Origin of the sequence: Methylopila sp. 73B (assembly GCF_000526315.1) — a bacterium.
In the GTDB taxonomy this organism is placed as follows: domain Bacteria; phylum Pseudomonadota; class Alphaproteobacteria; order Rhizobiales; family Methylopilaceae; genus Methylopila.
Genome location: NZ_JAFV01000001.1, coordinates 284,095 through 394,106, shown reverse-complemented (window position 1 = coordinate 394,106; position 110,012 = coordinate 284,095). Strand labels below are relative to the sequence as shown.

109 protein-coding genes, 1 other RNA gene and 1 pseudogene (2 of these 111 only partly in view) are annotated in these 110,012 nt (G+C 67.6%); 38 read left to right on the top strand and 73 right to left on the bottom strand.

Annotated elements, in window-relative coordinates; genetic code table 11:
* The 10 genes from K244_RS0101850 to K244_RS22480 form a co-directional block, all read right to left on the bottom strand.
* Positions 1 to 864, bottom strand: the 5' portion of a protein-coding gene (locus K244_RS0101850) for a hypothetical protein (RefSeq protein ID WP_020184538.1). It extends 162 nt beyond the left edge of the window; 864 of the gene's 1,026 nt are visible here — the first part of the coding sequence; the start codon lies at positions 862 to 864; its stop codon lies beyond the left edge, outside the window.
* Positions 851 to 2,299, bottom strand: a complete 1,449-nt coding sequence (locus K244_RS0101845; RefSeq protein WP_024816261.1) for a DUF4055 domain-containing protein — start codon at positions 2,297 to 2,299, stop codon at positions 851 to 853. The genes K244_RS0101850 and K244_RS0101845 overlap by 14 nt, the downstream gene beginning before the upstream one ends.
* 11 nt (positions 2,300 to 2,310) lie before the next feature.
* Positions 2,311 to 3,672 (bottom strand): terminase family protein, encoded by a 1,362-nt coding sequence (locus K244_RS22485; protein WP_020184536.1) that lies wholly within the window; start codon positions 3,670 to 3,672, stop codon positions 2,311 to 2,313.
* A complete protein-coding gene (locus K244_RS0101835; protein WP_155931516.1) occupies positions 3,669 to 4,223 on the bottom strand; it encodes a hypothetical protein in 555 nt (184 codons plus the stop codon). Before K244_RS0101835 ends, K244_RS22485 begins: the two co-directional genes overlap by 4 nt.
* Positions 4,224 to 4,485: 262 nt before the next feature.
* Positions 4,486 to 4,827 carry a hypothetical protein gene (locus tag K244_RS23370; protein ID WP_155931514.1) on the bottom strand — a complete coding sequence of 114 codons (342 nt, stop codon included), beginning with the start codon at positions 4,825 to 4,827 and terminating at the stop codon, positions 4,486 to 4,488.
* A gap of 4 nt (positions 4,828 to 4,831) precedes the next feature.
* The gene (locus tag K244_RS24035) at positions 4,832 to 4,999 is read right to left on the bottom strand and encodes a hypothetical protein (protein WP_020184534.1); all 168 of its coding nucleotides are present in this window, start codon (positions 4,997 to 4,999) and stop codon (positions 4,832 to 4,834) included.
* 44 nt (positions 5,000 to 5,043) lie between these two features.
* Positions 5,044 to 5,532, bottom strand: a complete 489-nt coding sequence (locus K244_RS0101825; protein ID WP_036305384.1) for a hypothetical protein — start codon at positions 5,530 to 5,532, stop codon at positions 5,044 to 5,046.
* Complete coding sequence (locus tag K244_RS23365) at positions 5,525 to 7,273, bottom strand: hypothetical protein (RefSeq protein ID WP_155931510.1); 1,749 nt, start codon at positions 7,271 to 7,273, stop codon at positions 5,525 to 5,527. The genes K244_RS0101825 and K244_RS23365 overlap by 8 nt, the downstream gene beginning before the upstream one ends.
* On the bottom strand, positions 7,266 to 7,607 hold the full coding sequence (locus K244_RS0101815) for a hypothetical protein (RefSeq protein ID WP_020184531.1): 342 nt from the start codon (positions 7,605 to 7,607) through the stop codon (positions 7,266 to 7,268). The genes K244_RS23365 and K244_RS0101815 overlap by 8 nt, the downstream gene beginning before the upstream one ends.
* 69 nt (positions 7,608 to 7,676) lie before the next feature.
* Positions 7,677 to 8,567, bottom strand: a complete 891-nt coding sequence (locus K244_RS22480) for a putative phage abortive infection protein (RefSeq protein ID WP_020184530.1) — start codon at positions 8,565 to 8,567, stop codon at positions 7,677 to 7,679.
* Positions 8,568 to 8,817: 250 nt separating this feature from the next.
* On the opposite strand from K244_RS22480, the gene K244_RS23360 reads away from it, so the two are divergent.
* Together K244_RS23360 and K244_RS23355 are read left to right on the top strand one after the other, a co-directional pair.
* Positions 8,818 to 9,606, top strand: coding sequence for a hypothetical protein (locus tag K244_RS23360; protein WP_197027134.1), 789 nt, complete (start codon positions 8,818 to 8,820; stop codon positions 9,604 to 9,606).
* A complete protein-coding gene (locus K244_RS23355; RefSeq protein WP_155931506.1) occupies positions 9,584 to 10,732 on the top strand; it encodes a pentapeptide repeat-containing protein in 1,149 nt (382 codons plus the stop codon). The genes K244_RS23360 and K244_RS23355 overlap by 23 nt, the downstream gene beginning before the upstream one ends.
* Before the next feature lie 222 nt (positions 10,733 to 10,954).
* Here K244_RS23355 and K244_RS23350 read toward each other — a convergent pair whose 3' ends face one another.
* Positions 10,955 to 11,125 carry a hypothetical protein gene (locus K244_RS23350; protein ID WP_020184527.1) on the bottom strand — a complete coding sequence of 57 codons (171 nt, stop codon included), beginning with the start codon at positions 11,123 to 11,125 and terminating at the stop codon, positions 10,955 to 10,957.
* 29 nt (positions 11,126 to 11,154) lie between these two features.
* Positions 11,155 to 11,334 carry a hypothetical protein gene (locus tag K244_RS0101790; protein WP_020184526.1) on the bottom strand — a complete coding sequence of 60 codons (180 nt, stop codon included), beginning with the start codon at positions 11,332 to 11,334 and terminating at the stop codon, positions 11,155 to 11,157.
* 186 nt (positions 11,335 to 11,520) lie between these two features.
* Between K244_RS0101790 and K244_RS0101785 the strand changes: the two genes are divergently transcribed.
* The 4 genes from K244_RS0101785 (at position 11,521) to K244_RS23340 (ending at position 13,352) form a co-directional block, all read left to right on the top strand.
* Complete coding sequence (locus K244_RS0101785; RefSeq protein ID WP_155931504.1) at positions 11,521 to 12,171, top strand: hypothetical protein; 651 nt, start codon at positions 11,521 to 11,523, stop codon at positions 12,169 to 12,171.
* Positions 12,172 to 12,238: 67 nt separating this feature from the next.
* Positions 12,239 to 12,610, top strand: a complete 372-nt coding sequence (locus tag K244_RS23345; RefSeq protein WP_155931502.1) for a hypothetical protein — start codon at positions 12,239 to 12,241, stop codon at positions 12,608 to 12,610.
* Positions 12,611 to 12,627: 17 nt separating this feature from the next.
* Positions 12,628 to 12,852 carry a hypothetical protein gene (locus tag K244_RS0101780; protein ID WP_024816259.1) on the top strand — a complete coding sequence of 75 codons (225 nt, stop codon included), beginning with the start codon at positions 12,628 to 12,630 and terminating at the stop codon, positions 12,850 to 12,852.
* A 68-nt stretch (positions 12,853 to 12,920) separates the two neighbouring features.
* Positions 12,921 to 13,352 (top strand): hypothetical protein, encoded by a 432-nt coding sequence (locus K244_RS23340; RefSeq protein WP_155931500.1) that lies wholly within the window; start codon positions 12,921 to 12,923, stop codon positions 13,350 to 13,352.
* 72 nt (positions 13,353 to 13,424) lie between these two features.
* Here the strand turns inward: K244_RS23340 and K244_RS22945 are convergent, their stop codons facing one another.
* The 6 genes from K244_RS22945 to K244_RS0101755 all read right to left on the bottom strand — a co-directional run bounded on the left by K244_RS22945 (position 13,425) and on the right by K244_RS0101755 (position 18,844).
* Positions 13,425 to 14,399, bottom strand: a complete 975-nt coding sequence (locus K244_RS22945; protein ID WP_081761406.1) for a DUF4238 domain-containing protein — start codon at positions 14,397 to 14,399, stop codon at positions 13,425 to 13,427.
* 36 nt (positions 14,400 to 14,435) lie between these two features.
* Complete coding sequence (locus tag K244_RS0101770) at positions 14,436 to 14,795, bottom strand: hypothetical protein (protein WP_081761405.1); 360 nt, start codon at positions 14,793 to 14,795, stop codon at positions 14,436 to 14,438.
* A gap of 7 nt (positions 14,796 to 14,802) precedes the next feature.
* Entirely contained in the window at positions 14,803 to 15,642 is an 840-nt protein-coding gene (locus K244_RS22940; protein WP_081761404.1) for a helix-turn-helix domain-containing protein, read from the bottom strand.
* Positions 15,639 to 16,343, bottom strand: coding sequence for a hypothetical protein (locus K244_RS23335; RefSeq protein WP_155931498.1), 705 nt, complete (start codon positions 16,341 to 16,343; stop codon positions 15,639 to 15,641). The genes K244_RS22940 and K244_RS23335 overlap by 4 nt, the downstream gene beginning before the upstream one ends.
* Positions 16,344 to 17,465: 1,122 nt before the next feature.
* On the bottom strand, positions 17,466 to 18,404 hold the full coding sequence (locus tag K244_RS0101765) for a DUF2971 domain-containing protein (protein ID WP_155931496.1): 939 nt from the start codon (positions 18,402 to 18,404) through the stop codon (positions 17,466 to 17,468).
* Positions 18,405 to 18,511: 107 nt separating this feature from the next.
* Entirely contained in the window at positions 18,512 to 18,844 is a 333-nt protein-coding gene (locus K244_RS0101755; protein WP_020184519.1) for an H-NS histone family protein, read from the bottom strand.
* 170 nt (positions 18,845 to 19,014) lie between these two features.
* On the opposite strand from K244_RS0101755, the gene K244_RS0101750 reads away from it, so the two are divergent.
* From K244_RS0101750 to K244_RS0101745, 3 genes are read left to right on the top strand one after another with little or no spacing between them, the layout of a single operon-like run.
* Positions 19,015 to 19,317 carry a hypothetical protein gene (locus K244_RS0101750; protein ID WP_020184518.1) on the top strand — a complete coding sequence of 101 codons (303 nt, stop codon included), beginning with the start codon at positions 19,015 to 19,017 and terminating at the stop codon, positions 19,315 to 19,317.
* Position 19,318: 1 nt separating this feature from the next.
* Entirely contained in the window at positions 19,319 to 19,756 is a 438-nt protein-coding gene (locus tag K244_RS23330) for a hypothetical protein (protein WP_155931494.1), read from the top strand.
* A 17-nt stretch (positions 19,757 to 19,773) separates the two neighbouring features.
* Positions 19,774 to 20,205: a hypothetical protein gene (locus tag K244_RS0101745; protein WP_155931492.1), complete on the top strand. Its 432-nt coding sequence runs from the start codon at positions 19,774 to 19,776 to the stop codon at positions 20,203 to 20,205.
* Between the two features lie 867 nt (positions 20,206 to 21,072).
* Here the strand turns inward: K244_RS0101745 and K244_RS0101735 are convergent.
* Both K244_RS0101735 and K244_RS21290 read right to left on the bottom strand, forming a co-directional pair.
* Complete coding sequence (locus tag K244_RS0101735) at positions 21,073 to 21,585, bottom strand: winged helix DNA-binding protein (RefSeq protein WP_020184515.1); 513 nt, start codon at positions 21,583 to 21,585, stop codon at positions 21,073 to 21,075.
* A gap of 260 nt (positions 21,586 to 21,845) precedes the next feature.
* Positions 21,846 to 22,322: a DUF6163 family protein gene (locus tag K244_RS21290; RefSeq protein ID WP_020184514.1), complete on the bottom strand. Its 477-nt coding sequence runs from the start codon at positions 22,320 to 22,322 to the stop codon at positions 21,846 to 21,848.
* Between the two features lie 295 nt (positions 22,323 to 22,617).
* Between K244_RS21290 and hemB the strand changes: the two genes are divergently transcribed.
* Together hemB and K244_RS0101715 are read left to right on the top strand one after the other, a co-directional pair.
* Positions 22,618 to 23,634 carry a porphobilinogen synthase gene (gene hemB, locus K244_RS0101725; protein WP_051460060.1) on the top strand — a complete coding sequence of 339 codons (1,017 nt, stop codon included), beginning with the start codon at positions 22,618 to 22,620 and terminating at the stop codon, positions 23,632 to 23,634.
* A gap of 416 nt (positions 23,635 to 24,050) precedes the next feature.
* Positions 24,051 to 24,764 carry an EF-hand domain-containing protein gene (locus tag K244_RS0101715; RefSeq protein WP_020184512.1) on the top strand — a complete coding sequence of 238 codons (714 nt, stop codon included), beginning with the start codon at positions 24,051 to 24,053 and terminating at the stop codon, positions 24,762 to 24,764.
* A gap of 86 nt (positions 24,765 to 24,850) precedes the next feature.
* Here K244_RS0101715 and K244_RS0101710 read toward each other — a convergent pair whose 3' ends face one another.
* The gene (locus K244_RS0101710) at positions 24,851 to 26,866 is read right to left on the bottom strand and encodes a PhoX family phosphatase (RefSeq protein WP_020184511.1); all 2,016 of its coding nucleotides are present in this window, start codon (positions 26,864 to 26,866) and stop codon (positions 24,851 to 24,853) included.
* Positions 26,867 to 27,015: 149 nt separating this feature from the next.
* On the opposite strand from K244_RS0101710, the gene K244_RS0101705 reads away from it, so the two are divergent.
* Together K244_RS0101705 and K244_RS0101700 are read left to right on the top strand one after the other, a co-directional pair.
* Complete coding sequence (locus K244_RS0101705; protein ID WP_020184510.1) at positions 27,016 to 28,881, top strand: ABC-F family ATP-binding cassette domain-containing protein; 1,866 nt, start codon at positions 27,016 to 27,018, stop codon at positions 28,879 to 28,881.
* On the top strand, positions 28,878 to 30,086 hold the full coding sequence (locus tag K244_RS0101700) for a YeeE/YedE thiosulfate transporter family protein (protein WP_020184509.1): 1,209 nt from the start codon (positions 28,878 to 28,880) through the stop codon (positions 30,084 to 30,086). The genes K244_RS0101705 and K244_RS0101700 overlap by 4 nt, the downstream gene beginning before the upstream one ends.
* A gap of 93 nt (positions 30,087 to 30,179) precedes the next feature.
* Here K244_RS0101700 and K244_RS0101695 read toward each other — a convergent pair whose 3' ends face one another.
* The 28 genes from K244_RS0101695 to K244_RS0101565 all read right to left on the bottom strand — a co-directional run bounded on the left by K244_RS0101695 (position 30,180) and on the right by K244_RS0101565 (position 62,952).
* Positions 30,180 to 31,658: a peptidase S10 gene (locus K244_RS0101695; RefSeq protein ID WP_024816257.1), complete on the bottom strand. Its 1,479-nt coding sequence runs from the start codon at positions 31,656 to 31,658 to the stop codon at positions 30,180 to 30,182.
* Positions 31,659 to 31,692: 34 nt separating this feature from the next.
* Positions 31,693 to 31,995: an AzlD domain-containing protein gene (locus K244_RS0101690; RefSeq protein WP_020184507.1), complete on the bottom strand. Its 303-nt coding sequence runs from the start codon at positions 31,993 to 31,995 to the stop codon at positions 31,693 to 31,695.
* Positions 31,992 to 32,693 (bottom strand): AzlC family ABC transporter permease, encoded by a 702-nt coding sequence (locus tag K244_RS0101685; RefSeq protein WP_020184506.1) that lies wholly within the window; start codon positions 32,691 to 32,693, stop codon positions 31,992 to 31,994. The genes K244_RS0101690 and K244_RS0101685 overlap by 4 nt, the downstream gene beginning before the upstream one ends.
* Positions 32,690 to 34,822 carry an NAD-dependent DNA ligase LigA gene (gene ligA / locus K244_RS0101680; protein ID WP_020184505.1) on the bottom strand — a complete coding sequence of 711 codons (2,133 nt, stop codon included), beginning with the start codon at positions 34,820 to 34,822 and terminating at the stop codon, positions 32,690 to 32,692. The genes K244_RS0101685 and ligA overlap by 4 nt, the downstream gene beginning before the upstream one ends.
* A gap of 5 nt (positions 34,823 to 34,827) precedes the next feature.
* Positions 34,828 to 35,214 carry a hypothetical protein gene (locus K244_RS0101675; RefSeq protein WP_020184504.1) on the bottom strand — a complete coding sequence of 129 codons (387 nt, stop codon included), beginning with the start codon at positions 35,212 to 35,214 and terminating at the stop codon, positions 34,828 to 34,830.
* Positions 35,215 to 35,287: 73 nt separating this feature from the next.
* Complete coding sequence (gene recN / locus K244_RS0101670; RefSeq protein WP_020184503.1) at positions 35,288 to 36,958, bottom strand: DNA repair protein RecN; 1,671 nt, start codon at positions 36,956 to 36,958, stop codon at positions 35,288 to 35,290.
* Positions 36,959 to 36,989: 31 nt separating this feature from the next.
* Complete coding sequence (locus K244_RS0101665) at positions 36,990 to 37,853, bottom strand: outer membrane protein assembly factor BamD (protein ID WP_245259725.1); 864 nt, start codon at positions 37,851 to 37,853, stop codon at positions 36,990 to 36,992.
* Between the two features lie 176 nt (positions 37,854 to 38,029).
* Entirely contained in the window at positions 38,030 to 38,983 is a 954-nt protein-coding gene (lpxC, locus tag K244_RS0101660; protein WP_020184501.1) for a UDP-3-O-acyl-N-acetylglucosamine deacetylase, read from the bottom strand.
* Between the two features lie 277 nt (positions 38,984 to 39,260).
* Complete coding sequence (ftsZ, locus tag K244_RS0101655; RefSeq protein ID WP_020184500.1) at positions 39,261 to 40,949, bottom strand: cell division protein FtsZ; 1,689 nt, start codon at positions 40,947 to 40,949, stop codon at positions 39,261 to 39,263.
* A 106-nt stretch (positions 40,950 to 41,055) separates the two neighbouring features.
* The gene (gene ftsA / locus K244_RS0101650; protein ID WP_020184499.1) at positions 41,056 to 42,381 is read right to left on the bottom strand and encodes a cell division protein FtsA; all 1,326 of its coding nucleotides are present in this window, start codon (positions 42,379 to 42,381) and stop codon (positions 41,056 to 41,058) included.
* Positions 42,378 to 43,295: a cell division protein FtsQ/DivIB gene (locus tag K244_RS0101645; RefSeq protein WP_197027133.1), complete on the bottom strand. Its 918-nt coding sequence runs from the start codon at positions 43,293 to 43,295 to the stop codon at positions 42,378 to 42,380. Before K244_RS0101645 ends, ftsA begins: the two co-directional genes overlap by 4 nt.
* Before the next feature lie 80 nt (positions 43,296 to 43,375).
* A complete protein-coding gene (locus K244_RS0101640; protein WP_024816254.1) occupies positions 43,376 to 44,296 on the bottom strand; it encodes a D-alanine--D-alanine ligase in 921 nt (306 codons plus the stop codon).
* Between the two features lie 218 nt (positions 44,297 to 44,514).
* Complete coding sequence (gene murB / locus K244_RS0101635) at positions 44,515 to 45,432, bottom strand: UDP-N-acetylmuramate dehydrogenase (protein ID WP_020184497.1); 918 nt, start codon at positions 45,430 to 45,432, stop codon at positions 44,515 to 44,517.
* Positions 45,429 to 46,841, bottom strand: a complete 1,413-nt coding sequence (gene murC / locus K244_RS0101630) for a UDP-N-acetylmuramate--L-alanine ligase (RefSeq protein WP_020184496.1) — start codon at positions 46,839 to 46,841, stop codon at positions 45,429 to 45,431. The genes murB and murC overlap by 4 nt, the downstream gene beginning before the upstream one ends.
* Positions 46,842 to 46,859: 18 nt before the next feature.
* The gene (gene murG / locus K244_RS0101625) at positions 46,860 to 47,987 is read right to left on the bottom strand and encodes an undecaprenyldiphospho-muramoylpentapeptide beta-N-acetylglucosaminyltransferase (RefSeq protein ID WP_020184495.1); all 1,128 of its coding nucleotides are present in this window, start codon (positions 47,985 to 47,987) and stop codon (positions 46,860 to 46,862) included.
* Complete coding sequence (gene ftsW / locus K244_RS0101620; RefSeq protein WP_020184494.1) at positions 47,984 to 49,159, bottom strand: putative lipid II flippase FtsW; 1,176 nt, start codon at positions 49,157 to 49,159, stop codon at positions 47,984 to 47,986. Before ftsW ends, murG begins: the two co-directional genes overlap by 4 nt.
* A gap of 679 nt (positions 49,160 to 49,838) precedes the next feature.
* Positions 49,839 to 51,158: a UDP-N-acetylmuramoyl-L-alanine--D-glutamate ligase gene (gene murD / locus K244_RS0101615; protein ID WP_020184493.1), complete on the bottom strand. Its 1,320-nt coding sequence runs from the start codon at positions 51,156 to 51,158 to the stop codon at positions 49,839 to 49,841.
* 292 nt (positions 51,159 to 51,450) lie between these two features.
* A complete protein-coding gene (gene mraY / locus K244_RS0101610; protein ID WP_020184492.1) occupies positions 51,451 to 52,533 on the bottom strand; it encodes a phospho-N-acetylmuramoyl-pentapeptide-transferase in 1,083 nt (360 codons plus the stop codon).
* A gap of 1 nt (position 52,534) precedes the next feature.
* Positions 52,535 to 53,989, bottom strand: a complete 1,455-nt coding sequence (locus K244_RS0101605) for a UDP-N-acetylmuramoylalanyl-D-glutamyl-2,6-diaminopimelate--D-alanyl-D-alanine ligase (protein ID WP_020184491.1) — start codon at positions 53,987 to 53,989, stop codon at positions 52,535 to 52,537.
* Positions 53,986 to 55,416, bottom strand: coding sequence for a UDP-N-acetylmuramoyl-L-alanyl-D-glutamate--2,6-diaminopimelate ligase (locus K244_RS0101600; RefSeq protein ID WP_036305980.1), 1,431 nt, complete (start codon positions 55,414 to 55,416; stop codon positions 53,986 to 53,988). The genes K244_RS0101605 and K244_RS0101600 overlap by 4 nt, the downstream gene beginning before the upstream one ends.
* Positions 55,417 to 55,430: 14 nt before the next feature.
* Positions 55,431 to 57,260: a penicillin-binding protein 2 gene (locus K244_RS21285; protein WP_081761401.1), complete on the bottom strand. Its 1,830-nt coding sequence runs from the start codon at positions 57,258 to 57,260 to the stop codon at positions 55,431 to 55,433.
* A complete protein-coding gene (locus tag K244_RS23825; protein ID WP_020184489.1) occupies positions 57,257 to 57,799 on the bottom strand; it encodes a hypothetical protein in 543 nt (180 codons plus the stop codon). Before K244_RS23825 ends, K244_RS21285 begins: the two co-directional genes overlap by 4 nt.
* The gene (rsmH, locus tag K244_RS0101585; protein ID WP_020184488.1) at positions 57,796 to 58,836 is read right to left on the bottom strand and encodes a 16S rRNA (cytosine(1402)-N(4))-methyltransferase RsmH; all 1,041 of its coding nucleotides are present in this window, start codon (positions 58,834 to 58,836) and stop codon (positions 57,796 to 57,798) included. Before rsmH ends, K244_RS23825 begins: the two co-directional genes overlap by 4 nt.
* Positions 58,836 to 59,306: a division/cell wall cluster transcriptional repressor MraZ gene (gene mraZ, locus K244_RS0101580; RefSeq protein WP_020184487.1), complete on the bottom strand. Its 471-nt coding sequence runs from the start codon at positions 59,304 to 59,306 to the stop codon at positions 58,836 to 58,838. The genes rsmH and mraZ overlap by 1 nt, the downstream gene beginning before the upstream one ends.
* Before the next feature lie 461 nt (positions 59,307 to 59,767).
* Positions 59,768 to 60,179: RNase P RNA component class A (gene rnpB, locus K244_RS22900), an RNA gene on the bottom strand.
* 183 nt (positions 60,180 to 60,362) lie between these two features.
* The gene (locus K244_RS22470; protein ID WP_020184486.1) at positions 60,363 to 61,136 is read right to left on the bottom strand and encodes a transglycosylase SLT domain-containing protein; all 774 of its coding nucleotides are present in this window, start codon (positions 61,134 to 61,136) and stop codon (positions 60,363 to 60,365) included.
* A 320-nt stretch (positions 61,137 to 61,456) separates the two neighbouring features.
* Entirely contained in the window at positions 61,457 to 62,218 is a 762-nt protein-coding gene (locus tag K244_RS0101570) for an N-acetylmuramoyl-L-alanine amidase (RefSeq protein WP_020184485.1), read from the bottom strand.
* Positions 62,215 to 62,952: a TerB family tellurite resistance protein gene (locus tag K244_RS0101565; protein WP_020184484.1), complete on the bottom strand. Its 738-nt coding sequence runs from the start codon at positions 62,950 to 62,952 to the stop codon at positions 62,215 to 62,217. Before K244_RS0101565 ends, K244_RS0101570 begins: the two co-directional genes overlap by 4 nt.
* Positions 62,953 to 63,173: 221 nt before the next feature.
* Between K244_RS0101565 and panB the strand changes: the two genes are divergently transcribed.
* Positions 63,174 to 64,034 carry a 3-methyl-2-oxobutanoate hydroxymethyltransferase gene (gene panB, locus K244_RS0101560; protein ID WP_020184483.1) on the top strand — a complete coding sequence of 287 codons (861 nt, stop codon included), beginning with the start codon at positions 63,174 to 63,176 and terminating at the stop codon, positions 64,032 to 64,034.
* A gap of 45 nt (positions 64,035 to 64,079) precedes the next feature.
* Here the strand turns inward: panB and K244_RS0101555 are convergent, their stop codons facing one another.
* Positions 64,080 to 64,487 (bottom strand): VOC family protein, encoded by a 408-nt coding sequence (locus K244_RS0101555; protein WP_024816252.1) that lies wholly within the window; start codon positions 64,485 to 64,487, stop codon positions 64,080 to 64,082.
* A gap of 201 nt (positions 64,488 to 64,688) precedes the next feature.
* Positions 64,689 to 65,528, bottom strand: coding sequence for an extensin family protein (locus K244_RS21270; RefSeq protein ID WP_020184481.1), 840 nt, complete (start codon positions 65,526 to 65,528; stop codon positions 64,689 to 64,691).
* Positions 65,529 to 65,932: 404 nt separating this feature from the next.
* On the opposite strand from K244_RS21270, the gene K244_RS0101540 reads away from it, so the two are divergent.
* Positions 65,933 to 66,535, top strand: coding sequence for a cysteine hydrolase family protein (locus K244_RS0101540; protein ID WP_020184480.1), 603 nt, complete (start codon positions 65,933 to 65,935; stop codon positions 66,533 to 66,535).
* A gap of 184 nt (positions 66,536 to 66,719) precedes the next feature.
* Here K244_RS0101540 and K244_RS0101535 read toward each other — a convergent pair whose 3' ends face one another.
* The gene (locus K244_RS0101535; protein WP_020184479.1) at positions 66,720 to 67,175 is read right to left on the bottom strand and encodes a GatB/YqeY domain-containing protein; all 456 of its coding nucleotides are present in this window, start codon (positions 67,173 to 67,175) and stop codon (positions 66,720 to 66,722) included.
* Positions 67,176 to 67,336: 161 nt separating this feature from the next.
* Between K244_RS0101535 and carA the strand changes: the two genes are divergently transcribed.
* Together carA and K244_RS0101525 are read left to right on the top strand one after the other, a co-directional pair.
* Positions 67,337 to 68,551 (top strand): glutamine-hydrolyzing carbamoyl-phosphate synthase small subunit, encoded by a 1,215-nt coding sequence (carA, locus tag K244_RS0101530; protein WP_020184478.1) that lies wholly within the window; start codon positions 67,337 to 67,339, stop codon positions 68,549 to 68,551.
* Positions 68,552 to 68,662: 111 nt separating this feature from the next.
* Complete coding sequence (locus K244_RS0101525; protein ID WP_020184477.1) at positions 68,663 to 69,223, top strand: hypothetical protein; 561 nt, start codon at positions 68,663 to 68,665, stop codon at positions 69,221 to 69,223.
* 12 nt (positions 69,224 to 69,235) lie between these two features.
* On the opposite strand, the gene K244_RS0101520 is transcribed toward K244_RS0101525, so the two are convergent.
* Complete coding sequence (locus K244_RS0101520; RefSeq protein WP_020184476.1) at positions 69,236 to 69,781, bottom strand: cupin domain-containing protein; 546 nt, start codon at positions 69,779 to 69,781, stop codon at positions 69,236 to 69,238.
* A 285-nt stretch (positions 69,782 to 70,066) separates the two neighbouring features.
* On the opposite strand from K244_RS0101520, the gene K244_RS0101515 reads away from it, so the two are divergent.
* Positions 70,067 to 70,270 (top strand): cold-shock protein, encoded by a 204-nt coding sequence (locus K244_RS0101515; protein ID WP_020184475.1) that lies wholly within the window; start codon positions 70,067 to 70,069, stop codon positions 70,268 to 70,270.
* 328 nt (positions 70,271 to 70,598) lie between these two features.
* Here K244_RS0101515 and queC read toward each other — a convergent pair whose 3' ends face one another.
* From queC to queE, 3 genes are read right to left on the bottom strand one after another with little or no spacing between them, the layout of a single operon-like run.
* Positions 70,599 to 71,366 (bottom strand): 7-cyano-7-deazaguanine synthase QueC, encoded by a 768-nt coding sequence (gene queC, locus K244_RS0101510; protein ID WP_020184474.1) that lies wholly within the window; start codon positions 71,364 to 71,366, stop codon positions 70,599 to 70,601.
* Complete coding sequence (gene queD, locus K244_RS0101505) at positions 71,363 to 71,719, bottom strand: 6-carboxytetrahydropterin synthase QueD (protein ID WP_020184473.1); 357 nt, start codon at positions 71,717 to 71,719, stop codon at positions 71,363 to 71,365. The genes queC and queD overlap by 4 nt, the downstream gene beginning before the upstream one ends.
* Before the next feature lie 10 nt (positions 71,720 to 71,729).
* On the bottom strand, positions 71,730 to 72,362 hold the full coding sequence (gene queE, locus K244_RS0101500) for a 7-carboxy-7-deazaguanine synthase (protein WP_020184472.1): 633 nt from the start codon (positions 72,360 to 72,362) through the stop codon (positions 71,730 to 71,732).
* Positions 72,363 to 72,761: 399 nt separating this feature from the next.
* On the opposite strand from queE, the gene oxlT reads away from it, so the two are divergent.
* Positions 72,762 to 74,096, top strand: coding sequence for an oxalate/formate MFS antiporter (oxlT, locus tag K244_RS0101495; RefSeq protein WP_020184471.1), 1,335 nt, complete (start codon positions 72,762 to 72,764; stop codon positions 74,094 to 74,096).
* Between the two features lie 143 nt (positions 74,097 to 74,239).
* Here the strand turns inward: oxlT and K244_RS0101490 are convergent, their stop codons facing one another.
* Positions 74,240 to 74,665, bottom strand: coding sequence for a DUF2147 domain-containing protein (locus tag K244_RS0101490; RefSeq protein WP_024816251.1), 426 nt, complete (start codon positions 74,663 to 74,665; stop codon positions 74,240 to 74,242).
* 143 nt (positions 74,666 to 74,808) lie between these two features.
* On the opposite strand from K244_RS0101490, the gene K244_RS21265 reads away from it, so the two are divergent.
* The 3 genes from K244_RS21265 to K244_RS21260 all read left to right on the top strand — a co-directional run bounded on the left by K244_RS21265 (position 74,809) and on the right by K244_RS21260 (position 76,650).
* Entirely contained in the window at positions 74,809 to 75,504 is a 696-nt protein-coding gene (locus tag K244_RS21265) for a hypothetical protein (protein WP_020184469.1), read from the top strand.
* A gap of 209 nt (positions 75,505 to 75,713) precedes the next feature.
* Positions 75,714 to 76,028 (top strand): hypothetical protein, encoded by a 315-nt coding sequence (locus K244_RS0101480; protein WP_020184468.1) that lies wholly within the window; start codon positions 75,714 to 75,716, stop codon positions 76,026 to 76,028.
* Between the two features lie 325 nt (positions 76,029 to 76,353).
* On the top strand, positions 76,354 to 76,650 hold the full coding sequence (locus K244_RS21260) for a hypothetical protein (protein WP_020184467.1): 297 nt from the start codon (positions 76,354 to 76,356) through the stop codon (positions 76,648 to 76,650).
* A gap of 59 nt (positions 76,651 to 76,709) precedes the next feature.
* Here the strand turns inward: K244_RS21260 and K244_RS0101470 are convergent, their stop codons facing one another.
* Positions 76,710 to 77,267, bottom strand: a complete 558-nt coding sequence (locus K244_RS0101470; protein ID WP_020184466.1) for a hypothetical protein — start codon at positions 77,265 to 77,267, stop codon at positions 76,710 to 76,712.
* Positions 77,268 to 77,625: 358 nt separating this feature from the next.
* Between K244_RS0101470 and K244_RS0101465 the strand changes: the two genes are divergently transcribed.
* From K244_RS0101465 to K244_RS23320, 4 genes are all read left to right on the top strand, one after another.
* Positions 77,626 to 77,934 (top strand): hypothetical protein, encoded by a 309-nt coding sequence (locus tag K244_RS0101465; protein ID WP_020184465.1) that lies wholly within the window; start codon positions 77,626 to 77,628, stop codon positions 77,932 to 77,934.
* 913 nt (positions 77,935 to 78,847) lie between these two features.
* The gene (locus K244_RS0101460; RefSeq protein ID WP_036305372.1) at positions 78,848 to 79,573 is read left to right on the top strand and encodes a hypothetical protein; all 726 of its coding nucleotides are present in this window, start codon (positions 78,848 to 78,850) and stop codon (positions 79,571 to 79,573) included.
* The gene (locus K244_RS0101455) at positions 79,570 to 79,965 is read left to right on the top strand and encodes a hypothetical protein (RefSeq protein WP_020184463.1); all 396 of its coding nucleotides are present in this window, start codon (positions 79,570 to 79,572) and stop codon (positions 79,963 to 79,965) included. Before K244_RS0101460 ends, K244_RS0101455 begins: the two co-directional genes overlap by 4 nt.
* A 267-nt stretch (positions 79,966 to 80,232) precedes the next feature.
* Positions 80,233 to 81,492, top strand: coding sequence for a hypothetical protein (locus tag K244_RS23320; RefSeq protein ID WP_155931490.1), 1,260 nt, complete (start codon positions 80,233 to 80,235; stop codon positions 81,490 to 81,492).
* Positions 81,493 to 81,505: 13 nt separating this feature from the next.
* Here K244_RS23320 and K244_RS0101450 read toward each other — a convergent pair whose 3' ends face one another.
* The gene (locus tag K244_RS0101450) at positions 81,506 to 82,003 is read right to left on the bottom strand and encodes a YcgN family cysteine cluster protein (protein ID WP_081761399.1); all 498 of its coding nucleotides are present in this window, start codon (positions 82,001 to 82,003) and stop codon (positions 81,506 to 81,508) included.
* Between the two features lie 105 nt (positions 82,004 to 82,108).
* Here K244_RS0101450 and K244_RS0101445 point away from each other — a divergent pair, with 105 nt between their 5' ends.
* From K244_RS0101445 to K244_RS0101435, 3 genes are read left to right on the top strand one after another with little or no spacing between them, the layout of a single operon-like run.
* Positions 82,109 to 84,283 carry a transglycosylase domain-containing protein gene (locus K244_RS0101445; protein ID WP_020184461.1) on the top strand — a complete coding sequence of 725 codons (2,175 nt, stop codon included), beginning with the start codon at positions 82,109 to 82,111 and terminating at the stop codon, positions 84,281 to 84,283.
* Positions 84,284 to 84,298: 15 nt separating this feature from the next.
* Positions 84,299 to 84,877 (top strand): DUF1214 domain-containing protein, encoded by a 579-nt coding sequence (locus K244_RS0101440; protein WP_020184460.1) that lies wholly within the window; start codon positions 84,299 to 84,301, stop codon positions 84,875 to 84,877.
* Positions 84,874 to 85,437 carry a DUF1254 domain-containing protein gene (locus tag K244_RS0101435; RefSeq protein WP_020184459.1) on the top strand — a complete coding sequence of 188 codons (564 nt, stop codon included), beginning with the start codon at positions 84,874 to 84,876 and terminating at the stop codon, positions 85,435 to 85,437. Before K244_RS0101440 ends, K244_RS0101435 begins: the two co-directional genes overlap by 4 nt.
* Here K244_RS0101435 and K244_RS21255 read toward each other — a convergent pair.
* Positions 85,427 to 86,176, bottom strand: a complete 750-nt coding sequence (locus K244_RS21255; protein ID WP_020184458.1) for a hypothetical protein — start codon at positions 86,174 to 86,176, stop codon at positions 85,427 to 85,429. The two genes, K244_RS0101435 and K244_RS21255, sit on opposite strands and share 11 nt — an antisense overlap.
* Positions 86,177 to 86,669: 493 nt before the next feature.
* Between K244_RS21255 and K244_RS0101420 the strand changes: the two genes are divergently transcribed.
* A complete protein-coding gene (locus K244_RS0101420; RefSeq protein WP_020184456.1) occupies positions 86,670 to 87,800 on the top strand; it encodes a DUF2336 domain-containing protein in 1,131 nt (376 codons plus the stop codon).
* A 9-nt stretch (positions 87,801 to 87,809) separates the two neighbouring features.
* On the opposite strand, the gene K244_RS0101415 is transcribed toward K244_RS0101420, so the two are convergent.
* From K244_RS0101415 to K244_RS0101405, 3 genes are read right to left on the bottom strand one after another with little or no spacing between them, the layout of a single operon-like run.
* Positions 87,810 to 88,148 carry a DUF1491 family protein gene (locus K244_RS0101415; protein WP_020184455.1) on the bottom strand — a complete coding sequence of 113 codons (339 nt, stop codon included), beginning with the start codon at positions 88,146 to 88,148 and terminating at the stop codon, positions 87,810 to 87,812.
* Positions 88,149 to 88,170: 22 nt separating this feature from the next.
* On the bottom strand, positions 88,171 to 88,917 hold the full coding sequence (locus K244_RS0101410; RefSeq protein ID WP_020184454.1) for a peptidoglycan-binding domain-containing protein: 747 nt from the start codon (positions 88,915 to 88,917) through the stop codon (positions 88,171 to 88,173).
* Positions 88,910 to 90,667, bottom strand: a complete 1,758-nt coding sequence (locus K244_RS0101405; protein ID WP_020184453.1) for a PAS domain-containing sensor histidine kinase — start codon at positions 90,665 to 90,667, stop codon at positions 88,910 to 88,912. The genes K244_RS0101410 and K244_RS0101405 overlap by 8 nt, the downstream gene beginning before the upstream one ends.
* Before the next feature lie 374 nt (positions 90,668 to 91,041).
* Here K244_RS0101405 and K244_RS21250 point away from each other — a divergent pair, with 374 nt between their 5' ends.
* Both K244_RS21250 and K244_RS0101395 read left to right on the top strand, forming a co-directional pair.
* The gene (locus tag K244_RS21250; RefSeq protein WP_020184452.1) at positions 91,042 to 91,431 is read left to right on the top strand and encodes a DUF5330 domain-containing protein; all 390 of its coding nucleotides are present in this window, start codon (positions 91,042 to 91,044) and stop codon (positions 91,429 to 91,431) included.
* A gap of 96 nt (positions 91,432 to 91,527) precedes the next feature.
* Positions 91,528 to 91,971, top strand: coding sequence for a SufE family protein (locus K244_RS0101395; protein WP_020184451.1), 444 nt, complete (start codon positions 91,528 to 91,530; stop codon positions 91,969 to 91,971).
* Here K244_RS0101395 and K244_RS24375 read toward each other — a convergent pair.
* Positions 91,966 to 92,796 (bottom strand): DUF6456 domain-containing protein, encoded by an 831-nt coding sequence (locus K244_RS24375; protein WP_346430342.1) that lies wholly within the window; start codon positions 92,794 to 92,796, stop codon positions 91,966 to 91,968. The two genes, K244_RS0101395 and K244_RS24375, sit on opposite strands and share 6 nt — an antisense overlap.
* A 107-nt stretch (positions 92,797 to 92,903) precedes the next feature.
* Here K244_RS24375 and K244_RS21240 point away from each other — a divergent pair, with 107 nt between their 5' ends.
* Positions 92,904 to 93,245 carry a DUF6477 family protein gene (locus tag K244_RS21240; RefSeq protein ID WP_020184449.1) on the top strand — a complete coding sequence of 114 codons (342 nt, stop codon included), beginning with the start codon at positions 92,904 to 92,906 and terminating at the stop codon, positions 93,243 to 93,245.
* A 70-nt stretch (positions 93,246 to 93,315) separates the two neighbouring features.
* Here K244_RS21240 and K244_RS0101380 read toward each other — a convergent pair whose 3' ends face one another.
* Positions 93,316 to 93,732: a MucR family transcriptional regulator gene (locus tag K244_RS0101380; RefSeq protein WP_024816249.1), complete on the bottom strand. Its 417-nt coding sequence runs from the start codon at positions 93,730 to 93,732 to the stop codon at positions 93,316 to 93,318.
* Positions 93,733 to 94,087: 355 nt separating this feature from the next.
* On the opposite strand from K244_RS0101380, the gene K244_RS0101375 reads away from it, so the two are divergent.
* Positions 94,088 to 96,232: a S9 family peptidase gene (locus K244_RS0101375; protein WP_020184447.1), complete on the top strand. Its 2,145-nt coding sequence runs from the start codon at positions 94,088 to 94,090 to the stop codon at positions 96,230 to 96,232.
* A 144-nt stretch (positions 96,233 to 96,376) separates the two neighbouring features.
* Here K244_RS0101375 and K244_RS0101370 read toward each other — a convergent pair whose 3' ends face one another.
* Positions 96,377 to 97,672: a hypothetical protein gene (locus K244_RS0101370; RefSeq protein WP_024816248.1), complete on the bottom strand. Its 1,296-nt coding sequence runs from the start codon at positions 97,670 to 97,672 to the stop codon at positions 96,377 to 96,379.
* A 222-nt stretch (positions 97,673 to 97,894) separates the two neighbouring features.
* Here K244_RS0101370 and K244_RS0101365 point away from each other — a divergent pair, with 222 nt between their 5' ends.
* The 3 genes from K244_RS0101365 (at position 97,895) to K244_RS0101355 (ending at position 100,282) form a co-directional block, all read left to right on the top strand.
* The gene (locus K244_RS0101365; protein ID WP_024816247.1) at positions 97,895 to 98,491 is read left to right on the top strand and encodes a superoxide dismutase; all 597 of its coding nucleotides are present in this window, start codon (positions 97,895 to 97,897) and stop codon (positions 98,489 to 98,491) included.
* A 157-nt stretch (positions 98,492 to 98,648) separates the two neighbouring features.
* The gene (locus K244_RS21235) at positions 98,649 to 99,674 is read left to right on the top strand and encodes an alpha/beta hydrolase family protein (RefSeq protein WP_020184445.1); all 1,026 of its coding nucleotides are present in this window, start codon (positions 98,649 to 98,651) and stop codon (positions 99,672 to 99,674) included.
* A 134-nt stretch (positions 99,675 to 99,808) separates the two neighbouring features.
* The gene (locus tag K244_RS0101355) at positions 99,809 to 100,282 is read left to right on the top strand and encodes an SRPBCC family protein (RefSeq protein WP_020184444.1); all 474 of its coding nucleotides are present in this window, start codon (positions 99,809 to 99,811) and stop codon (positions 100,280 to 100,282) included.
* A gap of 40 nt (positions 100,283 to 100,322) precedes the next feature.
* Here K244_RS0101355 and scpA read toward each other — a convergent pair whose 3' ends face one another.
* Both scpA and K244_RS0101345 read right to left on the bottom strand, forming a co-directional pair.
* Positions 100,323 to 102,482 (bottom strand): methylmalonyl-CoA mutase, encoded by a 2,160-nt coding sequence (gene scpA, locus K244_RS0101350; protein ID WP_020184443.1) that lies wholly within the window; start codon positions 102,480 to 102,482, stop codon positions 100,323 to 100,325.
* Positions 102,479 to 104,488 (bottom strand): methylmalonyl-CoA mutase family protein, encoded by a 2,010-nt coding sequence (locus K244_RS0101345; protein ID WP_020184442.1) that lies wholly within the window; start codon positions 104,486 to 104,488, stop codon positions 102,479 to 102,481. Before K244_RS0101345 ends, scpA begins: the two co-directional genes overlap by 4 nt.
* A 121-nt stretch (positions 104,489 to 104,609) precedes the next feature.
* Here K244_RS0101345 and K244_RS21230 point away from each other — a divergent pair.
* A pseudogene (locus tag K244_RS21230) lies at positions 104,610 to 105,282 on the top strand (haloacid dehalogenase type II).
* Here K244_RS21230 and K244_RS0101335 read toward each other — a convergent pair.
* The 5 genes from K244_RS0101335 to K244_RS0101315 all read right to left on the bottom strand — a co-directional run.
* Positions 105,283 to 106,290: an autotransporter domain-containing protein gene (locus K244_RS0101335; protein WP_020184440.1), complete on the bottom strand. Its 1,008-nt coding sequence runs from the start codon at positions 106,288 to 106,290 to the stop codon at positions 105,283 to 105,285. It lies immediately after the preceding pseudogene.
* Between the two features lie 179 nt (positions 106,291 to 106,469).
* Complete coding sequence (locus tag K244_RS0101330; RefSeq protein ID WP_020184439.1) at positions 106,470 to 107,852, bottom strand: M20/M25/M40 family metallo-hydrolase; 1,383 nt, start codon at positions 107,850 to 107,852, stop codon at positions 106,470 to 106,472.
* Positions 107,853 to 107,885: 33 nt separating this feature from the next.
* Positions 107,886 to 108,290, bottom strand: a complete 405-nt coding sequence (locus tag K244_RS0101325) for a type II toxin-antitoxin system VapC family toxin (RefSeq protein ID WP_020184438.1) — start codon at positions 108,288 to 108,290, stop codon at positions 107,886 to 107,888.
* Positions 108,283 to 108,531, bottom strand: coding sequence for a type II toxin-antitoxin system VapB family antitoxin (locus K244_RS0101320; protein ID WP_020184437.1), 249 nt, complete (start codon positions 108,529 to 108,531; stop codon positions 108,283 to 108,285). Before K244_RS0101320 ends, K244_RS0101325 begins: the two co-directional genes overlap by 8 nt.
* Before the next feature lie 58 nt (positions 108,532 to 108,589).
* On the bottom strand, positions 108,590 to 110,012 hold the 3' portion of the coding sequence (locus K244_RS0101315; RefSeq protein ID WP_020184436.1) for a helicase HerA-like C-terminal domain-containing protein. It continues 146 nt past the right edge of the window; the window shows 1,423 of its 1,569 coding nt (coding positions 147-1,569); its start codon lies beyond the right edge, outside the window; its stop codon occupies positions 108,590 to 108,592.

Below are 110,012 nucleotides of genomic sequence, written 5' to 3'. Positions count from 1 at the left end.
CATATCATCCGCCGGCGCACCGCCCCACTTCTCCTGCAGCACGGCGATTTCGGTTGACCGACAGCCAGGGTGGCGCGGGGTTCCGCCGTTGTACGGCAGCTTGTGACCCACCGGCTTGTAATCAGGAACGGTCCAGACCTTCCCGGCATACGAGATGCAGGTGTGAGAGGTACGGCCATCGAGCACGCTGATCTGCTGAATTCCCCGGAAGACGCGCGGGTTGTCCTCCACCGCCTTCTTGCGGACTGCCCCGGTGATGGCGCTGCTGGCACCGCGCACGAGCAGCTTGGCCCGGCGACGGGAGACTTCCACCAGGCCGTCCTTGAAAGCCATCTCGCGGGTTCCGCGAACGCGCTTGATGAGATCCGCGTCGGATTCCCCGCCCAGCACGCCAATGCGCATCATCTGGTTGAAGGCATCCCGAGCGGCGACCGACTGCCCCTCCCACCAGTCCGCCATGGGCGCGCCGGAGACGAGCGTGGACCGGACGAGGCCCACAGCTTCGGCGGCAGGGAGCGCGAAGGCGAGCAGATCCCGGCCGACAACCTCGTTGACCTGCCGTGTCAGGTACAGGGCTTCCACCTGCGCCAGATCGGCCATTTCGTTGACGTGGTAGCGCCGGATGTCCCGGTACGAAGCCGAAACCTGCGCAGCAACGGCCGCCAGCAGCTTTGCCAGCCTCTCCTGCCGGTAAACCTCATGGGTGACCGACGTTGGGGCGAACTCAATGATTTGTGCCGCTATGGCCTTGTCCAGAGCGGTGAGGTAGCGCTCGATCTCGGTGTGGACCGTCACCTGATGCCGCAGCAGCGCCAGCAGGCGGATGCGCAGCGCTTCGGCTAGATCCTCATTAGGCCGCGGCACTCACGGCAGCCCCGTCGTCGTTCGCCGCCTTCACCGGCTGCCCAGCCAGGTCGGGATCGTCGTCAATCTGTGCCTGTTCCTCGCTGAAGGTGCGGTTGCCGCTGATGACTTCCCCCTTCACCAGCGCCTCGTAGAAGCTTTCGGCGCTCAGCTTGCCGGCCACAACCGCGCTCAGCAGGGCGGTGATCGCTTGCGGGCTGATATCGCCGGGGTTGAAGTCGGTGTTCAGCCGAACTTTCGGCTTTTCAGACGAGCCCGCCCACAGCGCCATCTGACCGAGCACGCGGGTCAGGCCCCGGCTCACCGCGTTGGCCATCGAGGCAAGTGACCCGGTTTCACCCGAGCGCTTGTTGCTCATGGCCTCGTCTGTCTCGACCGCCTTCTTGTCCGGCGAAAGCATGCGGGCACCCAGCGCGGCCATCTTCAGCTCATCGTCCTGAATGGCCTTGCGCATGGTTTCGAGGCCTTGCCCCGTGAACTCCAGATACACCGCCTTGGCGTTCGCATCGCTGAAGACCCACGCCTTGGCCGACCCGATGGAATACGTGGTGTCCGTGGCGCTCACGCCGCTGATGACGGCAGTGGGCAAGCCGGTGAAGTGCAGGCCGTGCTCGTAGTCGGCCGTCTTGCGATAGTGGCTGATGTTGACCACAGCCAGGTCGTACAGCGCCGGCTGTTCCGGGTCCGGCTCATTCCCCTGCGCACCGAAGAACGTGAAGGGGATTTCGTCCAGCGGCTTACCGTTGACCAGCGGATAGCCGATGACTTCCTCGACCAGCTGGTTGTTCGCACCGGCCGTGTAGAGGCTTTGGGTGTATAAGCCGCTCTCGTCCAGCTGCAGGACACGGTACTGCACGCTGCACTCCAGGGCGAAGAGGTCGCCAGCCTTCACCGTCTCGGCGACCTCCCGCAGAACCACGAGACCGAGGATGGAGCGGCCACCACGGCGCGTCATGCGCCAGTTGATGATGTCCTCTGTCTTGTAAATGGTCGCGTAGGCCCGATAGCCCATCTTCTCGGCACGCTGCAGGGTGATGACCTCCCCATCCTGCCGCTGCACCTGAGGGTGGTCGACCAGAACGCCGGTGCGCGTGACCGTCAGCACCTCCTCAATCAGCTGCTCTGCGAATTGATCGAACGGCACCCCTGAAAGGGTCATGTCGTCCAGCATGGGCTTGATCGATTTGGCGTCTTCGATGTCGGGCTTCTTGCGGAACACCATACCGCTCAACGCATCGACCACCCGGCCGGTCGCGCCGAAGAATGTGGCCCGCTCACGGTATATCTTATACTCGTCCTCTTCCTGGTCGCTCAGCTTTGGCAGGTATTTCTCGCCACCCTTTTGGATGGCGTCATGCCCGGCAACCACATCACGCATTTTTGCCCATGTCGGACCGTACTTGTCGTAGAGGGCATGCGTGGTATCAACCGGCATAAAGCTGCTTTCTATAAACCTCTCAGTTTAATCTGTTGCGCATTATTCCCTGATAGTAGCAGTTCCGTAAAGCCCCAAACAGCCGCATCCATGCGGTCGGGGCTTTTATCCATTATTTCGGGGTTGTAGCTGCACAGCTGCCCCTCCAGCTTATCGAAGTGCTGGCAGTGGACGATCTGTCCGCGCTCGTAAAAGGCGGCAATCGGTTCCAGACGGATGATTTTGCCCCGTGTGGCGCGCACCGCCTTGTAGTTCACGCCATGATCGACGGCCTTGATGTTCCGCTCGACCAGATCCCCGCCGTTGTTCACCTCAGCCACGATGGCGTCGGCCTGATAATGCCGGTAGGCGTTGACGGCACGGTTTGCCCACTCGGCAGGGCTCAGGACACCGCTCAGGTCGTCGATGAGGTAGCCCAGGCCATCCACACCCTTGCCCTGGACGGTGATACCGCACTCCGCACTCGCGCTGTTGGCGGTTACGGACGGGTCGATGGCCACGACGATGCGCACCATGTCCGGCCGCGGCTCGCCAGGCTTCAGGTGCCGCAGGTGCTTACGCTTCACCAGGCCGCCTTCGGCCTTGAACTTCCAGTTGCCGTGCAGGAGGCGCTGCTGCTGTTCCTCTGTCTGCGCCTTCAGGTTCGCCAGGTAGCCGGGGTCGGCCTCCATCAGGATCTTGTTGTCGGTCAGCTTCGAGGAAATGAACGTCAGGCTCTTGGGCTCTGCGTCTTCCCCGTATTCCTCCACCAGAGCCCGCCGGCTGTCCGCCCACCGCAGCGTGTCGTTTATGACCACGAACCAGCGGATGACGCCGGACCGCTCCGGGATGGGCAGGCCGTCAGGTCCAATCCACCAGTCAATCAGCCCAAGCCCCTTGCCCGTGCTGTCATAGAGGAAGCTGTCGGGATCAGGGTTGGTGGTGGCGCGGATGTACGGCCGGACGCCGCACGTCGAGCGGTTCCGGCTGAGCATGTAGAAGAATTGCTTGCGGGTGAAGTGCGTCAGCTCATCGAAAAGAATGAGCGGGATCTGCGAGCCCTGCCAGTTCAGCACGTCGTTCTCGTGCTGCAGGTGCGTCATCGTCACCTTGGCACCAGATGGGAACTTCCACTGATACGGCTGTTCAATCGAACGCGCTTTGAGGTGCGGGTAGATCTTCTGGCTTTCGTCCCACAGACCGCCTTGGTTCGTGATCTGCGGTGTCTCGCGCCGGAAGAACACAGCGCCGAAGTTGGGATTGCCGATGTGCCGGACCGGCTCCATCAGGAGAGCCCAGGTCTTACCCCCGCCAGCTGCCCCCCCGTAGATTGCGATGTCAGCCGCGGTGGAGAGGAACGCTTCCTGCGGACCCGGGTGCGGCCGGATAATCACTCAGACGGAGCATCCCGCTGATTGTCGGGCATGTAGAACTGGACGGTGGATTCGGACTTGATCGGCCCGCCGTCTTTCCCGGCATGCTCCAGGGCAACTTTCTTGCCGAAGCGGTGCGGAGCCAGCTTTTCCAAATACCATTGGCGCGACAGCACCTGCAGCTGCGCCTTCATCACCACTTCCTTGCTCAGAAACTTGAGCTTGGCACCTTTCGTCTCGTCATCTTCCAGCCCCTGCAGGCTTGGCACCTTGCGGCCATCCGCCAGCTCCCAATAGGCCGTGTCCGGAATTGCGTCAGGTATAACGAGGGTTTCTTCAGCCAGCTGCTCAAAACGGGCTTCGCGTGCGTGCGCGTAGGCTTCCGAAAACTCTTGATATTCCACCAGCCACAAAAAGAACGATGACACAGAGCAGCCGTGTTTCGCGCAGGCCTCATGCACCTTCAGCCCCTTTTCAGCCTCAGGGCAGTAGGCTATGTCCGCACACAGGGCCGCAGCCAGTTTCGGTGAATACTTGGTCGGTCGCCCCCCAGGCATAACCTTCGCTTTCATTCGTTCAATCTGTCTCGGTCAGAATCCGGTGTGCGAGCACCTGTGTTCCCGCTAAGAGTCCGCCAAAGGCGTGACTGGCATCCCCCATGGTGAAGCGGGTCGATATGCAACCGTCAGCTGTCAGACCTATAACCGCCAGCCCGCGGAGTTCCCCCGACTGCGCCTTGTCCCAAACCTGTTGTGCGATTTCCTGCACATCTTCGCATTGCTGGCACGTAATAGGGACGACTTTGAGAGGCATAAGGATAGGATGCTGCCGGTATTAGCATTTGGCAAGCCTGATATACTTCTGCTTTCGGTTTGCGAGCAGCGCATCTGAGAAGCTTGGCGGCTTTACCTTCTTGTCCCGTGCCCGCTTCTTGCTGTGGCCCGGCCGGAATATCGTGATGACGCAGCCAGAAGGGCCGGTACTCACCTTCAGCCAGGCGCGGAGCACTTCCCCGGATGGCTGGGTAACGCGGATTGCGTATTCCGCAGTTCCGCCGGCAGGGAGGCCGCAGGCATCTAGCGCGAGGCTGGCGCAGATCGCCCGCTCTTCATCACGCGGCAGTTCACGCCCGAAGCGCTCCTTGAAACGCTGTTTGGCGTGCCACGTGAAGTGCATGGCATCAGGCGGTGCGCATCATCCGCCGGCCGAGGACCATGGCCGGGATAATCCCCACGACGACGAATGCGTCCCAATGGCCGCGGTAGGCGAGGATTGCCAGAACCAGCATGATAAAGCCCGCCAAAGCATAAAGCGGACCGTAGAATAGAATAGAGCCGAGGGTTTTCATATACCCAGCATGGGGCGCAAAGGTGTTTCGTGCAAGCCCATTGCTTACTGCCAGCGGAGGGCTGTGAAAGGCACGGTATAGGTTCCAGCCAGAATAAGAGGGGTTTGAAAGCGCACCTCGATCTGGTTTTTGGCCTTCACAGTGTAGCCGTCGCTCATGATCCAGCCGGTCGGCAGACCTTTGGCGGCGAGAAAAACAATGTCTCCCACGGAGAAGTCGTCCTTACCGTCCTCCGGCGCGAGCGTCAGGATTCGCGTTTGGGTGCCGGCAAGAATCGAAATGCCCGTCTGTATGGTCAGCGCGGCTTCACAGACCTTCACCCAATGCCGGGAGTCGTCCTTGGTCGCTCCGGCGGGTACACCGGGCGGCTGAGTAAACTGCCCCTCGCCGCTGCACAGCCATCCGGCGGCGACACGCTGAGGGCAGCGCCAGGCCTTGCCGTGCTGCGGGGTCCACTCGGATTCCCCGTCCCACATGACCACGTTGTCCACGAGGCCATCTACCACGACTGCAAAGCGCTGGGCGTCAGGCATAGAGAAACACCACCACTTCCCCACGCGCGCCGCTTCCGCCAGCTCCTGTCGATGTTCCGCCGGGATAGACGGTAGCTGCACCGCCGCCTCCACCGCCGCTTGGAGCGCCACCATTGCCGCCGTGACCTGGCAAACCCGCGGAGTTCGACGTTCCCCCGCCGCCGCCCTCTCCGAAATAAGGATCGTTTGCGCCCGTATGGCTCGCGCCGTCGCCGCCCATGTAGGAACTGCCAACCGCACCCGCGGCACCACCCCCGCCAACGGCGGTGATACCGCTCGCCAGCGCATGGATGCCACCGCCCTGCCCTCCCGCACGCGAGGCACCAGAGCCGCTCACCGTCCCACCACCAGCACCACCGCCGCCACCGCCCATGGCGGACCGGCCACCAGCTGCCCCGTTCGTACCTGACGATGCAGCGGCCCCACCGGCGGCTGTGTAGTAGGCAGTCGAGATTCCTGGGTTTCGTAAAGCGCCGGCCGCGGCGGTGGCAGCTGGCACAGGTCCGCCATTGCCAGGATCGCCACCAATGGCGTTCAGCAGGTCGCCGAATGACGAGGAATTACCGGCCGAACCGGCTACGCCAGCGACCGCCGCTCCCGTCGAGGTCACTGACGGGCCACCGCTACCCCCTGCCCCGACAGTCACAGGCACGGTGCTGGGCAGCTGATCCATGCTGAACCACCTATCGCTCACGACACCAGGAGCACCACCTGCCCCTGCAACACGGGCGGCCGTTGCATCGCCGATTGAGCCACTTCCCCCACCACCGCCGCCGCCTGAGACGACGACATAGGCACGCTTCGCCCAGGGGTAATTCGACTTGGTGAAGGTGCCGCTGGCCGTGAAGACGACGGCCTCAAACGTCGGGTTGGCTGAAACCACCCCGGCTGTGGCCGTGAGTGCCCCGTACAGGGATGTAGCGAGCGTCGTTGTGCCGGTAGCCGTCAGATTGGTGAACCGACCCGTGGCTGGCGTTGTGGCCCCGATCGGACTGTTGTTGAGCCCAGTGCTGCCGAACTGCCCCGCGAGCGTCGTCCCGCTGTAAAATGCCGTGACCGCAGTCGAAGGAACCACGGCGCTCATTCGGTTTGAGGAAATTCCGAAGCCGTATGTTGTGGCGTGCAGGTTGAGCCGGTTGATCGCTCCTATGACGCCGACCGCTGCGACGACGTTCAGAAAGTCCGCCGTAGCGACCCCGATGTTGGGCGTGACCAGCGTCGGACTGTTGTCCTGAACCACCGCGCCGGTGCCCGTCACAGGAGCGGCTGAAACAGTCGTTCCGTCGCCTTTCAGGACGCCGGTTACGTCGGCCTTGCCGACCTTTCCGCCCAATTGGCCAATGATGGTGCCGGCGAAGTTGGGATCGTCGCCCAGGGCGTCCGCGATCTCCTGCAGCGTATCGAGGCTTCCCGGCGCTGAACCGACTAGCGCATCGACCTTCAAGGCGGCCCGCACATCGACTGCCGCGTTGAAGTCGGCGATGTCGGTCGAGACATGTGTGTGGACGGTCGGCGCATATCGCGCATCCCCGCGCCCCGCCGTCAGGTATTGCGGGTGATCGTCGTCACCCAGGCCGTCCAATAGGCCGTGGTCGCTCGGCCCGTCGTGTCCGGGCTCTCCCGGATCGCCCTTGGCTCCACGAGGACCCGGAGGTCCGCCAGCGAGAACGGTGACGGTCACCACTTCCTCGACTACCTCAACGAGCGGCCGCGGTTCCTCGGTGATGTATACGCTACTCATCGCGAGTGACGTTCCCGTCGATGGTGACGCTGCCCTGCAGCAACCGCTCCACCGTGCCATCGGGGCGGACGAGTTCGAGGTCATAGACCGCGCTGCCGTCGCCGGGCAGGAGCGCGGTTTGCGCGGCGCTAATGCCGATGAAGACGGTTCCCGGTGCCGTAATCTCGACATCGGGGGTCAGAAGAACGCTGGAGGAGGCTTTGAGCGCGCGTACCTGCATCCGGACGGTGCAGCCGGTGAAGTCGCGGGGGGTTTCATCAGCAGTTTTGAAAACCGGGGAGCGCGTGAAGTCCGCACCCTGTTCGACTTTCAGTGGATAGATACCGGCCGGCAATCCCCGCGCTTTCTTTATGCGGGGATTGTGCCTCTATACATCATGTCTGGCAAGACGTTAAAAGGTCCGTCATCGAACGCTGGTGGTGCTCAGGATAATGTCCATTAGTGTCATGTCCTCCCTGTCAAAAAGGAGCGCCCGGGGGACGCGCTCGATTAAACCATACTTTTTTATATACATCCGGTAGGCCTTCGGATCATGGGCCAGCGCATTGTAGAAAATAAGGACCATCTCGTAGTCTGAAAAGTGCGCCTTTAGGATGTCGACGTACTTTTGGCTGTCGATCTTATCTGCCTCATCCACGAAACGGATAAAAGTCTCAAGATACCGAAAATAATGGCCTAGTTGCTGACGCCGGTCCGACCAGAAATCCTCATAGGACGCTTGAAGAGTAGCAACCCTAACTCGTTCAGGCACGTTTCGTGTGTAATTATCGGTTATTCTACCTAGCTTGTGCGCGCACGCTTGTATGGCCTGCTGTCCTCTTGCCGTTTTGCCATTGCCATCGGGAACCTCTATGTCCTTTACGATATTCGCAAACAGCGTCAGCATCTGAAAGAACGTTGCCTCGAAGCTCTGTCTTTTGACAGCTTTAACCTGCTGCTCCAAGGCCTCAGCGGAGCGAGCCGCCTCAGCGCGAGTGAGTTTGATCTCCTCCCTTGAGAGGCGCAGCTCTTCCCGCGAAAGCTGCAGCTCACGCATCTGCACTGTTATAGTCGAAACGACGATCAAGAAGGTGCAAAACGTCAAGATCGGATTCAGAATGCCGCCCGCAAAATCCCCAGCTGGTCCCCAGTCAGCCCAGTTGAGGTCGACCTGCGTTCCCAACACCATGAAAACCGACATCGCGCCGATGGCGACCCACGCGGCTTTCGTCAGCCATATGATCCGGGCTTCCGTGCGAGTGAAGGTTGTCTCAACAGCCTCATCCTGCTCGTCGACACTCTGGGCCGCAGCCATTTGCTTCCTTTGAAAACACCTATGACGCAGTTCCTGTAACCAGTTCGGCCACACGCTCACACCCCGCTCCCTCAGCTTGTACGTGGGTACCGGGCGAATCGTAACTCGCTCAAGTACGCGCGCAGCGCCGAGGGAGGATAACAATCACAGGACGCCTACCACTAGCTGGCATTAGGGTGGTAGCATTGCCCCGCTCAACCTTGGGTGTCGCCGCATGCCGAATCGTAAGTTCAGTCGCGACGAGGCGTTCATGCAGCCTAGCGAGATAGGCGAGCTGGACATCTTCGCCACGCAGTCGAAAACCTCTTCGGATTTCTTACTCGGCCTCGCCGCGCGCTTTGGCCAGCATCGCATCCTCGCTCATGACTGGAGCAAGGAATACGAGGTCAGCGTTCGTACCGCTTACATTCATTTGGAAACGTCGGGCTGCGAGATCGATCGGGACGATCATGTGGGCAGTCAGGCAGTACCTGAAACCCGCGAACGCTCCACCGAGCGTAGCTTCGGATCTTCGTCGGAAGGCAGCTCCAAGAAGGAACTCGGGGGATCAGCCGGGGTCCGTAGCACGATGCTCGGTCCTACGCCCGCGGGTGAATTAAAGGGGTCTACGGGAAGCGAGCATAAGAGATCCAATAACTCCGGCTTCAAGGAAACAGCGCCTGAAGTCGATAATGTTTTTCTCCGCCTGCCCGGATCTAAGTGGCGTGTTTGCGACTACAGAGATCGTCGTTTAGAGGGTTCATATAAAAGCAAAGATCATTTTTGCAAAATTAATTACCTTGAGCAAAAAGGCAGCGTGTCCGGCGTTCTTAAGTGCTTTCCCAAGGACATGGAAGTCGTTCCGGCTGACGATGGGAGTAGCAATCTAAGACTGTTCCGCCTTTCGGCAAATCATTCGAGCGTCATCCGGGCCCTGATTGCCAAGCATCTACGGGAGCTTAATCCAACAACAGCGAATCGTGGGTCGGGCGAGATCGTTCTGGCAACCTGCTCCATCTCTTATGAGAAGCTCGAAGATGAACCCCATAGAGCAGATTGACCGCATTTTAGAAGCGAAAGACGCAAGCTTTCAGGACCTGCTAGCTTTAGCGAAATTAGACCCTTCTCAGGACCTTCGCGGCTGTGATTTCCGCGGCGTCGATTTCGGTGAACTCCAAACACCGATACTCGATCTAACCCGATGTGATCTGCGCGGTGCAAACCTCTCGCGAGTGACCGCAGCTGTCATAACGACAGGCGCGGATATCGACGTTCAGACAAGACTTCCCGACTTCGATCGCGATGGAATGCTTGTAGCTGGGCAGAAGGTTGCACTGCGCCAGATGATAGAGCGGTTCCACATAGCTACCGAGGTACCGGAGAATATTGTATCGCGCGTTTTCGATGAGCGGCTTATAGCCGCCGGCTATGACTCAATTCTTGAGCAGGACATTGCCACGCGCAACACTGAATCATTGCTCTGTGAGATCATTACGGATCGGATTGAAATTGGCACTCGCCGGTCTGGTCCTACACGTCTTATTGTATACCGGACTCAACAGATTAGCTTCGCCCAGAGGCAGCTTTCAGGAATTGATTGCGATAAGATTTTTGCAAATCTGCTTGAGGGAGATGTCATCGTTGGAACGCATAACTTCTCACAGGATGGCCTTACTGACCGAGGAGAGGAATTACTAAATCGGCCTGCGCGAGCGCATTTTCGAGGCCAACGCAGCTCGCTACGGCAGGACTTGGCTGATGATATTATATCGAGTGTTGAGCAGGTTACGAAAGCGGATGGCTACATCATATGCATGTTCTCTGGGTTTCCCCCATTTTCAAGAGAAACTTGGGCTCGACTAAGAGAGTACCCGCGCCCCATTCGGTTCGTCATCCTGAGCCCTTCGCAGCTTCTGCGCCAGTTTTTGCCAGAACGTTTAGCACCGAGGCGTAGGCCTACGATCGACGGAATAGCGCCGTTTTCGTTCATATTCCCGCGTAATATTCTCGATGCACATGATATCGACAATTTTATAAAGCGATTGCGCAAGTACGAGGGAGGCGGTGTCGTTATGCACCCCTCACTGATCGAAGCAATCGATGACTGCCGTGGCAAATCGGTCAGTTTTCTGCGAGAACTTGTTATCAATCGTATATTCGGCTCAGATAGCGATAGCGAAAGGTAAGCGCCCCCTTAGGTGGGCATGTCGAACGACGCGCACGGCGTCGGCTCAACTACTGTAGCGCTGCCGAGGTCCCAGCCCTTCAGTACGACGGCATCTCTCCGGCGGGAATAAGCATAGCTGCAAACCCGGACGATCCACTGGCCGACGTGGTTCGGTCCCTCGCACTTCCTCGCTGCCAGGAACCGCCTGCCGTCCTTCGGAGCCAGCTCAAAAGGCTGCCACTCAGTCGGCATCTCCGTGGCTTTCGGCTTTCGTTCGTTTATCTAAACCCATGGCGTGGGCGTAATCGGCAGAGGGCGGCAGGCGGACCTCCAGGTCCATCGCCAGCGCCTCTATGGCCTCCAGGAAGCGTGTCATCTCCTCCACGCCCAGCTTGGTGGTGCTGCGGGGCATGATGATCGCCTGCCCGAGAATGACCTTGTTTAGGCAGGTATGCTGTTCAGGATAAGAGCGGCGAATCCCAATCCACCGACCACCGCCAGCGCGACCTGCACAAAGCGAGGAGCCGGTGACAGAACGGCAATCCGCAGCATGTCCATCAGCGTCACTTCATGCGGATCAGTGCGGACCCACATTTGCTTGTTAGGGGTGTAAACGGCCATCTCTTATTCCTTTCTGGTTATTGGTGATAAAGGAATTATGAGCCGCCATTATTACTATGTCAACGTGTATTTATACATTTTGTACTTGCCCCATGATAATAGTTATGTCCTTATAATCCCTGTCGCCATTCAATAGCGACGAAAGCGGTCTACCGGCCTTATTAGAAACGAGTGAAAGACAATGAAATGGCTATTATCGCCAAACAGTCCGGCAACGGGGATTTTCAACTAGCGCCGGAAGGCCAGTTTGCGGCCATCTGCCATAAGGTGATCGACTGCGGCACGCAGACGGTAGACGGCCAGTACGGCGTCCAGCAAAAGCGGCAGGTCATCATCGGCTTCGAGCTTCACGGCGAGAACCAGATCGGCGACGGCAGCGGCTACATGGAAGATGGCCGCCCGCACGTGGTGCAGCAGAAATTCACCCTCAGCCTCGGCGAGAAGAGCAAGCTGCGCCCGTTCCTCCAGAGCTGGCGCGGCCGTCCGTTCACCGACGACGAGCTGGAGGGTTTCGACATCAGCAAGCTGATCGCTGCCCCCTGCATGGTGACGATCCAGCACGTGACCAGCGTGAAGGGGAAGACGTTCGCCAACATCACCGGCATCACGCCGAAGCTGAAGTCCATCGAGACGCCGCGGCTGGCGAACCAGGCGACCCTGTTCGAGATCGATCCCTGGGACCAGGTAATTTTTGAGAGCCTGAGCAAAGGCCTTCAGGATTACATCTCGAAGTCCGAAGAATATCAGAACCGCTTCGGTTCCTCACCGAGCCAGCCGGTCGATAGCTTTGGCGACCGCAATCCTCCGCCGGTCGGGGACGACGATATTCCCTTCTAACGAGGCGGAAGGCGCAGGCCGTCGCGAACCGGCGGCCTTTTGATTCAAACCAACAGGAGGCCCGTATGTGGACTTGAGCGAGCTAGATGATGAAATGCTGATCGGCATAATTGCCGCGCATAAACGTATTGAGGAGGAGGCCAAAGCTATCGCCGTCCCGTTACGCGCAGAGCTTCTGAAGCGCCAGTCGGCCACCGGCGAGATCTCCATATCCTATAACGGCTGGGTATCGCGGCTGAAGCGCGAGCCGTTTACGCCCGCATGGCTTAAGCGCCAATGGGGATACAGTGAAGCTGATTTACCTCCAGAATGCTTTACTGAAAAAGTATCTGCAGTTATTGATTGGGGACAGGTAGATAAATGGCTGCGCGTGATTCACGATCACGGCCTTGAACCAACCCAAAGCCTCGTGTTCGAGCGCGAGAAAACCACGAAGTAGGAAGTTTAACGGAGTTTATGAAACGGACGAAAACGCCAGCACGGTCACGCAAATACGATTTTTCCGGCATCCGCTTCGGCAAGCCATTGGTTCTGCCTTACCGGCCGGAGGAACACGGTACCCGCCAGCAGTTCTCCAACCGCATCCGCCAGGCAATTGCGCGCGCTGAGGCGGCCGGACTAGCGAAGGGCCTCACGCAGCAGTTCGAGAACGACCAGCTCAGCGTTCTGAAGGTGCGGTGACGGCGATACCCGTTGACGGGGAATTCCGGCGCGTGCTCCGATAACAGGAACGCTTCGGGGAACACATCATGGTTCGCGCTTTCGTAGTGATAGTCGCTCTATTTCTCACATCAAATGCGGCTAACGCGCTTTCTGCCGACGAGAAGCGTAGCTTGGCCTTTCAGATGGCTTTGACTGGCGGATCTGCTGCAAAGTGCGAGTGGGACACACCGGAAGTCGTCATAAGTAATTTCGCTGAGGCTATGAAACAGCTTGATATTCTTGAGTATGCCGACTCGGTAATGCCCGCCTTTATGAAAGCCGACTGCAATTTCGCGAACTCATCTGCGAAAGAGAAGGCACGGCAGCATTATCTCGCCATGAAGAAGCTCGCTAAAGGCGTGAGACAGGCTGACCCGATCATGAAGATGTGCCGAGACAAGTGGGGACAGAATTACGAGATGATCGAGCACTGCGTTAAGAACCAGCGGGCAGCCAAACAACGCTTGGGAATCGACTAAGCGAACGTCGTATCCACCATGTCGCTGCGGCCCATGCGGCATCCGCTTCGTCCTCCTCTTGCGCGTCGATGGTCAAGGATCGGGAAACGGATAGTCACCGCTTGCTTTCGCACGGGCACGCACGGCCCTCATTTGCTCCATCCAGGTCAGAGGGCGGTCTTTACCGAAATGTTTTCGAATGAATTCGTCATGCGTTTTGTCTTTGGCATAGACATACCTATAGGCACGACGGACGCAGCCTTTGTTTGTTGTTTTGGCAAGATCCGGCAACCTTGTACGGCTGACTTTATCCGCGACCGCAGCAGACTGAGAAGCCACGAAAAGGCGTCGCGGGCCGATTGGCATTGTTAGGTAAGCATTTTTGACGCCTAGCCCATCTGTATTCATAACTGGTCTATCGCCTGTCACGAGATCAAAGCATGCTTCCGGCAGCACCACAAAGCGCCAGTGAGCGTTATTCAGCCTCTCTCCAATCGCCCGACTGTCGAGCATCACCTTTCTCACCATTCGAAGTGCGTCCGCCCGAATTCTCTCTGGCGCTTGGCTGGCAAGGAACTCCTCCACCGACGCTGGTTTTCCAGGAAAATCGCCAGCGGCTTCAAAGGCAGCCCGGACTTCCGGCGTGACCGTTTTCCAATCCTCAGCAAAACCGGCTTTGGCGGACTCCAGCTCCTCTGGATGGCGAAACATCATGGACATTACGAACCGCGACCATTCACTGCGATCTTTCGAGGTCCATTGAGCTTTCCCGCCGTTACCCCATCCGCTTTCTATCCGCTCCAGCACCTTGGCAGCTGAGTCATCGAGTGGGCTAAAGAAGGCCTCTTCTAGCTGCCTAGCGTCATCCGGTGGCAAATCTTCCAGAATGTTTAGCTTATCGACGAACCCCGTAGCCTTGGGACCGACTGGCTTTGCCACGATCTTGCCGGGGTACGGCTCGCTGTATTCCAGCAGTTTGCCGCCCGGCGGGGTGACCCATCGAGATGTGTAAAAGACCGGCATAAAATGATGGATGTGGGAGGCACCTTGCGGCCGAGGCGGACCCATTGTCTCGTTTTCCAATGTGCGTGAGATTTCATCAGATTATCCATACACGCGAGCGTGCTCAGCTGCGAAATGCGCCTGCCGGCGTGCCTCCAGCCGGGCGTGATCCAGCTTCCGCTCCCCGTCCAGCAGCTGCGCCCGGAACGGAGCCAGTGCGCTGTTGGCCAGGTGCAGGATGTCCGAGATCTTCGGCCGCCATTCACCCTTGGAGCTGCGCCGCCACTCGCGGCAGGCGTGCCGCACGGCCCACTCCGGAACGTCGGCCAGATCCTCGATCCAGTCGGCGCGCATCCGGCGCTTGAGCTGCTGCATGACCTCCAGCTCGCCGCCCTTGAGCCCTTCGGTCTGGTAGACCGCCGGATACTGGCTCAGCAGCGCGAAGCAGTGGCCGAAGTTCACCGCGGCGTCAGAGGGCGGGGCCAGAACCGACCGGCAGAAGCTGATCAAGGCCGTCGCCGCCGGCCGGGCGTTCTCGATCTCCGCCAGGACCGCCGGCAGGGTCTCTGTGGTCGCCTTCAAACATTTCGGGATGCATGTCTCTAACGTCGCCGAGAATCTCAGCAGTTCGTCGTTCAGCTGCGCTGCGGTAGCCGTTGGCGGTTGGCCGCCGCTCGGTAGAGCTACGACACCAGTTGTCCCAAGCGCGGCCCCATTCGGCGTAGCGGTTCCGCTTGCCGATGTGGTGATTGCAGAACCGCTGCCACTGGTCGGCGATGAAGGGCTGAGAGAAGCCGTACTTAGCGGCCGTTCGGTCTGCCCAAGCGACGGGCATGGCCTCTGTGCCTCCAAGGAACTGGTCAAGACGCTGGACAGTGGTTTCACGGGTTTTGGCTTTCGTTGATTTCTCCGGTTGGGGGACAGAGGGGGTTTCTGTTCCCTGGTCTGTTAGAGATGGTCTGTTATGGGGGTCCGTTTGCCGGACCACCCCTAGTCCGGTTGCCGGACTACCCCCGTCCGTTTGCCGGACCACCTCGGGCATGCGGGGCTGGTAGAGGTTTGAGCTGGCAGAGCCGTTTTCCCGGCTGCGCTGATCGACCGCGAGATAACCCGCTTCAGCAGCCTTCTTGACGTGCAGGATGACCGTGGACCGGCTTAGGCCGCTCTCTGTCTCGATGGTCGAGTAGGAAGGCCAGCAGCCAGAGCCGTCCGCTGCCATGTGACAGCCGATCGTCAGGCAGACGTGCTTTGTGGTCGCTTCGAGTGAGCTTTTCAGAATGGCGTGCTGCCAGGAGAAGAAGGCGCTCATTGCCGCACCTCAACCTGAACAAATCTACCTCTTGAGCCCCATGCGGCTGCCTGCGCCCAGTTTTCGACGTTCCCGACCATTCTCTTCATAATTGTCAGGAGGTAAGTCATACCTGCCTGATGATTGATCTCGTTGTCCGGAAACCGTGTCGGTGATCGCTTCACCTTGAAGGTTGGCAGGCCATCTTTCTCCAAGTACCAGACCAGGCCCCACCGCTCCGGTACGTCACCAACTCCAATTAGCCCCGCGGGGCAGAGGTAACTCCTGTAATTCCCCATACCGAGTTCGCGGGGCGCGTCATAGAAGCCGAAGAAATATGGAGGCTTCCACGAAAATGGCGTGATAGGCTGCCCGCGCTCCTCAAGTCTCTGGTTAAACCACGCATGGCGCTTCTCGGCGTCTTTTCGCATATCTTCTACGTGCGTCTGATAACGCCTGTATTCTTCCAAAAACTTCCGCTGCCTGTGAGCTAGATAGCTGTCAGCAGTATGCCTAAATGGCTTATCTTTATCCCTCAGAAAATCAGACCGACTTACCTTGACTTCCAGTAAATGGATGGCGCAGCCGCCCATCCATTGAACGACATCCGGTTGTTCCCAGACGGCAGAAAGCCTGTAATTTGCGACGGCCAGGCCGCCTTTCTTGATAATCCGCTGAGCGTATAACTCACCCAACCGGTCGTGCGATATTGTATCGGCCACTCATCGACGCTTCTCATTGTTTGGCACCGACGCAGTAATTGCCGGGGATGCAGCGCGTCGGCAACTGCATCCCACTTAAAGCACTATGATGCCACCAGATGCACCCGGCAACATCTTTCTAAAGTATTTGCCACCTGCTTAAACTCGGCTCAGCATGTTCCTGTAATCAGGAAACACCGACATGCTTTCAAAACCGGGCTGGCCCCAGGCCCGCATCGTGTAATCGTGTCCCTTCCACCCCGCGCCGGGTTGTGCGGCAAGGCTAAGGAGCCCCCATGCCAGAAGGACCCGTCCGATACGGTCAGGCGGTCCCAGGCTTTGGCGAGCCAGAGACGCAGCCGCGAGTATCCGTAGCCATCGGCGTCACCATACGCATACCGCCGGGAACGATCCCGCCGGGCATTGAAGCTTTCGGCAAATGGGTCCGGTCCATCGACCCTGACGCCGTTATCGAGGTTAAGCCACTGTCCTGACACCTGAGCGCGTTTCCTCCCTCCCCACTCGCCCCCGGTTCACCGGGGGTCTTTTTGTTCAAAAGAAAAGCCCCGGTGTTGAGCCGGGGCTTTTTGTTTTGCGCCTCTCTGGAGCCTCACACCGCCATCGGCGTCCGTTAACCTTCGATATGCGCGCTGTTAACGTTTGGCCTTCAGAATCCACGGAGAACGTTAATTTCCGATTCACCGCTTGCTGTTTTTCTGGATCGACGTTAATTTTGTTGAGTCGCCGCTGCCATGTTGGCAGAGCGCTGCATTTAATGTCCCGCGTTACACTGACCTTCTCTCTACTCCCTCGTCCGGTCGCGGGCACCAGCGAGGAACCATGTCCCAGAGTGTCTGGGCGAGGTTCCTCGATTCCCATCGAAGATCCCCGCTCAGCGCTTCACTAGGCCGATGGAGGCCAGCGGTGCGCTTTGAGCAGAACACTATCCTCCGATACGTTTTTGCGCTGACCGTCCTCAGTGCTGCAGGATCAATCGGCCTTAGCCTTTTTGCAGGTGAGGTGCCCTCGCCGTTGATCGAGAACTTGGCAAACACGTTTTCCAGCTCGTTCACAGCTGGTCTCAGTTCGATTATAACGCTGCTAGCGGTCAGCAAGTGAACAGCTTGTGCGGGTCGCTCATGCTTATTGCTGCAGCTCGACCTCAGCCACGGTGCCTAGCACTGGATCGGGATGGGCCTGAAGTAAGCGGGTGCCGGGGTAATCGCGCAAGACTACCCGCAAGTCATTGACCAGGGCCGGTGCGGCTCGATGACCAACGACTACCCGTTGCACCGCGGCGCGATCAAAGTTCTTGAGGAGAATGTCGTCGGGATCAGCTGCAATCCGGGTCTCGGCAAGGTCCGGGTCGATTATCTTTCGCCATTCCCTCTCATATCCCCAGCCGGCCTGCTTCGAGAACAATGCTCCAAACGGATCATCCCAAAACTCGTCGACCATTTCGTCGCGATAGCTGATCGGGAAAAACACGCTCCCGGTTGTCGGCGACGGACCTAGACTCGGGTGGGTCGTATCAAACGCAATCACAAAGCCGGTCCAATTAGCGGCATAATGGGCCCACATGATCCCGCTATGGGGATCGTCTGAAACTGATAATGCGGCTGTCTTGCTGGCGAAGTCGGTCAATAGCCCCATGACAAAGTTGGGGTCGCCGAAAGCGGCTGGAAATACGGCATTGAGCTGGTAGTCCAGTTCCTCCATTGCCTTGCTTATGATCGCCTTCATTTCCGGCGTCTCGCGAAGTACAGCGTACAATTCTTGAGCAGCTTGGGTGGTTAATCCAGCTTTTTCAGCCAGCGCTTCGACGATGCGCTCGTCAATGTTCTTACTGGTAAAAGACGCCCTGACAGCGGCCTCCATCCGGGGGCCAAACATGGTTTTTATTGTCCGCCTGATCTCGAAAACGTCGTTCGTCCCGCCTAGGTGGGTATAACGAATGCGTGCATGCTGGAGAACATCAATGCGCTCCGGTATCACATACTTATAAAGCAAAGGCGGCGCTTCAGGCGGCTCTTTAAGATGCGCAATAAGCTTGTCGACCGCCTCCTCGTTATCACCTGACATGCGATCTGCCTCTACCTGCTACTATCAATCAAACTATGCGCGGCAGACGCAATGAAAAAGCCCCCATCCACAAAGAACGAGGGCTCGATCTCACTTTTTGCACATGATTACGCAGCAATCCGGAACGCTTCCTTGTCCGTCTCGCCAGTCTCTTCCATTTCGGCCTTAAGCCAGTTGGGGAGCGCCCCGCGCCCGGTCCACGTCACGTCGGGGCTTTTCTTGCTGCGGTACTTCGCGCCCGGCTTCGGCCTGGTGGTGCCGGTCCCTTCGTCAGCCGTCCGCCGCGTCGCGGACTTCGGCGAACCGCCCAGCGCTTCCAGCTCCTTCAGCAATTCCTGACGCCGCTCATCCTTTTTCGCCTCAAGGGCGGCAGACACCTCATCGGAAAGCGCCTGAAGATCGGCGATCGACATGCTGCTGTAGTCAGTTTTCGCGGCCATGGCTGGCTCCATAAACGTGACGGGGCTTATTCCCTATGCGGGGAGTATGGCTTTAAGGTGCGGAAAAGCAAGGGGTTTATGGTGCATTCCGAAGGATTTAACTTTATTACCTTTTTGATTGTCACGTGTATTTATACATGGTAATAATTATGTATAACGAAAGCACGGCCATGAATAAATACACTTATGTGAAGCAGGACCAGACAGAAACCGTCCTTGCTGTTTTTGACAACGACGCACAGGCAGACGCCCGTTTCCTCGCTGGTCAGCTTGAGAGCCTTGGCCATTCGCAGTGCCATTTGGTTCACTGCAATGATGTTCCCGACGTGCGGGTGTGGAAGCTTTGCGAGCACCCGGTGGTGCTGGCCATGCGCCGGGGCTCTGGCGTCTGGCCGCATACCCCTTACGACCCCGCCTACCGGCGCGCCATGCACGTCATTGGTGCTGCTTATAAGCAGCTGATGGGGAACTGACATGGAACAGGGCAGCTTCCTCACATTGTTGGAGCCGCCCGGCCCACCTCCGGTTAGCCCGTTCGAACGGCTGAAGGAGGACAACCTGGACAGATCGGCTATCCGGGAAAGGCTGCTTTGTTTCAATAAAGGGAAGACGACGATGTTTGAAATGAAACAAGCACACGGTGGCCAAAAGCGCGCTTACGGCGACTCGTATTACGAGTACGAAATCAAAAGCGACCTTGGTGCCAACGAAACACTAGCAAAAGCACTTTTCGAGGTGAGAGAAAAATGGTCACGAATTGCTATTTCAGAAGCGGAGTATCGTCGGCTTGATCGGCTCAAGAGCGATGATCCTGAGTATGACTTCGGAAATCACTTCCGACCATATTATAAAATCGCCAATATAGGGGATAACAGCTATCAGCTGACAATTATTACCGCATATACCGATTAATCTAGGAAGCGAAATGAGTGAGCAATAAGACTGAAGGCGCTTTGCTGCCGGAGAAATATCAGGGATGCACGCCGGGTGAATGGTTCGAGGATGAGTGCTTTGACGAGCGTTGGATTTTGGCGCGTCAGGGCGACGGCCGCGAGCTTTACCTAGCCACAGTTGTCGACAGTGACGAAGAGAATGAATACGAACCCGATGATAAAGTGCGGCGCATCAACGCCCGGCTTATGGCCGACGCTCCCTCCCTTGCCGCTGAAAATGCAAGGCTGAGAGAGGCGCTTCGTTTCTATGCTGCCGAGGAACCTGACCGCTGCACAATGGTGATTGGCCCGAAGTTCACGGGCTACAGCGACGTTTTCATGCAATTCGAGGCCGACGTTATCGACCGAGGTGAGATTGCCCGCGCCGCCCTTGGTAAGGATGCAGAGGGGGTGGCCAATGTCTCGTAAACCCATGCACCTCACATGCGACTGTCACACCATCGAGCAGGTCGCGCAGTGGCTTCAGCAAACCCCGCATGACGACTCGCCGGACCCAGTACGATATGTACGTCAGCGCTCTTCAAAGGGCGCAGGAGCTGGCCGTGCAAAAGCCTGTACCTGATGCACTTCGAACAGCCGTCGAAAGTGTCGTCACGCGCTGGGGGACTTCGGCGTGGAAGGGGAAATATGCGGGAAACGGAACGGCGGATGTATGCACTTCGCAACGCGTGGCGGGGGAATAGTCTTCGAGCGAGCGAGCCCGCGCTGCGGAAGCCACAACAGGAGCCACCACATGACCAAATGGGTTTCCTACACCGGCCCAATCCCTCCCAAGCTACTCCGCGCCATTGAGGCTGCGGTTGCGGAGCAGGTGAAGAACGTGGGCGGGAAAACCGCGCAAATCTTTCCGTTTCCCGCGTCGCGGAAACCCAAAGGGGCTGAGTGGGATGGAGCAAGCCTACTTCGCGGCCTATTGGCTTTTGGCTGGCTTCATGGGCGGGAAGCTCTGTAAGCCGACCGATGAGGCTTGGCTGCTGGCAATCGCAATGGGACCGGGCACCGTCTGGCTTGGCCTTTGTGCACGAGCGTTTGGCCTGGTCGAAGACGAATAGCCGCCCGTCGCCTGAGGCGACCTAGGACAGCGCTCATGCCCGGCCGTGAGCCTCACCATCGACCGCTGACCTAGCCACAGGGCGTCATGGAACGGGGCAGATTCTGCACTGCCCCGAAGGTGGCGCGAACTGGCGCGAAGGACGTGCCACCAGAGAGAACAAAAAGCACCCGGCGGCACTCTCGCGCCACCGGGTCGAGCCTTGAAATCCTAGAGCCTCTTGGTCAGAGGCGGAACCTGATTTGGTCGGTCCAGAAGCGCTCGAGCCGGCCAAGCGCGACGTTGAGCGTCTTGAAGTCGTCGGCGTTGACGCCGCCGACCTGCTCGATCGTGCGGATGTGCTTCGAGTAGAGCTCTTCCACGATGTTGTGGATCTCCTGGCCCTGCGGGGTCAGGCTGATGCGCACCGAGCGCCGGTCCATGCGCGAGCGCTGGTGGTGGAGGAAGCCCATTTCGACGAGCTTCTTCAGATTGTAGGAGACGTTCGAGCCGAGATAGTAGCCCCGGGTGCGGAGCTCGCCGGCGGTCAGTTCGGCGTCGCCGATGTTGTAGAGCAGCAGCGCCTGGACGCTGTTGATGTCCGAACGCCCGCGGCGGTCGAACTCGTCCTTGATGACGTCCAGCAGGCGGCGGTGCAGCCGCTCCACCAGGGTGAGAGCTTCGAGGTAGAGCGGGCGGACTTCGACCTGACCCTGATCGGTGGCCGGCTTCTCCGTGCTGCGCGCGAGGTTCTTCATGGTGAGGCCTTCCCGTAGTCTTGACTGCTCAAGGCGTCGTCCTGTCCCGCGCCTCGTTGATCTCGAAGATAGGTCCGGGAAGTGAAAATGCGTTTAAATGGCTTGCTGAAATTTCTCTTTATTTCTTAGACTGAACAAATGGTTGCGCAGCTACGTCAACGAGACGTTACGCATACGGATGTGAATTAAGATTCATTTGTCCTGTCGAAACCTGAAGACGCGCATCGTCGATGCTGCGCACGCGGCGGTCGCAGAACGGCTCAGTCTTCTTCGGCCTTGGCCTTGAGCGACAGCGCGAGGTAGCCGCCCATCGCCGCCACGATCAACAGCGTGACGAGCCAACGCAGCCCGCCCCCGTGGGGCTCCAGCCCTTCGACCAGCAGTTGGGCCGAAGCGGCCAGCAGCCAGATGACGACGCCCCAGGCCGCGCCCAGCCACAGGCCGACCGCGGCGACGGGGTCCGCCACCGCGAAGAACACTGTCGCGACCCGGCCTGTGACCGAGGCGCCGGCGAAGGGATCGCCGCCGAGGCCGAGCAGGGCCGCCCAGTGCCACAGGCCCTTCAGGCACTCCACCGCAGCGATCGCGCGGACGAAATACAGCAGCCGGCGGCTCCAGGGCCGCGACGGGCCGCCGCGACCGAGACGCGAATCCCTAAGCTGGATCGGCGGCAGGTCGTCGGGGTCGCCCCGCGGCTCGCGGCGCGGCTCCGACGATTCGGGCGGTCGATCGATCATCCCGCCCTCCTCTTCTTCATGCGGACGCGCGCCAGACGGCCGACGGCCCCAAGCGCGGCGCGACTTTCCCCGACTCCCGCCGCGAGCGCAAATCGTCCCCGGATGCGCGGCGGCCATGACGAAACGCCGCGCTCGATCTGCGCGGCGCCCCTGTCTGGAAAGGCTCCAAGGTGCTATAGGACGGTCGCGCACGGACGGCCGACGCCCGCGAGAGACATGCGGCCGCGATGCGAAACGTCGGAGGCGACGCCTGATGCACGAGACGATCGGAAAGCTCCGCGACCGCCAGGTCGAAATGCGCGAGACGCGCGTCGAGGACGGTTCGCTCGACCTCGCCAAGCGCCCCCGCCGCAACCGCCGCGCGGACTGGTCGCGTCGCCTGGTGCGCGAGAATGTGCTGACGGTCGACGACCTGATCTGGCCGATCTTCCTGATCGAAGGCGAAGGGCGCCGCGAAGCGGTGTCGGCCATGCCCGGCGTCGAGCGGCTGAGCGTCGACCAGGCGGTCCGCGCCGCCGAGCGCGCCGCGCGGCTCGGCATCCCCGCGCTGGCGCTGTTCCCGTACACTGATCCCGACCTGCGCGACCCCACCGGCTCCGAGGCGCTGAACCCCGACAACCTCACCTGCCGGGCGCTGCGCGCCATCAAGGCCGAGGTTCCCGATCTCGGGCTCGTCACCGACGTCGCGCTCGACCCCTACACCAGCCACGGCCATGACGGCCTGATGGCCGGCGACCGCATCCTCAACGACGCCACGGTCGCCGTGCTCGTGCGTCAGGCGCTGACGCAGGCGGAGGCCGGCGCCGACGTGATCGCGCCGTCCGACATGATGGACGGCCGCATCGGCGCGATCCGCGCAGGCCTCGACGACGCCGGGCGCACCGACGTGCAGATCATGTCCTATGCGGCGAAGTACGCCTCGGCGTTCTACGGCCCGTTCCGCGACGCGATCGGCACCAAGAAGGCGCTGGTCGGCGACAAGAAGACCTACCAGATGGACCCGGCGAACGGCGATGAGGCGATCCGCGAGGCCGAGCTCGACGTGGCCGAGGGCGCGGACATGCTGATGGTGAAGCCCGGCATGCCCTATCTCGACATCGTGCGACGCCTCAAGGACCGCTTCCGGATGCCGACCTTCGCCTACCAGGTCTCCGGCGAGTATTCGATGATCCGCGCCGCCGCCCAGAACGGCTGGATCGACGGCGAAGCCGCGATGCTGGAGAGCCTTCTGGCGTTCAAGCGCGCGGGCGCCGACGGCGTCCTCACCTATTTCGCGCCCGAGGTCGCGGAACGGCTGAACGCCGCTCGCTGACGACCCCGTCGCGGCGCTCGCCGCTCGGAGGGGCCGAGAACACTTTTCCGACGCGTCCCGACAGCGCCGAACGCCTCGCGTTCGGCGCTGTCGGCGTTCTTGCGCTCGACGCGGACGCTCGCCGTCCTGGACGGCCGTCGGGCTGTGGACGACGTGCGCGACAGTCGCCGCGGCAGGGCCGCGCCCGATCGACGCCCAGCCCGGGACAAGCATCGCCGGGAAAGACAAGACACATACAGAAACATTTGGAATTATATTTATATACTTATATATTTTTCGGAATTACATATCGTATCATCAGAAACTAACTAATAGTTAGCCAGTCTAGGCATATTACTTGCGACTGTAGACTGCGGCTTCATGGCGAGGCCGTCCGCCAGCCGCTGAGTAGGCGGCCAGACTTCGGGAGCAAGACCATGAGCATCGGAGCGCTAAGCGGCTCCAGCAGCTCGCAAATCGCAAGCATGCTGATGTCCAAGCTGGACGCGGACGCGAGCGGCGCCGCGTCGCTCGACGAGTTCAAGACCATCGGGCAAAATTTGCCGGCCGGCAGCGTCGACCAGTCCGACAGCGCGATCGAGAGCGCCTTCTCGACGCTGGACGCTGACAGCGACGGCTCGCTCACTCAGAGCGAGATCCAGAGCGGCCTGTCCAAGTTTTCGAGCGACGGGGCCTCGGCGCTGCTCGAGGCCCAGGAGGGCGCGCCCCCTCCCCCGCCGCAGGGCGGTCCGGGCGAAGGCGGGTTCGAGGCGGCGGACGCCGACGACAGCGGCACGGTCTCGCTCGACGAGTTCGTGGCGGCGGGCCCGGATGAGGCGGACGAAACCAAGGCCGAGGAGATGTTCTCGACCATCGACGCCGACGGCGACGGGGAGATCACCGAGAGCGAAGACGAGGCGTTCCAGTCGGCGCAGGCCGCATCCGCCCCGCCTCCGCCGCCTCCCGGGCCGCCGCCGTCCGGCGGGGGCGAGAGCGCGTCCTCGGAGGAGGACGACGAGGACGAAACGACCGCCGCCAGCCTCCAGTCCATGCTGTCGGAGCTCATGCAGGCGAACGGCGCCTACGCCCAGACCAGCGCGACGTCCTATCTCGACCAGGCGATGTCGAGCCTGTTCCAGGTCAGCGCCTGAGCGCGGCCGATCGCCGACCCCCCTCCCCGCGGCGGTAGCCGCGGAGAGGGTCGGACGCCAAAGGGTCGTCCCCGAGCGGCGAGGCGTCAGACGCCGATGTCGCCGCCGTCCTTGCGTCGAACCGCGACGACCGCCGGGCGCGGCAGCTGCGATCCGGTCGGCCAGGTGCTGATCGTGTTCGGATAGCCCCCGTCTTCGCCGGGGTGCTGGACCGCGCAGAACACCGTCGCCCCGTCGTCGGCGAATTCCGGTCCGCAGATCTCGCAGCCCTTCGGGCCGCTGAGGAACTGCCGGAGATAGCCGCGCTCGGCGCCCGCGGTCGGCACCACGTGCATGGCGTCGTTCGGATTGCCGATGTCGGCGTTGCCGGGCTGCCCGTCGGTGGTGATCCAGAGGTTGCCGCGGTTGTCGAAGGCGATGTTGTCCGGCGACGCGATCTTGCCGAGCTTGCTGGCGTCGGCGTAGCCCGCGAAGAACGTCGCGCTCGCGGCGAGGCCCGGGGTGAGATCCGCCTCGTCCGTCTTCAGGTCGATCTCGGGATTGCCGCAGAGCAGAAAGACCTCCCAGCGGAAATCCGTCGCGCCGTGGTCGCCGTGGCTTTCGGTCAGCTCGATGATGTGGCCGCCGAAGTTCGGCACGCGCGGGTTCGCCAAGGCCGAGCCCGCGTCGGCGACGACCGTGGTGCGTCGCGTGTTGTTGGTCATCGTCAGGTAGACGCGACCGTTGACCGGGTTCGGCTGGCAGTCCTCGGGGCGATCCATCGCCGTCGCGCCGACGAGGTCGGCGGCGAGCCGGGTCTTGATCAGCAGTTCGCCCTGGTCGGCGAACTTGCCCTTCAGCTTCGGGTGGTCGAGCGTCAGCGGGATCCACACACCCTTGTTGTTGTCGCGGAACTTCGCGACGTAGAGAACGCCCTCGTCCAGCAGATCGAAGTTCGCCCTGCGGTTGGTCGGGTCGTACTTTCCGGCCGACACGAACTTGTAGACGTAGTCGAACTGCTGATCGTCGCCGGTGTAGACGACGACGCGGCCGTCGGCGGCGAGCGAGGTCGTCGCCGCCTCATGCTTGGCGCGGCCGAGGGCGGTGCGCTTGCGGGGACGGAAGTCGGGGTCGTAGGGATCGATCTCGACCACCCAGCCAAAGCGGAACGCCTCGTTCGGCTCCTTGGCCAGATCGAAGCGGTCGTAGAACGCCTCCCATTTGCGGCCCGTGGCGCCGGCGGTCACGCCGTAGCGCGCATGTACGGCCTTGATGTCGGCGTCGGCGACCTGATCGTTGTTTGCGAAGTACTGGTTGAAGTTCTCCTCGCAGGTCAGCCAGGTGCCCCACGGCGTCTTGCCGCCCGAGCAGTTGTTCAGCATGCCGAGCACCTTGGTGCCGGTGGAATCCTCAGAGGTCTTCATCAGCGGATGACCCGCGGCGGGACCCGAGATGCGCATCAGCGTGTCGCCCGTGATGCGGCGGTTGTACGTTTCGCTCTTGACGACGCGCCACACCGAGCCGGTGCGCTTGATCTCGACGACCGAGCCGCCGTGGGCGGCGATCTCCACTTCGGTGAAGGCCTTGCTCTTGCCCGGCGCGTAGCCGCGAACCATGTCGGAACCGGTGGTGTACTCGTGGTTCACGCAGAGCAACGCGCGGTCGCCGCTTTCCAGCGGAAAATACCCGACGAAGTCGCAATTGTAGCCGAACTGGCGCTTCTGGGCGTCGGCGGTCTGATTGTTCTTGTCGAAGTTGGGCGCATCGGGGAACAGCGGGTCGCCCCACTTGATCAGCACCTGATGTTCGTAGCCCTCCGGCACGATGATCTCGTCCGCCGTCGACGGCGCGATCGGCTTGAACGTCAGGCGACGCGGCGCGGCTTCGGCCTCGGTCGGCGCGAAGGTCGCCGTCGTGGTCATCAGCACCGGAACCGTGGCCGCGGCGCCGATTATGAACGAGCGACGCTCGATGTTGCGCGCGAGGACGGACTGGAACGGCTCGTTCAGCGGGAGCTCGCCGGCTTCGGCGTGGAGGCCCGGGCGGTCGATGCCGATCGCCTCTGCGTCCAGCATCTCGGGCGTGTCGGCGGCGCCGTGGCCGGCGGTGTCGTCGATGATCATGGGAGGTCCCCGTGGGCAGATTGGAAGGCCTCTAACTGCGTCGGTGCCCATGTCAGGGGTTTGACGGATTTCCAACAACCGCACGACGGCGCCGCCGCGACGCGGGAGCCCGTGGACAAGTCCCTTCGCAGGCGCCAAAAGCAGCGGTTATGATCCAGATCACCGACCTCACCTGCCGCGTCGCCGGACGCGTGCTGCTCGACAACGCGAGCGCCTTTCTTCCCGAGGGCGCGCGCGTCGGCGTCGTCGGCCGCAACGGCACCGGCAAGACCACGCTGTTCAAGCTGATCGCGGGCGACATCGGCCCCGACGACGGCGCGGTGAACATGCCCAAGGGCCTGCGCCTCGGCCGCGTGGCGCAGGAGGCGCCGTCAGGACCGGAGCCGCTGATCGAGGTCGTGCTCGCCGCCGACAAGGAACGCGCCGCGCTGATGGCGGAATCGGAAACCTGCACCGATCCGGAACGCATCTCCGACATCGTCACGCGGCTGATCGACATCGACGCCTACGAGGCGCCGTCGCGGGCGGCCCGCATCCTGTCGGGCCTCGGCTTCGACGACGAGGCGCAGCAGCGCCCCTGCTCGGACTTCTCCGGCGGCTGGCGCATGCGCGTGGCGCTCGCGGCGGTGCTGTTCTCCGAGCCCGACCTGCTGCTGCTCGACGAACCGACCAACCATCTCGACCTCGAGGGCACGCTCTGGCTGCAGGACTATCTCGCCAAGTACCCGCGCACGACGCTGGTCATCAGCCATGACCGCGACCTGCTGAACGCCTCCGTCGACCACATTCTGCACTTCGACCAGGGCAAGCTGACGGTCTGGAAGGGCAACTACGACGCCTTCGACCGGATGCGCCGCGAGAAGCTGGCGCTCGACCAGAAGGCGGCGAAGGCGCAGGCCGAGGAGCGCGCCCGGCTCGAAGCCTTCATCGCCCGCTTCAAGGCCAAGGCCTCCAAGGCGACGCAGGCCCAGTCCCGCGTCAAGCGGCTCGCCAAGATGCAGCCGATCAACGCCGTGGTCGAAAGCAGCGTGGTCCCGTTCCGCATTCCGGAGCCGGAGCGGGAGCTGGCGCCGCCGCTGGTCGCGCTCGACGGCGTCTCGGCGGGCTACGGCGACCGCACCATCCTGCACAAGCTCAACATCCGCATCGATCCGGACGATCGCATCGCGCTGCTCGGCTCGAACGGCAACGGCAAGTCCACCTTCGCCAAGCTGCTGGCGAACCGCCTTCAAGCGAGCGCCGGCCGCGTCAACAAGTCCGACAAGATGCTGGTCGGCTTCTTCGCCCAGCATCATGTCGAGGACCTCGACGTCGAGGGCACGCCCTACGACCACATCCGCCGCCTGATGCCGACCGCCGGCGACGCGCAGGTGCGCGGCAAGGTCGCGCAGATCGGCTTCCCCGGCGACAAGGCCAACACCAAGGTCGGCAAGATGTCCGGCGGCGAGAAGGCGCGCCTCGCCTTCGGCCTCGCGGTCTGGCACGCGCCGCACCTGCTCATCCTCGACGAGCCGACCAACCATCTCGACATCGACAGCCGCGAAAGCCTCGCGCAGGCGCTGAACGAATACGGCGGCGCGGTCATCCTGATCAGCCATGACCGCCACCTGCTCGACGCCACGGCGGACCGGCTCTGGGTGGTCGGCGGCGGCGGAGTGGAGCCGTTCGACGGCGATCTCGACGACTACCGCAAGTACATCCTGTCGGCCGAAGGCTCTGGCAAGTCGAAGAAGGTCGGCAAGGGCACGGGCATGTCGTCCGAGCCCGCGCCGAAGCGGATCGACGTCGGCGCGCTCAAGAAGAAGATCGCCTCGCTCGAGGAGCTGATGGCGACCTGCGATCAGGAAATGGCGCGGATTGACGCCGAGCTGACCGCCAACGGCGGCTTCCCGGGCAAGCCGCAGAAGGCCGCCGCGCTGGGCGCGAAGCGCGCCGAGGTGGAGCGCGCCAAGGCGGAAGCCGAAGAGACCTGGCTGGAAGCGAGCGCCAGCATCGAAAACGCCGCCGCGGCGTGACGCGGCCGCTTTTCCTCAAGCATCTCTCCACGCCGCGGCCGGCGACGGCCGCGGCGCTTTTGTGTCTCGCGCCGCTCGGCGCCTGGGTCTTCGCCGTTCTGGACGGAGGCTTCGGCGACCGCAGCTGGGCGGTCGTCGCCGGCGCGATCTTCGGGGTGGCGCTGCAGCGCGGCGAACTTTCGCTCGTTCGCGCGTGGCGCGACCTGATGGCGCTGAAGGACGCCGGCCAGCTGCTCGGCTTCCTCGCGGCGCTCGCCGTCGCGGCCGCGCTGACGCTCGGCGCGCTCGCGGTCACCGGCGGCGGCCGACCCGAGAACGCCCGCATCGGCCCGGTCGACTGGCTGCTGCCGGTCGCGGCTTTCGTCTTCGGCGTCGGCTCCGTGATCGCCCGCGGCGGCGTAATGGTCCATCTGCGGCGCCTGAGCGAAGGCTCGCTCGTCGCCATCCCGGCGCTGGCGGCCGTCTTCCTCGGCTTCGTCATCGCGATCGTCCACTGGCCCTGGACCTGGGCGACCGCCATCGCCGCGGCCCCGACGCCGTGGCTGCCGACCTGGCTCGGACCGGCGGGGACGCTCGCCGTCCAGCTGGCGGGCCTCGCGGGCTGCGCGGCCCTGCTCTGGCGCTATCGTCCGCCGGCGTCGGACAGCGGACCTGGACTTGTCCACCGCGTGTTCGTCCAGCCCTGGCCCGCGACCGCCGCGGGCGCGCTGCTCGGGTGTCTCGTCGCGGCGAGCTACGCGGCCGGAGAGCCGCTCGGGCTGATCGCCGAGTGCGCCACGATCGCGCGTTGGCTCGCCACCATGATCGGCCTCGTCCCTCAGGAGCTGCCGGGGCTCGACGCCGGCGTCGCAGGCCTGAAGGCGCCTTTGCTGCAGGGCTTCGCGCTCACCGAGCACGTCCTGATCCTGATCGGCTTTGTGCTCGGCGCCTTCGCCTGCGCGGTCGCCTCCGGCCGCTTCACGATCGAAGGCTTCACGCGCCGGGACGGCCTCGAGATGGTCTTGGGCGGAGTGATGATTGGCTGGGGGGCCATGACCGCGCTGGGCGCGGTGACGGGCGAAGCGATCGCGGGCGTCGCGGTCGGCGCGCTCTCGGGCTGGGTCTTCCTCGTGTTCACGTCGCTCGGCATCGTCGTCGCGCTGAAGCTCGATCCGCGGTCGTCCGTCACCGCCCCCGAGCCCACGCCGCCGGAAGGAGCGTCGTGATCCGCGCCGTCGCCTTTGCGGGGCTAGTCTAGCCGTCGCGACGATCACGCAGATCGGCGACGGGCTGGAGTGCGATCCCGGGCGCTATTGGACTTACTCCGCCCCGAACAGCGCCTTTGCGTCCTTCAGCAGCGCCGCGCGGGATGCGTCGCGCGCGTAGAACATGTGGCCGCCGGCATAGACCGCGAGCTTCACGCGCTCCGGGTCGCCGAACGCCGGCAACTGATCCAGCACGATCTTGGATTCCATGTAGGGCGTGACGAGATCCGTCGCGCCGTGCGCCACCAAGACCTTGAGCTTGGGATCGAGCGCCAGCGCCTCGCGCAGGGCGCTGGTGGATTCCGGCAGCGACTGGCCCGAGCCCCACTTCCAGCCCCGGTTCACGTCGGAGGCGAGCAGCTCGTAGCGGCGGTCGACCCGAAAGCCGAGGTCGCGGGCGTAGAAGTCGACCGCCGCGCGCGTGAGAGGGGCGAGCGCGCCGTCAAGCACCGGATCCTCCCACTGCGCGCGCGCCGACGAGGGGAAGGGATCGAACGCGGTGACGTTGGCGTCGTAGAGCGAGCCGACCTTGCCCTCGTCCCGCCGCGACTCGCGGGCGAAGGTCTGGATGTCGACGCGCCCGCCGAGGCGCTTCACGAAGGCGCGGTCGAGGCCGGTGAACTCCGCGACGCGGGCGGACAGGCGGTCGACGGCCTCGGCGTCGCGGGGCCCTTTCATCAAGTCGGCGAGAAAATCACCGGACGCGTAGGCTTCCACGTCCGCGAGATCCGCGCGCTCCACCGGCCCCTTGCGTTCGCGGGCGCTGGCGGCGAGCGACGGCAGCGCCGACACCCACGGGATCGGCGACGATCCCTCGCCGTCGCGGATCGCGAAGTCCAGCACCGGGGAGATCGCCACGAGGCCGCGCACGCCGACGCCGTCGCGGGACTGCAGCTGCCGGGCGATGCGGGGCACGCGGAAGCCGCCGTAGCTCTCGCCGACGAGATAGACCGGCGACATCAGGCGGTTGCGGAGGGCGAGGTGCTTGGCGACGACCCGCGACAGCGTGTCGACGTCGCTCTCGACGCCCCAGAAATCCTTGGCGTCGGTCGCGCCCGCCGCCCGGCTGTAACCGGTGCCGACCGGATCAACGAACACGAGGTCGGTGAAGCCGAGCCAGGTCTCGGCGTTGTCGACGAGGTGCGGGAGGTCGGAGGGCGTCGTCCCTTCGGCGCCGAAGGGCATGCGCTTCGGGCCGATCGCGCCGAAGTTGAGGAAGGCGGAGGCCGCGCCCGGTCCGCCGTTGAAGGCGTAGGTGATGGGCCGCGTCTTCGCGTCCGTCCGGTCGAGCAGGTAGGAGGTCACGACGACCTCGGCGACCTTTTCGCCTTTGGGGTCGTAGAGCGGCACAGCCTCGACTCGGACGTTGTAGGCGAGCGTGCCGTCCGCCGTGACGGCGGTCTCCCGCTGCGTCGCCTCCGCCGGCAGGGCGACGGGGTTCGGCGCCTTCTCCTGCGCGCCGGCTGGAGCAAGCGAGCCGATCAGGAGCGCGGCGGCGAGGAAGGCGATGCGGCTGGTCATGGGCGTTGACATGGGGCGCAGCGCGTCCGAGGGAAGTTCACATTTCCTAGAGTCCGAGCGCTCGCAGCGCGACGACCGTTACGACGCCGACCGCGATGACGCCGAGCAGCGGCAGCCGCGTCGCGGCCACGGCGGCGGCGAGCGCGGCGATGGTTTCCGCCCCGCCGGTCGCGAGCGCGGAGGGCGCGATCAGCGCGACCAGAACCGCCGGCGGCACCGCGTTGAACGCCGCCTGCGCCCGCGGGCTGAGCTTCAGGCGCCCTCCGAGCAGCACGCCTGAAATACGGGTGGCGTAGGTGATCGACGCCATGACCAGTATGGCGAGCAGGGTCCAGGGATCGACGCTCATGCGAGCGCTTCCTCCTCGTCCGCGCCCGCGAGCGCCCAGGCGGTCGCGACGCCCGCGGCGGCGCCGGCCGCGACGTGCCAGGGCGCGCCGACGCTGACGTATGTCGCCGCGGAGGCGAGCCCGCTCGCGGCGACCACCGCCATGCCGCCCGGTCCGCGCACGAAGGCGGCCGCGAGGCCGATGAACAGCGCGGTGAAGGCGAAGTCCGCGCCGTAGAGCCTGGGGTCGCCGAGCATGGCGCCGCCGATCGCCCCGAGCGTGGTCGTCGTCACCCAATTGATCCAGAGCGTCGCGCCCATGGTGATGAAGTAGGCCGGCGCCAGCGTCCGCTCCGCCGCGCGGCGTTCGCCGAGCGCCCAGTTCTCGTCGGACATGACGTAGAATCCGAGCATCTTCTGCCACCAGGCGAAGGCCTCGGTCCGCCGGGCGAGCGAGGTGCTCATCAGCACGTGGCGGGCGTCGATCAGCGCGGTGGAGACCGCCAGCGCGAGGATCGGGGCGGGATGCACCCAGAGCTCGACCGCCGCGAGCTGAGCGCCGCCGGCGCAGACGAAGCCGGACATCAGCGCCACCTCGGCCGGCGTAAGCCCCTTGGACGCCATCAGCGCCCCGAACAGCAGGCCGATGGGGATCGCCGCGATCGCCGCGGGGGCGATGTCCCTCAGCCCGTCGCGAACCTCCCGCAGCCCGACCGTCATCCGCCCTCGCCCACCCGCGCCAGCCACTCGTCTTCCGTCAGGGTCTCGATCCCGAGCTCCTTCGCCTTCGCGAGCTTGGAGCCTGCGCCGGGTCCCGAGACCACGAGGTCGGTCTTCTTGGACACCGAGCCCGCGACCTTGGCGCCAAGCCGCTCGGCCATGGCCTTGGCCTCGTCGCGGGTCATGCGCTCCAGCGCGCCGGTAAAGACCACGGTGAGGCCCGTGACCGGCGTGTTCGAAGCGGCGGCGGGCATCGGCGCGGGCGTCAGCTCCTTCAACAGCGCGTCGAGCGGCGGCGCGTTCTTCGGCTCCTGAAAGAAGTCGACGACGGCGTGCGCCACGACCGCGCCGACGCCGTCGATGTCGATCATCTCGCGCCAGGCGTCGTCGCCCTTATCGCCCTTCACCGCCGGGTTGGGTGGCGTGGCGGCCTTCGCGGCCTCCCGCAGGGCGTCGATCGTCGCGTAATGGCGGAGCAACCGCTTGGCGTTGATCTCGCCCACGTGACGGATGCCGAGCCCGTAGAGCACGCGGTTCACCTCGCGCGTGCGCGCGTCCTCGATCGCGGCGAAGAGGTTCGCCGCCGAGGTCTCGCCCCACCCTTCCCGGTTCTTCAGCCGCGTGAGCTTGCCGGGCTGCGCGTCCCGGGCCTTGAGCGTGAAGATGTCCGCGGGCTCGCGCACGTCGCCGGCCTCGTAGAAGGCCTCGATCTGCTTCTCGCCGAGACCCTCGATGTCCATGGCGCCGCGCGATACGAAATGGCGCAGTCGCTCCACCGCCTGCGCCCGGCAGATCAGGCCGCCGGTGCAGCGCCACACCACCTCGCCCTCGTCGCGGGCGGCGTGGCTGCCGCAGACCGGGCATTTGTGCGGGAATTCGAACGGCTTTGCCCCCGCCGGCCGCTGATCGAGCACCACCTCCACGATCTGCGGGATGACGTCGCCGGCGCGCTGCACGACGACGGTGTCGCCGACGCGCACGTCCTTGCGGGCGATCTCGTCTTCGTTGTGCAGCGTCGCGTTCGACACCACGACGCCGCCGACGGTTACGGGCTTGAGCTTCGCGACCGGCGTCAGCGAGCCCGTGCGGCCCACCTGGATGTCGATCGCCTCCAGCACCGTCGTCGCGCGCTCGGCCGGAAACTTGTGGGCGATCGCCCAGCGTGGGCTCCGCGACACGAAGCCGAGACGGCGCTGCAGCGCGAGGCTGTCGACCTTGTAGACGACGCCGTCGATGTCGTAGCCGAGGCTCGCCCGCTGCTCCTCGATAGCGTGGTAGTGCGCGATCAGCTCCTCGGCCGTTCCCAGCACCCGCATCAGGTCGTTGGTGGCGAAGCCCCAGCGGCGGAGGTTGTCGACCATGCCCTTCTGGGTGTCGGCGGGAACCGCGCTCGCCTCGCCCCAGGCGTAGGCGAAGAATCGAAGAGGCCGCTCGGAGGTGATCTTCGGATCGAGCTGGCGCAGGCTCCCCGCGGCGGCGTTGCGCGGGTTCGCGAAGACCGGCTTGCCGGCCTCGGTCTGGCGCTCGTTCAGCGCCTTGAAGTCGGCGTGGGACATGTAGACCTCGCCGCGCACCTCGATCACATCGGGGACGTCGTCGCCCGTCAGGCGCTCGGGCACGTCGGCGACGGTGCGGAGGTTCGCGGTGACGTCCTCGCCCACCGCCCCGTCGCCTCGGGTCGCGCCGCGGACGAAGCGGCCCTTCTCGTAGCGCAGCGAAGCGGAAAGGCCGTCGATCTTCGGCTCGGCCGAGACCGGCAGCTCCTGCTCCGGCTTCAGGTCGAGAAAGCGGCGCACGCGGGCGATGAACTCCGCCACGTCCTCATCGGAGAAGGCGTTCGACAGCGACAGCATCGGCACGGCGTGCCGCACCTTGGCGAAGGCGTCGGAGGGCGCGGCGCCCACGGTCTCGGTCGGGCTGTCCGGCGTCTTAAGCTCGGGGAACTGGGCCTCGAGCGCCTGCAGCTCCCGGCGGAGGGCGTCGTACCCGGCGTCGTCGATCGTCGGCGCGTCGTCCTGATAGTAGCGCTTGTCGTGCGCGCGAACCTCGTCGGCCAGCCGCGCGTGCTCCGCGGCGGCGTCGGGCAGCGCGGGCGGAAGCGCGCCGTGCGCGGTGTCAGGTTTTGGCATGCGTCTCAGGGGAACAGTTTCAGGGCGGCGAACAGCAGGCCGAGCGCGCCGAACAGCGAGGCCACGAACCACTTCAGCTGGTTCGCCTGCGACTCCGCCAGACGTCGTCCGATGGCCTCGTCGAGCAGCGAGATGCGGGCTCCCAGACGCTCCTCGACGGAGTCGATCTTGGCTTCCAGCCGGACTTCGACCGCGTCGATCTTGGCGTCGAGAGCGTCGATCCTGCCGCCGAGCGTGGCGCCCAGGTTCTCGACGTCCGTCTTGGTGGCGGTCGCGCCGCGCAGCGCCTCGTCGAACCCTTCCGTCACGGCGCGCGCCTGCACCTCCGGCATGCCGGAGGCGGTCAGCCGGTCACGAAAGCGGGCGGTGTCGAACAGCGGCTGGGCGGTCATGAGACTTGAGGCGCGTGGGCTACCACAACCATAGCATAGCGATTGAGGCTTGCGGAGCGGCAGGCTTAAGCGCTTACGCCGCGCCGTCCAGCAGGCTCGCGGCCGCGGCGCGCGCCTCTTCGGTCACCGACGCCCCGGCCAGCATGCGCGCGATCTCCTCCCGGCGCGCGGGCGCGTCGAGCGCCTCGACCCGGGTCGCCACCCGCGTCTCGCCCTCGGGCTGCGCCTTCGAGATCAGGAAATGCCGTCCGGCGCGCGCCGCCACCTGCGGCGCATGGGTGACCGACAGCACCTGCACCGTTTGGGCGAGCCGGGCGAGCCGGGCGCCGATCGCGTCCGCCACCGCCCCGCCGACGCCGGTGTCGATCTCGTCGAACACCAGCGTGGGGGCCGATCCGCGGTCGGCCAGCGCCACCTTCAGCGCCAGCATGAACCGCGACAGCTCGCCGCCCGAGGCGATCTTGGCGAGCGGCCCCGCGCGGGTGCCGGGGTTGGTCTGCACCCAGAACTCGACGCGGTCGATCCCGTCCGGCCCCGCGCCGCCGCCGTCCGAGACGATCTCGGTCATGAAGCGCGCCCGCTCGAGCTTCAGATCGGGCAGCTCCGCCATCACGGCGGCGTCGAGCCGGCCCGCCGCGGCGCGCCGGGCGGCGCTCAAGGCGCCCGCCGCGGCGTCATAGGCCTCCGCCGCGGCCTTGGCCTCCGCGTCGAGCGCGATCAGCCGCTCTTCGCCGGCGTCGAGATCGGCGAGGTCCGCGAAGAACTTCGCGGCCAGCGCCGCAAGGTCGTCGGCCGGCCGATCGTACTTACGGGACGCCGCGCGCAGCGCGAACAGCCGCTCCTCGATGCGCTCCAGCTCGCGGGGGTCGAAGGCGGTCGCCTCGATCGCGGCCTTCAGGTGCGCCTCGCCCTCGTCGAGCGCGAGCAGGGCGGCGTCGAGCGCCTTGATGGCGGGCTCCACCAGCTCGGGCGACGAGGCGGCGCGCCGTTCCAGCCGGCGGATGGCGTTTGCGATGGTGGTCACGGGCGACGAGCCGCCCGCGACGGCGTCGAAGGCCTCGTTGAGGTCCTCCGCCGCCTTCTCCGCCCGCATCATGGCGGAGCGACGCCCCGCCAGGTCCTGCTCTTCGCCGACTTCGGCCCCGAGCGCCCGCAACTCCTCGCTGGCGTGGCGCAGGTAATCCGCCTCGCGGCGGGCGGCTTCGACGCGGGCGGTGTGCTCGGCCAGCGCCTTCTCCGCCTCCCGGCGACGGCGCCAGGCGACGGACGTCGCCGCGACCTCCCGGCCAAGACCGCCGTAGCCGTCGAGCAGCGCGCGGTGGGCGGCGGTGTCGACCAGCGCGCGGTCGTCGTGCTGGCCGTGGATCTCGACCAGCGTCGCGCCGAGCGTGCGCAGCGCCTGGGCGCTCACCGGCTGGTCGTTGACGAACGCGCGGGTGCGGCCGTCGCGCGCCTGCACCCGACGAAGGATCAGGTCGCCGTCGTCGTCGATGTCCTGAGACTTGAGGATCGCGCGCGCGGGATGATCGAGCGCGAGGTCGAACACGGCGGTGACCTGGCCCTGCGCCTCGCCTTCGCGCACGAGCCCGCCGTCGCCTCGCCCGCCGAGCGCAAGCGAGACCGCGTCGAGCACGATCGACTTGCCCGCGCCGGTCTCGCCGGTCATGACCGAAAGCCCGGCCTCGAAATCGACGTCGAGCCGGTCAATCAGGACGATGTCGCGAATAGACAGCCGTGCGAGCACGGGCCCTCCCGTGCGGGCGCGGCGGCCCGCGTCAGCCCACGACGCCCCGGAACGCGCGGCTGATCCAGGAGCCGGAGTTCTCCTGCGGCGTCAGCCCGCCGTTCGTCACCAGCGCATAGCTCTTCTGGTACCACTCGCTGTCCGGGAAGTTGTGGCCGAGGATCGCCGCGGCGGTCTGCGCCTCGCCGGTGATGCCGAGCGCCATGTAGGCCTCGGTCAGCCGGAACAGGGCCTCTTCGATGTGGCGGGTCTGCTGGTACTGGCTGACGACGACGCGGAAGCGGTTGATAGCGCCGGTGTAGTCGCGGCGGGCGAGATAGAAGCGCCCGATCTGCATTTCCTTGCCGGCGAGCTGGTCGCGGGCGATCAGGATGCGCTTCTTCGATTCGGTCGCGTACTCGCTGTCCGGCCAGCGGCGCACGACCTCGTCGAAGGTGGCGAGCGCCTTGCGGGTGCGCTCCTGGTCGCGGCTGACGTCGGGCACTTCGTTGTAATAGGACATCGCGACCAGATACTGCGCGTAAGCCGCGTCCTGGCTGGTCGGGTGCAGCTGGACGTAGCGCGTGCCGCTGGTGATGGCCTCGGAATAGTTGCCGGCGCGGTAGTTCGCGAAGGTGGTCATCAAGATCGCCTTGCGGCCCCAGTCGGTATAGGGGTGCTGGCGGTCGACCTCGGCGAACTTCTTCTTCGCGGCGTCGTAGGAGCCGGCGTTCAGGTTGGCCAGGCCCTCGTTGTAGAGCTTGTCCGCCGGTTCGTCGGGCGCGAGCGCGTCCTTGTCCGACGAGAAGTAGGAGCAGCCCGCAAGCGGCAGCGCGGCCGGCGTCGCAAGGGCGAGCGCCAGAGCGAATCGAAAGCCCCGACGGCGCGCGGACGGAGTGGCGGAAGACGTACGCATGACCATCGCGAGCCTCGTGAACGCTGAATTCGACGGTGGTTCCCCGATGACCGGACGCCGAAGCGTCGCGGCCGGCGCCGCATGGTGAACGCGACTCCGCCGCCGTCTATAGCGGAAAGGGATCGGGCGCGCCAACGTGCAAGCGGCCGGCGCGCGTTTCCGCCGCCGGCGCGCCGTCAGTCGACCCGCGGGCCGAACGCCGGAACGGCGCTGGCGAGCGGAGCGGCGGCATGCCGCGGCTCGCGCTGCTCGCGGCGAACGGGCGCCTCCTCGACGATCGCGTAGGCCGAGGGATCCGCCAGCAGGGCGCCGAGCACGGCGCCGTTCAGCTTGTGGCCGCCGCAGAACGAGGTGAAGCGGCCGACGAGCGGCAGGCCGGACAGCGCCAGATCGCCGACGGCGTCCAGCGCCTTGTGGCGCACGAACTCGTCCACGAAGCGCAGGCCCTCGGGGTTCAGCACCCGGTCGTCGCCCAGCACGACCGTGTTCTCCATCGAGGAGCCGCGGGCGAAGCCGGCCGCCCACAGGCGCTCCACGTCCTTCAGGAAGCCGAAGGTGCGCGCCGCCGCGATCTCCTCGCGGAAGACCTGCGGCGTAAGGTCGAAACGAATCTGCTGGCGGCCGATCAGGTCGGACGCGAAATCGATGGTGACGTCCATGTGGAAACCGGACGGCGCGGGCGCGAGCTCGGCGTAGCCGCGGCCCTGTTCGACGCGGACCGGCTTCAGGATCTTCAGCATCCGGCGCGGCGCCGAGAGCTTGCGCAGGCCGACCGCCTCGATCGCCTCCACGAAGGGGCGCGACGAGCCGTCGACGATCGCCACCTCGGGGCCGTCGAGGCACACGCGGGCGTTGTCGACGCCGAGCGCGCGCAGCGCCGCCATCAGGTGCTCGATGGTCGAGACGCTCGCGCCGCCGGCGTCGCCCAGCACGGTCTGGAGCTCGGTCGCCTTCACCAGATCGTGGCGGGCTGGAATCTCGTGCTCGTCGCCGTCCGCGGTCGTGCGGACGAAGACGACGCCCGTGCCGGCGTCGCCCGGCTCGAGCGTCATGACGACCGGCGCGCCGGAATGGACGCCGACGCCGTCGACGACGGCCGTTCCTGCAAGCGTGGTCTGGTGCGCAAACATCAACTCGAACCTCGAAATCCCGACAGCTCAGAGCGGAGCCCGTCGTATCGGCGCGTTCGTCACGCGCGAACGACCGGAACGCTGTCCGGCCTTCTTGATGCGCTGCAAACTAGGTCGTTGACCGACCGATCCCAAATCAAGGTTCTTTACGCTTTGTAACAGGCGTACGCTTTTGAAATTGTTAACAAAAACCGGCCTTCGAGCGGGCCTGAAAAGCCGACGGCCCGGACCGTGAGGTCCGAGCCGCCGAGTCGTGTCGAGCCTTGAGGCCCGAGCGTCAGTTCGCCTGGCGGCGAAGGAACGCCGGGATCTCGAGCTGGTCGTCCTCGAGGCCGCGGGGGTGCTGCTGCGAGGGGGCGCGGCCCTGGGCGTCGAGCCCGCCCTGGGCGGGGCGGTAGGCCGGAGCCTGGGGCCGGCGCTGGTCCGGCTGGACCGGCGCGGGACGCTGCGCCTGGACCGGCTGCACGGGGGCCGGATGATGCGCCGGGGCGTCCTCGTCCTCGTGGTGGCGGCCGAGGCCGTTCGCGAGGCGCTGCAGCAGGGTCATGCGCTTGCGGTCCGGAGCGGGCTCGGGAGCCTGCTCGCGGCTGGCGCGGATCTGCGCCTGGGCCGGCAGCGGGAGGTCCTCGATCCGCGGCATGCGGGGCGCGCGGGCGGCGCGCTCGGCCTGCGGCGGGATGAAGGCGTGCTCGTGCTGGTCGTCCTCATAGGCCGCAGGGGCGGCGTGCTGGGGCTCGGCGAGCGGAGCCTTCGGCGCGGCGGGACGGATGGTGACGTCCTCGATCGCGGCGATCGCCTGCTGCTCGTAGTGCGCTTCGTAAGCCGGCTCATGCTGTTCGGGAGCCGGCGCCGGGGCCGCGGGCTGGACCGGCTGGGTCGGCGCGCGGAAGGTCGGGAGCGTCTGCGGTTCGGGCGAACGGGTCGCCGGAGCCGGCTGCTTAAAACGGTTGGTGAGCTCCGCGATGCGCTGCTCGGCCGGGCTGGTCTGGCCCGCCTCCATGATGTGGTCGATGCCGGTGGCGACGACCGACACGCGGATGATGCCTTCCAGGCTCTCGTCGAAGGTCGCGCCGAGGATGATGTTGGCTTCCGAGTCCACCTCCTCGCGGATGCGGGTGGCCGCCTCGTCGACTTCGTAGAGCGTCAGGTCGTTGCCGCCGGTGATCGAGATCAGCAGGCCGCGGGCGCCCTTCATCGAGACGTCGTCGAGCAGCGGGTTGGCGATGGCGGCTTCCGCCGCCTGGACCGCGCGCTTGTCGCCCGAGGCCTCGCCCGTGCCCATCATCGCCTTGCCCATCTCGCGCATGATCGCGCGGACGTCGGCGAAGTCGAGGTTGATCAGGCCTTCCTTGACCATCAGGTCGGTGATGCAGGCGACGCCCGAGTAGAGCACCTGGTCCGCCATGGCGAAGGCGTCGGCGAAGGTGGTGCGCTCGTTCGCGACCCGGAACAGGTTCTGGTTCGGGATGACGATGAGGGTGTCGACCGCCTTCTGCAGCTCCTCGATGCCGGCTTCCGCCGTCTTCATCCGGCGCTGGCCTTCGAAGTGGAACGGCTTGGTCACGACGCCGACGGTCAGGATGCCGGCCTCGCGGGCCGCGCGGGCCACGACCGGGGCCGAGCCCGTGCCGGTGCCGCCGCCCATGCCGGCGGTGATGAACGCCATGTGCGCGCCCGACAGGTGATCGCGGATCTCGTCGATCACCTCCTCGGCGGCCGCCCGGCCCACCTCAGGCTGGGAGCCGGCGCCGAGACCCTCGGTGACCTGCACGCCCATCTGGATGATGCGTTCGGCCTTCGACAGGGTCAGCGCCTGCGCGTCGGTGTTCGCGACCACGAAGTCGACGCCCACGAGGCCGGCCTCGATCATGTTGTTCACGGCGTTGCCGCCGGCGCCGCCGACGCCGAACACGGTGATCCGCGGCTTCAGTTCCCGGATGTCCGGCATCTTCAGGTTGATCGTCATCGCATGCCTCGTAGGTTGTCGCGCCGTCCCGGCGTTTGCCTGTCTTCACGTTCGGCGTTCGGGGGGCGCGCTCGCCCCATCTGCCCGTCGGTCGCCGATCCGACGGTCAGAAGCTCTCCTTCAGCCACCGCCCAACGCGGTGGATGTAAGTGTCTTTTGGCGCCGACCCGCCGCGGCGCATCCGCCGCGGATCGACGTGTTCCAGACCCGCAACCTGCGGGAAAACCAGAAGTCCGACCGGGCCGGCGAAGGCCGGCCCCTTGGCCGCCTCGGGCAGCCCGCGGGCGCCCAGCGGGCGGCCGATGCGGACGGGCCGGTCGAGAATGCGCCGCGCCAGATCGGGCAGGCCCGTCAGCTGGCACGCGCCGCCGGTGAGCACGACGCGGCGCGCTTCCGCCGCATAACCCGACGCCTTGAGGCGGTCGCGCACCAGCTCGAGGATCTCCTCCACGCGCGGCTTGACGATCTTCACGATCATCGACTTCGGCAGGTAGCTGGCGCCGTCGATCTCGTTCTCGCCGACCGGGGTGACCGCGATCTGCTCACGCTCGTCGGCGAGCGCCGGAAACACGCTGGCGTGCAGCGTCTTCAGCCGCTCCGCCTCGTCGAGGCTCGTCGAGAGCCCGCGGGCGAGGTCGAGGGTAACGTGGTGCCCGCCGAGCGCGACCGCGTCCGAATGCACGAACTGCCCGCCCTTGAACACGGCGACCGAGGTGGTGCCGCCGCCCATGTCGACCAGCGTCACGCCCATCTCGGCCTCGTCGTCGACGAGCGCGGCAAGCCCGGAGGCGTAAGGCGCGGCGACGATGGTCTCGACGTTCAGGTGGCAGCGCTCGACGCACAGCATCAGGTTGCGCAACGGCGCGCCTTCCGCGGTGACGATGTGCATGTCGACGCCGAGATGCTGGCCCACCATGCCGCGCGGATCGCGCACGCCGCGGGTCGCGTCCAGGCCGAAGCCCGTCGGGATCGAATGCACCACGGCGCGGTTCGGCCGCACGGAATGGGCGCAGCCCGCCTGCAGCACGCGGCGGATGTCGCGGTCCTCCACCGGGTGGCCGGCGATCGGCACTTCGGCGTGGAAGGTCTCGGAGGCGAGCCGGCCGGCGGAGACCGACACGATGACGCTCTCGATCTGGACGCCCGCCATCCGCTCCGCCGCGTCGACCGCGAGCCGGATCGCCTGCTCGGCGGCCTCCATGTCGACGATCTGGCCGCCCTTGACGCCGCGCGAGCGCTGGTGGCCCACGCCGATCAGCTCGACGAGATGCGAGCGGTCGGGCAGCGCGTCGCCGGCCTCGACCGGCTTCAGCCGCGCCACCAGGCACGCGATCTTGGAGGTGCCGACGTCGAGAACGGAAACCACCACAGCGCGACGCTGCGGCAGCGGCTTCATCTTCGGAACAACGCCGTAGGGGAACGCCTGACTCATGTCGCTCCGGCCTTCTTACGCGCCTTCTCGGCGGCCTTTTCAGCCTCGGCCAGCTTGTCCGCCGCCTCGGGCGTCACCCGCACCACGGTGCGGATCGGCGATCGAAGGTCGACGATCGCAATGTCCTTGGAGAAGAGATTTCGGGTGGCCTGAAGCGACTCGAGCCGGGCCAGCGCCTCGCGGAAGCCCGTCTCCGGCAGCTTCACCTCGACGCCCGACCGCAGCCGGAGATTCCAGCGGCGCTCGGCCACGAGCACGGCCGCGTAGGTCTCGGTCTTGATCTTCGGCGCGCCGTCCAGCGCGTCGAGCAGCGGCCGGGCGCGGAGGTTCGCGGAGGGTCCGACGACGAGCGGGAGATGGGCGAAGCGCGAATCCCGGAACTCGTCGATCGGCGTGCCGTCCTCGGCGAGGATCTGCACCTTGCCGTCGTGCTGCCACAGCGCGAACGGCTTGCGCTCCACGAGATGCACGGTGACCCGGTCGGGATAGAGCTTGCGGACGGTCGCGTCCTGCACCAGCGGGTTCGCCATCAGCCGGTCGCGGGCCGCGCCGACGTCCAGGAACGGAAGCGCGGTGTTTTCGCCGATGCCGAGCGCCAGCAGGACTTCGTCGTCGGTGAGCGCGCTCTGGCCTTCGGTCGCAACCGCGATCACGCGGAATCCGACGGCGTTGGCGACGGTGACGTGGAGGTTTTCGATCTCGGCGCGGACGGTGGGCCAATGGCCGCCGTCGATCATGCCGGTCACGCCGGTCGCGCCGAAGAACAGCACGGTGAGGGCGACGCCGAGGCGGCGCCGGCGGGCGACCCGCTCGAGGCGGAAGCGCAGCGAGGTCAGGCGGCTCGCGCCGATCACCTCGTCGACGTCGTCGAGGTCCGGCCGCGGCTGGCGCGCGTTCTCGCTGGCCGACCGCATGTTCGGGCCCGTCTTGAACACCCGGGTCCGGGGTGCGGCCGCTTCGCGGCCGCCGCCGACCGGCGCCCTGAGGCGTCCGTCTAGCGTTCCAAGGAGGCGTCCTCCACTAGCCATCGAACAAGCTCACCAAACCCTATGCCGGCATAAGCGGCGAGTTCCGGCACGAGCGACGTCTCCGTCATGCCGGGCTGCGTGTTCACTTCGAGGCAGACGAGCTCTCCCGTGCCGCCTTCGCGGTCGTCGAAACGGAAATCGGCCCGGCTTACTCCGCGGCACCCGAGAGCGTGGTGCGCCGCGAGAGCCAGTTTTCGGACCTCTTGGTAAACAAAGGGTGAAATTTTTGCCGGGAGGACGTGCTGCGAGCCGCCCTTGGCGTACTTGGCGTCGAAGTCGTACCAGGCGTCGCCGGGCACGATTTCGATCACCTCCAGCGCCTCGCCGTTCAGCACCGCGCAGGTAAGTTCTTTCCCCGCAACGAAATTTTCAGCGAGCAGCAGCTCGCCATGCGCCCAGTCCCCGCGGGTGAGCTCCTGCGGCGGATGGGCGTGGTCTTCGTTAACGATTAGGACGCCGACCGATGATCCGCCGTCGACAGGCTTGAGGACGTAAGGAGGCGTTAAGACGTGCGACGCGGCGGCCTCTGAGCGTGTGACGACTTTGCCACGCGGGACGGAAACCCCCGCAGCCGCCATCACGGTCTTCGCCCGCTCCTTGTGCATGGCGAGCGAGGAGGCCAGCACGCCGGAGTGCGTGTAGGGGATCCCCATGATCTCCAGCAGGCCCTGCACCGTGCCGTCCTCGCCGAAGCGGCCGTGCAGCGCGTTGAAGCAGACGTCCGGCTTCACCTTCGCCAGCACCTCGGCGAGATCGCGGCCGGCGTCGATCGGCGTGACGCGGTAGCCCTCGCCTTCCAGCGCCTTGGCGCAGGCCGCGCCCGACCAGAGCGAGACCTGCCGCTCCGAGGACCAGCCCCCCATCAGGACGGCGACGTGTTTGGACATCATGTTTCCCCGGAAATTTCGTCAGCCCGGCCGCAGCGGCGGAGACGGGATCGTCATCACAGTGTTCGCCCGCGGATGCGGAGTGCGCGCTTCGAGACGCCTCGGCTCTCGCCGAGGCTCCTCGGCATGAGGAGGTCCTTGAGGTCGCCAACGTCCTCATGGCTTGAGGAGCCGTCCGCCGGACGGCGTCTCGAAGCACGCGCTCCGGCGCGGCGCCCTTACCCCGCCACTCCGATCCGTTTGATCTCCCACTCGAGCGCGACGCCCGAGGTTTCCTTCACGCGCCGCCGGACCTCTTCGCCCAGCGCCTCGATGTCGGCCGCGGTGGCGCCGCCGACGTTGATGAGGAAGTTGGTGTGCAGTTCCGACACCTGCGCGCCGCGGATCGTCAGCCCGCGACACCCGGCCTCGTCCACGAGCCGCCACGCAGACAGGCCGGGCGGATTCTTGAAGGTCGAGCCGCCGGTGCGGCTCCGGGTCGGCTGGCTGGCCTCGCGGTGCGCGATCACCGCGTCGACCTCCGCCTTGATGGCCGCGCGCTCGCGCCTCTCGCCCCGCATCAGGGCGCCGGTGAAGATCACCCCCTCCGGCGCCGACGAGTGGCGGTAGGAGTAGCCCATCGCGGCGTTCGAGAGCGTCACCGCGTCGCCCGCTCGGTCGAAGCCGAACACCTCGACGACGCGGTCGGAGGTCTCGGTCCCGTTCGCGCCCGCGTTCATGGCGAGCGCGCCGCCGAGCGCGCCAGGGATGCCGGCGAAGAACGCGAAGCCGCCGATGCCCGCCTCCATCGCCTCCAGCGCCACCCGCTTGTCGGCCGCCGCAGCGCCCGCCCAAAGCGTCGCGTCGCGGCCCGGCGCGATCAGGGCGAACGGTTTGCCGAGCTTGATCGTCACGCCCGGCAGACCGCCGTCGCGCACCAGCAGGTTCGAACCGAGGCCGATGACCGTGTAAGGGACCTCCGCCGGGAGCCGGCTGAGAAAGTAGGCGAGATCGTCGTCGTCGGCCGGCTGGAACAGCGCCTCGGCCTTGCCGCCGACCCGGAACCAGACGGATTCCGCCAGGCTCTGATCGGCCGAAAGCCTGCCGCGAAGCTTCGGCATGGCGGCGGAGAGTGAGGCGGCGAGCGTGCCCGTCATGCGCCGGCCTTCAGCGCCGCGAGCTCCTCTGGCAGGGCTGCGGCCCAATAGGTCGAGGTGCCGGCGCCGAGCAGCACGACGTAGTCGCCGGGCTTCGCCACGCTCGCCACGACGCCCGCGAGCGCCTGCGGGCCTTCGAGCGGGATGACGTGCCGATGGCCGCGGGCGCGCAGGCCCGCCACCAGGTCGTCGCGCGACGCGCCCTCGATCGGCTGCTCGCCGGCGGCGTAGACGTCCGCCACGATCACGGTGTCGGCGTCGTTGAAGCAGCTGGAGAAGCCGTCGAACAGCGCGTGCAGGCGGGAGTAGCGGTGCGGCTGCACAACCGCGATGACGCGGGCGTCGGTGGACGCGCGCGCCGCCTTCAGCACCGCGGAGATCTCGACCGGGTGGTGGCCGTAGTCGTCGAAGATCGCGACGCCGTTCCACTCGCCGGTGCGGGTGAAGCGCCGCTTCACGCCGCCGAACTTGGCGAGTCCTGCGCGGATCTGGTCCGCGGACACGCCGAGCTCGTGCGCGACGGCGATCGCCGCGGTCGCGTTCAGCGCGTTGTGGCGGCCGGCCATGGGCAGCACGAGGTCGTCGATCCGGGTCTCGGCGCCCGTCTTGCGGTCGCGGATGGCGACGCGGAACCGGGCCTGGCCGCCCTTCAGATCGACGTCGAGCAGCCGCACGTCCGCCTGAGGGTTCTCGCCGTAGGTCACGACCCGGCGGTCCTCGATCGTGCCCACCATGTCCTGGACGGTCGGGTGGTCGAGGCACATCACCGCGAAGCCGTAGAACGGCACGTTCTCGACGAAGGAGCGGAACGCCGCCTTCACCGCGTCGAAGGTGCCGAAGTGGTCGAGGTGCTCGGGGTCGATGTTGGTGACGACCGCGACGTCGGTCGGCAGCTTCAGGAAGGTGCCGTCGCTCTCGTCGGCCTCCACCACCATCCAGTCGCCCTCGCCCATGCGGGCGTTGGTGCCGTAGGCGTTGATGATGCCGCCGTTGATCACGGTCGGGTCCATCGCGCCGGCGTCGAGCAGCGTCGCGACGAGCGAGGTGGTCGTGGTCTTGCCGTGGGTGCCGGCGATGGCGACGCAGGTCTTCAGCCGCATCAGCTCGGCCAGCATCTCCGCGCGCCGCACCACCGGCAGCCGCTTCTCGCGGGCGGCGTTGAGCTCGGGGTTGCCGCGCTTGATGGCGGAGGACACCACCACGACCTCGGCGTCGCCGAGGTTCTCGGCGGCATGGCCGATGGTGACGGCGATGCCCTTGTCGCGCAGGCGCTTGACGTTGGCGCTTTCCGCCGCGTCGGAGCCCTGGACCTTGTAGCCGTGGTTGGCCAGCACCTCGGCGATGCCGGACATGCCGATGCCGCCGATGCCGACGAAGTGGACGGGGCCGATGTCGCGGGGAAGTTTCATGGGAGAGGCTAAAACCTGTCAGGACGTGAGCGAGGCGGGCGCAGGCGCGTGGACGCCGGCGGCGGCCAATACCACATCCGCGAGCCGAGCGGCGGCGTCCGGTTTGCCGACGCGCCGCGCCGCGGCCGCGGACGCCGAAAGCGCCGCGCCGTCGGCGAGCCGAATCGAGAGGTCTTCGGAGAGCGCCTCGGGGGTGAGGCGCGCCTGCGGCCACACCACCGCGCCGCCGGATAGCGCCAGGGCGTTGGCGTTGGCGAGCTGGTCGTTGTCGAGCGCGTGCGGCAGCGGCACCAGGATCGAGGGCCGGCCGATCACCGCGAGCTCCGCGACCGTCGAGGCGCCGGCGCGCGCGATGACGAAATGGGCGAGCGCCATGCGGGCGGGCATGTCGTCGAAGAAGCTCGTGAGGTTGGCCTCGATGCCGGCCGCCGCATAGGCCGCGCGGGCGGCCTCGAGATCTTCGGGCCGCGCCTGCTGCGTCACGCGGAGCCGGGCCTTGAGTTCGCCCGGCAGCAGAGCGAGCGCCGCCGGCACCACCTCGGACATCACCCGCGCGCCCTGGCTGCCGCCGAACACCAGCAGGCGGATCGGCCGATCGCCCTCGGGCGCCTCGTAGGCGACGCCGCTGGCCGAGATCACCTGGGGCCGCACGGGATTGCCCACATGCGTCGTCACGGCGCCGGAGGGCGCGCCGGACACGTCGGGAAAGCCGGTCGCGATGGTGGTGGCGAACCTTGCCAGCATCCGGTTGGCGCGCCCCATCACCGCGTTCTGCTCGTGCAGCACGACCGGCACGCCGGCGATCCGCCCGGCGACCAGGGGCGGAAACGAGGGATAGCCGCCGAAGCCGACCACGGCCGCGGGCCGCACGCGGCGCATGAGGCCGACGCCCTTCCCTACCCCGCGGGCGAGGGTCAGCCCGAGCTTGGCGTAGGCGAGCGCGCCCGAGCCGCGCAGCGTGTCGGCCGGCAGCGCGTGCACCGCACGGGCCGGAAACTTGGAGGCGTAGGCGAGCGCCCGCTCGTCGGTCACGAGCTCCACCGGCACGTCGCGGCGGCCGAGCTCGACCGCCAGCGCTTCCGCCGGGAAGAGGTGGCCGCCGGTGCCGCCGGCCGCCAGCAGGATGGGTCGCGGCCAGTCGGTCATGCGCGCGCCGCGACCGGCGTCGCGCCATGGGCGCGGACATGCCGCGCGATCTCGGAGGCGAGCGCGTCGGTGCGCGGCCGGCGGCGCGTCAGCGCGAGCAGCATGCCGACGCCGAGCGCCAGCGCGAACAGCGACGAGCCGCCGTAGGAGATGAACGGCAGCGTCATGCCCTTCGCCGGCATCAGGTGCAGGTTCACCGCCATGTTGATCGCCGCCTGCAGGCCGAACAGCATGGTGAGCCCGGCGATGGCGAGGCGAGTGAAGCCGTCCTGTTCGCGGCGGGCGTGCTGCAGCCCGCGCATGACGATAAAGCAGTAGATCGACACGATCGCGATGCAGAACAGGATGCCGAACTCCTCGGCCGTCACGGCGGCGATGAAGTCGGTGTGCCCGTCCGGGATGATGCGCTTGACGGTGCCCTCGCCCGGGCCCTTGCCGAACCAGCCGGCGGAGGCGAAGGCCTCGGTCGCCTTGTCGATCTGGAAGGTGTCGCCGGTTTCGGGATTCATGAAGCGGTCGATGCGGCGCGCCACGTGGGGCAGCAGCTCATAGGCCGCGACTAGTCCCACCACGCCGACGCCGCCGAGGCCCACGACCCAGATCCAGGGCAGGCCGGCGAGAAAGAACAGCGCCCCCCAGACCGCGGTCGAAAGCACGGTCTGGCCCAGGTCGGGCTGCAGCACCAGCAGGCCGACGACCGAGCCCAGCAGCGCGATGGCGAGCAGATGGCCGGGCATGTCGCGCCGTTCGGAGCCCTCGGCGAACAGCCAGGCCGAGAGAACCACGAAGGCCGGCTTCACGAACTCCGACGGCTGCACCGCGAGCCCGCCGAAGCTGATCCAGCGCCGGGCGCCCTTGATCTCCATGCCGATGAACAGCGTCGCGGCCAGCATCACCATGCCGAACGCGAACACGACCCAGGCGAGCCGCCGCACCTGGCGCGGGCTGAGAAACGACACGCCGACCATGATCAGCAGCGCCGGCGGCAGGAACATCACCTGCCGGTTCACGAAATGGAACATGTCGACGCCGATGCGCTCGGCCACCGGCGGCGAGGCCGCGAGCGACAGCACGACGCCGAGCACCATGAGCGCCCCGACGGCGAACAGCAGCGCCCTGTCGACCGTCCACCACCATTCGCCGAAGACGGTGCGTTCCGCGCGGGAGATCATGACGGCAGGCTCCGGGAGGCGAGACGGATGGCGGGCGAGGTCGACCTATGAACACCGATTAGGGATGACAAAACGTAAACGCGGGGTTTTCGCGCGTTGCGAAACGACCGTCGATCAGAGCGCGGGATCTCTCCTCGCGCCGGAGGCGTGGAGAGGGGTCTCGGGCGTCGGGCGCCTTGGGCGCTAAGTTTTATCCCGCCGCCCACCCCACCCGGCCGGGCTTCGCCCGTCCACCCTCCCCTGTCCCAGGGAAGGGATAACCCGCGCCTCTTTTCGACAGCGCAGAACGGGACGCGGGGATCCCTCCTTGCGCGGAGCGTGGGGAGGGTGGCCCTTGGCGCAGCCAAGGGTCGGGTGGGGGCCTTAGGGCGTCGGGCGCCATGGGCGCGGAGCTTTATCCTGCCGCCCACCCCACCCGGCCGGGCTTCGCCCGTCCACCCTCCCCTGTCCCAGGGGAGGGATAGCCCGCGGTCTTTTCGACAGCGCAGAACGGGACGCGGGGATCCCTCCTCGCGCGGAGCGTGGGGAGGGTGGCCCTTGGCGCAGCCAAGGGTCGGGTGGGGGCCTTAGGGCGTCGGGCGCCATGGGCGCGGAGCTTTATCCTGCCGCCCACCCCACCCGGCCGGGCTTCGCCCGTCCACCCTCCCCTGTCCCAGGGGAGGGACGCCCGCGCCCGGCCTTAGGCCTTCGCGGCCTCAAGCCCCTGCACCGCCGCGCGGAATGCGTCGCCGCGCTTTTCGAAGTTCGGAAACTGGTCGAACGAGGCGCAGGCCGGCGAGAACAGCACGACGGGCTCCGCCTGGTCTGAGGCCTCGGCGTCGGCCGCGGCGGCCGCGACCGCGCGGTCGATCGTGCCGAGCTCCACCAAGGCCACGTCGTGCGCGCGCAGCGTCGCGGCGAAGGCGGGCGAGGCCTCGCCGATGAGGTAGGCCTTCGTCACCTTCGAAAACAGCGGGACCAGCGCGTCGACGCCGCCGGTCTTGGGCTTGCCGCCCAGGATCCAGAACACCTTGGGGAACGACGCCAAAGCCTTTTCCGCGCTGTCGGCGTTGGTCGCCTTCGAATCGTTGATGAAGGTCGTGCGGCCGGGGCCGGCCACCTCCTCCATGCGATGGGCGAGACCGGGGAAGGTCGCGAGGCCGGCGTAGGCGACGTCGTCCGCGACGCCGAGCGCCCGCACGGCGGCCAGCGCCGCATTGGCGTTCTGCGCGTTGTGCGCGCCGCGGAGCGCGCGGGCGCCCGACAGGTCGATCGGGTCGGTCTCGGAGACGACGACGACGCGGCGGCCGGCGGCCTTCAGCCGCTCCGCCATCGCCGCGGAGACCGCGTCGTCGCGGGCGATCACGGCGACGTCCGAACCCGCGACCAGCCGCTGCTTGATGGCGGCGTAGTTCTCCATCGTCCCATGCCGTTCGAGGTGGTCCTCGGAGAGGTTCAGCATCACGCCGACGCTGGGGTCGAGGCTCGGCGCGAGGTCGATCTGGTAGGACGAGCATTCGACGACGTGGACGCGGGTCGCGGACGGCGGTTCGAGATCGAGGATCGCGACGCCGATGTTGCCGCCCATCTGCGCGTCGAGCCCGGCGTGGCGGACGAGATGGGCGATGAGCGCGGTGGTGGTGGATTTGCCGTTGGTGCCCGTGATCGCGACGAAGGGCGCATCGGGCGCGATGGCCCGGCGCTCGCGGCAGAAGATCTCAATGTCGCCGATGATCTCGACGCCCGCGGCCTTCGCCTTCTCTACCGTCCAGTGCGGCGTCGGGTGAGTCAGCGGCACGCCCGGCGCCAGCACGAGGCTGTCGAACCGGGCGAAGTCCATGGCGCGGAGGTCGCCGGTCGGAAGCCCCTCGGCCGCCGCCCTCGCCACGCCCTCGGCGCTGTCGTCGAAGGCGACGACCTCGGCCCCGCCGGCGACCAGGCTGCGCACGGTGGCGCGGCCCGAGCCGCCGAGCCCGAACACCGCGACGCTCTTTCCCTTGAACGCGGTCGCCGGCGTCACGACAGCCGGCCTCCCCGCTGGGCCAGATTGATCCAGAAGAACGGAGCCCTTTGACCAAGCGGGCCGCTCCTTCCCTTCTCCCCCTGCGGGGGAAGGTGGCCGGCGGCGTCAGCCGACGGACGGATGAGGGGTCGTCCGGGACATCCTGAACCGTAGGAGGTCGTCCCGGACGACCCCTCACCCCAACCCTCTCCCGCAAGGGGAGAGGGGGACCACGACGTGGCGTTCACATCGCCGAGGTCACGTCTGGCGTCGCCGCCGGCGATCGACCGCAGATCGTCCCGCATCGCGCTCACCGCAGCTTGAGGGTCGCGAGGCCGACCAGCGCCAGCACCACGGCGACGATCCAGAAGCGCACCACCACCTGCGGCTCCGACCAGCCGAGCTGTTCGAAGTGGTGATGGATCGGCGCCATGCGGAACACGCGCTTGCCCGTGAGCTTGAACGAGGCGACCTGGACGATCACCGAGACCGCCTCCAGCACGAACAGGCCGCCGATGATGGCGAGCACGATCTCGTGCTTCGCGGCGACCGCCACCGCGCCGAGCATGCCGCCCATGGCGAGCGAGCCGGTGTCGCCCATGAATATCTGCGCGGGAGGGGCGTTGAACCACAGGAAGCCGAGGCCGGCGCCCAGCACCGCGCCGCAGACCACCGCCAGTTCGCCGGTGCCGAGCGTGAAGTGGATCTGCAGGTAATCCGCGAACACCGCGTTGCCGGCGAGGTAGGCGATGAAGCCGAAGCTCGCGGCCGCGATCATCACGGGAACGATGGCGAGGCCGTCGAGGCCGTCGGTGAGGTTCACGGCGTTGCCGGCGCCCACGATCACCACCGCGCCGAACAGCAGGAAGAACCAGCCGAGGTCGAGCAGGAAGTTCTTCAGGAAGGGGAACGCGAGCGAGGTGGAGAAGCCGGGCTGGCCGACGCGGGTGATGGCGTAGACCGCGATCCCGGCGATCGCGAACTCGATCGCGAGGCGCATCTTGCCGGAGTAGCCCGCGTGGGTCTGCTTCGTGACCTTGAGATAGTCGTCGTAGAAGCCTATTGCGCCGAAGCCGATGGTCACGAACAGCACGATCCAGACGTAGGGGTTCGCGAGGTTCGCCCACAGCAGCGTCGTGGCGACAAGGCCGGACAGGATCATCAGGCCGCCCATGGTCGGCGTGCCGCGCTTGGCGAGGTGGGTCTGGGGGCCGTCGGAGCGAATCGGTTGGCCCTTGCCCTGCTTCAGGCGGAGTTGGCCGATGATCCAGGGGCCGAACAGGAACACGAACAGCGCCGCGGTCATGATCGCGCCGCCGGTGCGGAAGGTGATGTAGCGGAACAGGTTCAGCCCCGGAAAGGCCCAGGACAGGTCGGCGAGGAAATACAGCATCTCAGAGCGACCCCGCCGCGAAGGTCTCGTCGGCGGGCGCGAAGCGGTCCCTGAGCGCCGCCACCAACGGCCCCATCCTGGAGCCGTTCGATCCCTTGATCATCACCACGTCCTTTCCTCGCAGCCGCTCGAAGAGCTTCGGTTCGAGCTCCGCCGCGGTCGCGGCCCATCCGCCGCGCCGGGCGGGCGGCAGCGCGTCGTTCAGCGCCTTCATAAGCGGTCCGGCCGTGAACACGAGGTCGATCTTCGCGCTCGCGGCCGCTTCGGCCACCTTGGCGTGGAGCGCCTCCGACTCGGGGCCGAGCTCCAGCATGTCGCCCAGCACGGCGATCCGCCGGCCGCCGGACTGAACCGGGCTCTGGCCGAGCAGCGCGAGCGCGGCGCGCATCGAGGCGGGGTTGGCGTTGTAGCTCTCGTCGATGACGGTGAGCACGCCGCCGGGGGCGCTCAGCGCCAGCCGCTTGCCGCGGCCGGCCGGCGGCGCGAAACGGGCGAGCGCGAGCGCGGCGAGAGCAAGGTCGGCGCCGGCGAGCTTGGCGGACAGGAGCACCGCGAGCGCGTTCTGCACCACGTGGCGGCCGGGCGCGCCGATCTTGAAGGTCACGCCCTCGCCCAGCACCGTCGCCGCGACGCAGGAGCCCTGCTCCTTCATGGCGAGCCGGTCGAGCCGGGCGTCGGACGAGACGTGCTCCCCGAAGCTCCAGACCGCGGCGCCGGCCGCCGTGGCCGCCGTCTTCAGGCGCTCGTAATGGGGGTTGTCGCGGTTGATCACCGCATGGCCGCCGTTGGCGAAGCCCTCGAACACCTCGGCCTTGGCGTCGGCGATCGCCTCCACGTTGGGGAAGGCCGCGAGATGCACCGGCTCGACGTTGGTGATCGCCGCCACGTGCGGGCGGACCATCTTCACCAGCGGCCGGATCTCGTCGGGATGGTTCATGCCGATCTCGAACACGCCGTAGGCGGCGGAGCGCGGCAGCCGGGCGAGCGTCAACGGCACGCCCCAGTGGTTGTTGTGGGACGCGGCGGAGGCGTGGGTCGGGCCGTCCTCGGCCAGCACGAGGCGTAGCGCCTCCTTGGTCGAGGTCTTGCCGACCGAGCCGGTCACGGCGACGATCCGGGCCTTCGAGCGGGCGCGCGCCGCGACGCCGGTCGCGACCAGCGCGGCGAGCACGTCCTTCACCACCAGGAGCGCGCCGGCGTCCTTCAGCTCGGCCGCATGGGCTTCGTCGATCACGGCGAGCGCCGCCCCGCGGGCGAGCGCGTCCGCGACGAACTTGTGGCCGTCGTGCACGTCGCCCTTGATCGCGAAGAACACGTCGCCGCGGGCCACGGTGCGGCTGTCGATCGAGACCCCGGTCGCGGGCTCGTCGGCGCGGCCGACGACGCGGCCGGCGGTCGCGAGGGCGAGCTCGGGCGTGGTCCACAGCGGCTCGGCGAACATGCTGGACGTCGTCATGCGGCGGTCCCCTTCCGCTTGAGAGCGTCCCGGACGACGTCGTGGTCCGAGAACGGCAGCGTCCGATCTCCCACGATCTGGCCCGTTTCGTGACCTTTGCCGGCGACGACGAGAACATCGCCGGGCTGTAGCTCGGACACAGCGGTCTCGATCGCGGCCTTGCGGTCGCCGATCTCGCGGGCGCCGGGCGCGGCGGCGAGGATCGCGGCGCGGATCGTCGCGGGGTCCTCGCCGCGCGGGTTGTCGTCGGTGACGATGACGGCGTCGGCCGCCGCGGTCGCGGCTTCGCCCATCAGCGGACGCTTGCCCGGGTCGCGGTCGCCGCCGGCGCCGAACACCACGACGAGGCGTCCCTTCGCGAACGGACGCAGCGCCGCGAGCGCGGACGCGACCGCGTCCGGCTTGTGGGCGTAATCGACGAAAACCGCCGCGCCGTCGCGCTCGCCGACGAGCTCGAGCCGCCCAGGCACCCCTTCGAGCCGCTCCAACGCGTCGAGGGCGACCTCGGGCGCGACGCCCGTCGCGATGGCGAGGCCAGCGGCGGTCAGGGCGTTCTGGGCCTGGAACGCGCCCGCGAGCGGAAGTCGCACATCGCGTGGGCCGGCGATCCCCTCCACGCTTAGGATCTGATCCAGCCCATCGGTCTTAACGTCTGTTAGTCTTAACGTTTCGCCCCTCGCGCCGACGGTGAACAGGCGCTGTCCCCGCTGCTGCGCGGCGTCTGCGAAGGCCGCGCCGTCCGGCGCGTCCGCCCAGACCACCGCCGTCCCGTCCCCGGGGAGCAGCTCGCGGAACAGCCGCAGCTTGGCGTCGCGGTAGTGCTCGACCGTCGGATGGTAGTCCATGTGGTCGCGTGAGAGATTGGTGAAACCGGCGGCGTTAAGGTTAACGCCGTGCAGTCTTTTCTGATCGAGCCCGTGGGACGAGGCCTCCATCGCGAGATGGCTGACGCCCTCGCCCGCAAGCTCGTCCAGCGTCCGGTGCAGCGAGACCGGGTCCGGGGTCGTCAGCGAACCGTAGGTCGCGCCCGAAGGGCCCGTAACCCCGAGCGTGCCGAGGCTCGCGGCCTTGAACCCCGCGTGGCTCCAGATCTGGCGGAGGAAGGTGACGACCGAGCTCTTGCCGCTGGTCCCGGTCACCGCCGCGATCGTCGCCGGCTGGCGCGGGTAGAGCCGCGCCGCGGCCTTCGCCAGCGCAAGCCGCGCGTCGTCGACTCGCACCACGGGAACCGGCGCCTCGAGCGCCTGTTCGGACAGGATCGCGGCCGCGCCCTTCTCCAGCGCCTGGGCGACGAAGCGGGCGCCGTCGGTCTTCGCGCCAGCGAGCGCCGCGAACACCGCGCCGGGCGTCACGGCCCGGCTGTCGGCGGTCAGTCCCGTGACGGGCGTGGCGGCGGCGGCGGCGTCGAGGCCGACGCCTGGAAACAGCGCTCCGAGCGTCGTCACCGCACCGCGCCCACGGTCGCGCCGATCGAGGCGAGCAGGTCCTGCGCCGGCGGCGCGTCGTAGATCGGCTCGACGCCCAGCAGCGGCGCGATGCGCTCCACCATCTTGCCGCCCACCGGCACCACGTTCCAGCCGGAGGTGGCGAAGCCGTGGGTCTCGGGCAGCGCCTGCGGTTCGTCGAGCACGACGAGCATCATGTACTTCGGCTTGTCCATCGGGAACACGGCGGTGAAGGCCGTCAGGTTCTTGTTCTTCGCGTAGCGGCCGCCGACCACCTTCTCGGCGGTGCCGGTCTTGCCGCCGACGCGATAGCCCGGGATGTCGGCCTTCTTGGCCGAGCCCTTCTCCGCGTTCAGGCGCATGAGGTAGCGCATGGCGACGCTGGTCGAGGGCTTGAGCACCTGCACCGAGGCGGCGCGGGCCTCCGCGGCGGTGCGCTGCATGAAGGTCGGCGTCATCAGGTAGCCGCCGTTCACCAGCGCGCCCACCGCCATCACCGACTGGATCGGCGCGATCGCGAGGCCGTGGCCGAAGGAGATCGTGATGGTGTTCAGCTCGCCCCAGCGCGGCGGAAGGATGGGCCGCGCGCTTTCCGGCAGCTCGGTCTGCAGCCGGTTGAGCTGGCGCATCTTGGCGAGGAACGCCTTGTGCGCGTCGACGCCCATGCCGAGCGCGATCCGCGCGGTGCCGATGTTCGAGGAGTGCACGAACACTTCCGGGATCGTCAGCACCCGGTTGGTCGGGTGGAAGTCGTGGATGCGGAACTTGCCGTACTGAAGCGGCGCGCGGGCGTCCATCCGGCTCTGCAGGTTGAACTTGCCGCTGTCGAGGCCCATCGCGATGGTGAGAGCCTTCATGGTCGAGCCCATCTCGAACACGCCGACGTTAACGCGATTGATGCGGTCCGGCTTCAACGCGTCGACGGGGTTGTTCGGGTCGTAGTCCGGCAGCGAGACGAGGCTGACGATCTCGCCGGTATCGACGTCGGCGATGGCGGCGGAGCCTGCGATCGCCTTGAACTTCTTGATGCCGGCCGCGAGCTCGTCGCGCACCGCGTGCTGGACCTTGAGGTCGAGCGCGAGGTGGATCGGCTCCATGCGTCCGCCGTCCGCGGCGATCGCGGCGGCCTTCGCCGTCATGCCGCTAGTGTCGAGATACTTCTCGATGCCGGCGATGCCCTTGTTGTCCACGTCGGCGAAGCCGAGGATGTGGGCGACGATGTCGCCGTTCGGGTAGATGCGCTTGTTTTCCTGGATGAAGCCGACGCCGGGGATGCCGAGGCGGAACACCGCCACCTGCTCGCGCGGCGTCACCTCGCGCTTCAGCCAGACGAAGCCCTTCTTCGTCGACAGGCGGGCGCGCAGCTCGTCGCGGTTCAGCTCCGGCAGGGCGCCGGAGAGCAGCTCCACCGCTTCGTCCACGTCGATGATGTTCTTCGGCTCGGCGTAGAGCGACGACACCTTGATGTCGGTCGCGAGCACCTGGCCGTTGCGGTCGACGATGTCGGGGCGAGAGACCGCCGCCACCTGCTGGCTCGCCTTCGCGACCGCGCCGACGTCCGGCGCGACGGCGTACTGCACCATCCGGCCGACGATCGTCAGGTAGACGATCCCGAAGGCGAGCATGGCGATGCGGAGCCGCCCGTTGGTGAGGCCGAGGCCCTCGCCGCGGCCGACCAGCAGGAAGAACAGCTTCTTCAGCAGGCGGAACAGGCCGCGCAGGCCGAAGGCGGTCCAGCGGCCCGAGGTTATGGCGGCGCGGCCGACGGCGCGGGCCGAGGCGCCGCACCCGCGTGCGGCGGCGCTCAGGAAGGCGTCGCGGTTCATCGCAGAAGCCCCGGGTTCTGACGCAGGAAGTCGGTGATGTTCAACGGCTGGCCGACCTTCGGCGTCGCCGGCTTCTGCGGCGCCGGGCGGTTGACCGGCGCCCTCAGCTGCGAGGTCGGCTTGACCGCGATCGTGGTCTTCTTCGCCGGCGCGGCGGCCGCCTTCTTGGCTTCGCCCGACGCGTCGGTCGCGAGGCTCGCGTCGGCGCCCATGAGGCCAAGCGCCTCCAGCTTGTGTCCGATCTCATCAACCGGCGCGGGCCGGTCCGGCAGGGACGCCACGGTGATGGTCTGGCCCTGGCGCAGCGGCTTCAGCTCGAGATGGCGCTCGGCGAAGGCCTGGACGCGGTCGGGCCGGGCGAGGAAGGACCATTCCGCCTTCAGCACCGCGATCGTGTCCTTCTCCTGCGCGATCTGGCGCTTGAGCTTGGTGACGTGCTCGGAGTGCATCGTGGCGTCGTATTTGATGCGGTAGACGGTGACGGCCGCGCCGACGAGCGCCAGCACCGCGACCACGTTGAGCAGGCGGGCGATCTTCACGAGCCGGCTCCTTCAAGTCCGCCGAGCGGCAGACGCGGCACGCCGAAGGCGAAGGCGTCGCCGCCGCGCGCCGGCGCCTCGGTGCGGACCGCGGCCCGCAGCCGCGCGGACCGTGCGCGAGGATTGACCTCGACCTCCTCGTCGGAGGGCTTCACCACCCCGCGCGACAGGGCCTGGAACGTCGCCGGCGGCACGGTCGCGGCCGGCATGTGGCGTGAGCCGCCGGGAACCGTGCGCGTGCGGTCGGCGAGGAAGGTCTTGACGATGCGGTCCTCGAGCGAGTGGAACGCCACGACGACCAGCCGCCCGCCGGGGTTCAGCCGGCTCTCGGCCGCGAACAGCGCGCGGCCAAGCTCGCCGAGCTCGTCATTCACCGCGATGCGCAGCGCCTGGAAGGTGCGGGTGGCGGCGTGGATGCCGTCGTAGGATTTGCCGAGCACGCCCTCGACCACATCGGCGAGACGCAGCGTCGTCGTGATCGGCTCGGTCTCGCGCGCGGCGCAGATGCCGCGGGCGACGGCGCCGGCGCGGCGCTCCTCGCCGAGAGTCCTGAGCACGGCGGCGAGCTCCTTGTCGTCGAGGTCGGCCACGAGGTCGGCGGCGCTCGGGCCCTCGCCGCCCATCCGCATATCGAGCGGGCCGTCGTTGCGGAAGGAGAAGCCGCGCGCGGCCTGATCGAGCTGCATCGAGGAGACGCCGACGTCGAGCACGACGCCGTCGATCCCGTCGAGACCGAGCTGGTCCAGCACGTGCGAGAGGTTGGAGAAGCGGTCCTCGACCAGCGTCAGACGGCCCTTGAATTCGGAGACCATGGCGTAGCCGGCGGCGATCGCCGTCGGGTCGCGGTCGGTCGCGATCACGCGGCAGTCGGCGGCCTCGAGGATCGCGCGGGTGTAGCCGCCGGCGCCGAAGGTGCCGTCGAGATAGGTTTCGCCGTCCTTGGGAGCGAGCGAGGCCAGCACCTCGGGCAGCATCACGGGAAGGTGCGGGCGGGCGTCCGCCGGATCGCGCTCCGGGCGGCGTTCGCGGCGGGCCATCACGACGCCGGCTCCAGCGGAGGCGTCGGCGCGCCGAGCCGCCGCTTCAAGCCGCGCACGGTCTCCCGCGCGTTTGCGAGATGCGCCTGGAAGCTCGCCGGCTCCCAGATCTGAAACTTCCGCCCCTGCCCCACGAAGGTCACCTGATCCTTGATCCCGGCGTAGGTTTTGAGGCTTTCGGTGAGGATGACGCGCCCCTCCCCGTCCGCCTTCAGCACCTCGCTCGTGCCCAGCAGCGCCGTCGCCAGGCTGTCCCGCTCGTCGGAATAGAGCGACAGCGTCTCCAGCAGGCGGTCGATGTCCGCCAGCAGCGCATTGCCGCCCGCGTCCAGCGCCGCGAGGTCCAGAGAGGGATGCACGTAGAGCCCTTCGAAGCCGTCGCGCGCCAGCACCGCCCGGAACGGCGCGGGGATCGACACCCTGCCCTTCGCATCCAGGCGATTGGTGAAATTGGACACGAAGCGGTCCATGGCCCCCCACATCGCCGCGGAAGGCGGCGCCCCGACCGCCCTCGCCTGAGAACACAGGCGAAAGGCGCACGTCTCCAGCCGCGCGCGCAGCGCGGAACGCTACGACGCCGAACGCTGGGGATCCCCCGAGAGAACCTCCAGCCTGCCGCTTCGACGGGATGATTTGGGATATCATGGGGCCGTATGGGCGTCAACGAAACGGGGTTGGCGGCCCCGCTCGACGCGGCCCAGGACGCATCACCTGACAAGGGCCGCGTCGCGCCGGTACGCGACGCCGTCAGTAGAACTTCCTTAGGGTTAAGAACCCGTTGCGGAGCGGCGTTGGCGGCCTCTCCCAGTCGTTCTCGTCAGACGAAAATCTGAGGCGGCGAACAGCTGGCGTGGGCGGCGCCGTTTGGCGCAGGGCTCCGCGGGCGCGAATCGCCTGCGGGGCGGCCCGATCGCTCAGTGTGGAAGACAGAAGCGTCAGTCGGCCTGTAAGCCGGGTTCTGTATGGCGCGGCGCAAGGGGTCGCCCCCTCCCGCCGCACGTGACGGCCATTCCTCTGGGACGCCCATCGCTGGACGCCTCAAGCAACCAACCCGGGCGACGGCCTGGAAGCGGGCCTGCCCTCCGCCCGAAGACGGAAGACGCGTCGCCCCTATTCGGTTTTGCTCCCGGCGGGGTTTGCCGTGCCGCTCCCGTTACCGGCAGCGCGGTGCGCTCTTACCGCACCCTTTCACCCTTACCGCCGGCCCGAAGGCCGGAGGCGGTTTGCTTTCTGTGGCACTTTCCCTGGGGTCGCCCCCGCCGGACGTTATCCGGCGCCGTGCTTTCCATGGAGCCCGGACTTTCCTCTCCGGCGTGAACCGAAGCGGCCGTCCGGCCGACTGACGCCGCCCTTGTGGGCGGCGGCGTCTCCGGGGTCAAGCCGAGGTCGGGGCATGATCGTCATCCGGACGCGCCGGAACGGCGCGAGCCGGGATCGTTCTCCGAACGGGCTCCGGCGCGAGGACAGGGCCTTTGATCGGAGAGCGATCCCGGCTCGACCTTCGGTCGTCCGGGATGACGGAGCGCTCAGGACTTCGACTGAGGCGCCGCCGCGTCCGCCGTCTGGCGGCCGGAGGCCGGAACGCCCTCGGCCATGAAGCGCTTGACCTTGGCGCAGTACACCGCGCCGGCGCGGGTGACGCCGCGCACGCCGTGGCCGCCCTGATACTTCGACACCGCCGCGCAGGTGTTGCCGCCGGACTTGGCGACAGCGCCTGCGAGGTACTTCATGCCGTAGGTCAGATTGGCGCGCGGCTCGTAGAGCGCCTGGCGGCTGCCGCGGAAGCCCATGCCCTTGGCGGTCTGGTAGCTCAGCTGCATCAGGCCGATGTAGCCGCCCCGGCCGGTGGCGTTCGGGCGGTAGCGGGACTCGACCTTGACGACCGCATGGGCGAGCGCCGGGCTGACGCCCTGGGCGCGGGCCATGGCGGTGACCATCGAGGGGATCGAACCGGCGGGCAGGTTCGCGGCCGACGCCTCGGCGCCGGGCTTCGGCGCGTCGGGAAGCTCGACGTCGCGCTGGAGCGCGACGGTGTCGGTCTTGGAGGCGAGCGCCGCCGCGCGGCGCGCCGCGCGAGACGTGGAGGCCTGCCGGACGCTGGCGGCCCGCCGCGTCTTCGCGACCTCGCGGACCCGCGCCTGCCGGACGGCTTTGCGGGAGGTCGTGCGGGTCTCCTGCGCGACAGGCGCCGCGGCGGCCTGGGCCGGAACGGGCGTCGCGGCCCGCATGGGAAGGCCGCCGCCCTTGGAGGGCGAGCCCGCCGACCGGGCGGAGGTGAAGGCGGCCGCGCCGGCCGCCACGGGCGTCGGAGCGGCTTTCGCCGGAACCTTCGCGTTAACCGGACGTTTAGATGTCGTTATCGCCGAGGAAGTGGAATTACGGACGTCTGCAGATTTGGTGGATTGGCTCGCCCCCCGGGCAAGTCGTTCAGAAACCGGCGCAGCGTTGGCCGAGGCGACGGTCGCCGCAAGGATGGCGGCGACGAGCGTCGTCTTACGCATATGCTTACTCCCCTATGCGTTTCGCATGGGGGAAGCTAAAGCCGTGCGAACATGACCTCGGCTCGACCGGAGCGCGTTCGCTTCTTGACGGTGGTGTGACGAGACTGAGGCGGTGCGGCTCAGCGCGCCGGAAGTCGCCGCAGCAGGTTGCGCAGCGTCCGGGACGTCGAGAAATCCGCGATCCCATCGACGCGAGCTGGCCGGAAGTGCCGCTGGAAGGCGCGCACGACCGCCAGCATGGTCTCCCCGTAGAACCCGTCGATCTCGAGCCCGTAGCCATAGAGACTGAGCAGCGTCTGGAGTTGTTCGACCGGCTCGCCCTCGTCGCCCGGCCCTAGCGCCGTAGTGTCTTCGATCGGCGTCGGCGTGACCCAGTGACCGACCCCCGCCGCCGCGAGCCGGCCCCACGGAAACTTCTCTCCCGGATCGATCTTGCGCAGCGGCGCGACGTCGGAATGCGCCAACACCCGCTCCGGTTGAATCGACCGCCGCGCGCAGATGTCGCGGGCGAGTTCGATCACCGCCGCGATCTGCTCCTGTGGAAAATCGGGATAGCCATGGTCGTGGCCGGGATTGGCGATTTCGACGCCGATCGACCGCGAATTGACGTCGGTTTCGTCCTCCCAAGACGACCGGCCGGCGTGCCAGGCGCGCCGCTCCTCGGGCACCAGCTGCAGGATCCGGCCGTCCTCGAGCACCACGTAGTGGCACGACACGCCGCCGTCGGCCGCGCACAGCTTCGCGCAGGCGGCCTCGGTCGAGGCCATGCCGGTGTAGTGCAGCAGCAGGATGTCCGGCTCGCGCCCGTCGCGGCGCTCGTCGTGGTTCGCGGCGGGACGCACCTCCGCGACGAGGGGACTGTCGGGCGTGAAGGCGGTCATGCGAGCCCCCGTTCGCGCCGGATCATGTCCCAGGCGGCGTTGGCCGCGGCGAGCTTCTCGGTCGCGATCCGCACCGCCTCCTCGGGCAGGCCGCGCGCGATCGCCCGGTCGGGATGGGTCTCGGCCACCAGCGCGCGATGCCGGCGCTTGAGGTCGTCGTCGCTCGCGCCGGGATCGGCTCCGAGGATCGCGTAAGGGTCGGCCGCAGGGAGCTTCATGTGACGTGCGAGCGCGCGCCGAAGCCGCGCCGCGTCCAGCTTGAAGATCGCGCCGACCTCCATGAGGTAGGCGGCCTCCGCCTCATGCACGGCGCCGTCCGCCGCCGCGATCTGCGCGAGGCCCGAAAGCACGTCCTCCAGCGTCGCCGGATCGTCCGCGAAGAGATCGGCGAGCTGGCGGGCGTAGGCGTCGAAGCCCGCCACGTCCTGCTTCGCGAGATCGAACAGCTGGCCGACGCGCTTCAGGTCGCTCTCCTGAATGGAGAACACGCGTCGGAAGGCGTCCACCTCCACGCAGGCGACCACGCCGTCCGCCTTCGCCATCTTGGCCGCGAGCGCGATCACGCCGACGGTGAAGGCGACCTCGCGCTTTTCGCGGTCGCGCGCGGCGAGCGCCTCCGGGTCGGTCTCGCGATCGATGAGAAAATGACCAGCGACCGCGCCCGCAAGCGCGCCCAGGGGTCCGCCGAGCGCGAGGCCCGCCGCCGCCCCGCCGATCTTGCCCCAAAACCACATCGCCGCCGCTCCTGATTCGGGGCGCGACTGTAGCCGCCCGCCTCGGGCGACGCGAACGCCGCCTCGCGAGGCGCGATCGAGCCGCATTTTTGTGCGCCGGGATGATAAAGAACTGGAACAATCGGCCGGATGCGACCAAATCTCCGTCCCAGCCGGCGACGCCGTTGCAGGAAACGCGCCGGCCGTCGGCGGCTCGCAGCCGCCCCGGAGGACCGAACGCCATGAGCGCACACGCCAGGCCGCCCGCAAGCGCGCCCACCGCGAAGCCCGTCACCGTCGCCGCCATCCGCGCGGCGAAGGGAGCGACGCCGCTCGTCTGCCTCACCGCCTACACGACGCCGGTGGCGGAGGCGCTGGACGAGGCCTCCGACCTGCTGCTCGTGGGAGACAGCCTCGGCATGGTGGTCTACGGCCTGCCGAGCACGATCCCAGTGACGCTCGACATGATGATCGCCCATGGCGCGGCCGTGGTGCGCGGCGCGCGGCATGCGCTCGTGGTGGTCGACCTGCCCTTCGGCGCCTATCAGGAAAGCCCGGCCCAAGCCTTCCGCAACGCCGCCCGCATCCTGGCGGAGACCGGCTGCGGCGCCGTAAAGCTCGAGGGCGGCGCGGTGATGGCCGAGACCATCGCCTTCCTCACCCAGCGCGGCGTCCCCGTGCTCGCGCACATCGGCCTGCAGCCGCAGTCGGTGAACGCGCTCGGCGGCTACGCCGCCCGCGGCAAGCTCGCGGCCGAGGCGGAGACCATCCTCGCCGACGCCCGCGCGGTGACCGACGCCGGCGCCTTCGCGGTGGTGGTCGAGGGCGTCGTCGCTCCTCTTGCGGCTCGCATCACCGAGACGATCCGCGTTCCGACCATCGGCATCGGCGCCTCCGCCGAGTGCGACGGCCAGATTCTCGTCACCGACGACATGATGGGCGTCACCTTCGGCCACGTGCCGAAGTTCGTCCGCAAGTACGCCGACGTGGGCGCGACCATGAAGGCCGCGGCCGACGCCTACGCCGCCGACGTCCGGGCCCGCCGCTTCCCGGCGGAGGAGCACCTCTACGGACTGCCGAAGCCGAAGATCGCGGCGGGGTGAGCTTGGGCTCTTGCGTAGGGCATGAAGGGTGGCCCGCCCGCCACCTCATTCGGGCTTATGACATACGGCCTCGACGTTGACCCCGTCCGGGTCGATCACGAAGGCCGCATAATAGGCCGGGTGATAATGAGGCCTCACGCCCGGAGGTCCGTTGTCGCTGCCCCCATGCGCCAACGCCGCCGCATAGAAGGCGTCGACGGTCGCTCGGCTGCCCGCCGCGAACGCAACATGGATCCCAAGTCCTCGGGCGCCCGGCGGCGAGGCGCGTCGGCTGTCGCTGGACAACCAGAAGAACGGCTTTAGGCCGATTCCGTAGCCTATTCCGTGGTAGCCCCCCGTCTGTTCGGGCGTCACCTCCATCACGGCCACGATGCCAAGCGGCCTGAGCGCGGCGTCGTAAAATCGACGCGCGCTTACGATGTCGGCAGGGCTGACGCCCATATGGTCGATCATGACCTGCACCCCCTGAGCGCGTGGTGGCCGGAGTCCGCCAGCGGGTTGCGCAAGCGACCAGAGCTGACCGCGGGTAGTAGCCGATGCCCCGCATGTCCTGACGTCCCGGGCTTCGCGGCTTCGCCTAGATCCCGACGCTCCTTCGCGACTGGCGGCGAAAAAGACGAGCGTCCGACATCCCTACGCGAGGCCGGGGCGCCGTCACTCGTCTGTCTGCCAGTCCGCAGGTGGCTCGGAAACGTTGTCCCAGCGCCGCTGCGCGATGGAGCCGGTCGGGCCGTCGAACGCGTTTGTGTCCGGCGCGTAGCTCACGGCGGGCTCGTCGCCCTGGGGGGCGAGTTCGGGCTCCGGCGGAAGCTCGGGCATCATCGGGGTCGGCCGGCAGTAGGCGCGGCGTCCCTCGGGATCATGGCGCGCGAGGTCGAGGTGCAGGTGCTTCTCGTGGTGCGCGTCGCTGCCGGGTCCCAGAACCGTCTTGAACGCCCCGCAGGCGCCGGCGTGCGCCTCGCGCAGGAAAGCCTGAGCCTCGGGCGTCCCTCCGCGCCAGTCGCGCGCGATCGAAATTTCGCGGCCGTCCGCGAGGATGAAGGCGGAGATGTCGAGCGCGTTGCCGAAGCCGTGCTCGGAGAGCTTCGCGCCGCGCTTGTTGTTCCGGGTGCGGCAGCCGAACGAGGCGGCGTTCTTGATCTCCGCCACGGCGACGCCGAAGCGGGCGTTCGCCGCGGGCTGCACCGTGCGGACCATCCAGTCGTTGAGCACGGCCGTCATCGGACAACCCAGCCGCGCCGCCGGCTGCACGCCGACGGAGCCGTCGGCCACCGCGTAGATTCGGAACGGATGTTCGAGCCCGCAGACGCCGGGACCGTCGATCTCGTCGATCGGCCGGGTGAAGTCCGTCGGCGTGACGAGCTTCGCCGCAAGGCAGGCGGCCTCCACCTTGCCGCGCCAGGGCTCCCGCTCGTCGCCGCCGAAAAAGCCGCAGCCGCTCAGCGCCGCAGCGACGCAGCCGAGAACGAAACCATGGGCGAACCTGAAGCGCATGGCCGTTAAAATGCGACGGAGTTGGTTAAGGCGCGCTTGACGGACGCCCCCCGGCGCCGCGCCGCAGCGACGAATTCGTTAGGCGGGCGAACCTCAAAGGTGGATGCTTCGTTAACGAAGCGATCCTGACTCCCTATTGTCGAGGGAATGAATCGAGTTTATCTAGGCGCAACAGTGAATTTGGGGATTTCCCACATGAGCGTCGTGAAACGAGTTGATCTGATGGCGGCGCTGGCCGCCTTCGCCTTCCTCGGCGCCATCGTCATCGGCGTGTTCTGACGGTCCGAGCCGCGCGTTTGGACGCTGGCGGCCGCCGACCGGCCGGAGCGTCCGACGCGAAGATTTGATCGAACCCAAAAGGGCTGCCGCACCCGGCGGCCCTTTCTCGTTCTACGGAGAGCTTTATGGCTGACGCGCCCAAAACCCTTCGCGATCTCGCCGGCGCCTCGCCCCAGCCGGCCTCACTCGCCGACGCGACGCTGGTCGTGATCGACGCGCAGAACGAATATGTCGAAGGGCCGATCGCATTGCCTGGCTCCGCGCCCGCGTTGGACGCGATCGCCGACCTCCTGGCGCAGGCCCGCGCGGCGGGGACCCCGATCGTCCACGTCGTCCACCGCGCGCCGGCCGGCATCTTCGTCGAGGGCACCAAGGGCGCCGAGATCGCGCCTCAGGCCGCGCCGCAGGGCGACGAGCCGGTGTTTTCGAAGGGGCTGCCGAACGGCTTCACCAATCCGGAGTTCGACCCGGCGCTAAAGGCGCTTGGCCGCAACAACCTGATCCTCGTCGGATTCATGACGCACATGTGCGTCGACGCCACCGCCCGCGCGGCGGTCGACCTCGGCTACGGTGTGACGATCGTAGAGAACGCGACCGCGACCCGCGCGCTGCCCGGCGCCGTCGGCAAGCCGGCGCGCTCGGCCGACGAGGTCCACGACGGCGCCCTGGCGGGACTGGCCGACCTGTTCGCCGTCATCGCGCCCAACGGCGCGGCGCTGGGGAAGTAGTCTCTCGGACGCCCGGTCGAGCGTACGTCATCCCGGACGGCCAAAGGCCGATCCGGGACCGTTCTCGGAGGATGCGCGCGAGGACCGGCGCGCGATAGACCCCACGACGCAGGTCGTCAGGCTCGTTCTGAAGCGATCCCGGATCTCGCTACGCTCGTCCGGGATGACACCGTTTCCGTGTGTCTCAGCCGCCCGTCAGCTTCGCCTTGATCACGCCGTTGGCCGCCGCGAAGTCCATGGCGCCGGTGTGCTTCGCCTTCAGCACGCCCATCACCTTGCCCATGTCCTTCATGCTGACTGCGCCGGTCTCGGCGATCGCGGCGTCGATCGCCGCGGCAGCCTCCGCCTCCGACATCTGCTGCGGCAGGAACGCCTGGATCACGGCGATCTCCGCCTTCTCCTTGGCGGCGAGCTCGGGACGCGCGTTCTGCTCGTAGATCGAGGCGCTCTCCTGGCGCTGTTTGATCATCTTGGCGAGGAGTTGCTTCAGCTCGTCGTCGGTCGCCGTCCCCTTGCCCTCGCCGCGGGCCTCGATGTCGCGATCCTTGATGGCGGCGGAGACCAGGCGCAGCGTGCCGGTGCGCTCCGCGTCCCGGGCCTTCATGCTGTCCTTCAAGGCGGCGGTGATGGCGTCGCGCATCGGTCGTGTCCTTACATTGCGGTCGCGCGCGCATGCCGCGCCGCGCGAGAAGCTCGATCTGTCACCGAAACGTTGACGCTGGGGGTCGCGGCGCCTAGGTTCCGGCCGCATCGGCGCGTCAGGCGTCGGCGCGTGATCGCGCGACGGGACTTAAGACAATCATGGCTCATGAACAAGGCGCCGCCAAAGGCGGCTGGGACGAGGCGCGCCCGACGGCGCGGCTGCTGCTCGCCGACGGCACGCTGGTCGAGGGCGACGGCCTGGGCGCGGTCGGCGCCGCGGCCGGCGAGCTCTGCTTCAACACCGCCATCACCGGCTACGAGGAGATCCTGACGGATCCGTCCTACGCCGGGCAGATCATCACCTTCACCTTCCCGCACATCGGCAACGTCGGCGTGAACGACGACGACGTCGAGACGGTGAACATGGCGGGCGCCTCCGGCGTGCGCGGCGCGGTGTTCGCGGCCGACGTCACCTCGCCCTCGAACTGGCGCGCCACGCGCGACCTCGACGCCTGGCTGAAGGCGCGCGGCATCGTCGCGATCGCCGGCGTCGACACCCGCGCGCTCACCGCCCTCATCCGCGACAAGGGCATGCCCAACGCTGTCATCGCCCACGCGCCGGACGGCGCCTTCGACGACGCGGCGCTGAAGAGCGTGCTCGACGGCTTCGAAGGCCTCGAGGGCCAGGACCTGGTGCCGCTCGTCGGCAGCCCCCAGCGCTACGGCTGGGACGAGGCCGGCTGGAGCTGGCCCGGCGCGGCCGTGCCCGGCGCCTATGGCGCGCGCGCGGAAGGAACGGCGACGAAGCGCGTGGTCGCGATCGACTACGGCCTCAAGCGCAACATCCTGCGCATGCTGACGACCGCCGGCTGCGAGGTCACCGTCGTGCCCGCGACCGCCACCGCCGAGGACATCCTCGCGCTGAACCCGGACGGCGTGTTCCTGTCGAACGGCCCCGGCGACCCGGCGGCCACGGGCAAGTACGCGGTCCCCGTCATCCAGGCGGTGCTCGAGAAGAAGATCCCGACCTTCGGCATCTGCCTCGGCCACCAGATGCTGGCGCTCGCCGTCGGCGCGACGACGTCCAAGATGCACCAGGGCCACCACGGCGCGAACCATCCGGTGAAGGACCTCACCACCGGCAAGGTCGAGATCACCTCGATGAACCACGGCTTCGCGGTCGCCCGCGACAGCCTGCCCGCGACCGCGCGCGAGACCCACGTCTCGCTGTTCGACGGCACCAACTGCGGGCTCGAGCTGACCGACCGGCCGGCCTTCTCTGTCCAGCATCACCCCGAGGCCTCCCCCGGCCCGCAGGACAGCCACTACCTGTTCCAGCGCTTCGTGGAGCTGATGGACCGCAAGCCGGCGTAAAGCGCCTTTCGGAAGGAGCGCTCCTTCCGAAGGCCTGTCGAACGCGACTCCGCTGTCGATCCCCAGGCGTGGGCCGGCTATCCTCGAGCCGACCGCCGCCGGGACCCACGCATGACGCGCTTCGCCTCGATCGCCTTAAGCCTCTTCACTGCGCTTCTGATTTCGGCGGGGCTCTATGTCTATCTCGACGCCACGCCGGACCTTTCGGCCTCAAGCGGCCGGACCCACGCGCCGCCCGACGCGCCGGCGCCCGCCTCGCCGGCGTTGCGGACGGCCGCCGCCGCCGCGCCGGCCGCGCCCACGCTCTACTGCCAGTTCTACGTGTTCGTGGAGAGCCAGCCGTTCGTGGCGTTCCTGTTCGAGCTCGATCGCGGCGAGCCGGCGGCCTTCGCGCAGATCTACGTGGCGAAGGCGAACGGCGAGCGCAGCGACTACGACGGCCAGGGCGCGCCGCGACCGCGCTGGACGCTCGACCGCACGGCGGAGCCGGCGCGCCTCGCGTCCAAGGTCACCGTGCCGGCCGCCAACCAGACCGGGACGGCGGTCGAGGACATCGCGATCGAGCTCTACGGGTTCGACCCCGCGGCGCCGGGCCAGCGCTGGTTCGAAGCGAGCCTGAAAAGCGTCTACTACCAGAACCTGCCGGGCAAATGCCGGCTGGCGAGCGCCTGACGCCGCCGGCGCTCAGGCCGCCGAGCGGGCCAGTCCCTTCCACGCCGTCCTGAGGCCGCCGTCCGGCCCGAACACGGGGTCGGTCGCCGGCGTCGGCACCGCCTTGATGCGCTCCACCGCGGCGTCGTGGTCGCCGGCGTCACGAATGAGGTCGAAGGGCTGGTCCGGCGGATAGGCGCCGACGACCTCGAAATCCTCGCTGGCGGCGATCCGGCAATGTCCCGTGCCGGCGGGCACCACCGCCACGTCGCCGGCCTCCAGGCGCAGGGTCCGGCCGCCGCTCTCGCCGCCGAATCGCACCTCGGCCCAACCTTGCGCCACGCCCAGCGCCTCGTGGCAGGTCGAGTGGTAGTGGTGGAACGGGTAGATCCCGTCCCGCCAGAACCCGCCCCAGCCGTTGGCGCCAAACAGCTGCTCGGCGCTCACGGCGGGTTCGCCCGGCTCGGGCGCGAAGGCCGCGCGGTGCACCAGAAGCTCGAAGCTCGGGTGGTTCGGAATCACGCCGTCGTCGGTGAAACCGAAGCGTTCGGTCGTATGATTGTCATGCGATGAACTCAACGCCGTCGCCTCCCTGGGGCCAGAGTTGGCCTACGGAAGACAAACGACGCGTCGGCGCGGCGGTTCCGCCTTTTGGGCGCCGCGCCGACGCTTGACGACGCGTTTTAGCTGTGCGCCATTGTCGATCAGCAATCAGATTTTTGGACGTCCTGTCTGGCCTGCATGCGGCGACTTCGCCGAAAGCTACCGCCTTCACGACACGCACCAAATTCGGATTGTGCCCGGCCGCGGACCCGAACGGGGAAGCGGTCAAATGCGCACATGCGCTTGTCCAGGGAGGCGATCATGCCGAGCGGCACCGTCAAGTTCTTCAACACCCAGAAGGGTTATGGCTTCATCCAGCCGGCCGACGGCTCGAAGGATGTCTTCGTTCACATCTCCGACGTCGAGCGTTCGGGCCTCCACACCCTCGTCGAGGGCCAGAAGGTCGCGTTCGAAGTCGTCATGGAGCGTGGCAAGACCAAGGCCGCGAACCTGCGCGCCGAGTGATCGGAGCGAGCCCTTTCGGGTTCGGGTTTGAGCGAACGGGGCGTCCCTCACGGGGCGCCCCGTTTGCGTTTGCGGGCGGGCGCAGGGCGTCAGAGTATGGCGCGGGCGTCCCTCCTCGCGCCGCAGGCGTGGGGAGCGTGGCCTCGGCGAAGCCGAGGTCGGGTGGGGTCTTGGGCGTCGAGCGCGACGCCGCCCGCCGGCGCCTCGTCCTGCGCTCACCCCACCCGGCCGGGCTGCGCCCGTCCACCCTCCCCTTCCGGGGGAGGGATCGCCCGCGCTTGGCTCTCGCAAAGCGAGTGAGAACGAGCGGCGGCGCGGATGTGGCGAGCTATGCGCCGGGGCCTAGAGACGCCGCCCGCGCGCGCCAGCGCGCAAATCCCCTCGCCCGCAGGTCGCAGGCGGGGCAGGCGCCGCAGCCGTAGCCCCAGGCGTGGCGGGCGCCGCGCTCTCCGAGGTAGCAGGTGTGGCTGTCCTCGACGATCAGCTCGACCAGCCCCCCGCCGCCGAGGCCGTCCGCCAGCGTCCAGGTGTCGGCCTTGTCGAGCCACATCAGCGGCGTCTCCAGCACGAAGCGGCGCTCCATGCCGAGGTTGAGCGCCACCTGGAGCGCCTTGATCGTGTCGTCGCGACAGTCGGGGTAGCCGGAGAAGTCGGTCTCGCACATGCCGCCGACGATGCGGCGCAGCCCCCGCCGCCAGGCGAGCGCCGCGGCGAAGGTGAGGAAGACGAGGTTTCGGCCCGGCACGAAGGTGTTGGGCAGGCCGCCCGCCTCCGCCTCGATCGCGACGTCGCGGGTCAGCGCGGTGTCGGACAGCTCGCCAAGGACCGGCAGCGCGAGCGTGTGGTCCTCGCCCAGCCGCGCCGCCCAGTCCGGCTTCAGGCGCGCGAGCCCCTCGCGCAGCGCCGCGCGCTGGTCGAGCTCGACCCGGTGGCGCTGGCCGTAGTCGAAACCCAGCGTCTCGACACGCCCGAAACGGTCCAGCGCCCAGGCGAGGCAGGTGGTGGAGTCCTGCCCGCCGGAGAACAGCACGAGCGCGCCGTCGCCCGCGCCCGTCGCCTCGCCAGCCGCCTCGCCAGCCTCTTGGGCCGCGGTCATGCCCCGTCGTGCTCCGCCCAGCAGAACGGCGTCTCGAACACCTTTACCTGCGCGAGCTGCGGCAGATCCAGCTTCACCTTGTCCCAGATCCACAGCGCGATCAGCTCGGCCGTCGGATTCTCGAGCCCCTCGATCTCGTTCAGCGTGTGATGGTCGAGCCGCTTCAGCACCGGCCCGAACGCGGCCTCGACGTCGAAGAAGTCGACGACAAAGCCGGTCACGGGATCGATCGGCCCTTCGAGCGCCAGCTCCACCCGGTAGGAGTGGCCGTGCACGCGGTGGCAGCGGTGGGTCGGGGGCACGTTCGGCAGCCGATGGGCGGCCTCGAAGGTGAAGGCCTGAACGATCCTCATGAGGCGCCTTTCACGGAATGCCGATCATCTTGTGGGTCTGCAGGCTGAGGCGCCAGCGGGGGTGGGTCAGGCAGTAGGCGATGGCCGCCTGCACGTTCGCCGGCCCGTCGGGCCCGTCCATGGGCTGCAGGAAGAAATGCCGGAAGGCGAGCCCCAGGAACGTCTCCGGGTCGACGCCTGCCTGCGGGTAGACCAGCTTCAGCTCGTCGCCTCCGTCGAGCGCGAGGGGGGCGCCGGCCTTGGGGCTGACGCACAGCCAGTCGACGCCCGCGGGGCGGGCCTGGGTGCCGTTGGTCTCGACCGCGCACTCGAAGCCCCGCGCGCGGCAGGCCGCCGTCAGCGCCGCATCCAGCTGCAGCAGCGGCTCGCCCCCCGTGAACACCACGTAGCGGGGCCCCGGCGCCGCGCCCCAGGCGGCCTCGATCGCGGCGGCCAGGGCCTCGGCCCCTGCGAACTTGCCGCCGCCCTCGCCGTCGGTCCCGATGAAGTCCGTGTCGCAGAACTGGCAGACCGCCCGCGCGCGATCGGCCTCGCGGCCTGTCCACAGGTTGCAGCCGGCGAAGCGACAGAACACGGAGGCCCGGCCCGCCTGGGCGCCTTCGCCCTGCAGCGTCTTGAAGATTTCCTTGACCGAGTACGTCATCGTCTCTTCCGCGGGCCTAGCGCCTGAGCCGTCGCCCGTCCGAAGCGCGCCGCCGCAGGCGCCGATACGCCAATACGACCGCGGCCTCAAGGGCCGCCGCGCGATGGCCGCTCTGCGCCGCCCGATCACGCGCCGATTACGAAGTCGTGAACCAAACCGGGGCCCGACGGGCTATCGCTGCGACAAACTGGCATGCCATATTTTGCATACCAGCCATGCGTGACACGGCCGGAATCACCGGCTTATCCGCCGCTTCCCTCAGTCTCGTCCGAGAGGAGACCGAACTCCACACATTCCCTGCGACGCCGCGGCGCCAAGGTCGAAAAACGACCACGTCGCACAAGCGAGGGCGTCCACACGGCTTTCGGGCCGAACGACACACACCGAGGAAACGCCAAAATGGCACAGACTTCCGACCCGGCCCTCCGGCCGAACGTCTCTGAACGCACGCGCTGGATCCAGATCATCGTCGGCGTGGTCTGCATGGTCGCGACGGCGAACATCCAGTACGCCTGGACGCTCTTCGTCCCCGAAATCCAGTCGACCTACGGCTGGGACCGCGCCTCGATCCAGATCGCCTTCACCATCTTCGTGCTGGTGCAGACCTGGCTGACGCCGATCGAAGGCTACTTCATCGACAAGTACGGCCCGAAGGTGATGGTCGCGGTCGGCGCGGTTTGCATCGGCGCCGCCTGGATTCTGAACTCGCAGGCCACCACCCTGATGGGCTTCTACGTGGGCGCGGCCGTCGGCGGCATCGGCGTGGGCTGCATCTACGCCACCTGCATCAACAACGCGCTGAAGTGGTTCCCGGACCGCCGCGGCCTCGCGGTCGGCCTGACGGCCGGCGGCTACGGCGCCGGCTCGGCGGCCACCATCCTGCCGATCGCCGCCATGATCCAGTCCAGCGGCTTCCAGGAGACGTTCTTCTTCTTCGGCATCCTGCAGGGCTCGCTCGCCTTCATCGCGGCCTGGTTCCTGCGCTCGCCGACCAAGGAAGAGGTCAAGGTCTCGAACAAGCTGATCCAGACCCGCAAGGACTACACGCTCAAGGAAGCCCTGAACACGAAGCTGTTCTGGCTCATGTTCCTGATGTTCATCTGCGTCGTCACCGGCGGCATGATGGCGGTCGCCCAGCTCGGCGTCATCGCGCAGGACCTGGGCGTCAAGAACTACAGCGTCAACCTCTACTTCTTCACCATGGCCGCCCTGCCGCTCGCGCTGATGCTCGACCGCGTCATGAACGGCATCTCCCGTCCGCTGTTCGGCTGGATTTCGGACAACATCGGCCGAGAGAAGACGATGGTCATCGCCTTCACGCTCGAAGGCCTCGGCATCATCGCGCTCGGCTACTTCGGCTCGAACCCCTACGCCTTCCTGATCCTGTCCGGCGTCGTGTTCCTGGCCTGGGGCGAAGTGTACTCGCTGTTCTCGGCGCTCGCCGGCGACGCCTTCGGCACCAAGCACATCGGCAAGATTTACGGCGTGCTGTACTGCGCCAAGGGCATCGGCGCGCTGTTCGTCCCGGTCGGCAACCTGCTGATGGAATGGACCGGCACTTGGGCGACCGTGCTCTACACCGTCGCCGCGATGGACCTCTTCGCCGCCTTCCTCGCGATCGTCGCTCTCCGGCCCGTGCTCGCCGCCCACATCAAGCGCTCGGGAGTCGCCAATCCCGCGACGCTCGACGACGGCCCGACCAGCGCAGGCCAGCCCAAGCTCGCCGGCGCCTGACGCGCCGGCCCTAAGACCCCTGGCTTGGCCCTTTACCCCGGCCGGGCCCACCTTCGCAGGCTTGCGGGCGTCACAGCCCCAAGCCTGCGCTTTTCGTGGCGGGGACCGGCGCGGCCGGTCTCCGCCACAGTCGTTTTCTGGCGTCAGCTCACGCGGGTGAGCACCTGCGTCCGGCACACCAGCCCGCCCAGCACGCAGCCCTTGAGGCGCAGCGTGCCGTCGCCCGCGGGCGCCAGGCTACCGGCGTAGGTCTCGCCGTCGTCGGGGTTGTAGAACCTCCCCGCCCAGCCCTCGCCGGACGGCGCCATGCCCTGCAGCAGCGACAGCCCGATCACCGGCCGGTCGCGCTTGGCGCGGTCGGGGTTGCGCTTGTCGACCTTGGGGCGACCCTTTTTGTCGAGCGGCTTGCCCAGCCCGACGAGAGTGGCGCAGACGCCGTCGCCGCAGGAGGTGATCCGCACGGTCGCCTTGCCCTTGGGCAGGCTCCAGACGCCCTCCGGCACGGTCGCAGCGTGCGCGCCCGTCAGACCTGCGACGAGAAGGCTTGCGGCCAAAGCGGCTCGGATCATCGGACGGTCCTTTCGTCTTGCGTTCATCGGATCGAGATAAGCGACGCGATTGCGGCCGCAAGACGGAGCCACGGCGGTCATGGCGAGGAACCGGCTTTCGCGCTACGATCGCGACGCTCAAACAAGCTTCGGGGGAAGCGCGCATGCTATGGGGGCGGCTGGCTGCGGCCGGACTGGCGCTCGGGCTCGCGGGGTGCGGCGGCCTCGCCTACCGCGACGCGCCCGAGGGCGGCTCGTTCTCCGGCTCGCTGGTCGTGGTCTGGCTCGGCGAGGGAAGCGCCCCCGCCGGCGACGGCCGCTTCCTGTTCATGCCGGTCCCCAACAACGAGCTGACCTTCACGCGCGCCAACGGCGCCGTCATCCGGCCGGGCCTGATGTACACGGACGGCGGGTCAGTTCCGAAGTTCGCCCAGCTGTTCAAGGGGTTCGGCCCCTGGGGCTACGCGCCTGCCTACATGGTGCACGACTGGCTCTTCACCGCGAAGCACTGCGCGGTCGACGGGCGCGACGCGCCGGACGCGGATCTCGTCCGGACCATGAGCCTCGAGGAGAGCGCGCAGATCCTCGGCGAGGCGATCAAGGCGCTGATGCGCAAGCGCTACGTGGCGCCGGACGACCTCGCGGGGAGCACGATCACCTATGCGGTCGGCACGCCCGTCGCCCGCAAGCTGTGGGAGGAGCCGGGCCGGTGCGACGCCGACAAGGTGTCTGACGCCGACCGCCGCCGCGCGGAAGCGCTTCTCAACCAGGAGCAGGCGAAGGCGCTCGCCCGGCGCCGCGGGTTCGTCGCGCCCGGCGTCCCGCCGCGCGGCGGCGTGGTCGCGACCTTCAGCTTCTGACGCCGACGCCCCCGGCTGGGGCGCGCGTCGAGACCCGACAGCTGTGCAGGCGCACGCCTCGCTTGGCGCCTCCGCACGGAGGGCCGTGCAACCTTCCCGAGCGGACGACGTTTGTGGGGGGAACGATCGAGCGCGCCGCGCGGCCTCCGGAGCCCCAGGCTCCGGCGTCGCCCCGGCCGATGCGACCACGAACCGAAGGACCTCATATCATGAACAAGATCATCACCGCCGGCGCCGCCGCGCTTCTCATCGCCGCCGGCTCGAGCGTCGCCATGGCGCAGGGCGCGGGCGGCGGCGGAGGCGGCGCGGGCGCCGGCACCGTCGCGCAGCCGGGCGGCCCGGGCAATGCGGACCAGATGAAGGACAACTCCACCGGCATGACGCACGAGACCCCCTCGACGTCGGGCTCCACCGGCATGACCACGGGGACGCCCTCCGCGGCGACCGAGTCCTCCGACATCAAGGGCCAGCGCCCCTCCCCGGTCGAGGGCGGCGGCGGGGCCGGCGGCGGCGGCGGCCGCTGACACCCGACGCCTGTCCGAAACCGATCGAGCCCCGGCGCCGCGCGCCGGGGCTTTTTCGTGGGCGATGGGCGCCTCTCCCCCACATTGGTTAAAACAACGGCGGCCTGCAACTTTTTCGTGCGCCAGATGTTTATGAGTTGATCGACCGACGATCGCCTCCCGCGCCATGCGCCGCCCGCACATGTCAAATGACGCAGAAGCATCGTTGGTCGCACGCCGGGCTTTTTTCCCCGCACCGACTCAAGATCCTCCGCCGGTCGTCTTCCGATGGCTGGCGCCCGCGCGCCTCGCGCGCGCTCACACCAGCGCACAAGTGGGACACGTCATGACCAACGCCAAGATTGCCGCCGGCTTCGCCGCCCTTCTCATCGCCGCTTCCTCCACGGTCGCCATGGCCCAGGCCACGGGCACGGAGAACAACGCCACCTCCGGCTCGCGGCCCGGCGTCGGCCCGAATTCCGGCCCCGAGGTGAAGGGCCAGTCCGGCATGTCGGGCCAGACCGGAACGCCCGGCCCGGCGCCGATGAAGGACAACACGCCGACCTCGGGCGGCACCCAGGACAACAAGGCCGAAGGCCTGCGCGGCCACAGCGAGAAGCCGACGACCGGCTCGGGCAAGTAAGCGCCGCATCGGAACGGCGACGCCCGGGCCCTCTCGGCCGGGGCTTTCGCTTGGCTCGCTCACTCCTCCTCGTCGTACATCTTCCGCATGTTTTCGAGCCGGCGGCCGAGCTCCGCCCGCAGCGCGTCCAAATCGACCTCCGGCTCGCTCGCCCTCGCCGCGGCTTGGCCTTTCCGCGGCGCCGCGTCCGCCCGCCGCAGCTTCTCCACCTCGTTCAGGGCCTGGGCCAGCCGCCACAGCGTGCGCGCCGCGCGCTCGCTGTCGATCAGGTCGAGCGCCGCCCGCGCGGCCCGGACCTGCAGCCCCTCGAGCGCCGCGATCTGGGCGAGGATCGCGGCCTCCGCCCGCTCGGCGGAGGAGCGCTTGTCCTCCTCCCAGGCCCGGCCATAGGCCGCGATGTCGGGATCCGCGCTCTTCAGCGCCTCGCGCGCGATGGCGTCGCTCTCCTCCACCCGCAGCCGGCGCCGCCGCCAGCCCCAATCCTTCACCCGGCGGTAGAAGGTGTTGACGCCGAGCCCCATCAGCCGCGCGATGTCGGCGGGGCTGACGTCGGTCTCCTCATAAAGCGTGCGCGCCCGCTCGATCTCCTCGGCCGAATGCGCCCGAAACGCCGGCATGCCGCGCCCCTCCCCTCGCCCGCCGATCCCGAAGGCGGCCCCATCTCCGCGCCACTATATAGGATTTTCTTCTTAAAAACCAGCGTGCGGCGAAGTCTCCCGCCTCTTGCGGCGGCGCCCTGCAACTTTTTCGCACGTCACGTGTTGAGTTCGTAACCGATCCGACGGTGGCGGCGCCGGGTCGGAGCGCATCTCGCGCGTTCCAGGGCAACGCCGCCAAAATCCTTCGTCGTATCACCCTAACGCCGTCCGCTGCGGAAGTGCAGCGTCTCGCGTCCGCCGCGCCACTGCTTGAGCGCGGCGCGTGGTGACGCCCATCGTCTAGCGGACACACAGACAGATCTTTCAGGAGACGTTCATGACCCGCACCAACGCTTTCACCGCCGGCGCCGCCGCCCTGCTTTTCGCCGCCTCGTCGGGCCTCGCCATGGCGCAGACCGCCGGCACGCCCAACGCCGACGCGTCCACGCAGCCGAGCGCGCCGAACTCCAGCATGCAGACCAAGGGCTCGGTCGGCGGCGGCGCGGAGACGTCAGGCGCTTCGGGCGCGACCTCCGGCTCCATGGGCTCGACCTCGGGCGCCACGGAGACGAAGCCGAGCACCGGCGCCGCCACCGACAAGACCATGCCGAGCGACCACGGCCCGGCCAGCGGCGCCGGCCGCTAAGCCTCCACGGCCTTCGTATGTCCGAACCCCCCCTCTCTCCCCTTGCGGGAGAGGGTTGGGGTGAGGGGTCGTCTGGGCCGCCCTGTCGCCCCGAGGACGTTCCGGACGCCCCCCTATCCGCCCGGCGGCGAACGCCGCCGCCCACCTTCTCCCGCAAGGGGAAAAGAGGTTCCCGCGGCTCGCGCCCCTCCGAGCCAACCCGTCGTCCTCCGGCTCGACCGGAGGACCCGCCTTCAGCGTCGCGCTCCGCGTCGGACAGGAATGGTCCGGTCAAGCCGGACCATGACCGCGGCGAGCGAGGCGGCGCCGCGCGCGACGCCGGGGCCCCCCTCCCCGTCATGCCCGGCGCAGCCGGGCATCCACGACTGTCGTCGTCATAGGCGCCGCTCGACGCCCAAGTCGTGGAACCCCGCGCGAAGGCGCGGGCATGACGTCGCGCTTTTGCGGAACGACCGGCGCAGGCCCGCCACTTCTCGCAAAACAGCGACGCCGCGCCCCCTCTCCCCTTGCGGGAGAGGGCTGGGGTGAGGGGTCGTCTGGGACGCCCTCCCCACCGCCAAGGACGGCCCGGACGACCCCTCATCCGGCCGGTGGCGAACGCCGCCCACCTTCTCCCGCACAGGGAGAAGGGACGCCTGCGGCTCGCGTCCGTTGGGCCGCCCTCCCCGTCGTCCTCCGGCTCGACCGGAGGACCCACCTTCGGCGTCGGGCTCCGCGTTTGACTTGGATGGTCCGGGCAAGCCGGACCATGACGGCGGCGAGCTAGGAGGCGCGCGACGCGACGTTGGGCCCCCTCTCCGTCATGCACGGCGCAGCCGGGCATCCGTCCAGCGCGGCCCTGCGTCGACACTAAGAATCTTTACGTTGAGTTCGGCGCCGCGAGCGCTACCCTCGCGCCAACATGTCGAGTCCTATGATCAAAAGACACTCGTCACCGTTAGCGGCTAGCGCGCGCCTCGCGCCGGTGCTCGGCGTCGGCAGCTATTCGCCCGCTGAGGCAAGCCGGTTGATCCGCATGCCGGCGGCGACCGTGCGGCGCTGGCTGGGCGGCTATAGCTACAATGAAGACGGTGAGCGTCGGGAGGTGGCGCCCCTCTGGGCGCCGCAGTTGCCGGCAATCGACGATCGCCTTGAACTCGGCTTTCGCGACCTCATCGAGCTTCGGTTCGTGCATTCGCTGACGATGCTTGGCCTCGGCCTGAACACGATTCGTCAGTGCTTCGCTTACGCCGCCGAATGTGTCGGCGACGCGCGTCCGTTCTCGACAAACCGGTTCCGGACCGATGGCCGCTCCATCTTCCTCGACACGATCAGGAACGCGGGAGCCGACGAGTTGCTCGACCTGCGCAAGCGCCAGTATGTGATTAAGGACGTGGTCGAGCAGTCTTTCAAAGATCTCGACTTCGAAGGGGACGCGGTCGCTCGCTGGCGCCCCTTCGACGGGAAGCGATCGATCGTGATTGATCCGAACCGTTCTTTCGGACAGCCGATCGCCGAGCGCTATGGCGTCACCACGACGGTCCTTGCGGCTGCTGCGGAGGCTGAAGGCTCGATCGAACGGGCTGCCTGGGCGTACGAGCTGCCGGCGTCGATCGTCCGGGACGCCGTTCTCTTCGAACAACAACTCGGGGCCGCTTGAAGGTCCTGATCGACGAGCAGCTTCCCCCTCGCCTCGCGAAGGCCATGGATGGCCTTTTGGCGCCCGACCACCGCTTCATCCACGCCCGCGATCATTTCGGCCGCAAGGGCGTGACGGACCTCGAGTGGATTACGCAGCTAAGCGCCGAGGGCGGATGGATCGTCATTTCGGGCGACCGGCGCATCCGGAAGAACCGGAACGAGGCGCAGGCTTTCCGTAACTCCACGATGATCGCCTTCTTCCTGTCCGCCGGACTCGAAAAGGCGCCGCTGCTGAAGAAAGCCGAGCGGCTGATCGCGCTGTGGCCGTCGATCGAGGCGACGGCTGGTGCGGTCGCAGGCGGCGCGATGTTCGAGCTGCCGATGACCAGCCTCAGGGTGCGTGCGCTATGAGAACACGCTGCCTGCTTTGAGCTACAGAGGGACGTCCAATATGGATGATCTGGTGCTATGATGGCGCAAGGAGGCAAAATAGCACACGCCGCATAATGCGAGCTCGTTCCTCCAAGGGCGCTCGTGCCTGAAGATCGCTCCAGCCCTCTTTTAAGGCATCCTGGTAAATGATGTAAAAATTGGAAATATCAATAGGCATTGCCACTGAGCCATGAATGATATTCTCAGCTATGCCCATGCTAAAATTGATTTACTTATAGTATATAGATGATTTTTGGTACCAAAACATATGATGGATTTATTTACAGGTCGGAATCCCGTATTCCTATAAATTTTGACGTCTGTATTAAAGATGATTTAACCATTAAAATTTCCGATGTAACGGTACCGCTCGTCGCATACATCGCCCTAGATGGTGGAAATCAAGTCCCTGGCTCGAAGGTTGAAAGATTACGGCTAGAAGGGACATCCCCTGATGGTTATTACTTTACATCTGATTATGTGACAATCCGTGGATCTAAAATCGGAACACCAGATAGCTCTATTCAAGTAGAGGCACATAAAGCGACGCTGTGCTACAGTCACGAAAGTGGCACGGATTTGCCTGTAATGCGTCTATGGCTAGTCGGATTACGGTCCTTTCCCAATATCCCAGTTTCTACACCGCTCGGGGAACTTTCGATTTTTGGAAGCTCTGACTCCGTAACACCAGCTACCGCAATTGGATGCATAGAGATTATCGGAAACATAATATCAGATGCATGGCTTAGAGATTGCGATAATTTCCTAACCTTTATTCACAAATGCATTGAATTTGGACACGGCAGTCGCCTTCATTGCACAGCGAGAGAAGTGACGTCTCCGAGTAAACTGGAAATTACATTTTATTCTGGAAAAAAATTTCCTCGGTCACTTCCTGTTATTCACCCTATGAATCAACAACCATTCATCGATAAGATTTCTTCTCGATACTTCGTTGACCGCCCATTTCCAGAACCACTTTGGACGGCGATTAGCTGGCTTCAGAACGAGTCAACTTTCCTAGAAGGAACATATCTTGCATCAATGACCGCGCTCGAATCCCTTTGCGATAGCCTATCTCCTCGTCCAAAGACAAAAATAATCCAAGAGGAACTATTTCTCGAAATAAAGAAAAATTTCACTGACTCGTTGCTATCTTACGGCCTGAATAAAGATCAAAAAAATGCACTTCGAGAAAGGATAAACAACCTCAACTCGAGATCATTGGTGTTAAAAATATCGGCGCTTCGTGATTATTATGGATTGTCAAAATCTCTTTTTAATCATGAAAAAATTGTGTCGTCCATTAGAATCCGCAATAAAATTGTCCACTTAGGCACCAACGCAGAAAAAATGGATCTTTGGGACCACTATATCTTTATCAGAGAGATGATATGTCAAATTGTTATGTGTGAGCTCGACTATTCCGGACCATATGAGAAATACGAAGGAGGTTACAGCTCAAATCAATTTATGGACAAGCGCAGCCACGATGAAATGGGGTAGACCAGCCATCATCTTACCCCCGCTTCGCCCCCTTCGGCCACTTCGCCGGCCAGCTAACCATCCTCTCCATCAGCTCCCACTCCGAGACGCCCGTCTCGGAGGCCACGCGGCCGCGCACCGAGACCCCCGCCGTCACCACCGTCTCCGGATCGCCGGAGACCAGGGGGTGCCACCAGGACAAGTCCTTGCCTTCGTCGATCAGGCGGTAGGCGCAGGTGGGGGGGAGCCAGCCGATGTCCTCGACCACCGCAGGCGTCAGGCGGACGCAGTCGGGCACGTGGGCCTGGCGGTTGGGGTAGTCGGAGCAGCGGCAGGTTCCGAGGTCGAACAGGCGGCAGGCGACGTCGGTGTAGGCGATGCGGTCGGTGTCCTCGTCCTGCAGCTTGAGCAGGCAGCAGCGGCCGCAGCCGTCGCACAGGCTCTCCCACTCCGGCGCCGACATCTCGGCCAGCGTCTTCACCCTCCAGAAGGGCGGTTCGGCTAGGCTTCCGGGTGCGGCCACGGGGGGTATGTCCTTCTGGGCGGAGAGCGGCGACGCTTCGGCTCTTGCGCTCGGGGCGGCGTCGGGTCAAGTCATTCCGGGGCCGGAACGACGCTGGATTGGGAGAGGCATTCGGTGTTCGGGTTCGGCGCGCGGCCTAAGACGCTCGACACGAAACGACGCCTGCTGGCGCTCGATTCGTGGCTCGACCACACCTTCTGGACCATCGGGCCCGCGCTCTCGCGCTGGTGGGACGGGGTGTGCGCGGCGTTCGACGCCTTCCGCGTGCGCGGCTGGCGGCGTTGGACGGTCGAGATCCTGTGCGAGGGGCTGACGCTCGGGACCGCGGGCGCGCTCGTCATGCTGGCGCTCGCGCTGCCGGCGTTCCGCGAGACCGGGCCGGACTGGCTGAGCCGGGCCGACCTCTCCGTCACCTTCCTCGACCGGCACGGCTCCGAGATCGGCAAGCGCGGGGTGATGCAGAACGACGGCATCCCTTTGAGCGAGTACCCCGACCACCTGATCAAGGCGGCGCTCGCGACCGAGGATCGGCGGTTCTACACCCACTTCGGCATCGACGTGGCGGGCACGGCGCGGGCGCTCGTCCAGAACGCGCGGGCGAACGGCGTGGTGCAGGGCGGCTCGTCGATCACGCAGCAGCTCGCGAAGAACGTGTTCCTCACCAACGAGCGCACGCTGGAGCGCAAGATCAAGGAGGCCTTTCTCGCGTTCTGGCTCGAGTTCCACCTCTCGAAGGACGAGATTCTGAAGCTCTACCTCGACCGGGCCTACATGGGCGGCGGGGCCTTCGGGGTGGACGCGGCGGCGCATTTCTACTTCGGCAAGAGCGCGCGCGACGTGGACCTCGCCGAGAGCGCGATGCTGGCGGGCCTGTTCAAGGCGCCGACGAAGTATGCGCCGCACGTCAACCTGGCGGCGGCCCGGGCGAGGGCTGCGACCGTGCTCGACAATCTGGTCGACGCCGGGTTCATGACCGAGGGGCAGGTGCAGCCGGCCCGGTTCCAGCCGGCGACGCCGAAGCCGACCGCGGTGGTCTCGAGCCCGGACTATTTCCTCGACTGGGCCTATGGCGAGATCCGGGGGATGGCGGACGCAGGCGCCTTCAAGGGGCAGCGGGTGCTGAGGGTCCGCACCGCGCTCGACCCCGCGCTGCAGCGCCACGCCGAAGAGGTGGTCGAGCGCATGCTCAGGCAGTACGGCGATCCGTACCGCGTCGACCAGGCTGCGGCGGTGATCCTGGAGCCGGAGGGTGGGGTGCGGGCCATGGTGGGCGGGAGGGATTACGGCCAGAGCCAGTTCAACCGCGCGGTCGACGCGCTCAGGCAGCCGGGCTCGTCGTTCAAGACCTATGTGTATGCGACCGCCTTCGCCTCGGGGAAGTTCAGCCCGGACAGCGTGGTGTCGGACGCCGCGATCTGCGTCGGCAACTGGTGCCCGCGCAACTACGGCCGCCGGTTCGCCGGCAAAGTCCCCCTCCTCACCGCCTTCGCCAAAAGTATTAATACGATACCGGTCCGGCTCGCGCTCGCGGTGGGGCAGAAGAACGTCATCGACATGGCCCATCGCATGGGGCTGAGGTCGAAGCTCGACGTGGGGCGGGCGCTGGCGCTCGGCGTCGAGGAGGTTACGCTGCTTGACCACACCTCGGCCTATGGGACGCTGGCGAACGGCGGCCGCCGCGCGCCGCCGTTCGCAGCGCTCGAGGTCGACGACTCCAAAGGCGCGGCGATCTGGCGGCGCGAGCGGGACGCCAAGCCTTTGCAGCAGGTCCTCGGCTATCCCGTCGTGGCGCAGATGAACCGCATGATGCTGGCCGTGGTCGAGAACGGCACCGGCGGCCGGGCCCGGCTCGACGGCGTCCAGGCCGGCGGCAAGACAGGCACCTCGCAGTCCTATCGGGACGCCTGGTTCATCGGTTTCACCGGGTCGCTGGTCGGGGGCGTCTGGTTCGGCAACGACGATTTCACGACGACGAAGGACATGACCGGCGGCTCCCTGCCGGCCATGACCTGGAAAGAGATCATGGCCTACGCCCACCAGGGCGTCGCGCCGAAGGCGATCCCGGGGGTCGCCCTTCCCGGCGCGTCGAAGCCTGCGGTCGCCCAGGCCGCGCCCGAGGACGGCGCCGACACGCGGCCCGTCGGCGCGCGCAATCTGTCGGACGGGGCGGCGAAGGTGCTGCAGGCCCTGATCGCCGACGTCGCGGCGGCGCGCCCCGCGGCCGGCCCGCGGGCGGAGCTCGCACCGCCGTTCTTCGCCGGGGCCGAACCCTCGACGACCGCGCGCTAAGGTCGGCCGCCCCGGATGCGCCTCACCCTCCTCGTCATGATCGTCTTCGCGGTCGCCGCGGTGCTCGGCCTCGGCGCGACGCTGCGCACGGTCACCCACGGCCTGCCGTTCGGCGGCCTGACCATCGGGCCGTGGCGGGCGGATCCCGACATCGGCGGCCTCGGCGCGGACCCCTATCTGCGGGCGGGCGTCGCGCGCCGCGGCGAGGCGCCGCTTGCCTATGGCGACGGCGTGGAGTTCGAGGCGCGGACGGACGACGCCGGCCGCGCCCTGGACGCGGCCTGCGACTACACGCTGGAGGGCGACCTCCCCGCCGCCCGGCTCTGGACGCTCGCGCCTTTCTCGCCAGAAGGCCGCAGGCTCGAGACCGCGCTCGGCCGACAGGGCACGTCGAGCGCCGAAACGGTCCGCCTGGTCGGCCGGCCGATCGTGGTCGAGCTCTCTCAGACCGCGAAGGCCGGCGACTGGATCCAGCTTCCTGTGAAAGGCGGCTTCGCGCTGCGGCTCGCGCTCTACGACACCGCGCTCGGCACGCCGCTCGCCCGCCGAACGCCGCCGCAACTGTTGTCGGTCAAACGGGGCGCCTGCCGATGATGCGCCTGTTCCACGCCGTGGTGGTCGGCCTGTTCCTCGCCGGCGTCGTGCATGTTGGGTCGCTGCTCGCGGTCCCGTCGCTCGCGCCGCGCGGGCCCTATGACCGGCTGGCGGCGCTTCCGGCTGACGGACGCTTCGTGGCCCTGCCGGACGACGGGGCGAACGCGGACCTGCTCGCCTTCTCCGACCCCTTTTTCGTGGTGGCCGCCTGCCGCTACGATCTCGCCGAGGGCCCGGTGACGGTGCGCGCCGCCCTGCCCTCGACCTATGGCGCGGTCGCGATCCACGAACGGCGCGGCGCGCCGTTCTATGCGCTCACCGACAAGGCGGCGACCAACGGGACGGTCGAGGTGGTGATCCTGCGCGAGAACGACGTCGCGGCGGCCGAGGAAGACGAGACCGCGCAGGCGCGGCCTTCGATCCGGATCGTCTCGCCGACCGACGCCGGCTTCGTGCTGGTGCGGCTGTTCGCGCAAGCGCCCAGTGCGCGCCCAGCGCTCAAGGCGCTCGCCGAAAGCGCGACATGCGGTCGGTCGACGCCCCCGCCGTCTACCCCTTGAACACGCCGCGCGGCTTGCCGATCGGCCGCAGCGAAGCGAGCACGCGTTCGAGGATCGACAGCGAAGCCTCGACCGACACCGCGGCGGGATCGGGCGTCTCCAGCACCAGCCGGTCCAACGCGTAGCGATAGGTGACCACGCGCTCGTCGAACGACAGCCGCACCCAGGCGATGAGCAGGCCGTTCTCGTCGATCCGGGCGTCGACGTTGGCCCGCTCGTCGGGACGCAGCTCCGGCACGCGAGCGGCGGCGCGGTCGCGCGCACGATCGCCCACGGCGACGCGGGCGGCCGAGGCGAAGAACGGCTCGATCCGCGAGATGTCGGCGTCGATGTCCGCTTGCAGGCGGGCGTAGCGCGCGCCGCTGGAGCGATACGGCGTGGCGATGAGCGTCCGGACATAGGACTCCTTCGCCACACGCACGCGGTGGACGGGGAGCACGCGGGTGCGCGCGAGCTCCACAAGCGTGCGCTCCAACGCCTGCTCGGGGAGCGGCGGCATCACCACGCCCCAGGCGAGATTGCGCAGCTCGATCTCGTCGTCGGTCAGCCGGTAGCCCGAGACCGGCTCTCCACGCCCCCGCGCCGCGACTGCGCCCGCGGCGGGCAGCAACGCGTCGTTGATGACGTTTGGAGAGAGCCGGCCGAAATCGCCCGTCTGGGCGCAGGCGCCGAGAGCAGCCGCCGACAGCGCGAGGCCGATCGTCCGCGCTCCGGACGTCCGAAGCGCGGCGGCGATCACGAAGCAGGCTGGCCGATGTCTATGGCGGGCGCCCGCCCGACGGCCGAGGCCGACCCGACGTCGACCCGGCGCTCGTAGCGGACGCCGGTGAAAAACAGGATCTCGGCGCCGGCGGTTGGCCCCGGACGGCGGTGAGTGACTGAGGATCGCGACGACTGCCGCGGCTGAGACTGAAATGCGAGCACGAGGCCCATAGGGACGCTCCCTGCCAAGAGGGGGTTCGGTTCGATCGCGGCCTAGAGGCGGACCGGCCGTCCGCAGGCCTTCTGTCCTCATTCAGCGATCCCTGTGGTTAACGAGTTGTTACCGCCGCGCGGCTACGGACGCCGTCGATGCGAGGGTGTTGCTGCGAGACCACAACTTCCGGCTTTACCGGGCGATCGCGCGGTGTGCCGGGACGGGACGGTTAACGCAGCGCTAACCATGTCCGCCCTAGGTTCCGGAGGAGACAGCCGGCCCCTTCCTTGGCCGCGCCCCCCACCGGACGGATGCGATGAGCGACGACCTGCTGCCCATCGAAACGCTCGAACGCCTGTCCCGGCAGGAGGGCGTCGACGTTCGGCCGACTTTGGTCCGCGTGCTGACGGACCTCTACGTGCAGAAGGCGCACCACGCGCCCGAGGAGATCGCGCGCTACGAAGAGCTCGCGCTGCAGCTGCTCGACGTGGTGGACGCCGAAACCCGGACCATAGTGGCCCGTAAGCTCGCAGAGGACGAGCGGGCGCCGGCGAGCCTGATCGCGCGGCTGCTCGACGACGCCCCCGAGGTCGCGGCCCCCATCATCGCGCGGTTCCCGCGCGTTCCCCGCACGCTTCTGCTCAGCCTCGCGCTCGACGGAGGCGTGCTGGAGGCCTGCGCCGTGGCGCGACGGCCCGACGTCGACGCAGACATGGTGCGGCTGCTCGCGCACCACCCCGACGACCTTGTGCTGGAGACGCTCGTGGCGAACCCCGCCGCGACGCCGTCCGACGCCACCCTCGCCGCGCTCGTGGCGCGAGGCCTCGGCGCGCCGGCGCTGGCCGCAGCGCTGCTGCGCCGGGAGGACTACGATCAGGCCGCCCTCGCGCCGCTCTACCTCATAGCCAATCCCGAACAGCGGGCCGGCATCCGCGCCGCGCTCGCCGAACGGCCCAGCCGCCCACCCCTCGGCGTGCGCAGCCTCCGCACGAGCGATCTGGTCGACGCCGCCATCCTCGAAGCGGCCGCACAGAGCGGCAGCCGCCGGCTCGTGGCCGAAGCGATCGCGGACGCTCTCGGCCTCACGCCCGCCGTCGCCGCGCAGATGACCGCGGAGCCGAGCGGCGAACCCTTCGTTCTCATGCTGCGGGCGGTCGGTCTCGATCGCGACGCGATCGCTCGCGCGCTGCTCGTCGCCCAGCCCGAGATCGCGCAATCCGTCCCCCGGTTCTTCGATCTGGTGGAGATCGCCGACGCCACGCCGCGCGCCGCCGCAGCGGAGCTCGTGGCGGCTCTTACGGGCGTCGACACCGCGACCGCCGCCCCTCGTCACGAGCCGATGTTCGATCCGTCCGGTACGCCCGAGCGCGCCGGACAGGCCCGCTCGGCGCCGCGCCTCCGCCGGCCTGCCATTGCGCGCAGCAAGGAATCGGGTCGCTCGCGCTGAGCGACTCGCTCAGAGGCCGTCGTTGAGAAAAGCCCGGCCGTCCCGGTCCTCGACGGCGATGATCCACACGTCCGAATCGAAGCGCATCTCGCGGGCGAGGCGCTCCTCGATGGCCAAGCCATCGACGCCCTCCGCAACCCGTTCGAACGTCCGCGCGCGGGCGTTCTCCACCTCGGCCTGGGGCGCCGGCGCATAGAGATCGTTGCGCCCGTCCAGACGGTCGATCACGAGGAAGATCGCGCCCGCCTCAGGCGAGCCGCGCCGGCGCACCAGCGCATAGGCCCCGGCCAGATGGCAGCGCCTGACATAGGCCGCGACCCAGAAGTCGGAGGTGAGCCGGGCGCTCATGTCGACGCCTCTTCGTGCGCGCTCACTCCAGCGGCGCGCCGAACACGGCCTGAAGCTGGCGCAGCGTCTGGGGGTTCGGCTCGCCGGTCACCGGCAGCTTCCGGTCGCGCTCGAACTCCTGCAGCGCATTGCGGGTGGCGGCGCCCATTTTGCCGTCGCTGGCGACCGGTCCGTAACCAAGCTTGGACAGCGCCCGCTGCACCGCCATCATCTTCGGCCCGGCGACGCTGGTGGAGCCCGTGACGGTGGGCGACGGCGAAGGCGCGGGGACGGGCGTCCGCAGCGCGGCCGAAGGCTTCGTCGCGGCCGCCGGAGCCGGCTGCGGCGTCGGCTTCGCCGGCGCGATCAGCAAGGCCGCGAGCACGCGGTCGTTCGGCTCGCCGTGGATCGGCAGGTCTGCGCCCCGCTCGAACGACGCGATCGCCGCCGCGGTGCGCGCGCCTATCAGGCCGTCGACCGGACCGTCGTAGTCGCCGCGTGCGCGCAGGGCCTCCTGGATCTGCGCGACCAGTTCGCTGCGCTGCAGGGTCGGCCGCGCCGGCGCCGCGGCTGGCGTTACGGCGGGGTGCTCGCCGAAGAACGGCGCGGGGTGCCGGCCCTCCTGCAGCAACAGCGCGTTGACCAGAATGGTGGCGACGCCCGCCGCCGCGACGAGCCCCGCGAGGACGTCGACCGGACGGCGGCGGACAAGTTCGGCGATCCCGCCGCGGACGGGGCGGTCGCCGAAGCTGTCGTGGGCGTCGAAGGAGCGTGCGGAGGGCTTAGGCACTCTGTCTCATCTCCTGTGCGTCGAGCGAGGCGCGGCCGCCTCGCGGCGCGGAGGCCGCGCCAAGCGGCAGATGGACGCTGACCCGTGTGCCGCGATCGACCACACTTTCGATCGCCAGCCGGCCGCCGTGAAGCTCGACGAGGCCCCGCACGACCGACAGGCCGAGACCCGAGCCCTCGTGCGGACGGTCCAGCGCGCCGCTCGCCTGGAAGAACGCTTCGCCCAGGCGGTCGATGTGCTCGGGCGCGATGCCGCAGCCGGTGTCGCGCACGGCGAGGGTGAACACGCGTCCGCTGGCTTGGGCCTCGAGCGTCACGGCGCCGCCGCGGGGGGTGAACTTGATGGCGTTGGAGAGCAGGTTCAGCGCCATCTGGGTCAGCGCGCGCGGGTCCGCCACCACGGGCGGCAGTCCGGGCGCCACCTCCGTGGCGAGCCGCACCCCGGCCGCCTCCGCTTTCAGCGCCACCATACCAAGGCAATGCTCGACGACAGGCCCGACCTCGCAGGGCTCCGGGAACACCGCGAAGCAGCCGGTCTCGATCTTCGACATGTCGAGGATGCCGTTGACCACGTCGAGCAGGTGAAGGCCGGATTGATGGATGAGCGCGGCGTAATCCGACCGGCGCGCTGGTTCCAAGCGGCAGAGGCGCTCGTCGGTAAGAATTTCGGAAAAGCCGATGATGGCGTTGAGCGGCGTGCGCAGCTCGTGGCTCATGGTCGCGAGAAAGCGGGTCTTGGCGAGGCTCGCGCGGTCCGCGTCCTGCCGCGCGGCGAGCAACGCCTCCTCGTGCGCCTTCCGGTCGGACACGTCGCGGAAGGCCGCGAGCACGGGCGCGTCGATCAGGTCCGCCGGCGCCGGGCGCGCGCGCATCTCGAGCCACACGAAGGACTCCGGGCCTTGAGCGTCTTCGCCGGACGCGGCGCGGCGGGCGCGGATCTCGAGGGTCGTCTCGGCGCCCCGCGCCGCCGCCGCGAGCGCGTGCAGAAACGCGGGGCGGTCGCCAATGTGAATACGATCGAACAGGCCTCGCCCGACGAGCTCGCGCGGGGCGACGCCGAGCAGGCCCGCCGCGGCGGGAGACGCGGAGGTCACCGCGCCGTCCGGCGCGTGGCGGGTCACGAGGTCGCTGACGGCGCCGGCGAAGAGATCGAACCGCGCCCGGCCGGCGCGGCTCAGGGCGTCGCCCTCGCCGACGCTTTCCGCCGCCCGGAGCGCGAGCGCGAGCGCGCAGACGCTCGCCCCGAACACGCCGAGCGCCGTCAGGACGGGGCCCACGGGCTCGGCCGCCGGCGTCAGCCCGCCGACGTCGAGACCGAACAGCAGCGCCACCGCTCCCGCGGCCGCCGCGATGGCGACGCCCACGGCGCGGCGGGAGCCCGACAGTCCGGCCTCAAGCGGCGCGAGGACGAGCCAGGGCAAAGCGATCGACGCGAGCCCTCCCGTCGACAGGGACACGGCGACCACCAGGACGACGATCGAGAGGGCGGACAGCGTGTGGGCCCGCACCAGATCGCCGGTGCGGGAGAGGTTGAGCGCGATCAGGATGGGCGCGAGCAGCCAGCAGAACGCCGCGAGCTCCAGGGGCGACGCGGCATGGCCGGACGCGAGCAGGCCGGGCAACGCCGCGAACGGCGCGACCCCGCCGAGGAGGTGCGACAGCAGGAAGGCGCGGTGCCGGGCGGACGCAAGCGCATCGTCGGCGACGGAGGGGTGAACCCAACCGGCGACGTGCTCCAGGACCGCTTTCATGGCGCCGATGTGTCGCAAAGACTCGTACTCCGACTGCCGGCGCAGAAGCGACCGGCGGCCCGGCGCGACGCTGGTCCCGGGCCTCGTTTCGACGGCCAGATTGGCTCCCGAGGTTTAAACGGAACGCTAAAACCAGCGCGATCTCGGCTGTAAAGCGTTGACGATGGCGCGATGGTCGCAGTAACGCCTCATGACTTTCTGAAACCTTGATGAAAACTTGCTGAAATGTGAACGCAGGCGTCGCAAGTTGAAAGACCTCGTTGAACGAGGCTTAGAATGATCCTGCTATCGTCCTGATATCGACGGCGAAGACGCGCGGACCATATCTCCGCAAGCGCGCAAGACCGCAGGGATCCACGGCAGGCAGGAGCCTCATGATGTTTCTCATCCGCACAGCGTTCTGGATTTCGGTGCTGCTGCTGGTGCTCCCGCTCGGCGGCGCGATGAAGGGCGACGGCCCGAACGCCGAGGAGCGCGCGTCGATCGACGCGATGGCGGCGCTTGCGGCGGCGGGCGCGACGATCTCGGACATGCGCAGCTTCTGCGAACGTCAGCCCGACGCCTGCGACGTCGGCTCCAAGGCGCTGCAGGTCATGAGCGACCGCGCCCGCAACGGCGCCGCGATGATCCAGGATTACCTCGGAAGCGAGGGCGCGGCGGCCACGCCGGCGAAGGCCGTTTCGACGACGACGGGCGGGCGCGACACGCTCACCCCCGCCGACCGCAAACCCTCCTGGCGCGGCCCGGCCTCACCGTCCGCCTGAGCTCGGCTTGCGGCGAAGGCGCGCGGAGACACTCGTTTTCCTTTGCAGACTGCGGGGGAAGCGACTACCTCGCAAGAGACTGACGAGGACGCGGCCGTGGCGCAGGACATCGACGAGATCATCGAGGGCTTCGAGTTCATCGACGATTGGGAGGAGCGGATCCGCTACCTCATCGAACTCGGCCGAGAACTTGCGCCGCTGCCGGACGCCGACCGGACGCCCGAGACCAAAGTCCAGGGCTGCGCCAGCCAGGTCTGGCTCGCGACCGACATCGGCGAGGGCGACAATCCCGTCCTCACCTTCCGCGGCGACAGCGACGCCCATCTCGTGCGCGGCCTCGTCGCCGTGATGGTCGCGCTCTACTCCGGCAAGCGGGCGCGCGACATCCTCGCGACCGACGCCGGCCAGGTGATGGAGCGCATCAAGCTGCGCGAGCACCTGACGCCGCAACGCTCGAACGGGCTCCGCTCCATGGTCGAGCGCATCAAGCGCGAGGCTGCGGCCGCGAGCCGCGTCGGAGCCTCGCACGCGGCGTCATGAGCCCTCGGCCGCGCCGTCGAGCGTCGGACGCGCGCCTTCCCCCCGCCACGCCGCGACCTTCCCGTCGCGGGCCGGACCTTCGGCAGCTTCAGCGTAGCCGTAGTGCCGCGCTAGCGCCTTGAGCGCGAACCCCAGCGCGAGCTTTCCGCCCCGCGCCGGCCAGCCCCGCTCCCGCTCCACCGCCTCGATGCCCTTCAGCAGGCAGCAGACGTCGACGAGCACGCCGCTGAGCTCCGGCCCGACGCCCGCGAGCGCTTTAGAGACCCTTCCCCGCGCGGCGACGACCGACTCGGCGAGATCGACGCCGACGCCCGCCCCACCGCGGCGGCCGCTCGCGATCGAGGCCTCCCAGTTCGCCGTCACGCGCGGCGTCATCTGGCCGCGCGTGAAATCGGCTCGCAGTCGCTCGCCCGCGAGGGTCTCGCTGGCGGAGATCAACGGACGCCCGTCACGGCCTTTGCGCCGCGCAAGCCAGGCCAGCGGGCTCTCGTCGAGATCGACGTCGACTTCGCGCGCGACGCCGTCGATCTCCACGAAGCGGCGGCCAAGTGTCAGATGCTGGGCCCGGAAGCCCTCGACCCCGCCGGTCTCGCGCGCCAGCCGGGCGCGTCCCGCCGCCGTGGCCACGGGCCGGCCTTCGACGTCTCGAACGGCCCAGCCTTCCGCGATCAGGCTGTCGACGCCGTTCTCCTCCCCGGAGCCGAGCGGCGCGTCGGCGACCACGCGCGCGAGCGCCCGCAGCATGGCAGGCGCGGCGCCCGCCCGCCCGGCGCCCGCTCCCTTCGCCTTGCCTGCTCGGCGCCGTCCAGACTGTCCATCCGCCATCTTCATCCTCCCACTATAGGATTTTGAGTTTGTATTAGGATTTTTTTCTTGTCTAGAGGATGCGTTTCGCCGACGCTGGGTTTCGGACCAGCATGGGAGACGACGCGATGAGCGAAGGCGGCCTGAAGAATGCGGGACGAAACGTGGAGCACGGACGGCGGGCGGCGGCGCTGCAGGCGGCGGCTGAGAAAGGCCTGGCGGCCGTCGTCCGCGCCGGCGCCGAAGCCTACGACCGGAGGCGCCATCTGCCGCGGCTGATCCCCTGCGCGCCGGGCGATCTCGAGACGCCGTCGCGCGAGACCCGACAGGCCATCGTCGACCGGCTCGCCGCAGCGCTGGAGGCGGAGCGCCGCAGGGGCCGCGCCCGCTGCTGGACCTACGATCTCAACCGTCACATCGCCCTGGCGCAGGCCTATGCGGCCGAGACGTCCGCGGACGGCCTCGCGTGAGATCGTGCAAACGAAAACGCCGCCCGGCGGGACCGGGCGGCGTCGGCATAAGGTCAGTCGAACCTGGGACTTAGCCGCGCTTGCCGCGCTGCTGGCCGAGGCCCATCTTCTTCGCGAGTTCGGAGCGCGCCGCCGCGTAGTTCGGCGCGACCATCGGGTAGTCCGACGGCAGGCCCCACTTCTCGCGATACTCTTCTGGGCTCATGTCGTACTGCGTGCGCAGATGGCGCTTCAGCGACTTGAACTTCTTGCCGTCCTCCAGGCAGATGATGAAATCCGAGGTCACGGACTTCTTCACCGGCACGGCCGGCTTGAGCGCCTCGGCGATCGGCTCGGACACGCCCGTCGAAATGCGCGCCAGCGCGCCGTGGATCTCGTTGATGAGGGCGGGAAGATCGGCCGGAGCGACCGAGTTGTTGCTGACGTAAGCCGACACGATTTCGGCGGCCAGTTCGATGTAGCTGTCAGAGATGGCGTCGTCGCTCATGTAATCCCGCATCCATGCGTTTTGCGCGGGCCTTGAGAGGCGCATCGGCCAGTCGCCGCGCTTTTGATGACGTGCTTGCTTCCGCTGGCGAACGCTTCGACTCAGGCGCTGATCCGACCGTCCCCGCAAGACTTCTCGCTAGATAGACAATCTGGGGCTAACAGGCAAGTTCTCCCACGGCGATCGGCATGTTTTGTTTGTGAACGCTTATGATGACTGCGGTTCGTCATGTCGGCGTCGCCAACATTGCGCCGCATTTCAATACGCCGCCCGCTTCTCCTTGCCGCTCTTGCCGGCTGTCGCTAGCGTGCGCCGCCCGCCTTCCCGGCGTTCCTGGCTTTGAGAGGCTGCCGTCATGACCTCCGTCGAAGGGCTCACCCCGCCGCGCGCGGAGCGTCGTCCGACCTCCCGCGCGTTCCACGGCCTTGCGCTGGTCGACCCCTACGCCTGGCTGCGCGCGGACAACTGGCAGGAGGTCATGCGCCGGCCCGAGGCGCTGCAGGCGGACATCCGCGCCTACCTTGAGGCGGAGAACGCCTACGCCAAGGCGCTGCTCGGACCGCTCGACCCTCTGAAGGAGACGCTGGTCGCGGAGATGCGCGGCCGGATCAAGGAAGACGATTCGTCGGTTCCCGTGCGCGACGGCCCGTTCGACTACGCGGTGCGCTACCGAACCGGCGGCCAGCATCCGCTGATCGTGCGCGCCCCCGCAGGCGGCGACGGGGCTGAGGCGCTCCTGCTCGACGGCGACGCGCTCGCGGAAGGCCGCGCCTTCTTTCAGTTCGGAAGCTGGAGCGCCTCGCCCGATCACGCCCTGCTCGCCTGGAGCGCCGACGACGCGGGCTCCGAGTTCCTGACCATCCGCGTGCGCGACCTCGCGACGGGTCAGGACCTCGCAGACGTCGTCCCCGACGCCACCGGCGCGGCGGTGTGGTCCGCGGACGGCGCCGGGTTCTGGTACGTCCGGCTGGACGCGCAGCACCGCGCGCTCGAGGTGTGGCGCCACCGTCTCGGGACCGACGTCGCGGCCGACGAGCTCGTCTTCCGCGAGCCGGAGCCCGGCTGGTTCGTCGGCGTCGAGGAGACCCGATCCGGCGCCTTCTGCGTCGTCACGATCTCCGACCACGACACCACCGAAGCCCATCTGATCGACCGGGCGTCGCTCGACAACGCCCCGCGCTTGGTGCTGAAGCGCGAAACCGGCGTGCGCTACGAGCTCGACCACCACCCCGACCTCGACGGCAAATCCGCGCTGATTCTACGGACCAACGCGGACGGCGCGATCGACTTCAAGCTTTCGGTGCTGCCGGCCGTCGCGCCGGACGCGGCTCCGGCCGTCGACCTCGTGCCGCACCGGCCGGGCGTCTATGTGCTCGACCACGCCGTGACCGCGCGCCATCTCGTGCGGCTGGAGCGCGAGGACGGCCTGCCCCGGATCGTCGTGCGCGCGCTGTCGGACGGCGAAGAGCACGCGATCGCCTTCGACGAGGAGGCCTATTCGCTCGGCGTCGCCGCCGGTCCGACTTTCGACGTGGACCTTACCCGCTTCTCCTATTCGTCGCCCGCGACACCGGCGGAGACCTGGGACTACGACATGGCGACGCGCGCGCGCACCCTGCGCAAGCGCCAGGAGGTTCCCTCCGGCCATGACCCGGACGCCTACGTGGTGCGGCGCATCCTGGCGCCGGCGCCGGACGGCGAGCAGGTCCCGGTCACGGTGGTGCACCGCAAGGGCCTCGCGCTGGACGGCTCAGCGCCATGCCTGCTCTATGGCTACGGCGCCTACGGCATCTCCATCCCGGCGTCGTTTTCGGGCGGACGGCTCTCGCTGGTGGACCGCGGCTTCGTCTACGCCATCGCCCACATCCGCGGCGGCACCGAGAAGGGTTGGGGCTGGTACCTCGATGGCAAGCTCGCGAAGAAGACCAACACCTTCACAGATTTCATCGCCGCCGGCGAAGCGCTGGTCGCGCAAGGCTTCACCGCCAAAGCCCGCATCGTTGCCCACGGCGGCTCGGCCGGCGGCATGCTGATGGGCGCGGTCGCCAATCTCAGACCCGATCTGTTCGCCGGCGTGATGGCGGAGGTCGCCTTCGTCGACGTGCTGACGACCATGCTGGACGACACGCTGCCACTCACGCCGCCGGAATGGCCGGAATGGGGAAACCCGATCCTCGACAAGGACGCCTTCGAGCGGATCCGAAGCTACAGCCCGATCGACAACGTCGCGCCGCGGCCCTACCCCGCCGTCCTCGCGCTTGCGGGCCTTACCGATCCGCGCGTCACCTACTGGGAGCCCGCGAAATGGATCGCCCGCCTGCGCGAGGCCACCACCTCGCGCAGGCCGATCGCGCTCCGCACCAACATGGACGCCGGCCACGGGGGAGCGTCCGGCCGGTTCGACCGGCTGGAGGAGGTGGCGCTGGCCTACGCTTTCGCGCTCGCCGCCGTCGGTCATCCGGACGCGGAGATCGTCGCGGACCGCTTCCCGACCGGCTGAGGGCGGCGGTCTGCTTGTCCGCCGTTTCGGGCTGCCGGGCCATGTGAGGCCGCCCGGCTTGAACGGGGTCGAGGGATTTCCCGCCGTCCCGGCCGCTTCCGCGGGGCGTCGGCTCCCGCCGAGTGCGAGCGCCTTTCGGCGACCTCAGACGGGCCGGTCGCCGCGCGACGGCCGCGCCGTATCGCGCGGGCCGCCCTCGAGGGCGGCGAGCGCCGCCTCGAACGGGTCTTCCGGTTCCGGCGCGGTTCGGCTCTCGGCGGAGGCCTCAGCGGTCTCGCCGGCCTCGCTCTCGGGCTGCGCTTCCGCTTGCGCAACGTGTTCCCCTTGCGCCTCGTTCGGAACGCCCTCGCCCGCGGCGGGCTCCGCCGGTTCGGAGACGTCCTCGTCCGGGACAGCGGCCGTCACGTCCGCTTCCGTCGTCCCGTCCAGTTCGTCGTCGAGGCGCCCCCGCGCGGCCAGGATGGTCGTGCGCAGATCTTCGATCGAGGCGAAGCGGCGGGCGCCGTGGTCCGTCTGGGCCTCGATCGAGCCGTCCTCGAAGAAGCGGTACATGACGCCGTTGTGCTCGCCCTCCCGGACGACGACCTCCGAGGGATCGTGTGCCGGCGTTTCGTCGGCTTCCGGCGCCGGGGGCGCGGGCTCGTCGACGCCCTCGTCCGCAAAAGGATGGGGCTCCGGCGACGGCTCGAACGCCTCCGCTGTCTCGACCACGGCCACGGCGGCGGTCGCCGCGATCGGCGCGACGGGCGCGCCCAGATCTGGCCCCGAGGACGAGGCGCCGCCGTCCTCGACCGTCTTGGCCTCGCGCCGAGCGCGAGCGCGGGCCAGCCACTCCGGAACACGCGCCTCCTTCTTGGCCGGCTCCGGCGCCTGTTCGGCGATCGGCTCCGGCGGGGGGGCGGGCTCAGCTTGGGGTTCGGGCGCGGCGGCGAGGTCCGGCTCGGCGGGCGCGACGACCTCCGCGGGCGGCTCGCTACGCTCGGCTGCGAACGGCGTCGGCTCCTCCTCCCGCGCGATCCGGGGAAGAGCGCCGCCGAGGATCGGCGCCACGACTGCCGGAGGCGCAACTTCGGGAGCCCGGACGGCGGCAGTCTCGTCCAGCGTCGGTTCGCGCCGCGGCTTCTGCGCCTTCACCACCGGCCGCGAAAGCGGAGGCGTGAACGGGCGCGCCTCAGGCGGGCGCGGCGCTTCCGCCGGCGGCTCCTCGCGGGGCGCCGCAGCCTGCACGACGCCAGGAAGGGCGCGCAGTTGGGCCGTCGTCGCGACCGCCCGCGTCAGCCGCTCCAGAGCGGCCACGACCGCGCCGAGGCCCAGCGCGAACACGCCGGACCCGGCAAGGCCGGCGGCGATGTCGAGGGTCGCGACCATACCGCCGGTCATCATCAGGAAGGCGCTCCACACCAGCAGAGCGGCTCCGAAAACATAGAGAACGACGGACATGCGCGGGACCTCCGTCCTCCGATTGATTCTCTCGCGACTCTCAGGCCGCCATGGTTATCGCCAGGTAAAATGCAGGACCGGGCCGCATTTTACATCGGAAATCCGCGTTCCACGTTGCCGGCGCCGAAGCCTCCGCCTATGTACCGCCGGCACGCTCCCGCGAACGCCGTCGTCGCGGCCGGACGCGAGAGCCCAGAGACCTTTCATCCTGGAGATTGCTCGATGTCGTTCAAGCTGCCCGAGCTGCCCTACGCCTACGACGCGCTGCAGCCCTACATGTCCAAGGAAACCTTGGAGTTTCATCACGACAAGCACCACAACGCCTATGTCGAGACAGGCAACAAGCTGCTCGAAGGCTCCGGCCTCGAAGGCGCCACCCTCGAGGAGGTCGTGAAGCAGAGCCATGGCAAGAACGCCCCGCTCTTCAACAACGCCGCCCAGCACTACAACCACGTCCATTTCTGGCAGTGGATGAAGCCGAACGGCGGCGGCGCGATCCCCGGCGCGCTCGAGAAGCAGATCACCGAGGACCTCGGCGGCGTCGAGAAGTTCAAGACCGACTTCCAGGACGCGGGCAAGGGCCAGTTCGGCTCCGGCTGGGCCTGGCTGGCGCTGAAGGGCGGCAAGCTCGAGATCATGAAGACCCCGAACGGCGAAAACCCGCTGATCCACGGCGCGGTCCCGCTGCTCGGCGTCGACGTGTGGGAGCACTCCTACTACATCGACTACCGCAACCGTCGTCCCGACTACCTCAAGGCGTTCATCGAGAATCTGGTGAACTGGGAGTACGTCGAGAAGCTCTACTCCGAAGCGAAGTGAGCCGATCGAACGACGCCCGGACGACAATATGCGGGGCGGCCTTCGGGCCGCCCTTTTTCGTTCGATCACATCCGGATTTCTACGGGTTGCGCGGAGTCGGGCGGTTTTGCTAAGCCTCCTAGTGAGAGGTAACCTCACACCCGCCAGAGAGATCCGGATGATCAAGCGCCTGCTCGCTTTCACGATCCTTGCGCTCGGTCTCGGGAGCAGCGGCGCGCTTCACGCCGACGGATCGATCGTCGAGCGGAGCCTTGAGATGCCGAGCGCGGCTCTCGGCCAACCCCTGCGCTACTCGATCTACCTGCCCGCCGGTTACACCGGCGAAACCAGACGTTACCCTGTTGTTTACCTTCTGCATGGTTTTGGCGGCGACGAACGCTCGTTCTTCGACGACGGCGACCTGCAGGACGTGGCGGACGAACTGATCGCAACGGCCAAGCTGCCGCCCTCGATCATCGTCACGCCGTCGGGCCAGAAAGGCTGGTACGTCGACAACGACGTCACCGGACGCTGGCAGACGGCGCTGCTCGACGACCTCATCGACGGCGTCGACGCGAAGTATCGCACCATCGTGTCCCGCGAAGGACGCGCGATCGCGGGATACTCCATGGGCGGCTACGGCGCGCTGCGCTTCGCGCTGCTGGAGCCCGACCGCTTCGTCGCCGCGGGCAGCCTTTCCGGCGCGCTGTTTCCGGATGTCAAATCAGCGAGCGACTTTCCCGCGTTTCAGCTCGGGCTGTTCGGGCGGGCCTTTGGCGCGAGCTTCGATCCCAAGGCGTTCAACGCCGCAAGCCCGTGGCGCAGCCTCTCGACCAACGCCGCAGCCGCCGAGGCGCCCGCGCTCTACATGAGCGTCGGCGACGACGACATCAAAATTCTGCTGGCTGGCAACAACGCCTTCGATCGGGCGCTGGCCACGGCCAAGATCCCGGTGACCTACCACGTGGTTCCGGGCCAGCATAACTGGAAGCTCTGGTCGTCCGAACTCGCGCCGATGCTCTCGTTCATCGGCGACCGCCTCGAGGAGGCGACCCCGGTCGCGACCGCGAACCCGGCCAAGCGCGTCGCCGACCGCGTTGAGGCCGCCGCAAAGGTCGAGCGCGTGGGCGGCCCCGCCATGCCCGCAGCGCCCGTCGTCCAGCCCAAGACCCCGAGCAAGGCGACGATCCTGGCGCGGCCCTGAGCGGCGGCCGTCGTTCGGCGAAAGACGCAACATCCAGCAATTGTGATTTGACGTAGGGTAAAATTGCCCGGCGAGCGCCGGGCGCATCCCAACGACAGCCGGCGCATCGAACGCCGGCGCTGGAGAAACGTCTCATGCGCACCGTCACTCTGTTTGGCGCAGGCGTCGCCGCAGCTTTGGCTTTCGGTTCCGCCAACGCCGCCGAGGTCACCCGCAGCATCGACATCGCGGCTCCCGCGAAGAAGGTCTGGACCACGGCGTCCCCCGACTTCTGCGGCATCGGCACATTCCACCCCGCGATCGAGAAATGCGTTCTCGCCGACGGCGGGAAGACCCGCACGCTGTCATTGAAGGGCGGCGGAACGATCGTGGAAAAGCGCCTGTCCTGGAGCGCCAAGACGCGCAGCTACAGCTACGCGATCATGGAAAGCCCTCTGCCTGTCGCCGACTACAAGTCGACGTTCACGGTGAAGGCGGACGGCAAGAAAGGCTCCACCGTGCTCTGGACATCGACGTTCACGCCGAAAGGCGCGAGCGAAGCCGACGCCAAGAAGGCCATCGACGGCATCTATTCCAGCGGACTCGACGCGCTGAAGGCGAAGCTCTGACACTTGCGAGGGGCGCGCCGCCGCGGCCGCCCCTCGCCCGTCATTCCGCCGCCTGCGCGCCGGCGTAGCCGAGCCGGTCGTTGAGCTGGTCGATCAGCCCCCGCGCGGCGTCCGCCACCACCGTGCCGGGCGGGAAGATCGCGGAGGCGCCGCCCTCGCGCAGGGCGGGATAGTCGACCGGCGGAATGACGCCGCCGACCACGATCATGATGTCCTCGCGGCCTTCGTTCTTCAGCGCGTCGCGCAGCGCCGGAACCAGCGTCAGGTGGCCCGCCGTCATAGACGAGATGCCGACGATGTGGACGTCGTTCTCGATCGCCTGCCGGGCGGCCTCCTCCGGGGTCGCGAACAGCGGGCCGATGTCGACGTCGAAGCCGAGATCCGCGAAGGCGGACGCGATGATCTTCTGGCCGCGGTCGTGGCCGTCCTGCCCGACCTTTGCGACAAGGATGCGCGGCCTCCGGCCGTCCGCCCGCTCGAAGGCCGCGACGAGCTTCTGCACCTCTTCGATCGAGCCCATGTTGCGGGCCTCCCGCTTGTAGACGCCGGAGATCGACTTGATCTCGGCGCGATGGCGTCCGAACACGTTCTCCATCGCAATGGTGATCTCGCCAACGGTCGCCATCGCGCGCGCCGCTTCGATCGAGAGCGCCAGGAGATTGCCGTCGCCGCGCGCGCCGTTCTCGAGCGCGGTGAGCGCCGCCTCGACCTTGGCGGGGTCGCGCTCCGCGCGCAGCCGCTCGAGCTTGGCGAACTGCGCCGCGCGCACCTCGGCGTTCTTGATCTGGCGGACGTCGAGCGTCTCGTTCTTCAGCACCTTGTAGGCGTTGACGCCGACGACGGTCTGATCGCCGCTGTCGATGCGGGCCTGCGTGGTCGCCGCGGCCTCCTCGATCCGAAGCTTCGGCACGCCGGCCTCGATCGCCTTGGCCATGCCGCCGAGCCGGTCGATCTCGGCGATGTGGGCGAGCGCCTTGGTCGCGAGGTCGTGGGTCAGCTTCTCCACATAGGCCGAGCCGCCCCAGGGATCGATGAAGCGCGTCGTGCCGCTCTCCATCTGCAGCACCAGCTGCGTGTTGCGCGCGATGCGGGCCGAGAAGTCGGTCGGCAGCGCCAGCGCTTCGTCGAAGGAGTTGGTGTGCAGCGATTGAGTGCCGCCCTGGGTCGCGGCGATCGCCTCCAGCGTGGTGCGGATGACGTTGTTGTAGACGTCCTGCGCGGTGAGCGACCAGCCGCTGGTCTGGCTGTGGGTGCGCAGGGGAAGCGACTTCGGGTTCTTGGCGCCGAGATCCGTCATGAGCTTCGTCCAGATCAGGCGCGCGGCCCGCATCTTGGCGATTTCCATGAAGACGTTCATGCCGATCGCCCAGAAGAACGACAGGCGGGGCGCAAAGCGATCCACGTCGAGGCCGGCCGACAGGCCCGCCCGGACGTATTCCGCGCCGTCGGCCAGGGTGTAGGCCAGCTCGAGGTCGGCCGTCGCTCCGGCCTCCTGCATGTGATAGCCGGAGATCGAGATCGAGTTGAATTTCGGCATGCGCTGCGAGGTGTGCGCAAAGATGTCGGCGACGATCCGCATCGAGGGCGCCGGCGGATAGATGTAGGTGTTGCGGACCATGAACTCCTTCAGAATGTCGTTCTGAATGGTTCCGGCCAGCTTCTCCTGCGGCACGCCCTGCTCTTCGCCCGCGACGATGAACAGCGCCAGCACCGGCAGCACGGCGCCGTTCATCGTCATCGAGACGGTCATCTTGTCGAGCGGAATGCGGTCGAACAGCGTCCGCATGTCGTAGATCGAGTCGATCGCGACGCCCGCCATACCCACGTCGCCGGCGACGCGGGGGTGATCGCTGTCATAGCCCCGGTGGGTGGCGAGATCGAACGCGACGGACACGCCGGTCTGCCCGGCGGCCAGGTTCGCGCGGTAGAACGCGTTCGAATCCTCGGCGGTGGAGAAGCCGGCGTACTGGCGGATCGTCCAGGGCTGCGACGCATACATCGTCGGATAGGGGCCGCGGATGAACGGCGGAAGGCCGGGCCAAGTGTCGAGACCCTCGAGTCCCTCCAGATCGCTCGCCCCATAGACCGGCGGCACGACGATCCCTTCCGGCGTGGTCCAGGGAGCGGCGGCCGCCGAAGGCGGCGACGTCTCGGGGCGGCGCCAGTCGATCGCGGAGAAGTCCGGCAGACGAGCGGTCACCAGACGCCTCCCAGGGTCGGCGCGGTTTGAGCGGACGCGAGCGTCGTCGCGTCGTGAAGAACCGCAAGCGCGTCGTCGCCGGCCGCGACGAAACGGCTGACGCCCGCCGCGGAAAGAGCCTCGGCCCCCTTCTTCGGGCGGCCGGCGAGCCAGACAGCGGCCCCGGCCGCAGCGAGCGCTACGACGAGGTCCGGTCCCGTCTCGGCGTAGCCGTCGTCTGCGCCGCAGACGATCGCGAGTTTCGCGCCGGTCTCCGTCCAGGCCGCGACGTTCGCGGCGGTCGTCGCGCCCAAGGGACTGTCGATCGCCATCAGGCCGCCGGCCGCCAACAGGTTGCGGACGAAGCCGGCCCGCGCCGAATGCCTGGCGATGGGTCCGACCAGGGCGAGATAAACCGTGGGGCGCGGGCTCGCGGCCTCGTTGACGGCGCGCAGGCGTTCGAAAGGCGCTGCGACGCGCTCAAGGTCCAGCGGAGTCGCGGAGACGCTCGGCTTCGAAGCCGACGCCGCGCGCACGTCCGCGAACGAAGACCCGGTCAGGAAGGCGGCGACAAGAGCGTCGAAGCCGGCGACGTCCTCGCTGATCTCATCACCGATCGGCGCCACCTGCGGCGACCGCGATATCTGAGGAGGCGACGCCGACGCGTAGAGCGTTTCTGCGGCCTCCGGAAACTCGCTGACGCCCACCACGGGACTGCGCCGGGTCGCGACGGCAGCGCGGCGCCGGGCGCGGGCGTCCGCGATCTGGGTCTGCCAGGATCCGGACGTCAGCGCCTGGAGCAAGCCGCCTTCCCGTTCGATCTGCTGAAACAGCATCCAGGCCGTCTCCGCGAGAGCGTCGGTCAGGCCGTCGATCGCGCCCGCGCCCGCGGCCGGGTCGGCCACGCGGTGAGCGTTGCTCTCCTCCAGGATGATCGCCTGGGCGTTCCGCGCCAGCCGACGCGCATCGGCGTCCGCGGTCCCGAGCGCGTCCGTGAAGGGCCGCACTGTGACCGAGTCCGCCCCGCCGACCCCCGCCGCGAACGCCGCGATGGTGGTGCGGACGAGATTCGTGTGCGCCGCGCGCTCGCTCATCATGCGCCGCGAGGTCTCGGCATGGATGTGCACGGTCCTTTCGGGAAGCCCGCTCTCTCTGCGCCAGGCGGCCCAGAGGAGCCTCGCCGCGCGGAGCTTCGCGATGGTGGCGAACTGGTCAGCGTCGCAGGAGAACGCGAAGGACATGGCGTCCGCCGCTGTTTCGAGGTCGACGCCGTTGGCGACCAGCGCGCGCACATGTTCAGTCGCGGAGGCGAGCGCGCCCGCGAGTTCCTGCACGTCGGTCGCGCCCGCGCCGTGGGCGACGCGGGCGTCGATCGAAAATACCGGCCCCGTGAAGCCCCGCGCCCGCAGACCTTGGACGACGCCCGCCACGCGCGCGCCCATGTCGCTCCACGAGCGCGGCAGCGTGCCGGTGCGAACGAGATCGCGCAGGAGATCGACGCCGAAGCAGATGTAAGTGTCGGAGGGAGGGACGCCGCGCCGCTCGATCAGCGCCGCAACGAGCGCGGCCGCGGTGCGGCCCTCGAAGGGCACGACCTCGAGATAAAGCGGCGCCAGGTCCAGCAGCACGCCGTCGAGCGCCTGATCGAGCCGATCCAGCGTGTCGGCCGCAACGCCATGGCCGTCACCCGGCGTCAAGAAGGCGAGCGCCAGCCCGGACGCGCCATTGTTCAGGTCTTCGAGCGCCTGCGCGTTCGCCGCCGCCGGGTCGGGGATGTCTATGCGGCTGAGAGCGATCCAGCGCGAGCCCGGCGCGCGGCCCGGAATCGGAGACGGCGCGCTCCGGGGGCGAATGGCCGCGACGGCCACGCCGTCCATCGTGCGGTGGTGGATTACGGAGTCGAGCGGGCGCCCCTTCAGGGCCGCCTCGGCCGCCGCACGCCAGTCGTCTTCGGTCGCAGTCGCGAAATCTGCGGCGAAAGATGTGGCGACGCGCGTCATCGCGGCCTCGGTCGTTTGGTTCGTCATGCCTGTCTCAACTTAGGGGGACGGCCGGACCGTGCCATAGCGCCGCCTCCGCGCCATGATGGACAATCGGATGATACGCTGCGCCGCAGCACTCGCGTGCGCAGCCGCGACGGAGGGCGGCATGATTGGCGCTTCAGGGCCTCGCGACTTTCCTGTTTACGTGTTCGACGCGTACGGGACGCTGTTCGACGTGCATTCGGCGACGATGCGGCACGCCGCGCTCATCGGCCCCGACGCCCAGGGCCTGTCGGATATCTGGCGCACGAAGCAGCTCGAGTACTCCTGGGTCTACGCGTTGATGGGCGCCTACCGTGACTTGTGGAGCCTGACGGAGGCCGCGCTCGGCGGCGCGGATCGGCGGACTGCCGGTCGAGGCGCGACGGGCGTTGCTCGCCGCTTACCTCGAACTGTCGGCCTATCCCGAGGTGAAGAACGTCCTGCGCGAGTTGAAGGCGAACGGCGCCAAGACGGCGATCCTATCCAACGGCTCGCCCGACATGCTGGCCTCCGCCGTTGGGGCGGCCGGTCTGAGCGATCTGCTCGACGCGACGCTCTCGGTCGACGGGCTGAAGACCTACAAGACCGACCCTCGCGCCTATCGTTTGGCGGAGGAGCGGTTCGGCGTCTCGCCGCACGAGATCTCATTCCAGTCGTCGAACCGCTGGGACGTCGCAGGCGCCGCGGCGTTCGGGTTTCGCGCCGTCTGGGTCAACCGTACGGACGCGTCCGACGAATACGCCGACTTTCCGCCCGCGCGCCGGATCTCAGACCTGTCAGGCCTGTTGGCGACGTGATCAGAACGAGATGCCGAGCCGCGCGCGGCCGGCATGCGTCGCAAACCCGTCGCGCGCGCCGTAGTCGTAGCTGAGGCTCATCTCGACGCCCTCGGCGAGCGCCGTGCCGAGGCCTACGCCGCCAACCACCCCACGGCCGGTCGGCTGGCCCTTCCACGACTGCCGGATGGCCCCTGTCGCCCGGGATGTCGCGCGCAGCGCGTCCGTGCTGAAGCCAAGCATCTCGTCCGCGCCGACGAAGGCCTGCAGCTCCACCTTGTGCGACCGGTCGATCCGGAACGCGCGCGTGGCCTTGAGCCGGAACGAGCCGATGGCCGCCTGCGCATGCCGCGACTTGTAGGAGAAGGCGTTGTCTCCCCCACTTTCGCGGTAGCCTGAAAGAGCGTTGGCGGAGAGCGCGACCCCAAGCGTGGGCGAGACCTTGACGCCCCGCACCGAAACGTCGCCCCCGACCTGCGCCGCGCTCCGAGCGTTTCGGCTGACCGAACGGCCGAAGGTGCGGGACTCGTCCGGCCCGCGGTCGATCGCGCGAAAACCCACGATCGATCCGCCGAACAGAAGCTTCGCGAACAGCGAGCCCCGCTTCACCCGTCCGTAGACGTCGACGTGCTGGGATAGGGTGCCGCCGCTGAGGTCGCCGGACGAGACGTCGCCCGCCCCGCCGCCGGCCATGACGCCGACCACCACCCCGTTGGAGATTTCCCGGTCGACGCCCAGCCGCAGCTGAGACGACGATCCGCCATAGCCCATGCGAGCGCCCTGCTCCGCCTGCCCATAGGAGGCGGCGCCGACGTCCACGAAGGTTTTGACCGCCGGCAACACGGCGGTCTGCTCCTTCCGATCGGCGTCGAGACGGGTGAAGGCCGCCTCGGTCTCCGCATGCCCAAGGAAGATCCCGGCTTCGACCAGAGATTGGTTCGTGCGCAGGTCGTCGGCGAGGCCCGGTCGCGGGGCGAATAGCCCGGCGATAACGCCGAGCGCGAGCCCGGCGAGGCGATGTCCATTCATATCCGTTGCTCCGAAACGCAGGCCTCGGGCGGCCCGCACGGCGCGCCGAGGCATGTCCTTTTCGCAACTGCAGTATGAACGAACGTTCAGAAATCGCGACCCCTGCGGGGTCACGAACGTGTTAGGCGGTATTTAGTTGGGGCCCCTGTGATCCAAAAGACTCAAGGGCCCCTCGCGTCTCAACCTGCAAGCGCAGCCAGTATCCGGATCCAGGAGCGCACGCCCTTCCGAAAACTCTCGAGGTCGTACTTCTCGTTCGGCGAGTGGATGCGGTCGTCGTCGAGCGCGAAGCCGATCAGGAGCGTGTCGAGGCCAAGCGTGCGCTTGAAGTCGCCCACCACCGGAATCGATCCCCCCGACCCGATGGTCACCGGCGCCACGCCCCACTCGTCGGCGAGCGCCGCGCGCGCCTTGGCGAGCGACGGGCTGTCAAAGGGAAGCTGGATCGCCTTCGACCCCTTGTGGCCTTCGAACTCCACCGAGCAATCGGCCGGCAGCCGTTCCCGCACGAAGGCGCGGAAGGCCTGCTTCACCTTCGAGGGGTCTTGGTCGCCGACGAGGCGGAACGACACCTTGGCGCGCGCCTCGGAGGCGATGACGGTCTTCGCGCCGGCTCCTGTGTAACCGCCCCACATGCCGTTCACGTCGCACGTCGGCCGGGACTGGATCTGCTCGATCACCATGCGGTCGCTTTCGCCCGCAGGGATCGACAGCCCGATGGGCCCGAGGAACTTCGTGGCGTCGAGACCAAGGGCGCGCCACTCCTCGCGCAGGGTGTCCGGCACGACGGGCACGCCGTCGTAGAACCCAGGCAAGGTCACGCGGCCGTCGGCGTCGTGGAGATCGGCGACGATCTTCGACAGCACGTGAAGGGGGTTCCGCGCGGCGCCGCCGTACATGCCTGAGTGCAGGTCGCGGTCCGCCGCGCGGACGGTGATCTCCTCATAGACCAGACCGCGCAGCGAGGAGGTGATGGCGGGCGCGCCCTCCCCCCACATGGTCGTGTCGCAGACCAGCGCGACGTCGGCGGCCAACTCGTCCTTCGCCTCGTCGAGGAAACCCGGGAGATTGATCGACCCGCATTCCTCCTCGCCTTCGAGCAGGAGGGTGACGCCGACAGGCAGTTCGCCCGTCGCGGCCTTCCAGGCGCGACACGCCTCCACGAAGGTCATCACCTGACCCTTGTCGTCGCTGGACCCGCGGGCGACGATGATCTTCTTGCCCTCCTTCGTCGTCGCGATCCGCGGCTCGAACGGCGGCGTCTCCCACTTCTCGATCGGATCGACCGGCTGCACGTCGTAGTGGCCATAGAACAGCACGTGCGGCGCCCCCGCCTTCGGCTGCTTCGCGAGCACCACGGGATGGCCCGGCGTTTCACGCAACGCGGCGTCGAAGCCGAGCGTCGCAAGCTCACGCTTCAACCAATCGGCGGTCTCACGGCAGCCGTTCCGGTAAGCAGGATCGGTCGAAATCGACGGGATGCGGAGCAGCCCGAACAGCCGATCGAGACTTTTCTCAAGGCTGTCGTCGGCGGCCGCGAGGGCGCGATCGAGATCGGACATGGGATATCCTTCAGCTTCGGCGCGAGGCGCCGGTCAGGCGAGGTCGGTGTGGGCGAAGTCGTCGCCCTTGTAGAGCAGGCTGACGCCATGCGCCTTGGCGCAGGCGTAGGCGAAGCAGTCGCCCATGTTGAGTTGCGCCGGGTGGCCCGTGCCCTTGCCGTAGCGCGCGTGGGCTTCGATGGCGAGGCGGCCGACCTCGGCGGTCACGTCGATCACATCGATCGCCGTCTGATGCACGAGGTCCAACGCGTAGCTTCGGCTTTCAGTCACCGCAACGCGTTTGCGCGAGGCGACAGCCAGAGCCGTCTCGTAGATTGCGATCGCCGACGTTAAGCGCTGCTGGCTCCCTACGAGCCGCGAACTCAGGTCGTTGGCTTCGGGCTCTCGCAACAGGATGGCCGTCAGCGCGGATGCGTCGACGAAGACGCCCTCACTCATCGTTCAGTGAATCCCAAAACGCCTTGTCGAGGACGACTCCGGGATTGTCGGGATAGGCCGCCACCCGCTGCTGGATCGCTGCAATCGCCGCCAAGCGCCGCTCCCTCTCGGCGCCGGCTGACGCTTCAACTAGCGCTTGTTCGCAAGCCCGGCGGATCGCTTCCGTCAAACTGGTCCCGTTGGCGGCGGCGAGTTTGCGCACCACGCGGTCGGTTTCGGGGTCTCTGACATGAAAGGCCATGGCGTCTACACTCCACCCCAGCCTTGTCTAGATCGCATGCGGCCCTGCGGTTTTCAACTCATCGCCGCAGCAGGCTGCCCAGCACCCCGCGCACGACCGCGCGGCCGACCGAGCTTCCAACCGAGCCCGCGACCGACTTGCCGATCTGGGCCGCGATGTTGCCGGCGGTCTGATTGACGATCGTGCGCGTCACGTCGCGGGCGATCGACTGCCCCGGCGACAGCGTCTTGCGCGTCCCGCCGCCCGTTCCGAAGATGCTCTTGAAGATTCCGCCGATGCCGCCCGCGTCTGCCTCGACCGCGGCCTGATCGGCGGCGACCGTGTCCTGCGCCTTCTTCGCCAGCATCTCGTAAGCGGACTCGCGGTCGACCGCCGTGTCGTACTTGCCGGCGAGAGGGGAGTTCTGGATCAGGCCGCGCCGCTCCTCCGCCGTCACGGGCCCGATGCGGGCCGCCGGCGGGCGGATCAAGGTCCTTTGCACGATCGACGGAACGCCCTTCCCCTCAAGCATCGAGACCAGGGCTTCGCCGACGCCAAGCTCGGTGATGACCTGGGCCGTCTTCAGCTCAGGATTCGGACGGAACGTCTCGGCGGCGGCCTTCACCGCCTTCTGCTCGCGCGGCGTGAAGGCGCGAAGCGCGTGCTGGACGCGGTTGCCGAGCTGGCCCGCCACCTCCTCCGGCACGTCGATCGGGTTCTGCGTCACGAAGTAGACCCCGACGCCCTTGGAGCGAATGAGCCGGACGACCTGCTCCACCTTGTCGATCAGCGCCTTCGGCGCTTCGTCGAACAGTAGGTGCGCCTCGTCGAAGAAGAACACGAGCTTCGGCTTGTCGAGGTCGCCGACCTCCGGCATCTGTTCGAACAGCTCCGAAAGCAGCCACAACAAGAACGTCGCATAGAGCCGCGGGCTCGACATCAGCTTGTCGGCGGCGAGGATGTTGATGACCCCCCGGCCGTCGCGGCTGGTGCGCATGAGATCGCCCAGTTCCAGCGCGGGCTCGCCGAAGAAGGCGTCGCCGCCCTGCGTCTCGAGCACCAGCAACTGACGCTGCACCGCCCCGACCGTCGCCCTGGCGACGTTGCCGTACTTGGTCGTCAGCGTCGCGGCGTTCTCCGCCACGTAGCCCAGCAGCGCTTGCAGGTCCTTCAAATCCAGAAGCAGCAGGCCCTGCTCGTCCGCCACGCGGAAGACGATGTTGAGCACGCCCTCCTGGGTGTCGTTGAGGTTCATCAGCCGCGCCAGGAGCAGCGGTCCCATCTCCGAGACGGTGGCGCGGATCGGGTGGCCCTGCGCGCCGAACAGATCCCAGAACACCACCGGGAACTGGTCGTTCACGTAGGGCTCGAGGCCGATCTCCTGGGCGCGCTTGAGGAGGAAGTCTTTCGGCTCGCCCTTGGCGGCGACCCCCGACAGGTCGCCCTTGATGTCGGAGGCGAAGACCGGCACGCCCGCGTCCGAAAAGCCTTCCGCCAGAGCC

What these genes read in the sequence shown, in the direction of transcription:
- K244_RS21260 (WP_020184467.1), top strand. Translation starts at nt 76,354, where the DNA reads ATGACCAACGCCAAGATTGCCGCCGGCTTCGCCGCCCTTCTCATCGCC.
- K244_RS0101645 (WP_197027133.1), bottom strand. Translation starts at nt 43,295, where the DNA reads ATGCGGTCGGCCAGCGAGAACGCGCGCCAGCCGCGGCCGGACCTCGAC.
- K244_RS0101370 (WP_024816248.1), bottom strand. Translation starts at nt 97,672, where the DNA reads ATGTCCGTCGTTCTCTATGTTTTCGGAGCCGCTCTGCTGGTGTGGAGC.
- K244_RS23360 (WP_197027134.1), top strand. Translation starts at nt 8,818, where the DNA reads ATGCAGCCTAGCGAGATAGGCGAGCTGGACATCTTCGCCACGCAGTCG.
- K244_RS23365 (WP_155931510.1), bottom strand. Translation starts at nt 7,273, where the DNA reads ATGAGTAGCGTATACATCACCGAGGAACCGCGGCCGCTCGTTGAGGTA.
- K244_RS0101345 (WP_020184442.1), bottom strand. Translation starts at nt 104,488, where the DNA reads ATGACGAACCAAACGACCGAGGCCGCGATGACGCGCGTCGCCACATCT.
- rsmH (WP_020184488.1), bottom strand. Translation starts at nt 58,836, where the DNA reads ATGGCCCGCCGCGAACGCCGCCCGGAGCGCGATCCGGCGGACGCCCGC.
- K244_RS0101835 (WP_155931516.1), bottom strand. Translation starts at nt 4,223, where the DNA reads ATGAAAGCGAAGGTTATGCCTGGGGGGCGACCGACCAAGTATTCACCG.
- K244_RS0101765 (WP_155931496.1), bottom strand. Translation starts at nt 18,404, where the DNA reads ATGTCAGGTGATAACGAGGAGGCGGTCGACAAGCTTATTGCGCATCTT.
- K244_RS21270 (WP_020184481.1), bottom strand. Translation starts at nt 65,528, where the DNA reads ATGCGCTTCAGGTTCGCCCATGGTTTCGTTCTCGGCTGCGTCGCTGCG.
- K244_RS0101825 (WP_036305384.1), bottom strand. Translation starts at nt 5,532, where the DNA reads ATGCCTGACGCCCAGCGCTTTGCAGTCGTGGTAGATGGCCTCGTGGAC.
- queC (WP_020184474.1), bottom strand. Translation starts at nt 71,366, where the DNA reads ATGACCGCGGCCCAAGAGGCTGGCGAGGCGGCTGGCGAGGCGACGGGC.
- K244_RS0101750 (WP_020184518.1), top strand. Translation starts at nt 19,015, where the DNA reads ATGAATAAATACACTTATGTGAAGCAGGACCAGACAGAAACCGTCCTT.
- K244_RS21250 (WP_020184452.1), top strand. Translation starts at nt 91,042, where the DNA reads ATGATGTTTCTCATCCGCACAGCGTTCTGGATTTCGGTGCTGCTGCTG.
- K244_RS0101535 (WP_020184479.1), bottom strand. Translation starts at nt 67,175, where the DNA reads ATGCGCGACGCCATCACCGCCGCCTTGAAGGACAGCATGAAGGCCCGG.
- K244_RS24375 (WP_346430342.1), bottom strand. Translation starts at nt 92,796, where the DNA reads ATGGCGGATGGACAGTCTGGACGGCGCCGAGCAGGCAAGGCGAAGGGA.
- K244_RS23320 (WP_155931490.1), top strand. Translation starts at nt 80,233, where the DNA reads ATGATTTTTGGTACCAAAACATATGATGGATTTATTTACAGGTCGGAA.
- K244_RS0101525 (WP_020184477.1), top strand. Translation starts at nt 68,663, where the DNA reads ATGACGCGCTTCGCCTCGATCGCCTTAAGCCTCTTCACTGCGCTTCTG.
- murG (WP_020184495.1), bottom strand. Translation starts at nt 47,987, where the DNA reads ATGACCGACTGGCCGCGACCCATCCTGCTGGCGGCCGGCGGCACCGGC.
- K244_RS0101415 (WP_020184455.1), bottom strand. Translation starts at nt 88,148, where the DNA reads ATGAGCGCCCGGCTCACCTCCGACTTCTGGGTCGCGGCCTATGTCAGG.
- K244_RS0101640 (WP_024816254.1), bottom strand. Translation starts at nt 44,296, where the DNA reads ATGTCCAAACACGTCGCCGTCCTGATGGGGGGCTGGTCCTCGGAGCGG.
- K244_RS0101470 (WP_020184466.1), bottom strand. Translation starts at nt 77,267, where the DNA reads ATGCCGGCGTTTCGGGCGCATTCGGCCGAGGAGATCGAGCGGGCGCGC.
- K244_RS0101365 (WP_024816247.1), top strand. Translation starts at nt 97,895, where the DNA reads ATGTCGTTCAAGCTGCCCGAGCTGCCCTACGCCTACGACGCGCTGCAG.
- K244_RS0101375 (WP_020184447.1), top strand. Translation starts at nt 94,088, where the DNA reads ATGACCTCCGTCGAAGGGCTCACCCCGCCGCGCGCGGAGCGTCGTCCG.
- K244_RS0101380 (WP_024816249.1), bottom strand. Translation starts at nt 93,732, where the DNA reads ATGAGCGACGACGCCATCTCTGACAGCTACATCGAACTGGCCGCCGAA.
- K244_RS0101440 (WP_020184460.1), top strand. Translation starts at nt 84,299, where the DNA reads ATGCGCCTCACCCTCCTCGTCATGATCGTCTTCGCGGTCGCCGCGGTG.
- K244_RS0101790 (WP_020184526.1), bottom strand. Translation starts at nt 11,334, where the DNA reads ATGGCCGTTTACACCCCTAACAAGCAAATGTGGGTCCGCACTGATCCG.
- K244_RS22945 (WP_081761406.1), bottom strand. Translation starts at nt 14,399, where the DNA reads ATGGGTCCGCCTCGGCCGCAAGGTGCCTCCCACATCCATCATTTTATG.
- K244_RS23350 (WP_020184527.1), bottom strand. Translation starts at nt 11,125, where the DNA reads ATGCCCCGCAGCACCACCAAGCTGGGCGTGGAGGAGATGACACGCTTC.
- panB (WP_020184483.1), top strand. Translation starts at nt 63,174, where the DNA reads ATGAGCGCACACGCCAGGCCGCCCGCAAGCGCGCCCACCGCGAAGCCC.
- K244_RS23340 (WP_155931500.1), top strand. Translation starts at nt 12,921, where the DNA reads ATGGTTCGCGCTTTCGTAGTGATAGTCGCTCTATTTCTCACATCAAAT.
- K244_RS0101335 (WP_020184440.1), bottom strand. Translation starts at nt 106,290, where the DNA reads ATGAATGGACATCGCCTCGCCGGGCTCGCGCTCGGCGTTATCGCCGGG.
- carA (WP_020184478.1), top strand. Translation starts at nt 67,337, where the DNA reads ATGGCTCATGAACAAGGCGCCGCCAAAGGCGGCTGGGACGAGGCGCGC.
- K244_RS0101405 (WP_020184453.1), bottom strand. Translation starts at nt 90,667, where the DNA reads ATGAAAGCGGTCCTGGAGCACGTCGCCGGTTGGGTTCACCCCTCCGTC.
- K244_RS0101665 (WP_245259725.1), bottom strand. Translation starts at nt 37,853, where the DNA reads ATGCGTACGTCTTCCGCCACTCCGTCCGCGCGCCGTCGGGGCTTTCGA.
- K244_RS0101490 (WP_024816251.1), bottom strand. Translation starts at nt 74,665, where the DNA reads ATGATCCGAGCCGCTTTGGCCGCAAGCCTTCTCGTCGCAGGTCTGACG.
- K244_RS0101540 (WP_020184480.1), top strand. Translation starts at nt 65,933, where the DNA reads ATGGCTGACGCGCCCAAAACCCTTCGCGATCTCGCCGGCGCCTCGCCC.
- K244_RS0101320 (WP_020184437.1), bottom strand. Translation starts at nt 108,531, where the DNA reads ATGGCCTTTCATGTCAGAGACCCCGAAACCGACCGCGTGGTGCGCAAA.
- K244_RS0101780 (WP_024816259.1), top strand. Translation starts at nt 12,628, where the DNA reads ATGAAACGGACGAAAACGCCAGCACGGTCACGCAAATACGATTTTTCC.
- hemB (WP_051460060.1), top strand. Translation starts at nt 22,618, where the DNA reads ATGCGCGAGACGCGCGTCGAGGACGGTTCGCTCGACCTCGCCAAGCGC.
- K244_RS0101690 (WP_020184507.1), bottom strand. Translation starts at nt 31,995, where the DNA reads ATGAGCGTCGATCCCTGGACCCTGCTCGCCATACTGGTCATGGCGTCG.
- K244_RS22940 (WP_081761404.1), bottom strand. Translation starts at nt 15,642, where the DNA reads ATGAGCGCCTTCTTCTCCTGGCAGCACGCCATTCTGAAAAGCTCACTC.
- mraZ (WP_020184487.1), bottom strand. Translation starts at nt 59,306, where the DNA reads ATGGACCGCTTCGTGTCCAATTTCACCAATCGCCTGGATGCGAAGGGC.
- oxlT (WP_020184471.1), top strand. Translation starts at nt 72,762, where the DNA reads ATGGCACAGACTTCCGACCCGGCCCTCCGGCCGAACGTCTCTGAACGC.
- murB (WP_020184497.1), bottom strand. Translation starts at nt 45,432, where the DNA reads ATGACGGGCACGCTCGCCGCCTCACTCTCCGCCGCCATGCCGAAGCTT.
- K244_RS0101460 (WP_036305372.1), top strand. Translation starts at nt 78,848, where the DNA reads ATGATCAAAAGACACTCGTCACCGTTAGCGGCTAGCGCGCGCCTCGCG.
- ftsZ (WP_020184500.1), bottom strand. Translation starts at nt 40,949, where the DNA reads ATGACGATCAACCTGAAGATGCCGGACATCCGGGAACTGAAGCCGCGG.
- K244_RS21235 (WP_020184445.1), top strand. Translation starts at nt 98,649, where the DNA reads ATGATCAAGCGCCTGCTCGCTTTCACGATCCTTGCGCTCGGTCTCGGG.
- K244_RS0101480 (WP_020184468.1), top strand. Translation starts at nt 75,714, where the DNA reads ATGAACAAGATCATCACCGCCGGCGCCGCCGCGCTTCTCATCGCCGCC.
- K244_RS24035 (WP_020184534.1), bottom strand. Translation starts at nt 4,999, where the DNA reads ATGAAAACCCTCGGCTCTATTCTATTCTACGGTCCGCTTTATGCTTTG.
- K244_RS21290 (WP_020184514.1), bottom strand. Translation starts at nt 22,322, where the DNA reads ATGATCGATCGACCGCCCGAATCGTCGGAGCCGCGCCGCGAGCCGCGG.
- K244_RS22480 (WP_020184530.1), bottom strand. Translation starts at nt 8,567, where the DNA reads ATGGCTGCGGCCCAGAGTGTCGACGAGCAGGATGAGGCTGTTGAGACA.
- queD (WP_020184473.1), bottom strand. Translation starts at nt 71,719, where the DNA reads ATGAGGATCGTTCAGGCCTTCACCTTCGAGGCCGCCCATCGGCTGCCG.
- K244_RS0101570 (WP_020184485.1), bottom strand. Translation starts at nt 62,218, where the DNA reads ATGACCGCCTTCACGCCCGACAGTCCCCTCGTCGCGGAGGTGCGTCCC.
- K244_RS0101515 (WP_020184475.1), top strand. Translation starts at nt 70,067, where the DNA reads ATGCCGAGCGGCACCGTCAAGTTCTTCAACACCCAGAAGGGTTATGGC.
- lpxC (WP_020184501.1), bottom strand. Translation starts at nt 38,983, where the DNA reads ATGTTTGCGCACCAGACCACGCTTGCAGGAACGGCCGTCGTCGACGGC.
- K244_RS0101695 (WP_024816257.1), bottom strand. Translation starts at nt 31,658, where the DNA reads ATGTCAACGCCCATGACCAGCCGCATCGCCTTCCTCGCCGCCGCGCTC.
- K244_RS0101705 (WP_020184510.1), top strand. Translation starts at nt 27,016, where the DNA reads ATGATCCAGATCACCGACCTCACCTGCCGCGTCGCCGGACGCGTGCTG.
- ftsA (WP_020184499.1), bottom strand. Translation starts at nt 42,381, where the DNA reads ATGAGTCAGGCGTTCCCCTACGGCGTTGTTCCGAAGATGAAGCCGCTG.
- K244_RS21265 (WP_020184469.1), top strand. Translation starts at nt 74,809, where the DNA reads ATGCTATGGGGGCGGCTGGCTGCGGCCGGACTGGCGCTCGGGCTCGCG.
- mraY (WP_020184492.1), bottom strand. Translation starts at nt 52,533, where the DNA reads ATGCTGTATTTCCTCGCCGACCTGTCCTGGGCCTTTCCGGGGCTGAAC.
- K244_RS0101785 (WP_155931504.1), top strand. Translation starts at nt 11,521, where the DNA reads ATGGCTATTATCGCCAAACAGTCCGGCAACGGGGATTTTCAACTAGCG.
- ligA (WP_020184505.1), bottom strand. Translation starts at nt 34,822, where the DNA reads ATGCCAAAACCTGACACCGCGCACGGCGCGCTTCCGCCCGCGCTGCCC.
- K244_RS0101735 (WP_020184515.1), bottom strand. Translation starts at nt 21,585, where the DNA reads ATGAAGAACCTCGCGCGCAGCACGGAGAAGCCGGCCACCGATCAGGGT.
- K244_RS0101605 (WP_020184491.1), bottom strand. Translation starts at nt 53,989, where the DNA reads ATGACGACGTCCAGCATGTTCGCCGAGCCGCTGTGGACCACGCCCGAG.
- ftsW (WP_020184494.1), bottom strand. Translation starts at nt 49,159, where the DNA reads ATGATCTCCCGCGCGGAACGCACCGTCTTCGGCGAATGGTGGTGGACG.
- K244_RS0101715 (WP_020184512.1), top strand. Translation starts at nt 24,051, where the DNA reads ATGAGCATCGGAGCGCTAAGCGGCTCCAGCAGCTCGCAAATCGCAAGC.
- K244_RS0101355 (WP_020184444.1), top strand. Translation starts at nt 99,809, where the DNA reads ATGCGCACCGTCACTCTGTTTGGCGCAGGCGTCGCCGCAGCTTTGGCT.
- K244_RS0101710 (WP_020184511.1), bottom strand. Translation starts at nt 26,866, where the DNA reads ATGATCATCGACGACACCGCCGGCCACGGCGCCGCCGACACGCCCGAG.
- K244_RS0101555 (WP_024816252.1), bottom strand. Translation starts at nt 64,487, where the DNA reads ATGATCGACCATATGGGCGTCAGCCCTGCCGACATCGTAAGCGCGCGT.
- K244_RS0101845 (WP_024816261.1), bottom strand. Translation starts at nt 2,299, where the DNA reads ATGCCGGTTGATACCACGCATGCCCTCTACGACAAGTACGGTCCGACA.
- murC (WP_020184496.1), bottom strand. Translation starts at nt 46,841, where the DNA reads ATGAAACTTCCCCGCGACATCGGCCCCGTCCACTTCGTCGGCATCGGC.
- K244_RS0101675 (WP_020184504.1), bottom strand. Translation starts at nt 35,214, where the DNA reads ATGACCGCCCAGCCGCTGTTCGACACCGCCCGCTTTCGTGACCGGCTG.
- K244_RS0101685 (WP_020184506.1), bottom strand. Translation starts at nt 32,693, where the DNA reads ATGACGGTCGGGCTGCGGGAGGTTCGCGACGGGCTGAGGGACATCGCC.
- K244_RS23370 (WP_155931514.1), bottom strand. Translation starts at nt 4,827, where the DNA reads ATGCACTTCACGTGGCACGCCAAACAGCGTTTCAAGGAGCGCTTCGGG.
- K244_RS23330 (WP_155931494.1), top strand. Translation starts at nt 19,319, where the DNA reads ATGGAACAGGGCAGCTTCCTCACATTGTTGGAGCCGCCCGGCCCACCT.
- K244_RS0101465 (WP_020184465.1), top strand. Translation starts at nt 77,626, where the DNA reads ATGACCCGCACCAACGCTTTCACCGCCGGCGCCGCCGCCCTGCTTTTC.
- K244_RS0101330 (WP_020184439.1), bottom strand. Translation starts at nt 107,852, where the DNA reads ATGTCCGATCTCGATCGCGCCCTCGCGGCCGCCGACGACAGCCTTGAG.
- K244_RS0101435 (WP_020184459.1), top strand. Translation starts at nt 84,874, where the DNA reads ATGATGCGCCTGTTCCACGCCGTGGTGGTCGGCCTGTTCCTCGCCGGC.
- K244_RS0101325 (WP_020184438.1), bottom strand. Translation starts at nt 108,290, where the DNA reads ATGAGTGAGGGCGTCTTCGTCGACGCATCCGCGCTGACGGCCATCCTG.
- K244_RS23355 (WP_155931506.1), top strand. Translation starts at nt 9,584, where the DNA reads ATGAACCCCATAGAGCAGATTGACCGCATTTTAGAAGCGAAAGACGCA.
- K244_RS0101420 (WP_020184456.1), top strand. Translation starts at nt 86,670, where the DNA reads ATGAGCGACGACCTGCTGCCCATCGAAACGCTCGAACGCCTGTCCCGG.
- K244_RS21240 (WP_020184449.1), top strand. Translation starts at nt 92,904, where the DNA reads ATGAGCGAAGGCGGCCTGAAGAATGCGGGACGAAACGTGGAGCACGGA.
- queE (WP_020184472.1), bottom strand. Translation starts at nt 72,362, where the DNA reads ATGACGTACTCGGTCAAGGAAATCTTCAAGACGCTGCAGGGCGAAGGC.
- K244_RS21285 (WP_081761401.1), bottom strand. Translation starts at nt 57,260, where the DNA reads ATGAACCGCGACGCCTTCCTGAGCGCCGCCGCACGCGGGTGCGGCGCC.
- K244_RS0101755 (WP_020184519.1), bottom strand. Translation starts at nt 18,844, where the DNA reads ATGGCCGCGAAAACTGACTACAGCAGCATGTCGATCGCCGATCTTCAG.
- K244_RS0101565 (WP_020184484.1), bottom strand. Translation starts at nt 62,952, where the DNA reads ATGTGGTTTTGGGGCAAGATCGGCGGGGCGGCGGCGGGCCTCGCGCTC.